General features: G+C 47.8%; 102 protein-coding genes and 2 pseudogenes (2 of these 104 cut by a window edge). 43 read left to right on the forward strand and 61 right to left on the reverse strand.

Translation table 11 applies throughout. From position 1 onward, the window contains the following. Window positions 1–2,271: the 3' portion of a trimethylamine-N-oxide reductase TorA gene (torA, locus tag AC3CIC_RS21285; protein WP_488516138.1), read on the forward strand. Its footprint begins 207 nt before the window's first position; 2,271 of the gene's 2,478 nt are visible here — the last part of the coding sequence; the start codon falls outside the window, past its left edge; it ends in the stop codon at window positions 2,269–2,271. Window positions 2,272–2,339: 68 nt separating this feature from the next. On the opposite strand, the gene AC3CIC_RS21290 is transcribed toward torA, so the two are convergent. Next, window positions 2,340–2,753, reverse strand: coding sequence for a globin family protein (locus AC3CIC_RS21290; protein ID WP_016959939.1), 414 nt, complete (start codon window positions 2,751–2,753; stop codon window positions 2,340–2,342). Window positions 2,754–3,211: 458 nt separating this feature from the next. Between AC3CIC_RS21290 and AC3CIC_RS21295 the strand changes: the two genes are divergently transcribed. The 3 genes from AC3CIC_RS21295 to AC3CIC_RS21305 all read left to right on the forward strand — a co-directional run bounded on the left by AC3CIC_RS21295 (window position 3,212) and on the right by AC3CIC_RS21305 (window position 7,419). Continuing rightward, window positions 3,212–3,775 (forward strand): GNAT family N-acetyltransferase, encoded by a 564-nt coding sequence (locus tag AC3CIC_RS21295; RefSeq protein ID WP_488516139.1) that lies wholly within the window; start codon window positions 3,212–3,214, stop codon window positions 3,773–3,775. Between the two features lie 176 nt (window positions 3,776–3,951). Beyond that, on the forward strand, window positions 3,952–4,791 hold the full coding sequence (locus AC3CIC_RS21300) for an isopenicillin N synthase family dioxygenase (protein WP_016959941.1): 840 nt from the start codon (window positions 3,952–3,954) through the stop codon (window positions 4,789–4,791). A gap of 195 nt (window positions 4,792–4,986) precedes the next feature. Continuing rightward, a complete protein-coding gene (locus AC3CIC_RS21305) occupies window positions 4,987–7,419 on the forward strand; it encodes a methyl-accepting chemotaxis protein (protein WP_488516140.1) in 2,433 nt (810 codons plus the stop codon). A 125-nt stretch (window positions 7,420–7,544) separates the two neighbouring features. On the opposite strand, the gene AC3CIC_RS21310 is transcribed toward AC3CIC_RS21305, so the two are convergent. The 3 genes from AC3CIC_RS21310 to AC3CIC_RS21320 all read right to left on the reverse strand — a co-directional run bounded on the left by AC3CIC_RS21310 (window position 7,545) and on the right by AC3CIC_RS21320 (window position 12,189). Further along, the gene (locus AC3CIC_RS21310) at window positions 7,545–10,481 is read right to left on the reverse strand and encodes a methyl-accepting chemotaxis protein (RefSeq protein ID WP_488516141.1); all 2,937 of its coding nucleotides are present in this window, start codon (window positions 10,479–10,481) and stop codon (window positions 7,545–7,547) included. 7 nt (window positions 10,482–10,488) lie between these two features. Further along, on the reverse strand, window positions 10,489–11,115 hold the full coding sequence (locus AC3CIC_RS21315) for a hypothetical protein (RefSeq protein ID WP_488516142.1): 627 nt from the start codon (window positions 11,113–11,115) through the stop codon (window positions 10,489–10,491). Between the two features lie 183 nt (window positions 11,116–11,298). Continuing rightward, entirely contained in the window at window positions 11,299–12,189 is an 891-nt protein-coding gene (locus AC3CIC_RS21320) for a LysR substrate-binding domain-containing protein (RefSeq protein ID WP_488516143.1), read from the reverse strand. Between the two features lie 116 nt (window positions 12,190–12,305). On the opposite strand from AC3CIC_RS21320, the gene AC3CIC_RS21325 reads away from it, so the two are divergent. Continuing rightward, window positions 12,306–13,241 carry a DMT family transporter gene (locus AC3CIC_RS21325; RefSeq protein ID WP_488516144.1) on the forward strand — a complete coding sequence of 312 codons (936 nt, stop codon included), beginning with the start codon at window positions 12,306–12,308 and terminating at the stop codon, window positions 13,239–13,241. A 63-nt stretch (window positions 13,242–13,304) separates the two neighbouring features. Here the strand turns inward: AC3CIC_RS21325 and AC3CIC_RS21330 are convergent, their stop codons facing one another. Then, window positions 13,305–14,231 (reverse strand): LysR family transcriptional regulator, encoded by a 927-nt coding sequence (locus tag AC3CIC_RS21330; protein WP_488516145.1) that lies wholly within the window; start codon window positions 14,229–14,231, stop codon window positions 13,305–13,307. A 115-nt stretch (window positions 14,232–14,346) separates the two neighbouring features. Between AC3CIC_RS21330 and AC3CIC_RS21335 the strand changes: the two genes are divergently transcribed. Continuing rightward, window positions 14,347–15,066 carry an SDR family oxidoreductase gene (locus AC3CIC_RS21335; protein WP_394208807.1) on the forward strand — a complete coding sequence of 240 codons (720 nt, stop codon included), beginning with the start codon at window positions 14,347–14,349 and terminating at the stop codon, window positions 15,064–15,066. A 234-nt stretch (window positions 15,067–15,300) separates the two neighbouring features. Continuing rightward, the gene (locus tag AC3CIC_RS21340) at window positions 15,301–15,822 is read left to right on the forward strand and encodes a DUF2058 domain-containing protein (RefSeq protein WP_016959949.1); all 522 of its coding nucleotides are present in this window, start codon (window positions 15,301–15,303) and stop codon (window positions 15,820–15,822) included. A gap of 122 nt (window positions 15,823–15,944) precedes the next feature. Here AC3CIC_RS21340 and AC3CIC_RS21345 read toward each other — a convergent pair whose 3' ends face one another. Further along, entirely contained in the window at window positions 15,945–16,937 is a 993-nt protein-coding gene (locus AC3CIC_RS21345) for a cytochrome d ubiquinol oxidase subunit II (RefSeq protein WP_488516146.1), read from the reverse strand. Further along, window positions 16,934–18,274 carry a cytochrome ubiquinol oxidase subunit I gene (locus AC3CIC_RS21350; RefSeq protein ID WP_488516147.1) on the reverse strand — a complete coding sequence of 447 codons (1,341 nt, stop codon included), beginning with the start codon at window positions 18,272–18,274 and terminating at the stop codon, window positions 16,934–16,936. The genes AC3CIC_RS21345 and AC3CIC_RS21350 overlap by 4 nt, the downstream gene beginning before the upstream one ends. A 511-nt stretch (window positions 18,275–18,785) precedes the next feature. On the opposite strand from AC3CIC_RS21350, the gene AC3CIC_RS21355 reads away from it, so the two are divergent. Together AC3CIC_RS21355 and AC3CIC_RS21360 are read left to right on the forward strand one after the other, a co-directional pair. Then, window positions 18,786–19,265 carry a GNAT family N-acetyltransferase gene (locus AC3CIC_RS21355; protein ID WP_488516148.1) on the forward strand — a complete coding sequence of 160 codons (480 nt, stop codon included), beginning with the start codon at window positions 18,786–18,788 and terminating at the stop codon, window positions 19,263–19,265. A 190-nt stretch (window positions 19,266–19,455) separates the two neighbouring features. Continuing rightward, window positions 19,456–19,686, forward strand: a complete 231-nt coding sequence (locus AC3CIC_RS21360) for a hypothetical protein (RefSeq protein ID WP_488516149.1) — start codon at window positions 19,456–19,458, stop codon at window positions 19,684–19,686. Between the two features lie 444 nt (window positions 19,687–20,130). Here AC3CIC_RS21360 and AC3CIC_RS21365 read toward each other — a convergent pair whose 3' ends face one another. Genes AC3CIC_RS21365 through AC3CIC_RS21390 form a run of 6 tightly spaced genes read right to left on the reverse strand, consistent with a single transcriptional unit; the run spans window position 20,131 to window position 27,144 of the window. Continuing rightward, window positions 20,131–21,807, reverse strand: coding sequence for a BatD family protein (locus tag AC3CIC_RS21365; protein ID WP_488516150.1), 1,677 nt, complete (start codon window positions 21,805–21,807; stop codon window positions 20,131–20,133). A 7-nt stretch (window positions 21,808–21,814) separates the two neighbouring features. Next, a complete protein-coding gene (locus tag AC3CIC_RS21370) occupies window positions 21,815–23,731 on the reverse strand; it encodes a vWA domain-containing protein (RefSeq protein ID WP_488516151.1) in 1,917 nt (638 codons plus the stop codon). Next, the gene (locus AC3CIC_RS21375; RefSeq protein ID WP_488516152.1) at window positions 23,724–24,689 is read right to left on the reverse strand and encodes a vWA domain-containing protein; all 966 of its coding nucleotides are present in this window, start codon (window positions 24,687–24,689) and stop codon (window positions 23,724–23,726) included. Before AC3CIC_RS21375 ends, AC3CIC_RS21370 begins: the two co-directional genes overlap by 8 nt. Then, entirely contained in the window at window positions 24,682–25,188 is a 507-nt protein-coding gene (locus AC3CIC_RS21380) for a DUF4381 domain-containing protein (RefSeq protein ID WP_488516153.1), read from the reverse strand. The genes AC3CIC_RS21375 and AC3CIC_RS21380 overlap by 8 nt, the downstream gene beginning before the upstream one ends. Before the next feature lie 31 nt (window positions 25,189–25,219). Beyond that, window positions 25,220–26,191, reverse strand: a complete 972-nt coding sequence (locus tag AC3CIC_RS21385; RefSeq protein ID WP_017003093.1) for a DUF58 domain-containing protein — start codon at window positions 26,189–26,191, stop codon at window positions 25,220–25,222. Beyond that, window positions 26,188–27,144: an AAA family ATPase gene (locus AC3CIC_RS21390; protein ID WP_017003094.1), complete on the reverse strand. Its 957-nt coding sequence runs from the start codon at window positions 27,142–27,144 to the stop codon at window positions 26,188–26,190. The genes AC3CIC_RS21385 and AC3CIC_RS21390 overlap by 4 nt, the downstream gene beginning before the upstream one ends. Before the next feature lie 258 nt (window positions 27,145–27,402). Between AC3CIC_RS21390 and AC3CIC_RS21395 the strand changes: the two genes are divergently transcribed. Next, window positions 27,403–28,527, forward strand: a complete 1,125-nt coding sequence (locus tag AC3CIC_RS21395) for an agmatine deiminase family protein (protein ID WP_488516154.1) — start codon at window positions 27,403–27,405, stop codon at window positions 28,525–28,527. Window positions 28,528–28,603: 76 nt separating this feature from the next. Here the strand turns inward: AC3CIC_RS21395 and AC3CIC_RS21400 are convergent, their stop codons facing one another. Continuing rightward, complete coding sequence (locus AC3CIC_RS21400) at window positions 28,604–29,110, reverse strand: DUF3087 domain-containing protein (protein WP_488516155.1); 507 nt, start codon at window positions 29,108–29,110, stop codon at window positions 28,604–28,606. 191 nt (window positions 29,111–29,301) lie between these two features. Here AC3CIC_RS21400 and AC3CIC_RS21405 point away from each other — a divergent pair, with 191 nt between their 5' ends. Next, window positions 29,302–30,231, forward strand: coding sequence for a hypothetical protein (locus tag AC3CIC_RS21405; protein ID WP_488516156.1), 930 nt, complete (start codon window positions 29,302–29,304; stop codon window positions 30,229–30,231). Window positions 30,232–30,298: 67 nt separating this feature from the next. On the opposite strand, the gene creD is transcribed toward AC3CIC_RS21405, so the two are convergent. Continuing rightward, window positions 30,299–31,744 (reverse strand): cell envelope integrity protein CreD, encoded by a 1,446-nt coding sequence (gene creD / locus AC3CIC_RS21410; RefSeq protein ID WP_488516157.1) that lies wholly within the window; start codon window positions 31,742–31,744, stop codon window positions 30,299–30,301. Window positions 31,745–32,031: 287 nt separating this feature from the next. Between creD and AC3CIC_RS21415 the strand changes: the two genes are divergently transcribed. Both AC3CIC_RS21415 and AC3CIC_RS21420 read left to right on the forward strand, forming a co-directional pair. Then, window positions 32,032–32,388: a nuclear transport factor 2 family protein gene (locus tag AC3CIC_RS21415; protein WP_241823340.1), complete on the forward strand. Its 357-nt coding sequence runs from the start codon at window positions 32,032–32,034 to the stop codon at window positions 32,386–32,388. An 11-nt stretch (window positions 32,389–32,399) separates the two neighbouring features. Then, entirely contained in the window at window positions 32,400–33,272 is an 873-nt protein-coding gene (locus AC3CIC_RS21420; protein WP_488516158.1) for an AraC family transcriptional regulator, read from the forward strand. 88 nt (window positions 33,273–33,360) lie between these two features. Here the strand turns inward: AC3CIC_RS21420 and AC3CIC_RS21425 are convergent, their stop codons facing one another. The 4 genes and pseudogenes from AC3CIC_RS21425 to AC3CIC_RS21440 all read right to left on the reverse strand — a co-directional run bounded on the left by AC3CIC_RS21425 (window position 33,361) and on the right by AC3CIC_RS21440 (window position 36,358). Next, window positions 33,361–34,050, reverse strand: a complete 690-nt coding sequence (locus AC3CIC_RS21425; RefSeq protein ID WP_488516159.1) for a hypothetical protein — start codon at window positions 34,048–34,050, stop codon at window positions 33,361–33,363. A 339-nt stretch (window positions 34,051–34,389) separates the two neighbouring features. Then, window positions 34,390–35,352: pseudogene (locus AC3CIC_RS21430) on the reverse strand (transposase). 209 nt (window positions 35,353–35,561) lie between these two features. Beyond that, window positions 35,562–35,711, reverse strand: a complete 150-nt coding sequence (locus tag AC3CIC_RS21435; RefSeq protein WP_488516160.1) for a hypothetical protein — start codon at window positions 35,709–35,711, stop codon at window positions 35,562–35,564. Between the two features lie 353 nt (window positions 35,712–36,064). Further along, window positions 36,065–36,358 carry a DUF6506 family protein gene (locus AC3CIC_RS21440; protein WP_016959973.1) on the reverse strand — a complete coding sequence of 98 codons (294 nt, stop codon included), beginning with the start codon at window positions 36,356–36,358 and terminating at the stop codon, window positions 36,065–36,067. 341 nt (window positions 36,359–36,699) lie between these two features. Here AC3CIC_RS21440 and AC3CIC_RS21445 point away from each other — a divergent pair, with 341 nt between their 5' ends. The 4 genes from AC3CIC_RS21445 (at window position 36,700) to AC3CIC_RS21460 (ending at window position 39,337) form a co-directional block, all read left to right on the forward strand. Continuing rightward, complete coding sequence (locus AC3CIC_RS21445) at window positions 36,700–36,858, forward strand: hypothetical protein (protein ID WP_488516161.1); 159 nt, start codon at window positions 36,700–36,702, stop codon at window positions 36,856–36,858. Between the two features lie 63 nt (window positions 36,859–36,921). Continuing rightward, window positions 36,922–37,476 carry an HD domain-containing protein gene (locus AC3CIC_RS21450; RefSeq protein ID WP_488516162.1) on the forward strand — a complete coding sequence of 185 codons (555 nt, stop codon included), beginning with the start codon at window positions 36,922–36,924 and terminating at the stop codon, window positions 37,474–37,476. Window positions 37,477–37,512: 36 nt separating this feature from the next. Next, window positions 37,513–37,968, forward strand: a complete 456-nt coding sequence (locus AC3CIC_RS21455; RefSeq protein ID WP_488516163.1) for a GNAT family N-acetyltransferase — start codon at window positions 37,513–37,515, stop codon at window positions 37,966–37,968. Between the two features lie 451 nt (window positions 37,969–38,419). Next, on the forward strand, window positions 38,420–39,337 hold the full coding sequence (locus AC3CIC_RS21460; protein ID WP_488515890.1) for an IS5 family transposase: 918 nt from the start codon (window positions 38,420–38,422) through the stop codon (window positions 39,335–39,337). 428 nt (window positions 39,338–39,765) lie between these two features. Here AC3CIC_RS21460 and AC3CIC_RS21465 read toward each other — a convergent pair whose 3' ends face one another. The 3 genes from AC3CIC_RS21465 to AC3CIC_RS21475 all read right to left on the reverse strand — a co-directional run bounded on the left by AC3CIC_RS21465 (window position 39,766) and on the right by AC3CIC_RS21475 (window position 44,298). After that, window positions 39,766–41,022, reverse strand: coding sequence for an aromatic amino acid transporter (locus AC3CIC_RS21465; protein ID WP_488516164.1), 1,257 nt, complete (start codon window positions 41,020–41,022; stop codon window positions 39,766–39,768). Between the two features lie 116 nt (window positions 41,023–41,138). Then, window positions 41,139–42,602 (reverse strand): tryptophanase, encoded by a 1,464-nt coding sequence (gene tnaA / locus AC3CIC_RS21470; protein WP_488516165.1) that lies wholly within the window; start codon window positions 42,600–42,602, stop codon window positions 41,139–41,141. Between the two features lie 754 nt (window positions 42,603–43,356). After that, a complete protein-coding gene (locus AC3CIC_RS21475) occupies window positions 43,357–44,298 on the reverse strand; it encodes a LysR family transcriptional regulator (protein ID WP_488516855.1) in 942 nt (313 codons plus the stop codon). 50 nt (window positions 44,299–44,348) lie between these two features. Here AC3CIC_RS21475 and AC3CIC_RS21480 point away from each other — a divergent pair, with 50 nt between their 5' ends. Both AC3CIC_RS21480 and AC3CIC_RS21485 read left to right on the forward strand, forming a co-directional pair. Further along, window positions 44,349–45,254: an MBL fold metallo-hydrolase gene (locus AC3CIC_RS21480; protein ID WP_488516166.1), complete on the forward strand. Its 906-nt coding sequence runs from the start codon at window positions 44,349–44,351 to the stop codon at window positions 45,252–45,254. A gap of 262 nt (window positions 45,255–45,516) precedes the next feature. Then, window positions 45,517–45,975, forward strand: coding sequence for an exoribonuclease R (locus tag AC3CIC_RS21485; protein WP_488516167.1), 459 nt, complete (start codon window positions 45,517–45,519; stop codon window positions 45,973–45,975). Window positions 45,976–46,106: 131 nt separating this feature from the next. Here the strand turns inward: AC3CIC_RS21485 and AC3CIC_RS21490 are convergent, their stop codons facing one another. From AC3CIC_RS21490 to AC3CIC_RS21505, 4 genes are all read right to left on the reverse strand, one after another. Further along, complete coding sequence (locus tag AC3CIC_RS21490; RefSeq protein ID WP_488516168.1) at window positions 46,107–47,204, reverse strand: permease; 1,098 nt, start codon at window positions 47,202–47,204, stop codon at window positions 46,107–46,109. A gap of 154 nt (window positions 47,205–47,358) precedes the next feature. Next, window positions 47,359–47,955 (reverse strand): hypothetical protein, encoded by a 597-nt coding sequence (locus AC3CIC_RS21495; protein ID WP_488516169.1) that lies wholly within the window; start codon window positions 47,953–47,955, stop codon window positions 47,359–47,361. Further along, window positions 47,952–48,497, reverse strand: coding sequence for a sigma-70 family RNA polymerase sigma factor (locus tag AC3CIC_RS21500; RefSeq protein WP_017006596.1), 546 nt, complete (start codon window positions 48,495–48,497; stop codon window positions 47,952–47,954). Before AC3CIC_RS21500 ends, AC3CIC_RS21495 begins: the two co-directional genes overlap by 4 nt. Before the next feature lie 19 nt (window positions 48,498–48,516). Continuing rightward, window positions 48,517–50,217 carry a vWA domain-containing protein gene (locus AC3CIC_RS21505; protein WP_488516170.1) on the reverse strand — a complete coding sequence of 567 codons (1,701 nt, stop codon included), beginning with the start codon at window positions 50,215–50,217 and terminating at the stop codon, window positions 48,517–48,519. A gap of 209 nt (window positions 50,218–50,426) precedes the next feature. On the opposite strand from AC3CIC_RS21505, the gene AC3CIC_RS21510 reads away from it, so the two are divergent. From AC3CIC_RS21510 to AC3CIC_RS21560, 11 genes are all read left to right on the forward strand, one after another. Beyond that, a complete protein-coding gene (locus tag AC3CIC_RS21510) occupies window positions 50,427–50,780 on the forward strand; it encodes a hypothetical protein (RefSeq protein WP_016959983.1) in 354 nt (117 codons plus the stop codon). 44 nt (window positions 50,781–50,824) lie between these two features. Beyond that, window positions 50,825–51,259 (forward strand): GNAT family N-acetyltransferase, encoded by a 435-nt coding sequence (locus tag AC3CIC_RS21515; protein ID WP_488516171.1) that lies wholly within the window; start codon window positions 50,825–50,827, stop codon window positions 51,257–51,259. A 208-nt stretch (window positions 51,260–51,467) separates the two neighbouring features. Then, window positions 51,468–51,983: a transcription termination/antitermination NusG family protein gene (locus AC3CIC_RS21520; RefSeq protein WP_394208778.1), complete on the forward strand. Its 516-nt coding sequence runs from the start codon at window positions 51,468–51,470 to the stop codon at window positions 51,981–51,983. A 231-nt stretch (window positions 51,984–52,214) separates the two neighbouring features. Continuing rightward, window positions 52,215–52,871 carry an alpha/beta hydrolase gene (locus AC3CIC_RS21525; RefSeq protein WP_488516172.1) on the forward strand — a complete coding sequence of 219 codons (657 nt, stop codon included), beginning with the start codon at window positions 52,215–52,217 and terminating at the stop codon, window positions 52,869–52,871. 209 nt (window positions 52,872–53,080) lie between these two features. After that, on the forward strand, window positions 53,081–53,554 hold the full coding sequence (locus AC3CIC_RS21530; RefSeq protein ID WP_394208776.1) for a 2TM domain-containing protein: 474 nt from the start codon (window positions 53,081–53,083) through the stop codon (window positions 53,552–53,554). A gap of 369 nt (window positions 53,555–53,923) precedes the next feature. Continuing rightward, window positions 53,924–55,021: a substrate-binding domain-containing protein gene (locus AC3CIC_RS21535; protein WP_488516173.1), complete on the forward strand. Its 1,098-nt coding sequence runs from the start codon at window positions 53,924–53,926 to the stop codon at window positions 55,019–55,021. A 35-nt stretch (window positions 55,022–55,056) separates the two neighbouring features. Beyond that, entirely contained in the window at window positions 55,057–56,415 is a 1,359-nt protein-coding gene (locus AC3CIC_RS21540; RefSeq protein ID WP_488516174.1) for an ABC transporter substrate-binding protein, read from the forward strand. Between the two features lie 81 nt (window positions 56,416–56,496). Continuing rightward, window positions 56,497–57,759 (forward strand): carbohydrate ABC transporter permease, encoded by a 1,263-nt coding sequence (locus AC3CIC_RS21545; protein WP_488516175.1) that lies wholly within the window; start codon window positions 56,497–56,499, stop codon window positions 57,757–57,759. Then, complete coding sequence (locus AC3CIC_RS21550; protein ID WP_488516176.1) at window positions 57,756–59,000, forward strand: carbohydrate ABC transporter permease; 1,245 nt, start codon at window positions 57,756–57,758, stop codon at window positions 58,998–59,000. The genes AC3CIC_RS21545 and AC3CIC_RS21550 overlap by 4 nt, the downstream gene beginning before the upstream one ends. A 54-nt stretch (window positions 59,001–59,054) precedes the next feature. Further along, window positions 59,055–60,302, forward strand: coding sequence for an MGH1-like glycoside hydrolase domain-containing protein (locus AC3CIC_RS21555; RefSeq protein WP_371733106.1), 1,248 nt, complete (start codon window positions 59,055–59,057; stop codon window positions 60,300–60,302). A 4-nt stretch (window positions 60,303–60,306) separates the two neighbouring features. Further along, on the forward strand, window positions 60,307–61,365 hold the full coding sequence (locus AC3CIC_RS21560) for an ABC transporter ATP-binding protein (RefSeq protein WP_488516177.1): 1,059 nt from the start codon (window positions 60,307–60,309) through the stop codon (window positions 61,363–61,365). Between the two features lie 157 nt (window positions 61,366–61,522). On the opposite strand, the gene AC3CIC_RS21565 is transcribed toward AC3CIC_RS21560, so the two are convergent. The 4 genes from AC3CIC_RS21565 to AC3CIC_RS21580 form a co-directional block, all read right to left on the reverse strand. Beyond that, window positions 61,523–62,314, reverse strand: a complete 792-nt coding sequence (locus tag AC3CIC_RS21565; RefSeq protein ID WP_488516178.1) for a hypothetical protein — start codon at window positions 62,312–62,314, stop codon at window positions 61,523–61,525. Beyond that, window positions 62,302–62,838: an RNA polymerase sigma factor gene (locus AC3CIC_RS21570; RefSeq protein WP_488516179.1), complete on the reverse strand. Its 537-nt coding sequence runs from the start codon at window positions 62,836–62,838 to the stop codon at window positions 62,302–62,304. The genes AC3CIC_RS21565 and AC3CIC_RS21570 overlap by 13 nt, the downstream gene beginning before the upstream one ends. An 8-nt stretch (window positions 62,839–62,846) precedes the next feature. Next, window positions 62,847–63,563: a hypothetical protein gene (locus tag AC3CIC_RS21575; protein ID WP_488516180.1), complete on the reverse strand. Its 717-nt coding sequence runs from the start codon at window positions 63,561–63,563 to the stop codon at window positions 62,847–62,849. A 168-nt stretch (window positions 63,564–63,731) separates the two neighbouring features. Further along, entirely contained in the window at window positions 63,732–64,805 is a 1,074-nt protein-coding gene (locus tag AC3CIC_RS21580; protein WP_488516181.1) for an SGNH/GDSL hydrolase family protein, read from the reverse strand. Between the two features lie 491 nt (window positions 64,806–65,296). Between AC3CIC_RS21580 and AC3CIC_RS21585 the strand changes: the two genes are divergently transcribed. Then, window positions 65,297–66,286, forward strand: a complete 990-nt coding sequence (locus AC3CIC_RS21585; RefSeq protein WP_488516182.1) for an AraC family transcriptional regulator — start codon at window positions 65,297–65,299, stop codon at window positions 66,284–66,286. 72 nt (window positions 66,287–66,358) lie between these two features. On the opposite strand, the gene AC3CIC_RS21590 is transcribed toward AC3CIC_RS21585, so the two are convergent. Together AC3CIC_RS21590 and AC3CIC_RS21595 are read right to left on the reverse strand one after the other, a co-directional pair. Then, entirely contained in the window at window positions 66,359–67,135 is a 777-nt protein-coding gene (locus tag AC3CIC_RS21590; RefSeq protein WP_488516856.1) for a hypothetical protein, read from the reverse strand. Between the two features lie 64 nt (window positions 67,136–67,199). Beyond that, the gene (locus tag AC3CIC_RS21595) at window positions 67,200–68,558 is read right to left on the reverse strand and encodes a serine hydrolase domain-containing protein (RefSeq protein WP_488516183.1); all 1,359 of its coding nucleotides are present in this window, start codon (window positions 68,556–68,558) and stop codon (window positions 67,200–67,202) included. Between the two features lie 195 nt (window positions 68,559–68,753). On the opposite strand from AC3CIC_RS21595, the gene AC3CIC_RS21600 reads away from it, so the two are divergent. Then, the gene (locus AC3CIC_RS21600) at window positions 68,754–69,347 is read left to right on the forward strand and encodes a LysE family translocator (RefSeq protein WP_394208766.1); all 594 of its coding nucleotides are present in this window, start codon (window positions 68,754–68,756) and stop codon (window positions 69,345–69,347) included. A gap of 31 nt (window positions 69,348–69,378) precedes the next feature. Continuing rightward, a complete protein-coding gene (locus tag AC3CIC_RS21605) occupies window positions 69,379–70,194 on the forward strand; it encodes a helix-turn-helix transcriptional regulator (protein ID WP_488516184.1) in 816 nt (271 codons plus the stop codon). A gap of 121 nt (window positions 70,195–70,315) precedes the next feature. Here AC3CIC_RS21605 and AC3CIC_RS21610 read toward each other — a convergent pair whose 3' ends face one another. Both AC3CIC_RS21610 and murQ read right to left on the reverse strand, forming a co-directional pair. Continuing rightward, a complete protein-coding gene (locus AC3CIC_RS21610) occupies window positions 70,316–71,524 on the reverse strand; it encodes an ammonium transporter (protein WP_488516185.1) in 1,209 nt (402 codons plus the stop codon). Window positions 71,525–71,770: 246 nt separating this feature from the next. Beyond that, a complete protein-coding gene (murQ, locus tag AC3CIC_RS21615) occupies window positions 71,771–72,676 on the reverse strand; it encodes an N-acetylmuramic acid 6-phosphate etherase (protein WP_488516186.1) in 906 nt (301 codons plus the stop codon). 204 nt (window positions 72,677–72,880) lie between these two features. On the opposite strand from murQ, the gene AC3CIC_RS21620 reads away from it, so the two are divergent. From AC3CIC_RS21620 to AC3CIC_RS21630, 3 genes are read left to right on the forward strand one after another with little or no spacing between them, the layout of a single operon-like run. Then, complete coding sequence (locus AC3CIC_RS21620; RefSeq protein ID WP_017005808.1) at window positions 72,881–73,867, forward strand: glutathione S-transferase family protein; 987 nt, start codon at window positions 72,881–72,883, stop codon at window positions 73,865–73,867. A gap of 43 nt (window positions 73,868–73,910) precedes the next feature. Further along, complete coding sequence (locus AC3CIC_RS21625) at window positions 73,911–74,885, forward strand: glutathione S-transferase family protein (RefSeq protein ID WP_488516187.1); 975 nt, start codon at window positions 73,911–73,913, stop codon at window positions 74,883–74,885. A gap of 58 nt (window positions 74,886–74,943) precedes the next feature. Continuing rightward, window positions 74,944–76,113, forward strand: coding sequence for a questin oxidase family protein (locus tag AC3CIC_RS21630; protein ID WP_488516188.1), 1,170 nt, complete (start codon window positions 74,944–74,946; stop codon window positions 76,111–76,113). A gap of 78 nt (window positions 76,114–76,191) precedes the next feature. On the opposite strand, the gene AC3CIC_RS21635 is transcribed toward AC3CIC_RS21630, so the two are convergent. The 9 genes and pseudogenes from AC3CIC_RS21635 to AC3CIC_RS21675 form a co-directional block, all read right to left on the reverse strand. Next, a complete protein-coding gene (locus AC3CIC_RS21635; RefSeq protein ID WP_488516189.1) occupies window positions 76,192–76,746 on the reverse strand; it encodes a 4Fe-4S binding protein in 555 nt (184 codons plus the stop codon). Between the two features lie 67 nt (window positions 76,747–76,813). Beyond that, a complete protein-coding gene (locus tag AC3CIC_RS21640; protein ID WP_488516190.1) occupies window positions 76,814–77,467 on the reverse strand; it encodes a TorD/DmsD family molecular chaperone in 654 nt (217 codons plus the stop codon). A gap of 149 nt (window positions 77,468–77,616) precedes the next feature. Continuing rightward, the gene (locus tag AC3CIC_RS21645; RefSeq protein ID WP_488516191.1) at window positions 77,617–78,459 is read right to left on the reverse strand and encodes a dimethyl sulfoxide reductase anchor subunit family protein; all 843 of its coding nucleotides are present in this window, start codon (window positions 78,457–78,459) and stop codon (window positions 77,617–77,619) included. Further along, on the reverse strand, window positions 78,456–79,082 hold the full coding sequence (locus AC3CIC_RS21650; RefSeq protein ID WP_488516192.1) for a DMSO/selenate family reductase complex B subunit: 627 nt from the start codon (window positions 79,080–79,082) through the stop codon (window positions 78,456–78,458). The genes AC3CIC_RS21645 and AC3CIC_RS21650 overlap by 4 nt, the downstream gene beginning before the upstream one ends. A 14-nt stretch (window positions 79,083–79,096) precedes the next feature. After that, window positions 79,097–81,524, reverse strand: a pseudogene (locus AC3CIC_RS21655) (DMSO/selenate family reductase complex A subunit). A gap of 756 nt (window positions 81,525–82,280) precedes the next feature. Beyond that, window positions 82,281–82,676 (reverse strand): DUF2750 domain-containing protein, encoded by a 396-nt coding sequence (locus tag AC3CIC_RS21660; RefSeq protein ID WP_488516193.1) that lies wholly within the window; start codon window positions 82,674–82,676, stop codon window positions 82,281–82,283. Between the two features lie 81 nt (window positions 82,677–82,757). After that, a complete protein-coding gene (locus AC3CIC_RS21665; protein ID WP_488516194.1) occupies window positions 82,758–83,519 on the reverse strand; it encodes an ABC transporter ATP-binding protein in 762 nt (253 codons plus the stop codon). Next, on the reverse strand, window positions 83,516–84,259 hold the full coding sequence (locus AC3CIC_RS21670; protein WP_488516195.1) for an ABC transporter permease: 744 nt from the start codon (window positions 84,257–84,259) through the stop codon (window positions 83,516–83,518). Before AC3CIC_RS21670 ends, AC3CIC_RS21665 begins: the two co-directional genes overlap by 4 nt. Window positions 84,260–84,302: 43 nt before the next feature. Beyond that, entirely contained in the window at window positions 84,303–85,295 is a 993-nt protein-coding gene (locus AC3CIC_RS21675) for an ABC transporter substrate-binding protein (protein ID WP_488516196.1), read from the reverse strand. Window positions 85,296–85,513: 218 nt separating this feature from the next. Between AC3CIC_RS21675 and AC3CIC_RS21680 the strand changes: the two genes are divergently transcribed. The 3 genes from AC3CIC_RS21680 (at window position 85,514) to AC3CIC_RS21690 (ending at window position 88,794) form a co-directional block, all read left to right on the forward strand. Continuing rightward, window positions 85,514–85,831, forward strand: a complete 318-nt coding sequence (locus AC3CIC_RS21680) for an antibiotic biosynthesis monooxygenase family protein (protein ID WP_016960018.1) — start codon at window positions 85,514–85,516, stop codon at window positions 85,829–85,831. 425 nt (window positions 85,832–86,256) lie between these two features. Then, entirely contained in the window at window positions 86,257–87,549 is a 1,293-nt protein-coding gene (locus tag AC3CIC_RS21685; RefSeq protein ID WP_488516197.1) for a fibrobacter succinogenes major paralogous domain-containing protein, read from the forward strand. 339 nt (window positions 87,550–87,888) lie between these two features. After that, a complete protein-coding gene (locus tag AC3CIC_RS21690; RefSeq protein WP_394208754.1) occupies window positions 87,889–88,794 on the forward strand; it encodes a Gfo/Idh/MocA family protein in 906 nt (301 codons plus the stop codon). A 106-nt stretch (window positions 88,795–88,900) separates the two neighbouring features. On the opposite strand, the gene AC3CIC_RS21695 is transcribed toward AC3CIC_RS21690, so the two are convergent. Continuing rightward, the gene (locus AC3CIC_RS21695; protein WP_488516857.1) at window positions 88,901–89,173 is read right to left on the reverse strand and encodes an outer membrane protein; all 273 of its coding nucleotides are present in this window, start codon (window positions 89,171–89,173) and stop codon (window positions 88,901–88,903) included. Window positions 89,174–89,253: 80 nt separating this feature from the next. Here AC3CIC_RS21695 and AC3CIC_RS21700 point away from each other — a divergent pair. Together AC3CIC_RS21700 and AC3CIC_RS21705 are read left to right on the forward strand one after the other, a co-directional pair. Beyond that, window positions 89,254–90,416, forward strand: a protein-coding gene (locus tag AC3CIC_RS21700; RefSeq protein ID WP_488514316.1) for an IS3 family transposase whose coding sequence is annotated in 2 segments (ribosomal slippage) — window positions 89,254–89,509 and window positions 89,509–90,416 — 1,164 coding nt in all. Because the reading frame shifts where the segments join, the coding sequence is not laid out codon by codon here. Window positions 90,417–90,586: 170 nt separating this feature from the next. Further along, window positions 90,587–92,154, forward strand: a protein-coding gene (locus tag AC3CIC_RS21705) for an IS3 family transposase (protein WP_488516198.1) whose coding sequence is annotated in 2 segments (ribosomal slippage) — window positions 90,587–91,040 and window positions 91,040–92,154 — 1,569 coding nt in all. Because the reading frame shifts where the segments join, the coding sequence is not laid out codon by codon here. A gap of 29 nt (window positions 92,155–92,183) precedes the next feature. On the opposite strand, the gene AC3CIC_RS21710 is transcribed toward AC3CIC_RS21705, so the two are convergent. Further along, window positions 92,184–93,335 carry an RHS repeat domain-containing protein gene (locus AC3CIC_RS21710; protein WP_488516199.1) on the reverse strand — a complete coding sequence of 384 codons (1,152 nt, stop codon included), beginning with the start codon at window positions 93,333–93,335 and terminating at the stop codon, window positions 92,184–92,186. A gap of 135 nt (window positions 93,336–93,470) precedes the next feature. Between AC3CIC_RS21710 and AC3CIC_RS21715 the strand changes: the two genes are divergently transcribed. Further along, window positions 93,471–94,433, forward strand: a complete 963-nt coding sequence (locus AC3CIC_RS21715; protein WP_488516200.1) for a transposase — start codon at window positions 93,471–93,473, stop codon at window positions 94,431–94,433. A gap of 201 nt (window positions 94,434–94,634) precedes the next feature. Here AC3CIC_RS21715 and AC3CIC_RS21720 read toward each other — a convergent pair whose 3' ends face one another. From AC3CIC_RS21720 to AC3CIC_RS21750, 7 genes are all read right to left on the reverse strand, one after another. After that, on the reverse strand, window positions 94,635–94,952 hold the full coding sequence (locus AC3CIC_RS21720; protein WP_488516201.1) for a hypothetical protein: 318 nt from the start codon (window positions 94,950–94,952) through the stop codon (window positions 94,635–94,637). A gap of 433 nt (window positions 94,953–95,385) precedes the next feature. After that, complete coding sequence (locus tag AC3CIC_RS21725) at window positions 95,386–95,796, reverse strand: hypothetical protein (protein WP_488516202.1); 411 nt, start codon at window positions 95,794–95,796, stop codon at window positions 95,386–95,388. Between the two features lie 3 nt (window positions 95,797–95,799). Then, window positions 95,800–99,582, reverse strand: coding sequence for a scabin-related ADP-ribosyltransferase (locus AC3CIC_RS21730; protein ID WP_488516203.1), 3,783 nt, complete (start codon window positions 99,580–99,582; stop codon window positions 95,800–95,802). Then, window positions 99,583–100,578 (reverse strand): Rhs family protein, encoded by a 996-nt coding sequence (locus AC3CIC_RS21735; protein ID WP_488516204.1) that lies wholly within the window; start codon window positions 100,576–100,578, stop codon window positions 99,583–99,585. It lies immediately after the preceding gene. Beyond that, window positions 100,575–101,294: a DUF4123 domain-containing protein gene (locus tag AC3CIC_RS21740; protein ID WP_488516205.1), complete on the reverse strand. Its 720-nt coding sequence runs from the start codon at window positions 101,292–101,294 to the stop codon at window positions 100,575–100,577. Before AC3CIC_RS21740 ends, AC3CIC_RS21735 begins: the two co-directional genes overlap by 4 nt. Further along, window positions 101,282–103,318, reverse strand: a complete 2,037-nt coding sequence (locus AC3CIC_RS21745) for a type VI secretion system Vgr family protein (protein WP_488516206.1) — start codon at window positions 103,316–103,318, stop codon at window positions 101,282–101,284. The genes AC3CIC_RS21740 and AC3CIC_RS21745 overlap by 13 nt, the downstream gene beginning before the upstream one ends. Window positions 103,319–103,492: 174 nt before the next feature. Continuing rightward, complete coding sequence (locus AC3CIC_RS21750; RefSeq protein WP_017007402.1) at window positions 103,493–104,011, reverse strand: Hcp family type VI secretion system effector; 519 nt, start codon at window positions 104,009–104,011, stop codon at window positions 103,493–103,495. A gap of 300 nt (window positions 104,012–104,311) precedes the next feature. On the opposite strand from AC3CIC_RS21750, the gene AC3CIC_RS21755 reads away from it, so the two are divergent. Next, entirely contained in the window at window positions 104,312–104,692 is a 381-nt protein-coding gene (locus AC3CIC_RS21755) for a hypothetical protein (protein WP_488516207.1), read from the forward strand. Between the two features lie 73 nt (window positions 104,693–104,765). Here the strand turns inward: AC3CIC_RS21755 and AC3CIC_RS21760 are convergent, their stop codons facing one another. The 9 genes from AC3CIC_RS21760 to AC3CIC_RS21800 form a co-directional block, all read right to left on the reverse strand. Next, complete coding sequence (locus AC3CIC_RS21760; RefSeq protein WP_488516208.1) at window positions 104,766–105,749, reverse strand: DUF6708 domain-containing protein; 984 nt, start codon at window positions 105,747–105,749, stop codon at window positions 104,766–104,768. A gap of 12 nt (window positions 105,750–105,761) precedes the next feature. Next, window positions 105,762–108,863: a hypothetical protein gene (locus AC3CIC_RS21765; RefSeq protein WP_488516209.1), complete on the reverse strand. Its 3,102-nt coding sequence runs from the start codon at window positions 108,861–108,863 to the stop codon at window positions 105,762–105,764. Beyond that, on the reverse strand, window positions 108,856–109,737 hold the full coding sequence (locus AC3CIC_RS21770) for a DUF4123 domain-containing protein (RefSeq protein WP_488516210.1): 882 nt from the start codon (window positions 109,735–109,737) through the stop codon (window positions 108,856–108,858). The genes AC3CIC_RS21765 and AC3CIC_RS21770 overlap by 8 nt, the downstream gene beginning before the upstream one ends. Beyond that, on the reverse strand, window positions 109,738–111,819 hold the full coding sequence (locus AC3CIC_RS21775) for a type VI secretion system Vgr family protein (RefSeq protein WP_488516211.1): 2,082 nt from the start codon (window positions 111,817–111,819) through the stop codon (window positions 109,738–109,740). A gap of 174 nt (window positions 111,820–111,993) precedes the next feature. Then, the gene (locus AC3CIC_RS21780; RefSeq protein WP_017003152.1) at window positions 111,994–112,512 is read right to left on the reverse strand and encodes an Hcp family type VI secretion system effector; all 519 of its coding nucleotides are present in this window, start codon (window positions 112,510–112,512) and stop codon (window positions 111,994–111,996) included. A gap of 222 nt (window positions 112,513–112,734) precedes the next feature. Then, the gene (locus AC3CIC_RS21785; RefSeq protein WP_488516212.1) at window positions 112,735–113,241 is read right to left on the reverse strand and encodes a hypothetical protein; all 507 of its coding nucleotides are present in this window, start codon (window positions 113,239–113,241) and stop codon (window positions 112,735–112,737) included. Beyond that, window positions 113,238–114,206, reverse strand: a complete 969-nt coding sequence (locus tag AC3CIC_RS21790) for a PoNe immunity protein domain-containing protein (protein WP_488516213.1) — start codon at window positions 114,204–114,206, stop codon at window positions 113,238–113,240. Before AC3CIC_RS21790 ends, AC3CIC_RS21785 begins: the two co-directional genes overlap by 4 nt. 9 nt (window positions 114,207–114,215) lie before the next feature. Further along, window positions 114,216–114,746, reverse strand: a complete 531-nt coding sequence (locus tag AC3CIC_RS21795) for a hypothetical protein (protein WP_488516214.1) — start codon at window positions 114,744–114,746, stop codon at window positions 114,216–114,218. Between the two features lie 288 nt (window positions 114,747–115,034). Continuing rightward, on the reverse strand, window positions 115,035–115,343 hold the 3' portion of the coding sequence (locus AC3CIC_RS21800; protein ID WP_488516215.1) for a hypothetical protein. Its footprint extends 198 nt past the window's final position; the window shows 309 of its 507 coding nt (coding positions 199–507); its start codon lies beyond the right edge, outside the window; the stop codon is at window positions 115,035–115,037.

Raw genomic sequence — 115,343 nt, forward strand, 5'->3', positions numbered from 1 at the left:
GACAAACACCCAACCGAAATGCTCGATGGGATTAAAGGGCTGATCTATAACCCATCACGGGTTAGATACCCGATGGTACGATTGGATTGGTTGAAGAAAACCGAGGGCTGGAATACCACGCGAGGCGATAATCGTTTTATCCGTGTCACGTGGGATCAAGCACTGGATCTATTTTATGGCGAACTAGAGCGGGTACAGAAAACCTATGGGCCATCAGGGCTATTAGCGGGCCAAACCGGCTGGCGTCAGACTGGGCAATTCCATAGTTGCACCACACACATGCAACGTGCCATTGCCATGCATGGCTTTTTCGTGAAGAAAATCGGTGACTATTCAACAGGTGCAGGGCAAACCATTTTGCCTTACGTGCTTGGTTCTACCGAAGTGTATGCACAGCAAACCTCTTGGCCGTTGGTGTTGGAAAACGCCAAACAGATCATTATCTGGGCGAACGATCCCGTCAAAAACGCACAGGTGGGATGGCAATGTCCTACCCATGATGTGTACGGCTATTTTGCGGAGCTGAAAGACAAAGTCGCGAAAGGTGAAATTAAGGTGATTTCCGTGGATCCTGTGGTGAGCAAAACACAGAACTATCTCGGCTGTGATCATCTCTATATCAATCCGCAAACCGATGTGCCGTTCATGTTGGGGATCGCACATACCCTTTACACCGAAGATCTTTACGACAAAGACTTCATTAAACTGTATTGCCTAGGCTTTGAACCCTTTGTTGATTACGTGACGGGTAAAACCAAAGACAAAGTCGAGAAAACGCCAGAATGGGCATCTGCAATTTGTGGTGTGCCTGCTGATAAGATCCGTGAATTTGCACGCATGCTTGCCAGTGAACGCACACAGATTATGTTTGGCTGGTGTGTGCAGCGCCAGCAACATGGTGAGCAGCCATATTGGATGGGCGCGGTTATCGCCAGTATGTTGGGCGGTATTGGCCTTCCAGGTGGTGGCGTATCATACGCTCACCACTATAGCGGTATTGGTGAGCCTGCCACAGGCGCAGCTGGGCCGGGTGGCTTCCCTCGGAACCTTGATCCGGGTATGACGCCGCTTCATAACAATAGTGACTTCAAAGGCTATTCAAGCACCATTCCAGTGGCGCGTTGGATAGAAGCCATTGAAGAACCGGGTAAAGAGATCAACTACAACGGCAGTAAAGTGAAATTGCCGCCGATCAAGATGGTGGTCGTTAGTGGTAATAACCCTTGGCACCACCACCAAGATCACAACCGAATGAAGAAGGCTTACTACAACATTGAAACAGCGGTAACCATTGATTTTGCGTGGACAGCCACCTGCCGTTTTTCTGACATTGTGTTGCCTGCTTGTACCCAGTTTGAACGCAACGATATTGATCTCTATGGCGCGTATTCCGCCACAGGGTTGCTTGCTATGCACAAGCTGGTGGATCCACTTTATCAATCTCGTTCAGACTTCGATATTTTCAAAGGGCTGACTCAGCGCTTTGGCATTGGTAAAGAGAAAGAATTTGCACAAGACATGACCGAAATGCAGTGGGTGGAAAAACTCTACAATGAATGCGCGGCGGCCAATAAAGGCAACTTCGAGATGCCAGATTTTAAAACGTTCTGGAAAGATGGCTACGTGAGTTTTGGTGAAGGTCATACCTTTGTTCGTCATGCGTTATTCCGTGAAGATCCCGAACTGAACCCTCTGGGTACGCCATCCGGATTCATTGAGATAACCAGTCGGAAAATCGGTAGTTATGGTTATGAATACTGCCAAGAGCATCCCATGTGGTTTGAAAAAGCGGAGCGTTCACATGGCGGCCCCGGTTCAGAGTCCTTCCCATTTTGGCTGCAATCTTGCCATCCAGATAAACGTCTTCACTCTCAAATGTGTGAGTCGCCAGCCATTCGTGAAACCTACACGGTGCAGGGACGTGAACCTGCCTATATCAACCCTTCTGATGCCAAAGCAAAAGGCATTAAAGACGGTGATTTGATTAGGGTCTATAACGACCGTGGTCAGCTTATCGCTGGGGCTGTGGTGTCGGATGATTACCCATCAGGTGTGATTCGTATACAAGAGGGCGCTTGGTATGGTCCAACAGGTTCGGAAATTGGTGCTATCGATACCTATGGTGACCCAAACACCATGACATTGGATATTGGTACGTCAGAATTGGCACAAGCGTGCAGTGCGTATACTTGTCTTGTGGAGTACGAGAAATTCAAAGGTGAGGCTCCAGCGGTGAACGCGTTTAGTGGTCCTATTGTTGTGGCGCCATAAGTGTATAATCCATAAAAAATAGCCGCTTAGCGGCTATTTTTTTGCAAAAAACAACCAAGTGTGGCGATTTAGGCCGCCATCTCTGCTTTCATCGTGTCTGCGACAAAGTGAATCAGTTCGACCCAAGCATCTCGTGTTTCTCGCGTGAAATCATCACCTAATCCTACTTTGAGGGTGTGCAGCAATGCATTGCCTACGGGCGTAAAGTGCGCTTTTTTTACCCCATACCCTTCGTGGCGTTTTGCTAACTGCTGTAATACAGGAAGCAGTTGCTCTGGTGCGTTCAAGCTGCTCACTGCTGCATGCAAAATCGCCATCAATTTACGACCTTGTTGCTTCATGTCACCCTTAAAAAGAGGTTTTAGCGTCGGGTCATATGAAAACAATGTGTCGTAGAATATTTCAGCAGCTTGAAGCGAGATAGGCTCTACCTTGCGAAAACTGTTCGTGATCAACGTGACTTGCCGAGCTGTTAACGCCATAGCGGATATCCCCAAATATGGTGCATTGTGTATAAAATTATTATGCGAATTGTGGTTTGCTCTATCAAAAGGGTAGGAAATCATTTCGCTTTGTCCAATAACTTGTTAGCCATGTCGTCAACGACTCATCCATATTGGAAACGTCATGTAATCAAAATTGAGAATCAGATCTCAGTAGGATGATTGAATTTCCTATTAGCTATATATATCCAACTAACCTCAAGATGTTTGTTGAGCCATAGTTTGTAGGCTTGCGCACGCTACTGATTTAAAAACACAGTGGCTCTGAATCCTAAGTCTTGAATCCTGCGTCTTGAGGTTGCTCGGGTATCATTCACTGGAAGTAGTTTTAACGGTAAAGCGCATCGGGGGAAATAACGGGTTTGTCCTGATCGGCACAAGCTTCGCGTTACATTGATAAAAAAGACCGCGATAGCGGCGACATGACAAGGAGCAGCATGTTTACATTTGACGACATTCGTTTGCGTCCCGCCAAAACCGAAGAGCGGGATCATCTCTGGCACTTTATCTATGTGGACAATGAGTGGAAAGCGCACGACGCGCCATATTTTCCTTTAGAGCATCAATCAAAATTTCAATTTCGCCGCCATCTGTTTAAGCGCCTCAAAGAAGCGAAAACCGCCATGGTGATTGATTATCAAGGAGAGGCGGTCGGATATCTTTCTTGCTATTGGGAAGAGCAATCCACGCGTTGGTTAGAAGTAGGCATTACCATTTTTGCGTCTACACATTGGGGTAAACAAATTGGCCGTAAAGCACTGACCTTGTGGATCTCTCATCTTTTTGAATACTACGACGTAGAGCGCATCGACCTCACCACTTGGTCTGGCAACCCCCGTATGATGAAATGTGCCAGTGCATTAGGTATGCAAGAAGAAGGGCGCATTCGCAAAGTGCGTTTCTACCAAGGGGAGTATTTTGATTCACTGCGTTATGGCGTACTGCGTGACGAATGGCAGTCTCTGCAACAATCAGCCTGTGGGCTTCGAAGTGTGGGGTGATTTTACACTGTAAAAGGGAGTAACCTTTTTTGCTCCCTTGTACTGGCTCAATCCCTTCACCAATAACAGTTACACAGGCAATCCAGAGAAATACTCTATGTTCGTTATGTTGCCCTAGAGAGGCCAACTGCTAGAATCACGGCTTACAATAACAATTCAAAAGAAAGTGAATCACCATGAAATTGGAAGCCGTCGATTTCAACGCGCCTGATGCCGCTGCGCGTTTCGTTGAATCCCTCCGTGAGACAGGATTTGGCGTACTCAAAAACCACCCTATCAGCCAAGATTTAGTGGCTTCAATCTATGAGCATTGGCAGCAATTTTTTGACAGTGAAGACAAAGCGAACTTTCGTTTTCACCCTCAAAGCCAAGATGGTTTTTTCCCATCAGATGTGTCTGAAGTGGCAAAAGGTCAAAAGAAAAAAGACATCAAAGAGTTCTTTCATTATTACCCTTGGGGTCAGTGTCCTGAAACACTTAAGGACGAGCTGCAAGATTACTATGAACAGGCCAATGGGCTTGCACAACAGCTACTTGCGTGGGTTGAAACCCACTCTCCTGAAGACGTATCCGCACGATATTCGCAGTCGCTGTCGAGCATGATAGACGGCAGCGATAAAACCTTGCTCCGTGTGTTGCACTATCCGCCAATGCTCGGGAATGAAGAACCTGACGCGATTCGTGCTGCCGCGCATGAAGATATTAACTTGCTCACTATCTTGCCTGCCGCCAATGAGCCTGGCCTGCAAGTGCTCGGTAAAGAAGGGGAATGGTTAGATGTCCCATGTGATTTTGGCAACATCATTATTAATATTGGCGATATGTTGCAGGAAGCATCAGGCGGTTACTTTCCATCAACCACACACCGTGTGGTGAACCCAGAAGGTGCGGACATGAGCAAGTCTCGCATTTCATTGCCTTTGTTCCTGCATCCAAAGCCTGAAGTGGTGCTTTCTGAGCGTTATACTGCTCACCGTTATTTGATGGAGCGCCTGCGCGAACTTGGCCTGATTTAATCTCCGCCACCACGTGCCCGCGAGACAAAAAGCCAGCGAAATGCTGGCTTTTTTGATCCGCGACACATTATTGTTGAACAAGCATTTTGATGTTGCTTGGATATACGGCAAATAAGATTGATTTAAAACGAGTAAAGGGAGGAAGAATGTAGGACGTCGACTAGTATTCTATAAGAGGATACGGGAGTCTCATTAATGCAAAAATCATTTTTATCAAACTTGAAGCGAGCCATGGGTAGTGTGATTGGCTCTCACACTGACGTTGGAAGCGATGCCAATGCCAAGATCGCTGCGCTTGATAAGTCGATTGCGATCATTGAATTCGACCCTTCGGGCCATATTCTTTTTGCTAACGAGAATTTTCTTAAAGTCATGGGTTACGGCCTTGAGCAAATCGTCGGGAAGCATCATTCGATGTTCGTTGACCCTACCTATGCTAATTCGAAAGAATATCGAGATTTTTGGGCCAAATTGGCACAAGGAAAATCGTTTTCTGCCGAGTACAAGCGCATGGGCAATAACAAAGTGAATGTCTGGATTCAGGCCTCTTACACGCCGGTTTACTCTGCTGAGGGTAGTGTGCAAAAAGTGGTGAAGTTTGCTACTGACATTACGCAGGAAAAAAACAAGAACCTGGATTACTTCGGTCAAATTGAAGCCATTAATCGTAGCCAAGGTGTGATTGAGTTCGACGTTAAAGGTAACATTCTCAAGGCCAATGATAACTTTCTTGAGGTGATGGGTTACGCGAGAGAAGAAATTATTGGTAAGCACCATTCTGTGTTTGCTGATCCTGAATATGCTCGCTCTGCTGAATACAAACAGTTCTGGGAAATACTTGCTTCCGGAAAATTTCAAAGTGCGCAATACAAACGATTAGGGAAAGGCGGCAAAGAGGTGTGGATCAGCGCATCTTACAACCCCATTCTTGATGATGAAGGCAAGCCTTTCAAAATCGTAAAATTTGTCACCGACATTACCGCACACAAGTTGCGAAATGCTGACTTTGCAGGACAAGTCGTTGCCATTGGTAAGTCTCAAGCGGTGATTGAATTTAATCTCGACGGCACTATTCGCCAGGCAAATGATAATTTCCTCAAGGCTGTGGGTTATCGATTAGAAGAAATCGAAGGTAAACATCATTCTATGTTTGTTGGCCGTGAGCAACGAGACTCCCAAGAATATAAGAATTTTTGGAAAAAGCTTGGTAGCGGCGAATTTCAGGCTGGCGAATACAAGCGAATTGGCAAAGGGGGCAAAGAAATATGGATACAAGCCTCTTACAACCCCATTATGGATGCTTCTGGACGACCGTTTAAGGTTGTGAAATATGCGACTGATGTGACGGCACAAAAATTAAAAAACTCAGACTTTGAAGGTCAAATTGAAGCCATTGGAAAATCCCAAGCGGTCATTGAATTTGATATGGATGGCACTATTCGCCATGCCAACGACAATTTCTTAAACGCGATGGGATATACGCTGAAAGAAGTTCAAGGGCGTCATCACTCCCTTTTCGTTGACCCGCAGGAAAGTGGTTCGCGTGAATACAAAGCCTTTTGGGAAAAACTCAATCGCGGTGAATTTGAAAGTGCCGAGTTTCGACGTATTGCTAAAGGCGGCCGCGAAGTGTGGATTCAGGCCTCGTACAACCCCATTAGCGATATGAATGGAAAACCATTTAAAGTCGTCAAATACGCGACCGATATCACGTCGAAAAAACGGGCAGTGTCGTTGATCAGTGATTGTCTATTGTCGCTCTCCAAGGGGGATCTTAATCACACGGTGGGGGAGACGTTGGATGCAGAATTTGAACCTGTTCGTAATGCGCTTAATTCAACCATTGACCACCTCAACAAGTTGGTGACAGATATTGTCCGAGGATCCAACTCTGTGGGCAGCGGCGCGCGCGAGATAAAGCTAGGTACAACAGACTTAAGCGACCGCACTGAATCTCAAGCAGCCAGCTTGGAGGAAACGGCAGCGAGTATGCAAGAAATCACTGCTACGGTTCAGCAGAATGCCGATACGTCTCAAAGTGCTGTGATGTTGGCCAATGAAGCCACGCAAAAAGCAGAACGCGGCGGTAAAGTGGTGCTTGAGGCAGTCGGTGCGATGGCTGAGATCGAAAAATCCAGTAAGCAGATTTCTGACATCATTGGCGTTATCAATGAAATCGCCTTCCAGACGAACTTGTTGGCGTTGAATGCTGCGGTGGAAGCTGCGCGTGCCGGTGAGCAAGGACGCGGTTTTGCGGTGGTTGCTGGTGAGGTGCGTAACCTCGCTCAACGAAGCGCGAAAGCCTCGATTGAAATCAAAGAGCTGATCAATGCCAGTGTCAATAAAACCAAAGACGGCACACATTTGGTGAGAGAGTCGGGTAATAATTTGATCGAAATTGTTGATGCCATTAAGAGTGTATCTAAGTTGATTGGCGACATGAGCACGGCCACTCAGGAGCAATCACAAGGTATTGGCGAGATTAACCGCGCGGTGACTGAAATGGATAATATGACGCAGCAAAACGCGGGTTTGGCTGAGGAAACCACGGCAGCCAGTGAGAACTTACTTGCTGAGGCGGAAAGTTTGCTAGAACTGGTTACCTTCTTTAAAACTCGCGCAAGCTAGCAAGCTAGCAAGCTGCATATGAAAAATAACAAAGCGGGCGAAAGCCCGCTTTTTGTTTGTTTGCTTGATGACAAGGCTTGAGGTATTGAAACACCCTCCTTGAAGCCTTGATAGGCTAGCTACGCCTATTTTTCGTCGTATTCACCGTTATTGTCGTCTTCGACTTCTTCCCTTTGATTATTGACGTCAATATAAACCGCTTCGCCTTCGCCTTCGTTTTCATCTTCATCGAAGATCAGGTGGTCAGCGCTGCCGCCAAAGAGGGCGGTTTTGTTTTTGAGTGTTGGCATTTCGTTTTCTGGCAGATTAAAGAACGCCACCATTTCAGTCATGTCCTGAGACAGATTCCACATGCCTTCACTGGCGGTAGTGGCTTCCTCTACTAAGGAAGCATTTTGCTGCGTCATATTGTCCATTTTGGTGATGGACAAATTGACCTGCTCAATGCCGACGCTTTGTTCTTGCGCCGCATCTGAAATCTCTTCCATTTTATTGCCAACGTCCTCGACCATTGAAACGATTTCCGTCAGTGTTTTTCCAGATTCACTCACTAAATCTGAGCCAGTGGCGACTTTCTTTTTACTCGCTTCAATCAGCTCTTTTATCTCCTTCGCGGCACTGGCGGAACGCTGTGCCAGGTTACGAACTTCCCCTGCAACTACCGCAAAACCGCGTCCTTGTTCACCGGCTCTTGCCGCCTCAACCGCTGCATTGAGTGCCAATAAATTAGTCTGGAAGGCGATTTCATCAATCACGCCGATGATCTCAGCAATTTCGTTGCTTGCATCTCTAATTTCATCCATGGCGGCAATCGTTCTTGAAACCGCATTGCCACCTTCTCGCGCCTTAGCCCGTGCTTTCATGCTTACCATTTTGGTTGAAAATGCATTCTCGGCACTTTGTTTCACCGTGCCTGTCATTTGCTCCATGCTCGCCGCGGTTGATTGCAAGGAAGAGGCCTGCAATTCAGTACGCATGCTTAAATCCTGATTGCCAGCGACTATCTCGCGCGAGGAGACGGAAACTGTAGAGGCGGTGTCACGAATGCTTTGGATAACCTCCGTGAGTTTATCGATGGTCTGGTTGGTGTCTTTTTTGAGCTGAGCAAGTCGACCGCTGTAGGATCTCTTCATGCGCTGAGTGAGGTCACCTTTTGCCATGGCAGCGAGAATGTGTTGCATGTCAGCCAACGAAAGTTCGACGTTCTCTGTCAGTGCGTTGAGGCCTTCCGCTAAGTTGTAGAAAAAGCCCTGCTTTCCGGCCATTTCGATGCGACCACTAAAATCGCCTCGGGTGGCGCCCGAAATTACCTCTGCGATTTCGCGCTCAATGGCGACTTCGGCGGTGCGATCTTTCCACTCAATCACAGTACCAATACGATCACCGTCTAAACCAATCATGGGCATCGCATTGATTGACATGACTCTATCGCCAACAAAGAATTCGCTTTTGAATTGAGTAGTTAGCTTAGCCAGGATGTTCTGCTGCTTAGATGGCACGCGATGGAACACATCAATGTGTTTCCCAATGATATTTGATGGGTCAAAGTTCTTAATCTCTTTACCAAAATCGTCCCGAGCATCGAGAAGCATATTTTTGGCGGCATCATTGAGATAGATGATTTGATTGCTGCTGTTTGCCAGCATGATGTTATTTGATACGCAATCCAATGCCTGACGGACCTGTGCATTCTCTTCTGCGATAGCTTTGGATGCTTCTTCGGCTTCTCGTTTAGCATGTTCTGCAAGTTCGGCGTTGTTTAAGGAGCGGTTTGTCGCTTCTTTGATTGAAAGCAGATCGCCGCGATAATCGCCTTGGATTCGAATGCTAAGATCACCTTCAGAAATCTTCGCCATCACGGTATTGATTTCACTCAAGGCACTTTGTGTGGCGGTCATGAGTGAATTAAATGCCTCAGAGGACTGGCTAATTTCATCGTTTCCTTTGACGTCCAGACGAAGAGAGTAATCCCCGCATCTTGATACGGTCTTGAGGCTTTTTGTCATGCGGGTCAGCGGCGAAGTGACTGATCGCGTGATTAAAAACGCCACCAATATGCCTAAAATAATACCAAAAAATCCCGTTAGTTTGAGAACCGTTCCAATCTCTTTATTGAGCGAGTTGAGTTTTTCTACCTCATTTTTTAAAGCCTCATTTTGCAGTTCTACAATTTCGCCGATGAGCTCGAGAGATAGGGTGGCAAGCGGGGAGGCCTTGGTTCCCAATAGGTATTGCGACATGTTCCATTGGTCGGAATCTCGTATCGCAAACAGTTGCATTACGATGGGTGAAAACTGGTCGCGATAGCCAGCGTAGTCTTTGTAGTATCGCTTTTGTTCACGAGTTAACAGGTATTTATGTTCTTCAAGTGTATCGAAGAGGATCGTGTTTGTGGTCCACTGTTGTGAAAAAATGGATTTAAATGCTGAATCACCACTGAGTAAATAGGATTGCACAGAGGCGAGGCCGAGAGAAAATGAAGCACTGGACTCGGCGAACAGCCCGAGCAATTCTTTTCTTTCTGGCGTTGCAGGTAACCCTCGTTCAATCGAAGTTAGGCGATTAATCGAGTCAATCAGTTCTGCAACAATGGGCTTGCCTTGCTGGGCGTAGATTTTCATGGCCGGTTGTTCGTCAACCGTGTGGGCAATGCGTTCCGCGTCATCTTGTGCTGCGCGATATTGTTTTAGACTTTCTGTCAACGTGGCGAGCTTCTCTTTGTAGCCATTCCTTTGTTGATGTTCGCTTTCTATTCCCGAATCAAGCACCTTCAACTGTTTATCTATGCTTTCCCAGACAGCTTGGCGTTCCTCCTTGAATTCAGGGTTTCCCAAAACCAAATACCCACGCAAGATGGCCAGTGATTTATTCACCTCTGCGACGAGTTGATGGCTCGCCAAGGAGGCCGAAAATGTTGATCCGACGAGCTCTTGTTCAACGTGTTGAACGTCCGTTAACCGAGTGCTGGATAAGGTGACAGCTGCAAACAAAATGGCAAGGACCAAACCAAAGCCTAATGCGAGGCGCTTGCCAATCGTGTAGCGGAAAAATTTATAATTCATTGGGTATTCACTCATCCGGTTTGCTCTGTTCACCGACCAGCATCGTCAGTTTTCTATGAATCAAGTCGACAAGGGCGTAGACATCGGAGGGGGTTCTGGTGCGCTCATAATGACGATGAGAGTAAAAGTCACCAAAACTGTTGTGTGGTTCTAGCGTTGAGAGGATTGTTGACAACGAATCTAAACAGGCACCCGCTAACAAAAAAACTTCTGCAGGAATGGCTTCGCTTCCTTGTCGCTTCACACGCTTGATAACGGGTGTGCCCACTTGTTTAGCAAACAGATCGATATCGTCGCCCAATTTTGCTAATGCAAGAAAGACTTGCTCTGGTCGGTAGTCTCTTACTGGAATAACTTTTCGTGGCAAAGAGCTTGAGATCTTGGGTTTGTATCGATAGGCATAGTGCATCACCATTGAATCAATGTTTTTGACCAAGGAATAGACTTGTGTCGGAGTTAGCTCGCCATATAGGTCGGAGTAACCATATTCAGTTTGGTTTGTCGTCGTATCACTTTCTGCGGCTAGGCCATAAGGTGAAGAGATAAAACAGAAAAGTAACATTCCGTTAATTACCGTGCCTCGCAGCGTAAATTGCGGACCTGAGTGATGTTGATTCAACGTTAATTGCTTCATTCCTTGCCTTATCTTTTATTAACAATAAGAAATATGATTCAAAAATTAGCTCTGGCTCACATTTGAGTTTAGACGTAATTCACGTAAACGCCTGTTTCAAAACGTGCTCAGAACAAGGGGGCAAGGAAATAGACAGGTTAAGTAAAAAGCGGGGAATATTGAGGCTGTTGGATGTGGTTGAGTTTAGGTATTCACGTCATCTTGGGCGGAAATTTGCTGCAACCAGCGCCCGAGTTGCAGAATTTCAGGTTGACGCGCGCGGTGCTTTTTATACACAAAGTACAGGCTGTCACCGGTGGGCATTTCATGCATGGGGATCCGCACCAGCTGCTCGCGGTCAATTTCGTTCATGAAATAGTAATTTAAAAAGGTAATACCATGTTCATAGCGCGCCGCCTCGGTCGCAAGCAGCATATGGCTGAACGAATGAATTTTTACCGTGTTCGGCAATGAAAACCCACCCAATTTACACCACTGAACCCAGTCGTTCTCCATGAGGGATGTAACAGACAGTAGCGGATAATCCCAAAGCGCTTCAGGCAACGGCTTGTCTTTGATTTGTTGCCATATTTTATGGCTACATACCGGGTATAAATACTCTTTGTAGAGTAAATCATATTGGTAATTTCGCCCCGGTTTGAAGTCGACAATAAAGCAGTCTGCCAGCTTATCAGAGAGGTTAGGATGGTCGGCAAACATTTCCAGTGCGAGGTCGATTTCAGGGTGTTTTTGTCGAAAATCAGATAATTGCGGCATCAGCCATTTCACCGCCAGTGAGCTGAATACGGCTAGTCGAAGTTGGCCAGACACGCCTTCTCTGACTTGATGGCTGGCGCGAGCGATGGCTTGAAGCGGGTCGGCAACGTCATCGTAATAGCGCTGACCGACAGCAGTGAGTTGCAGCAAACGACCTTGGCGATCAAACAAAGATTCACCCAAAAAATCTTCCAATAAGCGGATCTGATGACTCACCGCACTTTGTGTCACGCTCAAGCGTTCAGCCGCTTTAGAGAAGCTATTTAGACGGGCAACCACCTCAAAATATTGTACGGCACGTAGTGGTGGAAGCTTCATTATCTAAATAACTCATGAAAGAAGAATTTTCATCATTATACGTCATGCTAAAGCGGCGCTAGTATGTGTTTTTGTGATCAATGTTTGATCCTCCATCACGAACCGGAGCCTTTATCGTGCGTACTATTTCTGTTGGATTGGCCATGACCTTGTTGGTTATTGGCAATCTCAGCGCGACGTTTTCCGACGCGCTGGTTAAAACCATGGAGGGTGGACCAGATGGGGCCATCTTCCAGTTTGCCCTATTTCGTCAGGTGTCTGCCGTTCTCATTTTGCTTCCTTTCTGTTTGACGGCGCCCGTAAAAAACCTGAACAAAGGCTTAAAATGGCATGCATTGCGTGCCCATATATGGCTACTTGGCGTGTTCTTTTCAGTGATTGCGCTGACGACCATGCCGCTGGCAACCGCGAACGCAATTTTCTATGCGGCACCTTTGATCATGTTGCCATTGGCCGCAATTTTTCTGCGAGAGAAATTGTCCGCGCCGTCGATTATTGCTGCGGTGGTTGGGTTTATCGGCGTGCTCATTTTGGTGCGTCCGACAGAACTTGATTGGGGGGCGTCCTCTGCGCTGATTGTGGCGGTGACGCTGGCGGTCAACAACTTGTTGATCCCTAAAATCCCGCGCGAGCAAACGGTGTCTCAGACTTTGATGCTGCATAACCTGATTGGTATTCCCATCGCGTTTGCGCTGGCTTTGTATGAAGGCATGCCATTTAGCTTGGATCTATTCTGGCGCGCGGCCGGTTCGACTGCATTCATCTTGGTCTATGCCGCCACCTGTGTGATTGCGTATCGCGCGGCGGAAAGCAACAAAATCGCCAGTGCGGAATACAGCGGCTTAGTCTGTGCGGTGGGTGTAGGTTTGGTGCTGTTTGGCGAAGTGCCCGACATGATCATGATCGTGGGTACGACCTTGATCGTGGTGCCATTGATTTGGTTGGCAGGGCGCGAGAAACACAAAGCACGCAAAGCCAAAAAAGCGGCAAGCTTAGCGGCAACATTGGCGGCAAAACAAAAAGTGACAGAAGAAGCTATCGAACCCGTGTAAAGCAGGCCTTTTAGTATTTAAAACATAAACCACGCCAGACTTCTTTAGAGTGGCGTGGTTTTTTTATGTGCTCGCACGCAGTTGCGGTGGCACAGTTGCCATCAAATGTGAGATCAGCGCTTTAAGCCTTGCAGGCTGGTGGCGGTCTTTGTGATAGAGAAGATAAAGGGGCACTTTATCAACTTGCCAATCCGTAAACACCGTTTCTAATTTCCCTTCCGCGACAGCCTCATTGCAGTACAAATCGGGCAAGCGACATATCCCGTTACCTTGTAAGGCCGCGTTTAATAGCACATGTCCATTTTTACATTGTAAATTACCCGTGACATCTACCTCGACGTGCTGCACCGGCACATTGGTACTCACGTATTTCCACTTCGTCACAGAGCCAGTTAGGCAATCGTGTTGTTGCAGGTCGCGTGGGTGTGTCGGCTTTCCGCTTAGTGCCAAATAACGAGGCGATGCATATGTACCAATTCTTATGTTCCCCATTTCACGGCCGATCAACAGAGAATCAGGCAGTGTGCCCATGCGCAGGACGAGATCAAACCGTGATTGGATCAAATCAACACGCTCTGAGCTGAAATCGAGTTCAACATGGATATCGCGGTGGGCCGCGCAGAACTGATGAATAGCGTCGCCAATCAGCGATTCTCCAATGATCCCACCAACACAATTCACCGCGATAGCGCCTTTCATCTGATCGGCATCATCACTTGCGTGAGCGATCGCATCATCAATTTGCATCAGTGCTGCTTGGCAACGTGTAAAGAATGCTTCGCCTGCTGTGGTTAATCGTTGAGATCGAGTCGTACGAATAATGAGTTGCACGCTTAGACGGGATTCAAGCTGACTAAGCTGACGTGACATATGCGCGCGTGAAGCCCCGAGTTTGTCAGCCGCTTTTGAAAAACTGCCTGATTCGGCAATGGCCACGAAGGCACGAATGTCGTGCAGATTGTCGTTCAATGGATCTCTATTGGTGCTCATAAGGTAACACTGAGTTTTATTGTGATATATATATCAACAATCATGACTTATTTAGAATGCAGCCTCAATAAGAAACACCCAATAACAAAAACAAACAATCCGATCGAGGTAGAGCATGAAAAAGTTAGTTGTTATCACAGGTGCAAGTTCAGGCATTGGTGAAGCCATCGCAAAACAATTCTCAGCGCAAGGTCATCCACTGTTGCTGCTTGCACGTCGTGTAGAGCGCCTTGAAGCATTGAACTTACCAAACACCCTGTGTAAGCAAGTTGATGTGACAGACAAAGCCTCTTTCGATGATGCCGTTGCTGCTGCACAAGCCATGTACGGCGAAGCCGATCTGCTGGTTAACAACGCGGGTGTGATGTTGCTGGGCGACATGGCAACCCAAGATGCTGCTGAATGGCAAACCATGTTCAACGTGAACGTGGTCGGTTTGATGAATGGCATGCAAGCCGTGCTTGCACCAATGATTGCGCGTAATAGCGGCACCATCATTAACATCAGTTCCGTCGCTGGCCGTAAAACATTCCCGAACCACGCAGCGTACTGCGGCACCAAATTCGCAGTTCATGCCATCTCTGAAAACGTACGTGAAGAAGTGGCAGCCGCAAACGTTCGTGTTATCACCATCGCTCCTGGCGCGGTAGAAACCGAACTCTTGTCTCACACGACGAGCGATGAAATAAAAGCTGGCTACGAAAGCTGGAAAGAAGACATGGGCGGCATTCTAGCGGCGGATGACATCGCTAACGCAGTGACCTACGCATACAACCAACCACAGAATGTATGTGTACGTGAAATAGTGCTAACGGCGACACGTCAACAGCCGTAATAGCGGTCAATATTTCGGTGCTTAAACAAGCATTGGCCTCGGTAAATACCGAGGCTTTTTTGTTATGTGGGCGGCGAGAAGTCGAAAATGGGAGGTGAGCAAACGCGTAATGGTGAGTTTAGATGAGCCACCTTTGATTATTCACTCTTTTAAGTGGCGTTAGCGATGGTATCATCGGGGCATACTCGTTTTTAAAACCATCACTAATAATACTGTGCCCGTGGCGGAGTCAAAATGGCAAAACTAACACTACAAGAACAGATGCTGAAAGCTGGTCTTATCGACAAAAAGGCAATGAAGAAAGCCGGGAAGACGTCTAAAAAATCCCGTACCTTGGCGAAAGAAGCTAAAGCCGCTGTTGAAGAAAATCGCTCAGCGCAAATCGCACAAGACCAAGAGCTTAATCGTCAGAAGCAGATTGAAGCTGAGAAGAAAGCGATTGCCGCACAGGTGAAACAGCTTGTCGAAATGAACAAAATTGACCGTAGAGATGGCGACATTGGTTACAACTTCACCGATGGTACGTTGGTGAAAAAACTTTACGTCAACAAAGACATCCAAGCTCAGTTGGTAAACGGCCGTTTGGCGATTGCACGCTACCTTGATGGCTACGCCATTGTACCGGGCGTGGTGGCAGACAAAATCAGCCAACGAGACGAAGAGACGATCATCGTTAACAACACTGTTAACGAGCAAGAGATTGACGAAGATGACCCATATGCTGACTTCCAGATCCCAGATGATTTGATGTGGTAATTGGGCGTTAACGCCGTTTCACTGTAAACGTCCAAACACAAAGGCGCACCCCAATCGGTGCGCCTTTCTCTTATCTATTTCCAACTAAATCTACGGTTAACTGGCTCTGTTGATGCCAGAACCTACTGATAGCTAAGCTCTGTTGCCTTCCCTCTGAATATTCGATAAACCACAAAGGTATAAAGTAAGATCATGGGCATGACGAACGTTGCGCCGACACCGACAATCTTCAGTGTGGCGGGAGAGCTAGCCGCCTCTTGTGCTGTCATGATACCCGGTACCACATACGGGAAGAAGCTGTAAGCAAGCCCCAAGAAACTGAGCGCAAAGATCATGCTTACGCCGAAGAAAGGCCATCTTGCACCCAAATCATCTTTCATGGGGACTTGACGCAGATAGCGGTCAACCAGATAGATAATTGACATCACGACCACTGGTACAGGGGCGAGCAACAGCATTTCAGGGAAGCTGAACCAGCGCTCGGCGACTTGCTCGTTAACAATAGGGTTCACAATGCTCACTGCAGCAATGCCAATCGCCGCCAGCCAACCCGCACGACGAGACCATCTTGCTGCGCGAATTTGCAGTTCCCCTTCGGTTTTTAGCACCAGCCATGCCCCGCCAATATAGACATATGCCGCGGTGACACATAGCGCACTTAATAGTGCGAAACTGTACGCAGACGGTGACGACTCAAAGCCCATTATGTAGCGACCCATCATGTAGCCTTGCGACAATGACGCTATCAGCGAGCCAGCTTTAAAACAGCGATCCCACGTGTCTTTGCGCTCGGCTTTCGCTTTGGCGCGAAAATCAAATGCGACGCCTCGCATAATAAGGGCAACCAGCATGACGGCGGTAGGCAGATAAAGCTCTGTCAGGATCAAGCTGTGCGCAGGGGGAAAGGCTATCAGCAAGATGCCAATCGCCAGTACCAACCAGGTTTCATTGGCATCCCAGAACGGGCCAATAGAGGCAATCATTCTGTCGCGCTGGGCTTGGTGATTAGCGGGCAATAAGATGCCCACACCAAGATCGTAGCCATCAAGAATGGCGTACATGAAGGCGGAAAAACCCAATAGCAGCAAGTAGATTTCCGGCAAGTAATCCATCATACCATTGCCTCCTGAGTGGATGGAGTCGGCGCGTCATGCTCGGCATGGATGGCCTTCCTCGCCAAGTAGAACAAGGTGCGAATATAGGCCACCAGCAACACCACATAGACCATCAAATACATCGTCAGTGAAATCATGACATGGCCGCTTGGCACTGTGGTGACCGCCTCTGAAGTGCGTAGCACACCGTTTACCAACCAAGGCTGACGACCAATTTCAGTCACATACCAGCCAGCCAAAGTGGCTATCCAGCCGGAGAAGGTCATTGCTACTAGCCCGTATAGATATGGCTTTGGCAATTCGCGCTTACGAATGATCCTAACTGCGCCATAGCTGGCGATCAAAAGCATCAGCACACCCATACCAACCATGATGCGAAAACCATAGAACAGCGGCGACACTGGCGGGTGATCTTCAAAATCATTTAAGCCAACCAATTCACCATTTAAGTCATGGGTGAGGATCAGGCTCGCCAACTTTGGAATGCCAATTTCCAGCGCATTGCTACGAGTGTCTTCATCAGGGATCGCAAACAGCAGAAGCGGCGCGCCATTTTGGGTTTCCCACACTCCTTCCATTGCGGCGATTTTCTCAGGTTGATGCTCAAGGGTGTTCAAACCATGTAAGTCACCGACAAAAATCTGCACCGGAATGAGTCCTGCAGCGGCAAGTATCGAGACTTTCAGCCCTGTTTTTGCCACGCGATGATCGGGCTTTTTAAGGTATTGATAGGCGCTAATACCTGCAATCAAGAAACTGGCAGTTAGGCCAGATGCCAACAAGGTGTGTGCCAGTCGGTAGGGCAGTGACGGGTTCAATATCACCTCTTTCCAACTGGTAACGTGAACAATGCCGTCAATCAGTTCATAACCCGCTGGCGTGTGCATCCAGCTGTTGAGCACCAAGATCCAAAATGCCGAGAGGCTTGTGCCCACCGCCACCAATATTGTTGCGAGCGTATGTACCCAATCCGCCACTCTGCCACGACCAAACAACATGACACCAAGGAAGGTGGCTTCCATGAAGAACGCGGTCATGACTTCATAACCCAGCAACGGGCCCGCGACATTGCCCACGCTTTCCATAAAGCCCGGCCAGTTGGTGCCAAATTGGAAACTCATGGTAATGCCAGACACCACGCCCAGCGCGAAGGTTAACGCGAACACCTTTACCCAAAAGTAATAGAGATCCAGCCAGACTGAATCTTGCGTTCGGTTAAAACGGAGTTTGAAGAACACCAGCATCCAGCCCAACGCAATGGTGATCGTCGGGAAAAGGATATGGAAGCTGATGTTCGCCGCGAACTGTATCCGCGACAACATAAGGGTTTCTAACATTTTGGCACCTCAATCATGAACAACTCGAAAATGGGGGTATCGTGCGAACACGAACAAATAAAAACGCGAGTTGTGATTGGGTGAAGTCGACGCTCTGATTGTCTGCAAAGATGTCGTTTATTGATCTATATCAATATATGGGTTGGTGCGATAGGAAGTTTACGTGAGGATCTACATCGAATTGTTTTCAAATATTAAGGGATAACACAGGCGCAACAATCCGTATGAAATGGTTACATCAGTGCCAGCAGTTTGGTGGGATGAGAGCCATCGTTTTGCCGCAGCGTTCTTATGACCAGCAGCACTGATTCTTTCCACTTGAGCTGTGAAGAAACATTCAGAGATATTTACTCACTCTCAAAACGGGACACTTCAAAAACTGCTTTTTAGGCAAAATGTTACGATGATAAAAAATGGAATTGAGTACTAACTGGCTGTTTGGTAAATGCCTTTTAATGCAACCCAGTGTGGACTAACCACATATCAATGTTGTTTCAATGAAGAGTTAACAATGGATATAGTATTTATTCCTGTAAACCTAGAGCGTGATTTGAGTACCTGTGTCAAATTCCGAAGGGATGCGTGGATTATCAGCTATGGTTCTGATAAAGGGTTCTCTGAGGACGATGCGATTCGGTGGTTCTATTCATTGTCAGAAGAAAGCCCAGACGGTTTTTTCCACATATGGCATGAGAAGAAAATTATCGGCCAGCTTGAGTTTAAATCCGGAATAGAAACATCGGATAACCAGAAAGCTGGCTACGTGAATTTGTTCTATCTTGCGCCTGCTTATAGGGGTAAGGGCTTGGGCCAAGTCATCCATAGCTATGTGGTAGATAAACTGATTGAAGACCAATGTGTTGGCGCCATGCTGCGCTATATTCCGGGTAATTTTCAGGCTGAGAGATTCTATCTAAAAAATGGTTGGTATAAATCAGCTGAAGCTGATCAAAACCGTGGTCAGCCTATGCGTAAAGACTTCAATGAGTAGTGTTCACGTAACAAAATTATCAAGGCGTGTTGTGTCTCTGATGCAACTTACTGATGTGAAATAAAAGGTTACGATGAAAGCCCGCTGCCCCAATTGCCAAGAGATCACCAAGACCTTTCCCCAAAGTAGCGTTTGTCCACAATGTGACCAGTTTTCAATGGATTGGTATGTCTATGACTGGGAGGGGTTTGTGAAGAACAAGAAAGTCCTGATGTGGTGTGATGTGGGCGTATTCATTATCAGCATCACATCACTGTTTTTTTGCCTTTTCTATTCCGTGAATCAATTGATCTTGTGGTTGGCCAGTCTATTGGCGATTCCAGCTATGTTCAGTTTTCACAGTGGCTACGCAGCAGTGAGAAATCGCCAAAACTACAACGGTCATCGCGCTAAATGTTTAAGTTCGTGGATTCCGTTCTAACAAGCCAGTGCCCTGCACACACAAAGGCCATCAAATTACATCGATGGCCTGCTTATCCTTATCTACTGAAAATGTTAGTGATAGCTTTCTTGGATACCTTCTCAGCTTTTTTTTCTTTTGCGGTGAGAAAGGGCTATTTCTTTTGGTTCTTTTTGCTGTCTTGTCCTTTGCTCATGATGCTTTCCTTTGAGGTAACTTCTTAAGCCAAAAGCAAGCTTGTGCCTGCCGGAGGACCTTGTTAGGTAATGCTCGGGTATCTTGTTTCAATCGTCGAGCAATCACATAACTAGCTTTAGCATGTTCTTATGGCACTGCAATAGATACAGCTAGCTGGCATCGCTGATGTCAGCACCTACCTTATATTCACAAAAAAACCGGAAGGCGACTTCCGGTTTTTTTGTCTATCTATGCTGTCGTTTCTAGGCTGTTAACGCTTCACTGAGCCTAAGGGGTTAGCTCGCTGAGTGATTGGCCTTTGGTTTTGTGGCGTTTCACTTCCTCCGCTTGTTTGAGCAGCGCAAGCAATTCGCTATTGTGCCAGCTTTGGGCGTGCGAACTGTATCGGCTTTCCATCATGGCGTTAATCTCTGCACCAATTTTCTCGCGTAAATCGCGCGGTAGATGACCGGTTTGCCAGTTGCGATAGTGAGTAGCAACCGCGACGGCATCATTGGCACTAACCGCGGTTTTCAGCATCAGCAGGACATTGTCAGCGTGAGGCGATTTTGACGTCTGCGTTTCTGTCGTTGAGGCTCGGGTAGCCTTTGGTCGGCGTAAATATAAGCCCAACGTGCCAAGCCATAAAGTGGCAAAGAAACCTGTCGCCCATGGCCAATAAGCTGCCTGCGTGATCCCCTTAGTATCACTGGTTTGTAAAGGCGAAGACGGTGTCTGATTCGTGCTTGTATCGGATAGCTCGGGCTGAACCTCAGGCGTGTTTGCTCCCGGCGTTACAGTTAAGGAAAGACCTTCGACCTCGCTAGTCTGTTGTTGTTTATCTTTTGTATTGAACCAATTAATCGACAAAGCCGGCAGTGTGATTTTCCCTTCCTGACGAGGAATAATGACTTGTTTCACGGTCATCACGGTGTAATCACCGTCCTCGCTGTACTCCGGTTTGTCAGAGTACACATTCACGCTGGTGGGATAATCCAGATTGAGATTTGGCATGGCGCTTTGGGCAATGTTTTTGATTTTCAGGGTGATCACGCGGTTAATCGGCTCACCCACCTCGGTGCTGAGTCGTTGACTTAGCGTGTCTGGTTGCCAGCGTTGGGTTAGTTCAAGGCTTGGCGTTGGTAGCCACAAGCCTTGGTAATCCAAGGGTTTGTTTTCAATGTTTAGGGTTAAGCCGTTGGCTTGACGGCTGATAGGTACCCCCAGTGATGCGCCCCAGCTATTCCCTTTGACTTCAGTGCCACTGAATACCGCACCTTCAATCGTGAGTTCGCCGGCTTGAGTCGGGGTGATTTGATATTGACGACTGATCACTACATATCGACGACCATTCACCACGGCCTCGGCTTGCACATCTTCGCCCACTTGCGTGACGTCAAAGCCTTCACCGAACGGCGCTTGCAGGGCTGGGGAATCTAACCGTGTGCCGATCATCAAGCGAACGCGATAGTTGAAGGTTTCGCCAACATAGCCATCGTGGCGATCAAGTGTGGCGATCACGTCGACCGCTTGCGTATCGGCTTTTGCTGTCGCCTGACCCGCTTCTTCTACCTTGATGGTGATGGGATCAGTGGTCATGCCATCAATGGTTAACATCGGAACCGTGTAACTGCCGACCCGTTTGCCTGCGATTGCCACGCGCCAAACGGTAGTGCGCGAAAAATTGCCGTTGATGTAAGACGTGTTACTACTGGCTTCGGGTCTGCCATAGATGAAATCTTTGTCGAGTGGCGAGAGATCCAGAGCGTCATTACTCACGCTTTCATCGACAGAAATGGTCAGTTGTAATGCGTCACCCAGCGCGACCACATTTTTGGACACCGTGGCTTCGGCGGTTGCCGCAAATGCCAAGCTGGGTAGAGACGCCATCGCCATCGCCACGATTAGCAGGGCGGCTTTGGTCTGTTGTGACAGTGACATCAGCGAAAATCTCTGATCGTTCATTCTTTGTTCACCATGAATTTTCAGTAGGCTGAGGCATCTCTTTCTGCCTCGCCTGAAGGATTAACTGAGCGCGAAGCAAGGCGGCGGTATCATCCTGCACTTGCTCGAGCTTTTTAAGTACCGGATTGCTGGCGGTCAGGGCATCGCTGTCGTTGGCAGGCTCACCGGATTCAGAGGCCATTGCCGCTGGCTGTTCGCCTTGTTCTCCGTCCTGATTTTGTTCGCCATCCTGACTTTGTTCATTCTGCTGTCCGTCTTGTTCTTTGGTTTGCTCTTGCTCAGATTTGGCTTCGCTCTGCTGCTCGGCACCGTCTTGCTTGTTGGCGTCGGCGCTTTGCGGCTGACTCTGTTCAGAGGATTGCTCTTGTTGTTGATCTGCGCTTTTTTGACCCGAACGTTCTTGCTCAGAACTCTCTTGCCCAGAGCCCTCTTGCTTAGACGGATTTTGCTGTTGCTGATCGCCTTGTTGATCCTGCGATGACTGATCTTGACTGCCTTGCTGGCTTTGAGACTTGTCCTGTGACTCGTCACCCTCACCCTGCTGTTGGTCGTTGCTTTGCTGATCTTTCTGTTCTTGTTGTTGCTGTTTCTGCTGTTCGAGGGCTTTTTTCACCACATCCAGATTGTGCTTGGCATCGGCGTTATCCGGCGTTTTCGCCAGCAAAGATTCATAGGTTTTCTGAGCAGCCTCTAAATCGCCAGCCTGGGCGTACGCATTGCCGAGGTTGTATTGAGAAATCGGATCATCCAATTGCGACAAGGTCTCTATCGCGCCCTGATAATCTTCGGCTTTGTACTGCGCTATTCCTTTCCATGAAGGCGATTCAAAAGCGCTCGCCGCATTTTGATAGTTGCCCGATTCAAACTGCTCGTAGGCTTGTTGATCGTCGGTCTTAAAAGCCGCAGCCGAAGCTGGGTTAATCGGCATGACAACAATCAGGGCGGCTAATACCACGCCTTTTCGAAAACCAAACAGCGCGAGTAACATGATAGGCAGGATCAGCCAGAAACCATCGTTGATGCGTTCTTCAATGGTTTTACTCTTCCCATCGGCGTTGCCGTCGAGTGGCTTGGCGGTAAACGCGACGAGGTTATTCACGTCTCGGTTGGTCGGCTGCCACTGCTGGAGCATGCCGCCTGTTTTCTGAGTGATAGATGCCAAGGTATTAAGGTTAAGTTTCGCTATCACTGGCATGCCATTTTGCTCCAGCAATTTGCCGTCTGGCAGTTTGATTGGCGCACCTTGTTGTGTGCCGACCGCCAAAACAGAGACGCGATAATCGCTGTCACCCAGCACGTTAAGCGCGGCGTTGGACTCGCTATTGCTCAATCCATCGGTGATTAACACGATGTCTCCTTGCGCAAACCCAGCTTGTTTCAACAAATCCATCGCTTGGTTTATCCCTGCAGCGGCGTTGCTACCGGGGATTGGCATAATGGCGGGAGACAAATTCGGGATCAGGGTTTTTAGGGTTGCGGCATCTTCAGTTAACGGGCTGACGATATAACCATCGCCCGCATACGTCACCAAGCCTGTGCTGCCTTCTTTCCAGCCCGGTAACATGTCGAGCGCTTTGAATCGCGCTTGTGCAAGGCGGTTGGGCGCAATGTCTGTGGCGTACATAGAGCGGGACATGTCCATCACTAACACGCGTGCGCCTGCAAGGTTAACCGCAGGTAATTCAGTTTTCTGCCAGCTTGGTCCAGCCAAGGCAATCACTGACATTAGCCATGCGCTAGCAAGCACAGCAACAGGCCAACGTTTGGGTTTGCGGTTAGCTGTTTGGTTGCCCGAAAGCAACGCGGTGAGATGCGGCGCGATCAAGCCCGATTTTTGCGCCTTTCCTTGAACCCAAGGAAGGAGCACGGCGAGTGGCAATAAGGCCAACAGCCATGTGGGGTGCATAAAGGTAAAATCAGCCATGACGTCTCCTTAAAACAACGATGACGACAGACAACGCCAGCGCGAATCCAAGCGGAAAACGGAACAGCTCGTCTCGTGGTCGCCACGTTTGCTGGACGGTTGAGATCGGCTCTAGCTGGTCGATGAGTTGGTAAATGGTTTCAAGCTCTTTTCTGTCCCTTGCGCGGAAGTATTCCCCGCCGGTCATTTTGGCGATGTCGGTCAGGGTTCTTTCGTCCAAATCTTGCGAAGGGTTAACCCGTCGTGAACCGAACAAAGTGCGTTGCAGCATGCTGTCTGCACCGACGCCAATGGTATAAATGGTCACATCATTTTCTTTGGCAAGCTCTGCCGCTTCTAATGGGTCAATAACACCCGCCGTATTCGCGCCGTCACTGAGTAAGATGATCACGCGCTGCGGGGCTTTGCTATCAATAAAGGTTTTGGTGGCAACGCCTAAGCCTTCACCAATGGCGGTGCTTTCACCGATCAGCCCGAGAACGGCGCGTTCAAGCTGTTGCGCCACGGTGTTGCGATCCAGTGTGAGCGGCGTTTGCAGATAGCCGTGATCGGCAAATAGCACCAAGCCCACGCGGTCGCCTTCGCGTTTTGTGATGAAATCCGCCAGCACATCTTTGACGGCAGATAAGCGATCGGTGGTGCTGCCATTGGTCATCACCATGTCTTCCATTGCCATGGAGCCTGACAGATCGACGGCCAGCATCATGTCTCTGTGTTCAGGCTGGATCTGAATAGGGTCGCCATACCAAATCGGACGGGCAGCGGCGAGCACGACGCTCACCCACAGCAGCGCCATCAGCAGCTGTCGTAAACGGCTGCGTTGTTGTTTACCACCCAAGCCTTTTGGAATGCGGGGCAAGTGGATAGCGGCAGGGGTTGGCACGGGCTTGGCGAATTTGTATACCAGCAAGGGTAACGGCAGCAAAATAAACGCCCACCACCAGACAAACTCAAACATGGTTTGCCTCCTTGGTAGCGTTGCTGTCTATGGGCTTGCTGCTGGGCGGCAATGCCTGTTTTAACCACGTTTCTGCTAATGATTTACAGGTATCCAGCTCGGCGTCTGACAGTGCGACGTTGGCAAATATCCCTTTCTGCCAAAGCTCGTCTTGGGCGACAAAGCCTTGTTTGATGGCCGGCAGTTGGCTGTCGAGAAATGCTAGCCACGCTGAGCCAGTCAGACCCGCAACCAAATCGCGGTCGAAATAGCTCAGTGCCGCGCGCTTTAATAATGCATTGATGGCAGCCAGTGAATCGGCTTGAGTGAGCTGATTGAGCGCTTCATTTCGCGCTTGTAAGTGCTGGGTTCGCTGACGCAGCAAAAAGATGGCAAGTAATGTGGCTGCCAAAAGTGCTGCGATCAATGCCCACCAGCCCCATGCCAGCGGCCAGATCCCGGGGGCGATCTGAAGCTGAATATCGGCCAGTGGTAATGTTGTTGATGCTGTATTCGTCATGGTTATGACAATGCCTTCATCGTGTTTGACCTCATTTCGTATTGGTAGCGTTTGCACTGCCGCGACGTGTGCTGCCAATCTGTTGCAACAGCGGCTGTGCGGCGCTGATGGTATGCAGGGGAATCGCCAACGACCGCGCCATATCGGTAATAAATTGCTGGTGGCGTTGGTACTGAATAGCCAGACTTTCGCGGGTTTTACGCGCAGAAAAATCCAGCCATGCCGTGTCGATATCATCCGATACCCATTCATGACCGCGGTAGTCGGTTTGTCCCTGCTCAAGCGGGTCTGAAATCTGCACAAACTGAATGCGGTTATGTTGGCGAAGTTGGCTCAATCTGCGCTTGTCCGCTTGGGTCAGCGCGTAAAAATCGCTGATGATGGCGATTTCACTGCCTTTGGGACACAAATGGTGCATGTGTCTAAGCGCCCCTTGCCAACCTTCCGTGGAGGCAGTGTGGTTCTCTGCCGTCAGCATTTCTTTGTGGGATTCCATCAAGGCATGAATGATGTGCAAGGTACCTTGGCGTCTTGCGGTCGGTTTGCACTCGCGCAGTTGAATGCCGTTGTAGATCACCGCACCAATGCGATCTTGTTGGCTCACCACCAACCAACTGAGTAGGCTGGCAAAGTGAGTGGCTTGAACCGATTTCAACATCAGTTGCGAACCAAACTTCATGCTGGCGCTGAGATCGACCATCAGCATCACAGGCTGTTCCCGTTCTTCCGTGAACAGCTTGGTGTGGGTTTTTCCGGTGCGTGCCGTCACCCGCCAATCAATGGCGCGAATGTCATCGCCCGATTGATACGGACGCACTTCAGAGAAGTTCATGCCGCGCCCTTTCTGGCGACTGCCGTGTTGGCCGCTTAATTGCGACCAAATGCTCAACGCCGGCGGCAGCCATCGCACCGCCTGTTTCTGGTAGTGCAGCAGTTCAGCCAGACCCACGTTGACGCCGTCACTGTGTGGTGGCAAAACCGCGGTGGTGTCTGTCAGGCTCATACGCTGGCGACCTGCTCAATCAAGTGTTTCACCACGCTATCCGCCGCGATACCTTCTGCTTGCGCTTCGTAGCTCAACAGCAGGCGGTGGCGCAGCACAGGGTAGGCCATGGCTTGCACATCGTCGGGGGTCACGAAATCTCGCCCTGCTAGCCATGCATGTGCACGGGCGCAGCGATCTAACGCTAACGTGGCGCGAGGGCTGACACCCATTTGTAGCCACGCCGCCAGTTTGTCGCTGTAACGATGCGGATCGCGTGTCGCCATGATCAAACGAATGATGTACTTCTCTACATCTTCTGCCATGTGAATGCCAAGCACAGCCTGACGTGCTTCAAAAATGTTCTCTTGTTTTAGATGCACAGGCTCTTGTTTCTCTAGACCTTGCGCTTCGCCGCGATTAAGACGAAGGATCTCTAGTTCACTGTCGGCATCTGGGTATTCAACGTTCAATTGCAGCAAGAAGCGGTCGAGCTGCGCTTCCGGCAGCGGATACGTGCCTTCTTGCTCGATCGGGTTTTGCGTCGCCATCACCAGAAATAGCTCGGGTAACGGATAGGTTTTTCTGCCTGCCGTGATCTGCTTTTCTGCCATCGCTTCAAGCATGGCGGCCTGCACTTTGGCAGGCGCGCGGTTTATTTCATCCGCCAGTACCAGTGAATTGAAAATTGGCCCCGGCTGAAAGGTGAACTCTCCCGTTTCAGGACGGAAAATGTCGGTACCCGTTAGATCGGCTGGCAGCAGGTCAGGGGTGAATTGAATGCGGTGGAAATCCCCTTCAATGCAGTCCGCTAACATTTTGACTGCGCGGGTTTTTGCGAGACCCGGTGGCCCTTGCACCAAGATGTGACCGTCTGCCAATAAAGCGATCAGCAGTTGCTTAACCAGTTGTGGTTGGCCGATAACCTGACTTTGCAGGTAATCATTAAGGCGTTGAAAAGTATCCGATAACATAAAATTCTTGTCCTTGGTGAATCAAAAGCAAAGGAAAAATGACCTGTTTGAGACCGCGTGACGGTGTAGAGGTTCACTGCCACTCAAAATGGAGGTCATTGCGCTCGCTTTCAAGGGGAAAAAGCGCAGTGCACCGAAAGTAATGCGCAATCAGTGTTCTCTTAAAAACGCACCACTCAATAATGCGAAGGCTCCCTATGATGATGTGTCTGCTATCTTTCTGATAGTTAAATCATCAGCCTTAATTCAAGGGGAAGCATGATCACTCGTCGTCGATTTATCCAACATGCCAGTGTGCTCGCCATGACATTGCCGTTAACGCATCGTCTTAGTGCCAAAACAACAGGCGCGACAAATTTCTCTCAAGGTTGGTTTATGCCAGATGAAGCCTCACCGCACGTGCGAACATGGATGGCGTTTGGCGCCAACAAACAGATCTGGGGAAGCGACCTATTGCCTGTCGTGCAAGAAAATCTGGCTGATATTGCGTTGACCATTGCCAAATATGAACCTGTGTCGATGTTGGTGCGTCAAAAAGACATGGCATTGGCAAAATCACTGATGGGCGACAAGGTGGATCTGATTGTCGGTGACATGGACGATCTGTGGGCGCGTGATACCGCCCCGACGTTTGTGCTAAACAACGTGGGAAATACTGGCGCGGTGGATTTCAACTTTAATGGTTGGGGCGACAAACAAATGCATCAGAAAGATGCGACGGTAGCGACGCAGATTGCCAAGTTGGCGAATGTACCTGTTATCAATACCCCTCTGGTGATGGAGGGCGGCTGCATTGAAGTGGACGGTATCGGCACAGCGATCATTACCGAGAGTTGCACCCTCAATAACAACCGAAACCCGAACATGTCAAAAGCGCAGTTTGAAGATCTGATCATGCCGTTGCTCGGGCTTGAGAAAATTATCTGGCTGCCCGGTATCAAAGGGCATGACATTACCGATGGTCACACCGATTTTTATGCGCGATTTACCACGCCGGGCAATGTGGTAGTGGGCATAGAGACTGATCCCAATTCTTACGAATTCGCCTTAACCCGAGAGCATGCGAGTATCTTAGCCAACGCGACTGATGCACAAGGTAATAGGCTCACGGTTCACCCGCTTGAAACACCTTCAAGCGTAAGGGAGGAATATGACGACCCCGATTTCGCCGCCGGATATGTGGGTTTTTACGTCTGTAATGGTGCGGTGATCATGCAAGAGTTTGGCGACAAAGCCGCAGACAAAAAAGCCCAGGAAACCCTCGAACTTTTGTTCCCGGATCGTCAAGTCGAAACATTGAACCTTGATGCGATTGCTGCCGGTGGTGGCAGTGTGCACTGTGCGACCCAGCAAGAGCCGAAAGCGATGGATAAATTGAAGTGATATAGGTCGAAGTGATTTTGATAGTTGAAGTAATAAGGCGCATAGCTACAAAGCTGACGCCCTATCGGATCGCGGATTAAAACGCTTTAAGTGATGCTGAGTGATAGTTTGTAATGTCTAACTGCACATTGTACTCGCGAACCCACTCATCTAATTGTGACTGCGCATCATTGAGGCTGCTCATGGTGATGGTGTTGTCGTCCAGTTGCCACAACTGGCGAGAGCCTTCATAGCTGAACTGAAGCGCCAGCATGGCATCAGGATTGCCCTGTTTGGCTGCCGCTACGAGCTTTCTGTTCTTTCGATAGATTAAATTCAGCGCCTGCTTAAGATCCCATACATACGCCACTTCGCGCATTTTAGGGTGAGTTTTCAGCTTGACCAGCGTCATCACCAACCCAATCGCGCTCACCACCACGCCAAGCAAATTCCAATGAAAGTGAGATCCCGTTTGAGACGGGAAAATCAGTATCAATGTCTGAGAAATCGCCAAGCTTGATATCGCCAAAATGGCAATACAGGCGACGATCACCCTGTTTAAACGTGAACGGTATAACGTTTTGTCGATCTTGATTAACTGCATGGGCTTTCCAATGTTCGTGGCCTGTCTGAAATCATACACCTTTCAATGGGTTGATTAAGGGATACTTTGTTGCAAATGGTATCCGTTGAGACAAGCCAGAAAAAAGAAGCGGATTTTGTTGTCGCAAGAAGAGATACATTGATGCGCTTACCCAGTAAACTGCTGCCATCAGAATAAGCGTAAAAGCGGCCATGCAAACTCACTCTCATACATTGATCGATATCCCGTTCAACCAGCGCCACATTTGCTGGTTCTGTGGTGAACCCTCATCGGAAATTCTTCATTTTCCACGTACGGCCCGAAAAAATGTCGAACATGCATTGTTGGCGTTACCGGCATGCAAAGAATGCGATGCCATCAAACACTCTCGCGACATCAATTCCATTTGGCAGTTTCGCGCTCACGTTAAACAGGCGCTCATCTCCAAATACACCAAGCACCTCGCCATCGGTGAAAACTGGACCAAAGAAGAACTCGACGAGAGTGAATTTTCAGGGTCCATCTTGGGCGGCTTTGGTGAAAGTGCCTGGCACATGTATGAAATTGCCAAACAGCGCGTGGCGTATCAAGGGTGGCCACTGATTGTCGACGGCCTGACTTTTGATGCGATGGATGATACGAGCAGTTTTGAATTCAACGGCACATGCTATGCGTCACTCAGAAATTGTGTCGATTTCTTTGAAAAAGCGAGCGATATCGACAAAGAACTGCTCACTCAACTGGTTGAAATTGTCACCCCCGCGCGTTTTGATTACGCGTTAAAAATCGCGAAATTAAATAAGCGAATTTCCCCCGCTCGCCGCACCCAAATCATTGATGACATTGCCATTGAAGAAGCTGAAAAACGCGAAGCCGCAGCCCGAAGTGATCTTGACTTATCCATTGAAGACGTCTCGGTTTCAGGCACGATTGCGCCGAGCTTTGCCATTCAGTGGGCAATAGCAAAAGGGGCGAGCACGCTTTCTGAATTGTGCCCGCTAGAAGATAACTATTTTGATGACTTCCAACACCTTGGCGGCGCGGCGGCATTTGCCTCATACAATGGTTTGCAACTGTATTTAGAAGCGCGAGAAGACGCTGCGTGGGCCGAAGCCAATGATCCGAACAAGGATGTGTGGTGAAGCGCGTGGGGAGGGAGAGGGCGGCGTTGTGCTATAACCATTATTCGCCCTTCCCTTCATTATGACGCTACCTTTTCTTCCTTGTCATAAACATCAAGGTCAACAACACCGTGACCAACAAACCACTGCCCATTAGCAAGGCGTAGTCTTCGAGACGCAGGATGGAGTACAAGAGCGCATACAAACCGACAAGCATAGACAGCATGATCACGCCTCTCCCCACGCTGCCTGTTGCGCTGCCCACATACGCGGGAATGCTGATTAATGGAATACTCGCTGCCGCCATGAATGCCATGGTGAAACTCATGTGTTCAGAAAGCGCCAATAGCACCAGATAAAATAGCGTCATGGCAGCGCCCACCATGGCGTATTGCAGTGCCGACAAGCTCTGTGCATTGCCTTGCTTCATACCAAGTTCGAACATCATCAGTACAATAAACGTCAGCGCAACAAACAGCAGGCCGTACTTCAATGATCGCTCAATCTTTCCGTAGTGGGTGTTTGGCTCAAATAGCTGGGTATAAGCATTCGCCTCTTCGAGATTGATGCTGGCAGAATCAACAAACACCTGCGGATAATTTCGGCTTAAATGGCTGATATCCCATGTGGCAGAAAAGCCGTTATCGTTAATGTTTCTCGCCGTTGGCAGTGCGCCCACAAAGCTTGGGTGCGGCCAGTCTGTTGTTAATTCGAAGGTTGAGCTTTCCCCTAACGGCAAGAAACCAATTCCTTGAGAACCACGTAAACGGATTTTAAAATCCAACGTAAACGGCACGGGTGTTTCCGCCAGCGAGATCGGACGATGAAAGCCACGTTTCAGTGCATCAGTGTCCAGCCCGGTGCCCGACATCAAACTCATTTCAGCGGGTAGCCCTTCTCCTGTCACCGTGAACATGTCTACGCCATCAATCGCTTTATTTGCGGATAACCCGAACACCAAACGTGCGGCATCAAAATGGAAGGTTTCGAGGTTGGCAATATTGGGTAACGCAAATTGAAAATCAGCCTTACCTTCGATCGTGCTTTGGTAAACGAGAGACTGATAAATGCCTCGAGTGCGAAAGTCATGTGTTAATCCCGCTTTCAGATCCAGCGTTGTCGGTAAGATCACGACTTCGTCGTAGCGACGTGTCCGACGTTCACTCACTTCTTTCACTTCCCCGTCACCCGTTGCCACCTCTTGAATCACCACATAGGTGTAAGGCAGCACCAAAACTGGGCCCGCCAAAGTTTGCTCACTCCCCCACGATTGGCCAATTTCATTCACCACGTCTTTGTACAAATACTCCCGCTCGTTCGCCATGTCATGCACCATGGAGAGTGGCACGATGGCGAGCAAACAAAGCACCAAGGCCAACACGCCTTTTAATAACAGGGAGCTGCGCGCTTGCACCTCAGGTAAATCAATATTGATGTTTAAACGGTTTAGCACTGTTTTTACTAACACGAATGCGCCAAAGCCAAAAACGGCGAGCAGCAATAGGGCGAGAAGCCCAAAAATTAAATCAGTCATGAGTCTTCCTTGCGAATGATTGGCGAGATGATGTGTGAAAGGACATTAAACCAAAGCAACGAAGTCACAGGCTGGCAATGTGGTGATCAATGGTGGCGAGAATATGGCGGCGCAGTTAAGCCAAACGGAAGTCTGATGATTTACAGAAGATGGTTTGACTTAATGTGAACGGGTTTCAACGTTCAGTTCGCCAATCACTATGATGGTTCAATGTGAAAATCGCACAAAATATCAAAACTGCATGTTCAATATTCGTCAAACTGCCATTTTTAAACGAAAGGTAAGTAATGATGGAAAAGCAGAAAATATGGGAAACCTACGCAAGCGCTTGGAAGGCTGAATCAAAAGAAGAAAAAATTGCGCTGTTTAGGCAGTCAATGAATGAAAATGTGGTGTATACCGACCCCCTCATTCAAACAGAGACTTGGGACGACTTGCTTCAGTATATGTTGGACTTTCATCAACAAGTCGATGGTGGTCACTTTGTTACGACGTATTTCATGTCACACCACAATAAATGCCTCGCGAAATGGAATATGTGCGATCGAGAAGGACATATACTCGGAGAGGGGATCAGTATCGGTGAATACAATGATGAAGGGCAGTTGGTATCCGCCACCGGCTTTTTTGAATTGCCAGAATAAGGGTAAGCATATTGACCTATTTGGACAAAATTCAGATTGGCGTCGATTTTATCGAAGCCAACCTTGGAAACGACATACAGTTGAATAGCGTGGCGAGAATTGCAGGGTTAAGCCAATGGCATTTCCAACGTATCTTCAAAGCGCTAACCGGTGAGACGTTAAAAACCTACATTCGAAATCGCCGGTTATCGTGCTCATTGCTTTCCCTTGAGGTCGACGACAACCGCATATTGGATATTGCGCTGGAAGCGGGATTTGAATCTCAAGAGGCCTATACGCGCGCCTTTAAGTCACTTTTCGGTGTGACGCCAAACCAATATAGGCAGATAGAAGGCAAGAAACGATGGTTGAAAAAGATTCAATTTACACCTGATTACCTGCGTCACTTGAATCAACAAGTTAAATTGGAACCAGAGATCATTGACCAGAAAGCCATGATGCTCGTCGGGCTGAGAACCACGTTTTATGGGTCTGACTCAGATAAAAATAATATCAGCCAAATCTTGCCGGCACTTTGGGACGCATTTTTACCAAGAATCAAAGAAATTCAATGCCGCAGCGATCCTTATGTGGCTTACGGTGTGGTGCAACCAACAACAGAAAACGCCGAATTGTTGGAATACATTGCAGCAGTAGAGGTTTCGTCACTGACACACATTCCTGATGGGTTCACCGCCGTGTCGGTCGCAGCATCACGATATGCCAAGTTTTCACATCGAGGGAAACCAACGCAATTAGACAGCACGGTAAATTTCATTTATTCCACGTGGTTGATGGGGGGGATCGACTGGCATACTCAAGGACCAGACATTGAAACATATGGAAGAGAATACCAACCTAATTCAGATGAGTCGGTCATTTACTATTCTATCCCTATTCGATAATAGGGGCATAAAATGACAGAGAAATTTCGCCACCAAATTGTATTTAGAATGCGACTCATCTCCTGCCTTGCTTCTCTTTTTCTATTCCTCAGTCTCTTTCCAAATGCTTCGGTTCCTCCGTCAGTTTCTGATAAGCGAATGACAACGTGACAACCGCAAGTATCGTGATGACATGACTAAAAAAGGTAAAGATCGCATCAGGAACACCGAGAAGTCCCAGAGGGATTAAGAAGAAGCTAAAAACCAGCGGTGCTATTGCGACGACGCAGAGCATGTAGAATGTTCGCTGCGCTGTCAGATTCCATGCATAAGGAAACGATACGGCTTTTCCGAGAGCAATCGCAGGAAATACGAGGCAGAGGCGGCATGAAAAAATCCCCCCTACAACAATGAGCACACCAACAAGCGCACCAAGCACCGGCGCTAACAGAAATATCGCATAAACCCCGAACCAAAGACTGAGGTAATGTGCCAAAAACCACAGCTCTATCTTGCCTATCTTGAATCGCCCCCACTTAGGTACTGACTCTTCCCCTTCAAGCACAATGCGGTGAACGTTTATGGCGATAATTGAGCTTAATATCGCTTCTATGAATATCACGGCATAACTGAACGATTCGCTTTGCAATTCAATCGCGACCAATTGCAGCAAAATTGACACCAAAATTGGGATAATGGTAATGCGTAAAAGCACCATCTTGTGCCGAAATGTAAACCAAAACGCAGCTGAAAGCGTGTCACCAAACATCAGGATATCCTTATCAATCCATTCACCCAATTCGTCGTCACTACAAGCGATACACACCTTGTATACGCTAACGCAATTCAATTTACAGTGGTCACTCAATCCTAAGACCGAACGGAAATAATCGCTGTTTTGATGAGAGTAACTTACTAGGACAGTAACTCAACTTACTAGGACCGTCACCGTTAGAGAACGGCAACAACTAACTTGTCGATCACCTACTGTTGTAAAGATAGATTTATCAGAAGGACACTCAAGCTCCCCAAGTCACTAGATTTCTCATCAAATCTCACTAAGTATGGGAACGGGAGACAGCATAAATACAGGCGATTGCCTGTTAGTTGATGAAGTTGGGGTAAGGAAGGAGAAGGTTTAGCCGTCAGGCAGTCTAAGCCCCGATATGCGCTTTCGGTTTAGTTGAGGTAATGCAGCTTTGATTGCAACATCGCTGCCCACTAGCCTGCCCCGCTCTATTTGGATGCAAGCTTCTAGCCAATCTGCGGGATCAAAGCCGAGCCTTGAAAGAATAGGCGGTTAAGCGCTGTTGATATGCCCACGTTTGTTGTCCCGCATTTGCCTTCCTGTCCAGTCGACAAGTTCCAGATAATCCATTAATCGAAAGGGAATACCATCGGGTATGGGTTCGCGTGGATTTCCAACAAAGGGGAAAAGGTAGGGGGCGGTGTGTTGTTCTTTTCTCAAAGCTTCAATCCGTGCTTTGACGGAGGTAAAAGCGGATTGCTCAGGTGTATCGGCAATAGCCGTACGAACGGGGTTTAAATCCACATACGCCATGGCTGCCGCTAGTGCTTTTTCATCAAGCAGCGCTTGGCTTTTAAAACGACCTTCCCAAAAATGACCAGTACATTGGTCTTCCCGATTCGCTTCTGAAGCGATGTGTTGATTGAGCAACCGCATAAACCAACTGATGCTGGTCAGTCGCTCTCGCCAGACCTCGATAATTTCTTCACAACGTTCACGCTCGGCTTCGGAGAGTTTGTCACCGCCCATAAAGCGGTTCACCAACACCGGACCTGAATGTAGTGACAGCCATCGCTCAGCGACCTGCTCCAGGGATAATAATCCTGCTTCTTTGGTGTTAATGTGCAAAACGACGTGATAGTGATTACTCATAATGGCGTAAGCGCAAACATCGATACAGAATATCTGTGCGAGCAGTAGCAGACGTTTCTCAATCCACTCTCGTCGGTGTTCAAAGCTCTTGTCTGCGTGTTTGTCATAGCCACAAAGAAATGAGCGGCGAACGCAGCGAGACACGCAATGATAGTATGGCGTGGCTGATACATTGATCAGTGATGAGCGGGCTGTAGTCATAGAAGAAGCCGATAGTATGGTATGTCATAAAGCTACATGGGTTTCTATGTGTCGTCGCATCGGGTTCGTTGATTTATGGGGCTCTACTCATTGGAATGAAACTGACTGGTTTATCTTTTTCTTGAGGTGACTGTCCTCATTTTCATTTTCATCATTTTCACGCACTAAAACACAACAAAGCACCGAGTTTTCGGTGCTTTCAATCTCGGTTACGCGTTTTCCTTTACGCTGTCGCTGACGGTTTTTTCAGGTGCTTTCTGTTTAACAGGGAAATACAAATACGGTGGAAAGTTAACGATAAATGCCATGAATCGTTTGATGGATGATGTTTTGGGTTTGTTTTGAGTTGGTGTAGACATGCGCAAGCTCCAAGAGTCTATTTTTATGCCCGTGGCAATAAGTTAGCGTGACGTAACGTTATAATTTATTGCGTGTTATTAACCGTGGGGCGTTGTTGTTTTTCAGGCATAGTACGGGGGGAGTCAGCATGTGAATACTGAATTTACGTTCCATTACAATAGATTGCATAAACTCACAGTAGTTGGCAAAAATTGCCGTAAATCGAATGAGTTATGAACAAAAGACGACATTTCAGCCCTCAAAATTTGAGGTTTTTTGCGTATTATTAACACTCAAATGGCGTTTATTGGGTGTTCAAGTAAACCTAGGCGTAACACTGTTCCCAGCGGATCACGGAAATAACACATCAGTTTTAGGCTTGCCCATCCAGTTTTTTCATTTCGCACTCTGAGAACGCCACAAACCCAACGGGGATATCGCTGTCCAGCTTAGTAATGATCTTCTCAGCGCTCTCTTGACCAAACCCACCGCAAAGCTCGACCACTTGAGCGCCATTGGCAATGAGCTGTCTGGCTGCGTCAATTGCTTCTTCATCTGAACTCACGCCGAGAATTTCTGAGCGAAACAGAGGGGATTCAATTACAGACTGATGCTGATCTTTCTGGTAATCCGGTGATTTTATGATGAAACCGTAGCGGGAAATCATAGGGCATCCTTGGTTGTGTTTATGGTCGCATTAAATGAGCTCGTTGCCGATATTTGACCGATAGGGTTTCCGCTATATCGGACTTTATGTTTTAGTTTAATGCATTAGAACGTCCGGATCGCTAAACCGACATTTATGGTGGGGAAGGGCACATAGGCGTGTCCGCAACTTCTTGTCATATCAGTTTTAGCTGATGTTTATCACTTTAGTCATTTGGATAAATACGTATGTTGAAATGCCCCCACTGCAATGAAAAAACGATACCTTTTTCTAAAGCTCTGTTTACACGGACGATGCGTGCAAAGCATTGTTCTCATTGTGATAAAGCTTGGCGCATTTCTATGACGGCAGTCATTATTGCTAGTGTTGGTTCAGTCATTTCGATCCAAGTTGCCTTGAGTTATGACGTCAATGTTTTGTTCGCTTTCGTACTTGGCGCGTTAATCGCTGGTGGGACTTACTATTTTTGTCCACTTTCAAAAATTGAAGTGAATGAATAAACGCCCTTTTATATAGGCAGGAGACAACATTTGGCCAATAGGATTTCCTTAATATCAGATTTTATGTTGCAGTTGGATGCATTGAAATCTGTGGATCGACGAACTTACATCAACGGCGGTGAGCGGGTTGAAAACTCTGCGGAACACTCATGGCATTTGGCGATGGCTTGTTGGGCATTCGCAGCGCTACTGCAAGATGATTACGACATTCCAAAACTCATCAAGCTGGCACTGATTCATGATCTTGGAGAAATTGGTGCGGGCGATACCTTTCTCTATAGCGACAATCGAGAAAGTGCGCACATCAAAGAGCGTGAGAGTGTCAATCAAATTGCTTCGCACCCAGGGAACCCAATAGAAGACATGGTTGATCTTTGGGGAGAGCAAGAGGCTGGCGAAAGCAAAGAAGCGAAACTGCTGAAAGTCATTGATCGCATATTGCCGTTTCTTCATAACATCACCAGTGAAGGTCGAGCATGGAAAGAAAACGGCATACGTAAACATCAGGTGATAAAAATGCATCAGTTTATCGAGAATGAAAGCCCAGAAATATACGGCTGGTTTCATGAACAACTCGACGATGCGGTAAAGAAAGGCTGGCTAAAGGACGCCAGATAAAGCACTGACAGAATGCATTTGAGTTAGGAACAAACAATGATTATCGAAGAAACGGATTTCGCCGATTTAGCATCAGTCGTTGAGTTGGTTGGTCGTGTGGCTAATACAAATATCCTTCCACATTTTAGTGAAGAAGGGCGGGAGTTCTTTACCATGAAAGTCCTGCCAGACGTAGAAACGACGTTTGATCGAACGTGCTTTCAGAGTGCGAAAATGACTGATAATGGAAAATTGATCGGCTTTGGTGCGATCAGAGGCAAAGACTATATAACGCATTTGTTCGTCGATAGTGATTATCAAGGAAGGGGTTTAGGTAAGTTGTTATTGCAGCACCTGTTAACGCTAGCGGATGCCGACGAAGTTCGTTTAAGGGCATCGGTTAATTCAGTCAGCTTTTACGCATCCCAAGGTTTCAACACCACCGACAGCGAAGCGGTATTTAATGGCATCAGGTTTGTGCCTATGTGTTGGGTAAGGACATTGTACCGATGAGTTTTTCAGCGAATAGTGTCGAGGTGATGTTCCAACACACTTTTGCCCCAAAATGAGTTTGCATTTCGAGCATCTGAGTCTTGAATCGTCTCACAAAGATCAAATTTTTCTTATGCATAATGCCTGCAAAAGTGGCTATTCACCGTTTTGGCTGCCGTAACCATAGGTTTGAGGGCACTCGTTTTTACTAGAGCTATCTATTCAAGCCAGCGTGACTTTGCACCTTTTACTCGATTGCCATACCAGATAAGCCTCGCTTGCTCTTTGAGCATCCAGCTTAGGCCTGTATTAAGCATCTGTTTGGCTGAATTGTTATGCGTTTTCTCAATACGCCATCAAGATTGCTATTTCTTTTTAACCAACCGTATCGAGTTGGCGTTGTTTCCTAAATCATTGAACTAATCCCAATAGCCGCGATCAGATCATCAGGACCTCAAACAGGTAGATGATGATGGGCAAATCCAAGCACAAGATCAGCAACTGGAAAGAATACAACCAAGCCCTGAAAAATCGTGGCTCGGTCACCTTTTGGATTGATGCTGCTGCCATCAAATCTTGGCGCTGCAATAAACACCATGGGAAGCGCGGTCGGGGTTTTCAATTCAGTGATGCATCGATCGAGACGGCATTGATGATCAAAGGAGTTTTCAAGCTCCCTTTGCGAGCACTCGAAGGATTCATTAACTCGCTGTTTGTGCTCATGGATGTTCCACTGACGTCTCCTTCTTATAGCTGTATTAGCAAGCGAGCAAAGACCGTCGAAGTTCACTATCGTTCTCCAAGCCGTGGGCCTATCGCTCATGTCGTCATCGATGCCACTGGTCTAAAAGTGTATGGGGAAGGTGAATGGAAAATGCGTAAGCATGGTAAAGAAAAACGCCGAGTATGGCGTAAGTTGCACCTCGCTATTGATGCCGCTACGCACGAGACCATTGCTGCTGAAGTGAGCTTGGATAGTGTTGGTGATAATGAAGTCTTACCGACGTTGTTGAATCCGCTTCGTCGAAAGGTTCAACAAGTGAGCGCTGACGGTGCTTATGATACTAAAGCGTGCCATCGTGTATTGAAAAATAAGGGGATAACACCCACCATTCCTCCGAGAAGTAACGCAGGTTTTTGGGAGGAAGGGCATCCTCGAAACATAGCTGTAAGCGCCTTAAAATCGGGTGATCTCGCCACGTGGAAACAAGAAAGTGGTTATCACAAACGGTCATTGTCAGAAACGGCGATGTACCGCTATAAGCAGTTACTCAGTCCAAAATTGACGTTAAGAGATTACAACGCACAAGTCGGAGAAGCGTTAGCGAACGTCAAGGCAATGAACAAAGTCATAAGACTCGGTATGCCTGTTAGAAAACCAACTGGTTAGGCCGTTAAAATCAAATAGGATCAATTCGTTAGCTTAACGATTTGATCAACAAGGCCTATCGAGTTCGGTAGCTTTCACCTGCGAAAGCTGAAATCGGCCTAATTTATTGTCCGGAATGAGTTGACCTCTACAAATAGCTACCATCAACGCTCGCTTTACGATATTTATAACGTTAGGTTTACTCGCCGAACAACAAGGCATTCAGTGTCGTTTCCAAGCAAATCCCATCAAGGGTCGGCGAGTATTGAGCTACCTTAACCTAGGTTTACGCCGCTATAAAAAATCGTCTTGGCAATTCTCTGTAGATGTTTGGCGAGACACACTTACATTACTATTAGATATATCATCGTTAGCTCAAAAGGTTACTGCTTAACTTTGTGGGGGCTCCTCAGTGACTGTTCCGTCAAGGTTGTCCCGTCAAGGTTTTACTAGCCTAGGAAAGTAGGTAGCATCCCCATCATAGACATAATGTGGAACAATGCCGTTAGCACACCAAAGGCAATAACCACGATAATCATTGCGGTTCCTCCTGGTGCGATAAAGCCCTTATTGCCACCTGTACGAGTACGTGATTTATAAGCAAGCATAGCTGGGATAATGCAAGCCCAAACAGTGGCGGCGGCACCAGCGTAACCAATCGCGATGACAAAGCCGAATGGGAACATCAGAGACATGAACAATGGCGGTAAAAACGTCACGGCCCAAGATTTAGAGCGTCCTAGTCTGGTATCGCTAAATTTGAATAAGTCTGCAATAAAGTCAAAAACACCTAAACCAACACCGATGAATGAAGAGAGTAGAGCCGCCATTGAGAAGCTATTGATGGCATTGGCCACGCTGTCGGAAGCAATGACAGAATCAAGAGTTGAAAGGAGTATATCAACGTTCCCTCCTTGTTCAATTACAGGACCAAATTGGTTTCTATTCAAGTTGCCATATATTGATAGCAGCCATAACAGATATAAAACCAGCGAGATAGTTGTGCCGCCTAAAATAGCGTATTTAGCGCGGCGTTCTTCCCCGTAGTATGAGCGCATTGAAGAGACAGAATGGTGGTAACCGAATGAAGTTAACGCCACGGGTAACATTGCCATCGCATAAGGTGCGTAACTGCTTTGTTTTTCAATAGTGTCAAACAGTACTGATGCATCAATATTGACTGCTAGACCTGATATGCCAAGCACAAAACTTATAACCATAAAAGCGATTAGTATCACTGATATTCTGTCCACCGATCGGGTGGAATGCCAAACAAAAGCTGAGAAAACAAGAACGAATAAGATGGATGTTATTTTGCTACTTAAGTCAAACATGTCCGAAAGGATCAAGCTTGACGAAGTGATGTAGGCATACAATAAAATTCCACCAACAAAATACACGGTAATATTGTTAATGCTATTTATTTTTCCACCAAGCATGTCTTTAGTGACAGTATTAAATGATACTTTAAGGTCGTAGTGCTTAAACGCCTCGAGTAACATCCATCCCGAAATGGTCATTATGACCATAGTAAAAATAATAGAAATTATTGACCATGTGGTCCAAGCGCCTGCACCTGCGCTCGGCAACCCTAACATGCCTGCGCCAACACAAATGCTGGCGATAATACAGGCTCCACCTAATAAAGAGGGACTCGTTGTTTCATTAGTCGTGCGGGTTGGAATTTTCGTCGCAGTAGCTTTCATAAATATACCTACTTGTTATTATTCACGATATTGGATAAATACTTTCTTAAGCTAGATTTTCTTATTGTGACACTTAAGAAAAAGCGTGCCCCAAGCCAAGAGGCACGCCCTTAACACTATGCTTCTGTAAACGTTTGCTTCTTTTTCTGCGTGTCGGAAACTGGCTCAACTTCAACCAGGCGTGCTGTGAAATGGCGCAGTACTGGAGGCTCGTACGTAAAAGCTAAACCCTTTACGTTCGCCGCGTTATCTTTCACTTTTTGGAAGGCTTCAATGACGAAATCCATATGCGTTTGAGTATAAGTTGCACGTGGGATCGTCAAACGTAGCAATTCAGCAGGACAAGGGTGCTGTTTACCCGTTGCCGGATCGCGTCCTAAGAGCAAAGAACCAATTTCTACGGCGCGAATACCCGCTACTTTGTATAACTCACAAGCTAATGCATGGGCAGGGAACTGACTTGCAGGAATATGAGGAAGTAGTTTACCTGCATCGACGAATGCAGCATGCCCGCCGGCTTGCTGACATATCACGCCGATATCTTCCAAGCCTTGAACTAAATACTGAACCTGGTTAATTCGGTACGCCAGCCACTCTTGGCGCATGCCATCTCGCAGGCCAACGGCGAGACGTTCCATTGCGCCGCCCTCAAGTCCTCCGTATGTAGGGAAGCCTTCTTGAACAACACAAAGAGTGCGACACTCAGTGTATACATCCATGAAAGACTCATTTTTAAAGCAAAGCAGACCACCCATTTGTACCATTGCATCTTTCTTAGCCGACATGGCTAAGCCATCAGCATACTTGTACGTTTCGTAGGTGATTTGCTCAATAGTCCAATCTTTGAAGGCTTCTTCACGCTGTTGGATAAAATATGCATTCTCTGCAAAACGCGCTGAATCCATAATTACCGGAATGTCGTGCTTTTGGGCAAGCTCGTAAACTGCTTTTAAGTTAGCGATGGAAACAGGTTGTCCGCCAGCGGAGTTACAAGTAATGGTACTAACGATGTAAGGAACGTTTTCTGGGCCAGCTTCTAAAATGGCGTCCTCTAACTTTATTAGGTCAAAGTTGCCTTTAAAATCTGCGTTTACTGAGGTATCAAACGCTTCTTCTGTGTACACGTTTTTTGCAACGCAGCAGTTAACTTGTGTGTGACCTTGGGTGGTGTCGAAGAAGTAATTTGAAAGTGCAACCATCTTGCTACGGTCTAGCCCTCTTTCTTTTTCTGCCTTGTTAATGAGTACAGGGATATAAATTTGCTCTGCGCCACGACCTTGGTGAGTTGGGATAGTTAAATCATAACCAAAGATCTCTTTCACTGCGTTTGAGAGAGCGTAGTAACTGCGACTGCCACTGTATGCTTCATCACCACGCAGCATCGCGGCTTGCATTTGTTGAGTGATCGCCCCTGTACCGCTGTCAGTGAGGAGATCAATAAATACATCGTCGCTATCTAATAGGAATGGGTTCATACCTGCTCGTAAAATAGCTTCTTCTCGATACTCTTTAGTCGTACGTTTTACTGGTTCAATAACTCGGATGCGGAACGGTTCTGGTAGGTGTTTGAAGTTTTCCATGATAATGCCTTTATTCAATATATTTTGTGGGGCTTTTAATCATAAATGCAATCAATGACAATCATTCACCTTATATTTTCAAGGCGAAATGGTTCGAATCAAAATAAATTAATTTTGATTTATATTGAATGCAGTTTTGTTAAGTGAAAAATAAAAATAGCGAAAACGATGCAAATTATTGGCAGTTTGCATTAACGATAAGATTATTTTTTACTTGAATTCAATTGAACCAATATGTGGCTCAACGAGGCAAGGGTTGCCTTAGATGAGTTTTGAAGAGGAAGAGATTGATAAAGTATGGTCGCGAGTATACCAAGCTATTGATGTTACGCATGTTTCGTATTGCGTTTTGAGGTACATTGTCATCTTATGTTCCTTCATATAAAGCAATGAGCTTATTGACATGCTTGACACTATACAACAATGATTAATTAACATGCAAATAAAAATTAAAATGTGACTTTTCTATGTTTTATCTGAATCAAACGCCCGCCCATTTTGTATATTAATTTGGATAGTTTCCAACAAAGGTGTGTAATAATTTTATCTCGTAATATAGGCCACAGAGATAGCGGCGTTGGTATAAGACGAGAGAAAAAACGCTTAGCTTCAAGTTTGAAACTCGACATTTACTCTTAAAATTATCTAATTACACGATGCTCATGAAGTGAAATACCTAACGCCCTTCTGTCCAAAACCATCCCACACATTATTCATTCTCTCACCCATTAACCGCTCCCTCTCGAGTTCCTTTTTAGTCTCGAAGTACAGCGAGTTGATCGACAACACAATCGATAAACCGCCGTGTTTTCTGGGGTAGGTAATCTCTTGCGGTATAAACTGCAAAAATCGAGAAGCCTTTCACGGGGTGCTGTGGAAGTAACTCAACCACACTCCCTAAATCCAGATCTTGTTGATACAACCATCTTGGCCCCCAATGGATCCCTGCTCCTGCGACCACCAAAGGGCGAATTGACCGTAAGCTGTTGGCAGCCACATTGCTGTGAATGCTTTGATGGGAAAACAGATTGCCATCTTCAAACGCAATATCCACTCTCGCTTGAGAGAGTGAATACAGCACAAACTGATGTGATTTCAGATCGTCGAGTTTTTTCGGTGTTCCCATTCTCGCTAGATAATCAGGGCTTGCTACCAACACGCGGGGAATGTCGCCCACCTGCCGTGCATAGAGCGAAGAATCAGCCAGTGGCCCAAAGCGAAACGCCACATCGAGATTTTTCTCAAGCAGATTGTCTACGTCACTGCCAAGCAACAATTCCACCGACAAGTCCGGTGCCTGTTTTTGGATTTGTAAAATGGCTGGCACCAGAAACCGCTCGCCAAAATCCACCGTGGCACTCACTCGTAATCGCCCTCGAATTGAAGACGAACCGCCGGTGATCTCCTCTTCCAGCGCAGATTGCTCGATGGTGAGTTTGCTAAGGCCTTTGTAGTAAGCCTGACCCAATTCGGTTGGCAGTGAACGCGCAGTTGAGCGCTGAAGCAGTTTGACCTGAAGCCTTGCTTCCAATGCGGCGACTTTTCGACTGAGCGATGAGGCTTCCACGTCTAGATGAAGTGCTGCTTTTTTAAAGCTGCCAGATTCAACAACCTGAAGAAACGCTTGTTCGGGAGTGATCATACTTATTGCATTTTTAACAATCCGTAAATGCAAATTAGCACCTTCTTTAGTCATTGTCACAACTGCTACCTTTTGTCATTAAAGGACTAACAAGGAATGACCACATGAAAAGGTTCAAGGTACTCGCCTCGATATTTATTGCATATATTGCATTTATCAGTGCGCCGCTTGCGCAGGCAAAGGCGTCAGCGAAGGCCGTAGAGATTGCCCAAAACATCTACACCTTCTCGCAATCTGGAGAGTATATCTCCATGTTTGCAGTGACCGATGAAGGCGTCGTTGTGTTTGAAACGATCAATACACCTCACGCGAAAGCCATGGTTAAAGAAATCCAATCGATCACGGATAAACCGATTGTCTGGGCGCTTCAAACGCACAACCACTGGGATCACTCAAGTGGCGGGCAAGTCTTCCTTGATCAGGGAGCCAAAATTCTTGCTCACAAAGATGCGGCGAAGTGGATTAAGGCCAACCCCTATCCGGATATGGTCAATCCGACTGATACGTGGTCGGGTTCTCGCAAGGATATGATGTTTGGTGATACCAAGGTTGAACTGCATTTTCTGGGTTTGAACCACGGCATGGGCATGACCGTGTTCGTGCTACCGAAAGAGCGCATTGCCTACATTGCCGATCTGGTGACACCTAATCGTGTCATCTTTGCTGTCGTACCGGATTTTAACCCGCGTGAATGGGAACGTTCGTTGAACGAAATTCTCGCGCTGGATTTCGACCGTGCGGTGTTTTCTCACAATGAAGGAGAGAACCCTCTTCAAGGTGGCGGCAAAGAGGAAATTCAGGCCCAACTTGCGTTCATTCAGGATTTACGTATCGGCTTTTATGCTGAGTTACAGAAAGGCACAAACCCATTCCGGATCCCCTCAGTATTGAAGCTACCCAAATATGAGAATTGGGTGGGTTACGATCAGTGGTTGGAAATGAACATCTGGCGCATTTTGTCGGACGAGTTTATGGGGCCTTTCCCTTGGTATGATGTAGAAGCCAAATAAAACAAAAAAAGGCCGGAGCAAGACTCTGGCTTCTTCTCACACCCAGCTAATCCAAGGCTCATTGTCTAATCGCTCACACCCTCTTCATTCAGCGCTCGGTGCCGAAACCTCCCTAGATAGGCTTTCCTCTTCTGCCAAGGAACTATTGTGGTTTTCATCATCATGGGATTGGTCAGGCTGCCGCGCTAAGAAAACCGTGGCAAATCACACTTCAGCATTTAGAATGCGACAATCGAAATCTATAACGAATTAGAGTGACCTTATGCTTCGTGATTACACCTTTGAATGTCTCGTAACCATGCCACGCCATGAACTGGAAGAGTTTAGCGCTCGAATCATAAGCAGAATGGTGCCAGAGGACGTGATGAGCGAAATCTTCACGTTTGAGCAAGAGGAAATAGACAGCGAAGAACGCATGTTGTCAGCACGTCTTGATGCAATGCTACGTATGACCGCTATCGCTCTGAGTGAAAATCAACAAGCCTTTGATGACTCAGAAAATGCGAAGCAAAATAGTGAAAGGATGACGCGATTAATCCTGTGGCACTTCTATGCGATATCGTTTCGATTGGAGCAAGCAATTTCCCTTGAAACACATTGTGAGCACGTTGAAGCAACACTGAAAAATGCACCTGTGGATGTATTTGGCTGGGTTAACGCCCTGACAGAGCTGCTTCACACCTATGCCGACATCAGTGCGAAACAAAACCCTCAAGATTAACGGAATCGCTGAGACAGTTTTGCGCCTTTATTTGTTAGCACTGATACTCTCAACATTCATAGAATTCTGCAATTGTCGTCCCCCTAAAAGAAAAAAATCCTCAAGCAATCGCTCGAGGATTTTCATTTAGTTTAAGCAAAGATAAAGCTATATAGGTAACCTGCGCCGATTGCCATGGTTAGGATGACAAATAAGAAGGCTGCAATCATTTGGTTCTTAAAGATTGATTTTAAAAGAATCACTTCTGTAAGACTTGCACCCGCACTACCGATGATAAGTGCCATTACGGAGCCTAACGCCATGCCTTTTTGTACCAGTGCAGCACTGAGTGGAATGACCGCTTCAGCACGGATGTACAAGGGAATACCGATGACCGCTGCAACTGGAATCGCATACCATTTCGCTTCACCTGCGTATTTGGCAATTAAATCCGTCGGTATGAAGCCGTAGATTAACGAGCCGATTGCAATACCCATTATTAGGTATGGGAAGACTTGCTTGAAATCTTTCCAGGTTGAGTGCCAAATTCGTACCCAACGGCTTGGTTCTTTGTCTTCAATAACCGTGGCTGTCGTACTGCCGTCTGCTGAGCAGCAAGATACTTCAATTTTTGGTTCTGCTTTTTGCGCGTTATCACCACAGCAATAGGTTTTCGCCGCCATTGGAGCTGGTTCACAACATGCACTTGTAGCGCGGCTTAATGCAGGTTTTTCTTCTGCTTTTTTCTCGCTTGAATCACCGCAAGAAGTACCGCATGAAGACGCACCTGCTGCTTCGTACGCTTCTGGTTTTACATAACGCTCAAAGCCCAGTTTTTCAAGGGTGTAACCAGCAACAACTGACACTGTCATTGCGACGGCAAAGTAAAATACTGCCACTTTCCAGCCGAAGGTGATCACAAACAAACCAATGATGACTGGGTTAAGCAATGGGCTGGCAAACAGGAACACCATCATAGGGCCGAAACCCGCTCTCGCACGCAACAAACCTTTTAGGAAAGGAATCGTTGAGCAAGAACAAAAAGGGGTGATCGAACCTAATAGCGCGGCGATAAAGTAACCTTTCCCCTTTTTCGAACTCAGGATGGATTGAACTTTTTCTGGGGTAAGAAATTCTTGCAAAATGCCAACAATATAGCTGATTGCTAGAAACAAGATGATTAGCTCTGTGGCTAGAAACGCAAACATATTGAGCGCTTCTTTTGCCATGGTCATGATTTCTGGATTCATATTCATTCTCCTACTGATGTCTAATCAGTCACTGTAAATTCCCTAAAAAAGCTGAATTTGTCATTTCTATTTTTCTAGAATTATAGGAACAAAAATCATCACGTCAATTGTTATATTTCCACAAATATCGAAATATATAGTTAAGTGTTATTTATCAATTACTTATTTCTTCATCAAGTAGGCGTTTGAGATGAGCTGGCAGCGAGCGATATAACGCTGGCTGTTCGTCCAGTTGTTGCTTTAACAATGCAATGGCTTTCTGTTTCTCGCCCTCTACAAGCAGGCTTTCCACTTCTGCAAATGGACTGAGCTTGGCTTTCATTGCCGCGCTGGATTTTGCTTGTGGTGTGCGTTGGCTATCCATCGATTTAAAGGCTTCGGCTGGCTGGGATTTCAGCAGGGATCGCTCTTCCAAAGGCGCAGTGTCGGCTTCTATTTCTATTTCAGCCTCTATCGTGGATTCCAGATCTAGGCTTTCTGCTTGCTGGAGGTTCTGCTTTGGTATTGGCGCTTCCATCAATTCAATATGAGCCGGTGATTGCAGGCTTTGGTCGACCCACTTCCACGGTGCGAGCAAGGCAATGAATCCGACCGTGGCGGCGACGCCTGCATACGTCCACCAAGGAACCGGTTTACGAGTAGCGGATTTTGCATGGGCAAGAATACGATTATCCAAGGCATCACTTGGGGTTTCAGTCGCGCTTTCCTTGTACAGCGCGACGATGTCTTCATCTTTGAATGGCGCTGTCATTGGCGTTCTCCGAGTTTTTTCGTCAGGCACTCACGAAGTTGCTCCATCGCATAGCGAAGGCGTGTTTTAACGGCTTCGGCTTTTGCCCCCAAAATTTCGCAGATCTGTGCGGGTTCAAACCCCGCTTCGTGGCGCAACAGAAAAGCTTCGCGCTGCAAGGGCGCCAATAAGGCCATGCAGGCTTTGATGGCTTGCGGTTTATCGCCGTCCATGTCTGGCGTGTGCTTTTGTTCATCGCTCAGTGTCTTGGCGTAAGCGTCGGACGACAAATTTTTCCGGTGCTCATCAATCACCAAATTATGGGCGATATGATAAAGCCAAGTGGTGAACTTAGCGGATGGTGCGTAGCTTTCGCGCTTATCGATCACACGATACCAAACATCCTGATACAGCTCTTCTGCGCGGGCATGCTGGCTCGCACCCAGTTGTCGGACGAAGTAGCGATATAACGGATTCTTATGGCGTTGATACAGTTCAGCAAAGGCGCGTTGTTCGCCCTTGCTGAAACTCACCATCAGTTGTTCGTCAGTTAGACTGTTCATTAAAGGCTTTGATTGTCCATTACAGGCTCTGAGCTATCTCCACTAAGCTGACAAATTCACCACGATAGTTGTGCGGATCGTCGCCTCGGTTTTCCCGCGCGATATCAGCAATTTGACTGTAGGCTAAACCATCCACGTAGTGATTGTCTTTGAGTTTCTGCGCAAAGGCAGCGACGGCGGTGGCAAACTGAAAGTCGGTACTTGCTTCTGTGAACTGGCGTTTGCCATTGTTATTCACCAATTGGGTGGTGAGCTTACTTTGTTCTTCGCCCGGCAGTTTGTATCGGACTTTGACTTGCGCCAGTTCGTCACCAAAGCCGGCTTTGCCAGATGTATTGACCTGATAACGAAGATCGTCAATGCGGCCTTGGTCGCCAACGAGTGTCACCTCATAAAGCGCGGTGACAGTATGGCCTGCACCAATCTCTCCGGCATCAACCTTGTCATTGTTAAAATCTTCATCGCGTAGTTTGCGGTTTTGATAGCCGATCAAACGGTATTCTTTGACGGTGTTAGGGTTAAATTCGACTTGAATTTTCACGTCTGATGCAATGCTTTGCAGTGTGCCGCTCATCTGACGCAATAGCACTTTCTGTGCTTCATGCAGGGTATCGATATAGGCATGGTTGCCGTCACCGATATTGGCCAGTTGCTCCATCATGGCGTCGTTGTAGTTTCCGCGTCCAAATCCAATCGTGGTCAGAGAAATGCCGTTTTCACGTTCCTCTTCCACCAAATCTTTCAGTGCATCCAGGCTGGTGACGCCGACGTTGAAATCACCATCGGTCGCCAAAATCACGCGATTAACCCCGTCTTTGATAAAGCCATTCTTTGCTTGTTCATAGGCGAGCCTAATGCCACTTTCACCATATGTGCCACCACCTGCTTGCAGGCTTTTCAGGGCGTTGATGATGGCTTGTTGATCATCACCTTGCGTTGGTTCAAGCACCACGGAAGCGTTGCCGGCGTATGTCACCAGACTGACTTTGTCGTCGCTGCCAAGGTTCTTCGCCATCAGAGAAAGGCTTTGCACTAGCAAGGGCAGTTTGTTGGGTTCGTTCATTGAGCCGGAGACATCAACCAGAAACACGAGATTTGAGGGTTTTCGCTCGTTGATAGGAATGTCATAGCCTTTGAGTGCAATACGCAAGAGTTGACGTTCAGCATTCCAAGGCGCTGTTGCCAGCTCAGTGTTGACTGAAAACGGTTGAACCTTGGTGGACGGGGCAGGGTAGTTGTAGTCAAAGTAGTTGATGAAAGCTTCTTCGCGAATGGCATCCGCGGGTGGCGTATTTCCCATCTTGAGGTAGCTGCGCACATTGGTGTAGCTGCCTGTGTCGACATCGACTGAAAAGGTTGATAACGGGGTAGTCGCGACCAAATGGGTGCTATTGCTCGGGGTGTCGAGATACTTATCGCGATTTTCTGGCTCGAAGAATGGATCGGCAAGGTCAGGGGCAGGGTTTGGCATCGACATCACCGCCAACTGTTTATGCGCAGCACTGTTATAGGCGATTTTTGCTGTTGGAGAAGATGGCATGACTTGAATGGCATCTGCTTCTACTGCTTCCACTTCCACTCGTGACACCAAGACTTCTTCCTGAATCGCAGGGGTGGGCGTTTCTTTGGCGTTTGGTGTGTTGTCATTGATAGATTCTGAGCAGCCAATGATAACCGTGAGTGCTGTTGCAACAGCAATAGAGACTTGATTACGCTTCATATCCCGATCCTTTTTATCGTGGGTTTTTCGATATAAACGGGCGAGTCTCTGAAAGGGGTGAAATATTTTCTCACTTTTTTGTGTGAGTACTGCGGGGCTGTTCTGCGCATTAGGCACTGCTGCCCTTGTAGCGTTCTGGTATTATCTGGGCGAGCAGAAAACCCGTGTTGTTGTTTTTTGCCTTTTTGCGTTTGAAGGAGAACGAATTCATGGATCTGAAAGGTCTGGAAAAATACTTGGCGTTAAACCGCATTGATTATAAAGAAGCAACTGATAACGACGGTTTGCTGATAAACCTCGGCTTTCTTGTTGGCCGTGTCCACGTTAAGTACGACGAAGAAAGTAAAACGTTCAACTTCAATGACAAATCTCGTTGGATCATTCAGGTTGTTCTGATGGCATTGATGCTGTTCTTCCTGATCTCAAATTTCAACGTGTACACGCAAGTTCAGCTTTATACCTGTGTGGGCGTCACTATCGCGATGTTTGGCATTTTTGGCTATAAAGAAACGCGCATTAAACAGTTGAAGCAGGCCATTGCCGAAGAGCACCAGAGCGCTTAGCGGGATTGTCTTCCAAGCTTTAGCTTTTCGCACAAGGAGGTGTGATGAATTATCAGATTGTTGTCGACCCCAGCAAGCAAGATATTGATGATGTGCTTGTTGGACTTCGCGCCTTCAACGACCCGTTTGTTGATCATATAAAAGAAACACACATCGGCATGTATGCGGTTGATGAAAAGGGCGTTCGCGTTGGCGGTATTGTTTCTCGCCTATGGGGGAACTGGATGTACATTCGTTTTCTTTGGGTCGAGCCATCATTGAGCGGCAAAGGGATAGGTCAGACACTGATGGAAAAGATGGAAGCCTATGCGATTGAACAAGGCTGTCATTCTTCTATGGTTGATACCTTCAGTTTTCAAGCAAAACCTTTTTATGAAAAGTTAGGATACGAGTGCAAAATGTCACTCGACGAATACCCCATAGAGCATCAATTGCACTTCCTGACTAAACATTTCACCAAGGATTTCACCAAGGATTGATGTGACACCAATCGTATCCACACACCTGCTTTAGGAAACCATCTCTCATCATTGCTTTTTTTCGCTTCTCTGTACGGGGCTGAAGCGATATTATCGCTCCGGAAAATCGGCATCCGCCGTGTAAGTGTTTGATTGTTCCATCCTCATTGCCTTAAATGCCAACCTTGTATTTTTCTTGTTGGCATTCGCCCAAATAGGAGATCGCGAATTGCATTACTATCGCTGGTATGCAGTTTATACCCACGCCAATTCTGAGAGCATGTTGTTCGAACATTTGTTGGCAAAAGGGTATGACGTTTATCTGCCGCGTCGGGCGACTAGACAAATGATTGGCTTTAAAACCAAGACGACGTATGAGCCATTGTTTAAATCTCATGTGTTTGTGCGCACCCTGCCTGAAGGATTGGCGCAGGTGAAGCAAGCGCCAGGTTTCTCTCATATGATCAGAAATGGTCATTACCTCGCCGCGATTCCTGAAACGCACATTGTGAAAATTAAAACCATTCTTTATCACTATGATGAATCGACTTCACTCGCCAACAATCTTGTTGATGGTGTCACGGTCGCTGTTATCAACGGCCCGTTAAAGGGGCTCACGGGTTTGCTGGTTGACGGTGAAGGTGAGCGTCCGGTCGCGATGGAAGTGGGACAGCTTGACCGATCAATTATGGTGAATGTTCCGATGGCGACTGTTTTTCGCACCGAGATGCCGACACCCGCTTAAGCCTGTCACGCATTCGCACGTGAAATCATTTGCGTGCGATATGGATCATCGTTTTCAATTCTCAATTCTCAATTCTCAATTCTCAAGCTTCTACCTCAGCCGGCCCTTTCCAACATCTTGGTGATTGAAAATGAGCGCAGTGTTTAACGGTAACGGCCAGTCGCCATTTGGAATGCTTCGCTGTATCGTTATGTCTACCAGGCATAACGATATCTATATGGACAGACAACAATGCTTAAATGTGTAGAAGTGGAACCCCAAGTCGCCGCCACGGCTAGCGTGATTTGGTTACATGGTCTTGGGTCAAATGGTCATGATTTTGAAGCCATCCTACCCGAACTGCGTTTACCGGCGTCTGCACCGGTGCGATTTATCTTTCCGCATTCACCCTCCCTTGCTGTCACCGTCAACGGCGGTATGGTCATGCCAGCGTGGTATGATATTTTAGAGATGGGGGCAGGGCGTAAACTCAATACGGAACAACTGTTGGCATCTGCAAAAAGCGTCACTGATTTGGTTGAGCGAGAAATGGCACGTGGCATTGCGTCAGAGCGCATTATTCTGGCAGGCTTTTCTCAAGGCGGCGCTGTCGCGTATCAAGCGGCGCTGAGCTTTCCCCATCCACTGGCAGGTTTGCTCACGTTATCAACCTACTTTCCGACCTCTGACACCATTGAGTATTCAGCAGTAAATCGCGCGCTTCCGATAGAAATCATGCATGGCAGTTTCGATCCTGAGGTATTGCCGGCAATGGGAGAAGAAGCACGAGATGACTTGCTCGCTGCGGGCTTTACGCCAAATTGGTCGACGTATCCCATGGAACATCAAGTCTGTATGGCGCAGATAAAAGACATTGCAGCGTGGCTGTCGGTGCGTTTGGGTTTGTGATTTCATGGCACCTATTCGGGCTATTTCGTTACATTCGTCGTGCAGTCGGTTTTCTGTCGCATTGCTGGCGGGCTAAGTTGATGCCCGTGATATACAGTGCTAAACCTATGTTTTTAAACAACTGTCAGGTAAGTGTCACGACGGTGTCGTAGCCAGTGTTCTCCGGTTTTTTGTAGATTGAAAGGGCACACAGCAGAAAGGATTCAATAATGATTGTCAGAAAACTCAGGTTACAACGCGGTTGGTCCCAAGAGCAGCTTTCAGAGATGAGCGGGCTTAGCGTTCGCACTATTCAACGTATCGAACGTGGAGACAAACCGGGACTGGAATCACTGAAATCTTTGGCTGCTGTATTTGAACTTCAAGTATCAGACCTTCAAAAAGAGCCGGAGCCAGAGATGACAGCAGACATTAACATTACCGAAGAAGAAACGCGTGTTCTCAACCAAGTGCGCGAAATCAAGGGGTTCTACTCACACCTTGTCACTTACGTGTTGGTTATTACGGGATTGTTCATTTTGAACTTTATGACCAGTCCTGATTATATCTGGGCATGGTGGCCAGCCATGGGGTGGGGGATTGGCATTGTTTCCCACGGTCTTAGCGCCTTTGAAGTACTGAATCTTTTTGGCCCAGAATGGGAAAAGAAACAGGTTGAGAAAAGGCTAGGGCGTAAACTGTAGTAAATTGGTTATTAACGCGCTAACGCCCGCTATCTAGCGGACACCATCGCTCAAAATATTCATTTGAAAGACCAGCAAGCAAGCTGGTCTTTTTTCGTTTAGGCAGAAGAGGGAGATTTCGCCGTCACGACCTGCCATCTCACATCAGGAATGATGAGTTTTCCCATGTCCAATTGTGGTGCTCAACGCGTGACCTGTTGACGATACCATCTGCTACTTTCAAACCCGTTATCAAACCTTGCCACACTCTCTACTCACAACATCTCCCTTTATTGGTGCATTTTTTCTCGATATTGACACGTTAATTATTTGCCGAAACCGGTTTCGTTAAATAGTTTTTAAATTAACGATACAAACTATGAGTGATTTATGGTTTTCAGTTCTCGCTCGGCCAATGCGGCAAAAGCACAACGAAACAGACGACCGACCATTAATGATCTCGCGTGTGCTCTTGGCCTGAGTAAAGGCACGGTATCGCGTGCCCTCAATGACTATCCTGATATTTCACTCATAACCAAACAACGTGTGAGAGCAAAGGCTGAGGAAATGGGGTATCGCGCATTGAGCTACGCACAAGCGATCAAAACAGGACAAGTTAGGGCGATTGGGCTGGTGTTGAATTTAGGCAACGACAACGCGCACCGTCCCTTTTTGACCAATTTCATTGATGGGATCAGCCGAGCAGTGAGCCGCGAAAACTGGACGTTAACCGTTGCGACCGCCAACAGTGAAGACGATGAACTGGCTACGCTGACGCGTTTGATTGCCGAGCACAAAGTTGATGGGTTCATTTTGCCGAGAAGTCGCGTTGAAGATCCTCGTGTTCAGTTACTCACAGACGCCAAGGTGCCGTTCGTGATTTTTGGCCGAATCCCCGACATAACTGGTGTCAGCTACTTCGATATTCGAGGTGAGTCAGCCATGTGCGAATCAGTGAAATTATTGGCGAAACAAGGCCACAGACGCATTGCGTTTGTTAACGGTGGTCAGGAATACAATTACAGCCGCCTTCGTGAAAATGGCTATCGACAGGGGGTCACAAGTGTTGGCCTTGAGATTGACGAATCGCTGATTGTGTCTGGAGGCATCACGAAAGCCGCTGGTCATCGATTGGGTTCAGCTCTGCTCAATTTGCCTTATCCCCCGACAGCGATTGTTTGCGCGTTAGATATTGCTGCGCTAGGTGTGTACCGAGCAGCAGCAGAAAAAGGGCTAGACATCGGCTCAGAATTGGCCGTGATCGGTTATGACGGATTACCGGAAAGTGAGTTTTCATCACCCCCTTTGACGACGTTCTCTGTGGATATGCGTTACTCCGGAGAGCAACTTGCGACCTTGTTGCTGCGCCAAATCAGTGGCGAAAAACCGGAAGCGTTACGAGAGCTTGTTGATGCCCAACTGATACAACGCCGTTCTCATTGTCATCATGATCATAGTGATGAAGAGAGCGGTAGCAGCAATGTGTAGTAAGTGTGATTGATGCGCACCATAAGGAGAAAACCATGAACAATCAGCAAGCAGGTAAGCGACGTTGGCTAGCGGGTATCGTGTTGACCGCGTTGTTTGGCGCTTCATCGGTGTCTGCCGAGACGTTGAGATTCTGGACCACGGAAGAACAGCCTGAGCGTCTTGAGCGACAAAGAGAGATGGCGCAGGATTTTGAAAAACTGTCAGGTACCAAGGTAGAAGTGATCCCTGTGACCGAGAGCGACCTTGGAACGCGAGCAACGGCCGCGTTTTCCGCCGGCGATTTACCTGACGTGATTTATCACCCACTTCAATACACCTTGCCGTGGAGTGAAGCTGGCATTTTGGACGCCGACGCCGCCACGGAAGTCATTGAAGAATTGGGTGGCGATACCTTTGCGCCTGGTGCGTTGCAAATGGCCACAGTGCCTGATGGCTACGCGGCTATACCCGTCGATGGCTGGACGCAAATGATCGTTTACCGCAAAGATTTGTTCGACGAGAAAAAATTGGCCGCTCCTGATTCGTTCGCGAATGTGGTTGCGGCGCTGAAAGCACTTCACAACCCGCCTGAAATGTTCGGCTTTGTCGCCGCTACCAAAGTGGATGAAAACTTCATGAGCCAAGTGCTTGAGCATGTTTTCCTCGCGAACGGTGTTTCTCCTGTCAACAAAGATGGCATTCAAATGCTGGATAAGAAAAAGACCACAGAAGTGCTCGATTTCTACAAAGCAATTGCCAATGCATCGCCAGATGGCGAGTTGTATTGGAAGCAATCTCGCGAGCTTTATTTTGCAGGCAAGGCAGCCATGATCATTTGGTCCCCCTTCATTCTTGATGAGCTAGCAGGCCTGCGAGACAGTGCACCACCGACGATCAATAGCGATCCAACCAGTCGTGAACTGGCATCGAAAACGGGCATTGTGACACGCTTTTCTGGCCCTTCTAACCCAGATGGTGCGGCATGGGGCGATGTGCGTTATTTCGGTATCACGACAGATGCTGACATTGATAACGCCATGGCGTTTGTGCGCTATTCAATGAGTGATGGTTACACCAATACCTTGGCTATCGCACCAGAAGGAAAATTCCCAGTTCGCCGTGGCGACGAAACCAACCCCACGCTGTATACCGAAGCTTGGTCAAAACTGCCTGTGGGTGTCGATCGCAAAGCACCACTTTCTGAGCTGTACGAAGCTGAAATGATTGAAGAGATAGTGAGTGGCTTGAACAACGCGCAACGTTGGGGTGTCGCAGACGGTCAGTTGGCATTGGCATCTCGTGTGATTAACAGCCAATCCATCAACCGACTGGTACGCGAATACATCGACGGAAAGCGCGATGCATCTTCCACTGTCGATGCCATGAACAAGGCGTTAGCCGAAATCCAATAGTGTCACTTTCACTTTCACATTCACCTTCATAGGAGCGGATTCTTCCGCTCCTGACGGGCAGATATTATCCAAGGAATTGGGATGAGCGAACAAATCAATACGATCAAGCCTGAACCGCCCAAGGGGGTGGGGCCGCTGCAACGGCGTGAAACCCGTTTAGCGTGGGGGCTGTTATCACCCACTTTAATCTCAGTGGCCTTGGTTGTGCTGCTGCCATTACTGACCATTTTTTGGATCAGTGTAAAGCCGATACAGCTCGCTGATCTGCGTCCGGTTGAACCGAATGTTTACGAGCGTTTTCGTGGTAAAGCAACCGCGGTCGGCGATGAGATTAAGATTGAATATCGCCTCACCAACCGCTCACGAGAAAAGCCAATTGACAATGTCACACTGAAAGACGTGTTGCCAGAAGGGTTAGCGGTTCAGTCTGTGCCAGAGAATTGTACGCTCAGTGCACGTGAACTGAATTGTGATCTGGGTAACTGGACGCCGGGTTACAAAGAGAGATTCCAGATCCCCGTCGTGGTGGAAGAAGCCTATCTTGCCAACCCTGTTGGGATGCGTGATTACCCAGCCGAAATGACGGGGGTGAGCAGCTCAGACTTATTCAACACCAATTTTACGCTGGATAACTTCGTCAAAGTGTTTGATAGCGAAGAATTTGCTGAAGTGCTGTGGGTGACCATTTTTTACACCGTGTTTGGCACCATAGGCGCGCTTGTTGTGGGCATGATGGCGGCGTTGTTGTTGAACAAAACCTTTAAAGGCCAAGGTATTATTCGCGGCTTAATGCTGTTCCCGTATGTCGCTCCCGTGATAGCGGTGGCGTTTACTTGGGTGACGTTGTTTGATCCCTTTTCGGGTTCCGCCAATGCGCTGTTGATTCAGATGGGAGCGATCAGTGCGCCGATCAATTTCTTCGGTGAAAAGCCCCTCGCGCTGATTAGCGTCACCGTGTTTGAGATTTGGCGTTACTTCCCCCTTTCTTTCTTGTTCATTTTGGCGCGAATGCAATCCATTGACGCCGATATGTATGAAGCCGCACGCATGGATGGCGCATCACCGTTCCAGCAATTCTGGTATCTGTCTATTCCGCAGCTACTGGGTATTTTGTCTGTGCTTTTCTTGTTGCGCTTTATTTGGACTTTCAACAAATTTGACGACATTTTCCTGCTCACTGGCGGTAATGCAGGCACACGTACTCTTACCGTGAACGTGTATGAGCAAGCTTTTGCCTTGTCGAATATTGGCGCGGGCGCAGCGGTTGCTGTGGTGATCTTCGCGTGCTTGTTGATTTTCTCGTTCTTGTTTTTCCGTTATGTCAGCAGGGAGGAGGGGTTATGAGAACCGTTACCGAACACATTTGGTATCGCCAATCTGATTTCGTGTGCGCCATGATCGGCGCTGCGTGGGGCGCGAGTTCAGCCGTTACGGTTACAGTTGCTCTCGCACTGATGACAGGCGCAGCCGTCGCACCCGTGATGATGGCTTCGCTCATCGCTGGGGCCGTTGCGGCAGTGTATATACTGCGAATGCAACATCGCCTTGAAGGAACAGCGCTGGTGGTCAGCGGCACGACAGTGTTCTTGCTACTGTTTCTGGTCATGACAGGGTTAGAGCCGTTTTCTCTGCCATTGGAAGTGCATACTTTGTCCCAAGCGGTCGCTTTTGTGGTTATGGCACTGTTCACCGTTTGGCCGCTATCACGCATGTTGGTTGATGCGCCGAAAGGATGGCTAGATCGGCATGAGTTTGAAGGCGCAATCATCAATTTCCTTTACTGGTTTGGTTACCTGTTCTTCATCATTATCGTGGCCGTGCCGTTTTATGTGATGGTGATGACCAGCCTCAAAAGTCAGCAAGCCTTGCTCGCCAATCCGCTTGATTTCAGTCTCGACCTCGACAAAGGGTTTGGCTTGTTTCGTTCCTACACCGAATTGTTCGAGCAGTTTAACTTCGGTGAATATCTGCTGACGTCCTTTGGCGTTTCCGTCGCGACGGTGATTGTTACTTTGTTGTTCAGTGTACCGGGCGCGTATGCCGTCGCACGTTTACGTTTTCGCGGACAAGCGGCAATGTCCCGTTCCATTTTGCTGATTTATATGGTGCCAATGATCGTACTGGCGCTGCCGATTTACATCGGATTCAGCATGCTTGGCCTGCGCAATTCGCTGTTTGGCATTTTGCTTATCTACCCTGTGACCACCATCCCAGTTGCGCTTTATATGCTGCAAGGTTACTTCCGTGGCTTACCGGCCGAAGTGGAAGAAGCGGGATTAATGGATGGGTTATCTCGGCTGAAAGTGATTTGGAAGATCACCTTGCCGCTTAGCCTGCCAGCCATGGCTTCGGTGTCGCTGTACGTGTTCATGATTGCGTGGAACGAATTCCTGCTCGCTTTCATGCTGTTGGATGACCCGTCAAAATTCACCCTGACTCGGGGTGTTGCCATGCTCAATAGCTCAGAGATCCCAAGGCAGCACTTAATGGCTGGGGCCGTGATTGCCACTGTGCCCATCATGCTAATTTTCCTTGGGCTTGAACGCTTTATGGTGAAAGGCCTGACTGCCGGATCGGTGAAGTAGCGGCGTGGATGAACAAATGAAAAATGCAGAGACGAACTGTTTAGGGAAGCGATGATGGAAAAGTTAGATCAACAAGCTATCGATATATTGAAAGACAATGATCGTGGCGGATACACAGTGCCAACAGCGGGGCTTTACCCGTATCAGTGGAACTGGGACAGTGCTTTTGCAGCATTGGGTTTTTCCACCTTCGATCTGCCGCGCGCATGGCAGGAAATCGAAACGCTATTCACCGCGCAATGGGACAACGGCATGGTGCCGCACATTGTGTTCCATCAGCCCGATGAAGGCTACTTCCCCGGCCCCGATGTGTGGCAGGGAAAAGGGCCGATTGCCTCATCGGGGATCAGTCAGCCGCCGTTGGTGGCGACCTTCGCAAGAAGAATCTACCAGCGCGATACCGTCTTGGGTGAAGAGAAACTCAGAAAACTCTATCCTGCATTGGTGAAATGGCACCGTTGGTACATGGACTGTCGTGGTGAGTCTGGCGCGATTGCGAGCACGCACCCGTGGGAAAGTGGCCGAGACAATGCACCGGATTGGGATGAAGCCTCAGAAGCGATTGATACCTCCGCTGTCGGTGAGTACAAACGTCGTGATACGTCACACGTCGATGCTTCCATGCGCCCGACCAAGCTTGATTACGATCGCTATCTTGCGCTGCTGTATTTTGGGCGAGACTCGGGCTGGGATGAGGAAGAAATTGCCAAGAATGGGCCACTGCGTGTCGCAGACCCAACCCTGACATTCACATTGCTTCGCGGTCATCGTGATCTGGCCGAAATAGGCAAAATGCTCGGTGAAGATGTCAGTGAAGTGGAAGCATGGATTACAACGCTAGAGCAAGGCTGCATGCAGCTTTGGAACGAAGAAATGAAAGCGTTCGACAGTGTCAATCTTCGCAATGGCAAGTTCGCAGGCAGTTTGTCGAATGCCTCCTTTCTTTGCTGGTTTGCAGGTATTGAAAGCCCCGGCATGGTTGAACACCTCGAGCGTTTGTTGGCGAGCGGACATTACATTGTGCCGAGCTATGACCCCGCGGGTGATAAATACGATGCTATGCGTTACTGGCGCGGCCCTGTTTGGGGGTTCATGAACGCATTGATTGGCTGGGGGCTGGAAGATCAAGGCCATGTCGTCTTGGCGCGTGCGGTGCGACAACAAACCGCAGGGCTGATATCGAATTTTGGATTTGCAGAATATTTCAACGCAGACGATGGAACACCGGCGGGCGGTGGTCATTTCACATGGACAGCATCAGTGTGGTTGTCATGGTCGTTGTCAGACATAGCAGGAGGCTAGGAACATGGGATCTATTCAACTCAATCGTGTCGAGAAGTGGTATGGCGACACGCAAGTGATCAAAGGTATCGATTTGTCTGTTGAAGAGGGCGAACTCGTCATTTTCGTTGGGCCATCAGGGTGCGGTAAATCGACCTTGTTGCGCATGATCGCTGGGCTTGAAGAAACCAGCCGCGGGCAGATTTTGATAGATGATATTGATATGACCGATCAGCCTCCGGCGAAACGTGGCCTCACTATGGTGTTTCAAAGTTATGCCTTGTATCCGCACATGACGGTGCGCGAGAACATGGGCTTTAGCTTGAAAACACAGGGGCGACCTCAAGCGGAAATCGATGAAAAAGTGAATTACGCCGCGCAAGTGCTGAAGTTAGATACGTACTTAGATCGGCGTCCACGCAATTTGTCGGGCGGTCAACGTCAGCGCGTTGCGATTGGTCGTTCCATTGTGCGCGATCCCACCGCGTTTTTGTTCGACGAACCTCTGTCTAACCTTGATGCCTCCTTGCGCGTTGAAATGCGTTATGAAATCGCCAAGCTGCACCAATCACTGAAATCCACCATGATTTACGTAACCCACGACCAGGTTGAAGCGATGACGCTTGCCGACAAGATTGTGGTGTTGCAAGGCGGAATCATTGAACAAGTGGGCAGCCCAAAAACCTTGTACAACCACCCTGAAAACCTGTTTGTGGCGCAGTTTATTGGTAGTCCAAAAATGAATGTGATGCCTTGCATGACAGAAGGCGATAAGTATGTGCTTGCGGGTGGTAGCGAAGGCGGTGCGTATCCTTATGGGCGTGAAGCAACGCAAATCGGTGTTCGACCTGAAGCCATTGATCTGGTGTCTCCGGAAAAAGGTGACTGCCAAGGCATTATTGATGTGACTGAATACCTAGGTGCGGATATCTATCTAGTTGTAGATTGCGGCGAATTGGGCAAATTGACCGTTCGCACTGACGGAGAAAGTGAAGTTGAAGCGGGAGATCATGTTGGTCTTCAGTTCCACGCCAACAAACTTCACTTTTTTGATGCAAACGGGCTTTCTGTTTCTGCGTCGTGATCTTCTGCGCTAAGGCCTTTCGAGTTGGCATTTGCGCGAACACACTCCATTGATAACAGTCCTGCTCTTACGGTTCTGATATCTGTACCCGGCATTTCCTCCTTGGATGCCGGGATTTTTTTGCCTGAGAATTGGGTGAAATCCGCGAGTGATTAGATTAAATCGCGTTCCAATCGCTCAACTGCACACAGCGTCCGCGGTACAACACCTGACTGGTTGGCGACATTTCGGCTGTCACAATCAACTCAGTACTGTTCTTGAGTGCTTTCCATTCTGTTGGCGTCATAAATCGGGTGTCATTGATGCTGCGCAGGGAGCCGATTTCTTTTCGGGTGCCCGTATCTTTGTCGACCATCCATACAACTGCGTTTTCCATCGGAAGGTCTGTGTCTCTTAAGTTTCGCTGTAAGCGGAGATTAGATTCACCGGGTTTGGCGCCTTGATACGCAACCAGCGCAAACAGGTTGGGTTCGTCGGCGGACGACATCATGGCGAGATAGGATGCAGGTTTAACCTGAGCGACAGAAGAGATCGGAGTCTGTGAGACAAACACAGGGCTGATTAATATCCCCACCATCAAGGAAAAGACAAACCCCACCGGAACAAACCAAGGGTGTCTAAACAACGAAGGCTTGATGTTTTTTGGTGTGCTTGTCGATGCTTTGTTGCCTGTCGATGAAGGGAAGATCGCCAATGAAAGGTTCTTCCAGACGGAAGCGGGGGGCGTTGAAAATTGGCTGTCATCGGTATTGGCATCTATGGCCGGATTAAAGGCAGAAAAGTGCTGCTGCCAAATCTCAATGTACTCCCACCAGCTTGGGTCATTTTGCATTAAGGTTTCCAACCTACGACGAACGCGCGGGGGGAGAGTGCCGAGTACATATTCTGCCGCCAGTTTGTCCCGAAGCTCTTGTGAGTCGTAGCGATGACTTGGCTTCAATTCAGACATTTTTTCAGCTCCATTAACCCGCGACGAATCCACGACTTCACCGTTCCCAACGGCGTACTGACATGTTTTACGATTTCCTGATGGCTCATGCCATGCTCATAAGCGAGGACGATCACGTTACGTTTCTCGACGGACAGGGCCAGCAAACAATTTTGCATTTTCTGTGAATGAGCGTCGGGATTATTACTGGGCCTGACAGACAGAAAATCGGTCTCATTCATTGGCTCAGCCCTGAATTCTTCCTTTGTGTAACGTGCTCGTCGAAGTTCATCAATGGCAAGGTTTCTCATGCTTTGACAGAGCCATGCCCAAGGATGGTTAATGGGGTACGAAGGGCGCCCAAACCAGAGTTTCAAAAAGCCTTCTTGCAATAGATCCGCTGCGATTTGCTCGTCTTTAACTATCGATTTGAGCAGGCTAAACAAGCGAGCATTAGTTAACACGTAAAGCGCTTCGAAAGCCTTTCGGTCTCGAAGCGCAATGCGTGAGAGTAGGTGGCCAATTTCAATTGTATCTACACTCACTATTCACCTCATTGTTGCACGATATGCCAGACGTTTTTCACACCATTACCACTGATATCTCCGGGCTGTTTGTCCTTAAACCATCGGTACAAAGGGCTGTTGTTGTAAGTCCATTGATAGGTGCCATCGTTACGCTGAGTCATGCCATATCCGCCTGTCAGTTCAAGCGCATTTGCACCTTTTGAAAGCAAGGCGGGGGCAACCATAGCGGGTGGCCATTTTGTTGCACATTCACCGTAGCAGTTCGACGTGCCATTTTTATCTTTATCAAAGGTATAGAGGGTAATGTTGTCGCTATCCACTAAAAAGCGTTGTTTACCGCTATTGTAAATCCTCAGCGTTACGTCGTCAGCGCGCGCAATGGGCCAAACGCCTTTAATGCCCGCGCCTGCAATGTCTCCTGCTTGGGTATCATTTTTCCATCGATAAAGAGGCTTTCCGTTCAATGCCCATTGTTCCGTTCCGTCAGATCGTGTGATTTGACTGAATTCTGCATGGTCGTCAAACAGTGATCGGTTCGCTTCATCGGCGAATAGCGGAGGCCAGTTAATCGCGCAATTGCCATTGCACACCGATTGGCCATTGGGGTCTTTGGAAAAGGTGTAAAGCGTGAGGCCGCTTTGATCGGCATAAACGTTACCAACATCGGTTTGCTTAACGGTTTCAGTGGCGACGGCACACGAAGCCAGCAGAAATGGCAGTGTCGCAAACGATAATTTAGACATCTCGATTTCCTTGTCATTATGATCAGCCTTGCCTGATGGAAGGGCTTTCGTAGTAAGAGACGAAGGCATCGAATGATTGGATGCGGGTGAATGTAAAAAAGGGAAAAAAAGAGCGGCAACAATGCCGCTCTTTCATCCATGGTTTTACCTATGGATGGTATGTCACCATCAAAGCAGGTTATTCGCTGTAATAAAGTCACTTAGCTTCGTCGCAATCGACGCATGCTCTTTGACTGTTGGGTGCCAGATACACCCTTCGAGTGGCGAAACAAAGGTATGGCTGTACACGCCGTCTTGTCCTTGGTTATTTAGCCGTTCAATGGCTTCTTGTGTGGCAGGAATAATGTAGTCGTAAGGGTAGGCAGGACGGGGCATCAAAATGACGCTGGTGTTGTTGTAGCGAGACTTCAGATCCGTCACAAATTCGACCATGCGATCTGTCCACGCTTCTTTGACGTCTTCGATGTCACTCCAAGGTTCATGAGGCTGGGGATCGGTACTGAAATCATTGGTTCCCACTTCCACCACAATCAGGTTGGGGTAGGTGTCTTCAAACGCCAATGTCCGGCCAAAAATTGCACCTGCTTTGTCGGCATAGTCGGTGAGGTTGTGATGCGGTTGATTGCCGCTCCAGTTGCGAATAAGACCGAGGCCTGAGAAAGACACTTGCGTGATGCTTGCATCTAACGTTTCACCGGTTTGATAAGGAAAGGCTAAACGGGCGTTAGACGAGGTATATACCTCTTCCCACGTGCACTCGCGTTTGGTTGATTCACTGCCAAAACCCGCGCTAATGGAATCACCAATAAACAGGATATGTGGCTGATCCTCCCAAATACCGTTCAACGTTCCATCATGATCCAGTGAGATCACCTTGGTCATGGTTTCATAGTTTTCGGTACGTTTGACGACGTCTACCGTGACGTTCTCGGATTGTTCACTTTCAAATAAAGTAAACGACTGAACGGTATTACCGCGGTTGGTTAGAATTTTGTGCGACAACTTCCCGTTGATCAGCACATCGAAGTGATCGCCATTTCCAATCAGGTTCAGAGTAAGTTGGCTGCCAACAAATTGCGTTTTTAATGTTGTGCCTGGCCAGTTGAACTGGACCGTGCCTGTTGAGTAATCCTTGGCGGATCGGCCTTCATAGTTCAGTGTGTGGTGAGTTGCGGGAACAGTTTGAGCGAACGTACTGCTTGCAACAAACAGCAATGATAAGCATCCGAGTCGTTTAAACATTGTCAGTCCTTTTTATTATTAGGTTAGCGGTGTCAACACGCTAAATGCGTGAGTGTTCCTTCTGAACAGTGGACAACCACTTACCCCAACTCTCCGACGACAAAGAAAACGCAACAAATGGCTGAGTTGGCCCAAACGTTAGTTGACGTGAACATTAAATAACCCAATAGGTTAAAGGGGAATGGTTAATGGCAAACAGAGAAAAAAAATGTTTGAAAGTATGCTGAACGAGTGTGTTTTCGAACTTGATAAATCAGTCAGGATACATTTTGCTATGCGCTAGACCAAAACAACCTCAAGATGCTTGTTCAGATAGCGTTGTTGGCTGTCAGGCGCGGCGTTGGTTTGAAAACAGAGCCGCTCTACGTTGAAACTCAGCAACAAAGTATGACTTACCACCTGAACATTAAATAGACGACAGTTTGCCTTTCAAGTGTTTCTCGCTAATGGCACATTGCCAACAAGACGATTAACCAGATGTTTATCACACCATGCCCAATCAAACGCCTAAAACACCGAGCTTAGCGTCATCTCAAAATCTGCTGCCTTTTATTGAGTATTTCAACAAAAACCGGATCGAGTGGAAGGTGATTGCATCTCAGTACGATATTCCCGAACGCATTGCTGACGAAGAATGTTGGTTGCCTGCGGTGAATGTGATGCGCTTTTTGCAGAAACTCGTGGTATCGCAAAAAGAACATATTGGTATTGAGGTGGGTCGGTTGATTTCCCTTAGCCAGCTTTCTCCGGCGTTGAGCGACGCGCTTGATGCATGTGACTCGATAGATGATGGCGTGCATGTGTTGATGGCATGGATGCCGCTGTTGAGTAATCATGTGGTGGTATGGCCAGAAAAATTTGGTGACCAGTGGATGCTCTGCCACCGCAGTGCTTATCGCCCTGCATCACCGGGTTTTGATCAAACAGAATGGTTTAGAACACTTGTGCTAGGGGCGTTTTGTCGTCGTTTTGTTGATGAAAATTGGTTACCCAATCATGTGTGGATGAGTATTAATCCTCCGCCTAAAGATCAGCTTCCAGCCTCTTTCTTGCAATTAAATATTCGCTATCAACAGCCAATAGCTGCGATTGAATTGCCGGTCTCTGAGGGATTTCATGCAGTAGAAGATCGAGAGCTGTCGGAGCACTGGATGGAAAGCATGACAAAGCTGGCGAGTACCTATGCGTGCTTGCCTAATTTTCATGTGGATTGGTTGGCGAAGATGGTGGGCATGTCAACGCGAACCTTGTTAAGAAGGTTGAGCGACAATGGCATGACGATGCGAGAATTGCGTGATACGGCGAGAGGGCAAACCGCGAAAAAACTGCTCAAAGATAAATCGCTATCGATGCTCGATATCGCTTGGCATTGTGGGTATACCGATCTGGCTAACTTCAATCGTGCTTTCAAAAAGTGGACGGGATTCACCGCGCCGCAATATCGCCAACAACAAATGTTAATGAGTGCCAGCACCGCTTAGAAGTAGAAGGAAAAGGCCTCTGCCACTGATGGGAGTGACAGTAGCAAGGCCTTGACGGATTGATTAGGAAGCTTAAAAGTATTTGCGAATACCAAACCAAACTTCAGATTGCCAGTCACTTGGTAGGGCTATGTTATTCGTTGATAGCGAGGTTTTGGTGTAGTCAAAACGTGTGTTTACCCACCATGTTCTTGCGCTATTTAAGGGCGCATTAATGCCAGCTTTGAAAGAGACTGTGTCCATTTCTATCGTATCGCCAGACACACTTTGATATTCAGGCGTGAAGTGAAGGTAGGAGCCTGAGTCGCCAAGGTATTTGGCTGTTATGAGCCCCGCCGAGAAACCGGAGACGGAATCATCAATGCCTTGTTGGGTCAATTCGATATCGCCTGTGATCCCACCTAAGCGCGGAAAAACGAGCAGTCCTGCTGTGTAAGCGGGGTTAATCGCCGCGACACCACCAACAGATATCAGATCGTTGTTCATGCCTGCTGCATCATCGCGTGTATTGATGTAGTCAACGGAAAACCCAAGCTTGGGGACAGCATGAAAGCCCGGTTCAAACACATGGAAGTACTGAAATCGAGAGTTTGTGTAGTCACTGCCAAAATCGTTCGCGTTTCGATCTTCATCTTTAAAATAGGCTTCGGCTAATAGCGCGAACTGTTGACCATTTTCTAGGCCGCCCGATATTTGGCCTTGAAGTTGAATGTCGCTGTTGCCGCTTATAAGTGCACTTGCTTGGGTGTAGACTTTGGTGACATCTGCAGGGTCGATAACATTGTCATCTTGAGCAAAGACAGGTGAAGCGAGAAGAAGAGCAACGGGGATCAGCGCAAATTTTTTCATCATTAATATCTCTTAAAATTACGCTTCGTCCCTGAAGCACATATAAAGGTGGCGTGAAGGTGGATTATTGGTCAGCGAGTGCTTTGGCTGCAGCACGCATCAATGCGGGACCTTTGTTTTCGCCAAACCCTGAGTGATAAGGGTTGTTAGAGTACATGACGCCGACAAAATCTCTGGCCGGATCGATGTAGATGAATTGGCCAAGGTTGCCGCTTTTTGCCATCGCACCATCGTCGAAGATGTAGTCAAACTGATACGAGTTGTATTGCGACTTCTCATTGAAAGCATGCTGAGAGCTGGCTTCTTTGGTTGTGCCGACATATGCCTTGGTGTCACCGCTTTGATGAATGCGATCTATCACGGCTTGAGACACGACGGGCTCAGTGGCGACCGCACTCCAGCTTGGTGTAAACAGGGCTCCCCAGCGTGCCATGTCTTCCATGGTGCTCGACATCAGACCAACAGAAATGGCCATGCCATCGGGAGTGAGGTTGGTCAACATAGGCTGACGTGCCGTCACTTTAGACCAAACGCGATCTTCAAAGACCTTCGCCCATGTTTCTCCTTCAATATTTTCGATAAGCTGCGTTAATACCATCGTGTTCATCGATGCATAGCTGAAACGCTCGCCGGCATTTTCATCGTCAACCTCTTTTGTGTCCTTCGCGACATCAAGCCAGCCTTCCAGTTCCCCTGTGGCATAGCGCGGAGAACCAAATGCTGCGGCAAAGAAGCGAACAACGGCGGAATCTGGGTTCATGATGGATTCAGCGGTTTCTTCGTTGTCGAGGCCTGTGGCATGGTTCAAAACATTCAACACGCTGATTTTGTCCCATACCGTCCCCTTGAGTTCTGGCACGTAGTTGGTGATCGGCGCTTGAGGGTCCACCTTACCTTCTTCCACCATCATGGCGATGACAGTGCCGACGGTTGTTTTGGCGGCTGAGGCCCAAATATGACGATCGGTTGGCTTCATGCCTGGGTAGGCTTCATAAACCAGCTTGCCTTCATGGATCAGCACAAACCCTTGGGTGCGAAACTGTGGGTCGGCGAGATACTCCGCCATTGTCAGTTCGCCTTTACTATCAGTTTGAACCAGCAAGTTGTCGAGTTGGTGCTGAATGTTACGGGCCAATGGCTTGTACTCTTCAGCTGGCGATGACACGGCAGTCGGCACAAATTCGCTCATGTGCATGTTGTAGTAAAGCGCGTGGTCGCCACCCATTTGCCAATGGAAGTTGGACAGGTTTTGTCTTGCAGCATCGATGAATTCTGGCGAAAACGCGCCTTTGGCTGCTTGGACCGGCAAGGTGACTTGTGCACCTTCAACGCTCAGTGCTTTTTCAACAGGATTGATATCTGCAAAGGTAACCGATGAGAAGATGAGTGATGAACATACGATAGCAATTGGCTTAAGTTTCATGATGTTGTCTCCGTTGATTTGATGTAGGTAATCTTACGGTTCACCGCTAAGACTGAATAGGTCATTTAATGCCAATTTGGATGAGGTGATTAATTTTGAACAAATGGGCATAACGTAAGTAAGCACTCTGCAATATCGTTCAATACCTTTTCTGCGGTATCGAATACTCTCTGTTCATTGAAAAGGGAGCAGTACATGGGAAGTGTGATTTTAGCGATGGCGACCTTCGCCTTTGTGGGGGCCGTAACACCGGGGCCTGTGAATATTCTGGCCACCAGCACAGCGGTAAACGCGGGTGTGAAGGAAGCAGCAAAACATGTGTTGGGCGCATCGTTGGCTTATGCCTTTGTGGTGTACCTGTCGGGGAACGTGATGCAGGGGCTGCTGCACGTTTTACCAAAACTCGAAGGGATCATGCAGGTGAGCGGCAGCCTGTATCTTTTTTACTTGGCCTATAAGATTTTCACTGCACCTGCGGCGAGTATGGCAGCTTCACATACGGCGCGATCGGGACTGTGGACGGGGTCATTGACGCAACTTCTCAACCCCAAAGCGTGGTTAGTTGCTATGTCAGGAATCAGTTTGTTTGTGTTTGGGCGTGGTGATGAAAACCTGTATTTGCTGATTTTTACCAGCGTCTCATTGGTACTGTGTTTAATTGGCGTGGGTGTGTGGGCTGTGCTGGGCACTGTGCTTGCAAGCCGTCTCGAGAATCCAAGGCAACAACGTCAGTTTAATCGTGTGATGGGTGTGTTGTTGGCCGTTTCTGTGCTAATGATATGGACCTAAGTGATAACGGCAAACAGGCAAAAGGATTGCGATGAAAAAGGACGGGAGTGCCAGCTTCAAACAAAGCACTGTGTTGCCTTGGGTTGAACTGCGAGTCGCCAACCAAAGTCATGCCTGTTATGACGCGCATTCTCACGATGAGTTTTCGTTTGGTATCATTAATCAAGGCCATGCGAACTATCGAAATCGTCAGCAAACCCACCATATTGGCGAAGGTGATGTGGTGACGATTAACCCCGCGGATGTCCATGCGTGTAACCCCAATGCGGGTACGTGGTCTTACAGCATGTTGTTTGTTGATACGTTAAAGATGGGCGATGTGCAGCGAGATGTCCTTCAACGCGATAGCAGTGATTACACACCATTTTTGAACGACTTGGAACGAAGTCCTTTCGTCAAACAGCGCTTTCAAGCTCTTTTCGATGCGCTTCAAGCGGATTCCAGTGCACTGCAGGCGCAGGTCTGTTTGTACGAGTTCATCGAAGTGATGCTCGGGAAGCAAGCCCACGATCATATTGGGACTCAGCAACCGTATTTGACTCACATTCGTGAAAAGATGCTCGATGACATTGATCATACTCATCAACTGGATGATCTTGCTGAAGAGGCGGGGATGAGTCGCTATCAGCTACTTCGGGCATTCAAAAGTCAATTTGGTTTGCCGCCTCACGCTTATTTGATGGATGAGAAAATTAAGCGCGCCAAAGTGATGCTGAAATCTGGCCAAGACATCTCAGACGTTGCGCTGCAGCTTGGTTTTTCTGATCAAGCCCATTTCCAGCGCCAATTCAAAAAGAAACTCGCCGTCACACCGAAGTTTTATCAATCACACTTTTTACAGAAATAGCTCACTACACAATCGTTTGTTTCTTGTTTGTACTCCTAATTCAGCGTGTTCTCCGCGACAAAAAAAAGCCCATCTCACAGGCAGAGATGGGCTTTTCAAACTGCTTCAGCAAGGTGCGTGATTAGTCTTCTGACGTCGAGGCGATTTTGTGAATCGCCAAGTCTGCGCCGTTGTACTCTTCTTCTTCCGTCATACGAATGCCTGCGGCTTTATCGACGGCGGTGTAGACAATCCACCCGCCCACGAAGGCCACCACAACACCTGTCATGGTGCCGATAAGCTGAGACATAAAGCTCACGCCGCCTAAACCGCCAAGTGCTTCTAAGCCGAAAATACCGGCGGCGAGACCACCCCAAACACCACATACGCCGTGCAACGGCCAAACACCCAAAACGTCATCAATTTTTAAACGGGTTTGGGTCAAGGTGAATAACCAAACGAACAAGGCGCCAGCAACACCACCCGTCACTAGCGCACCAATTGGGTGCATCAGGTCAGAGCCCGCACACACAGCGACAAGGCCAGCAAGGGGACCATTGTGTAGGAAACCGGGGTCATTTTTACCCACGATGAGTGATGCGACGATACCGCCAACCATCGCCATCAAGGTGTTGACCGCCACTAAACCGCTGATGCCATCCAGCGTTTGTGCAGACATGACGTTAAAGCCGAACCAACCGATGGTGAGGATCCATGCGCCAAGTGCAAGAAACGGAATGTTTGATGGTGCGAAAGCGATAAGTTTACCGCCACGGTATCGGCCTTTGCGCACGCCAAGGATCATAACGGCAGCGAGGGCAATCCAACCGCCGACAGCATGCACAACAACAGAACCTGCGAAGTCATGGAAAGGCGCACCGAACGAGGCGTCTAGCCAATCTTGGAAGCCAAAGTTACCGTTCCAGATTAAGCCTTCGAAGAAAGGATAAACAAAGGCCACGATGGCCGCGGCGGCAATTAACATAGGGGTGAACTTCGCGCGCTCTGCCACACCACCGGAGATAATAGCGGGGATAGCGGCGGCAAATGTCATCAAGAAAAAGAACTTAACGAGTTCATAGCCGTTGTTGGCGGAGAGTGTTTCTGCGCTGCTAAAAAAGGTGGTGTCATAGGCTACCCAGTAGCCAATAAAGAAGTATGCAAGCGCTGAGAAACCAAAGTCTGACATGATTTTGACCAAGGCATTCACTTGGTTACGATGTCTGACGGTGCCGACTTCCAAAAAGGCAAAGCCTGCGTGCATGGCGAGTACCATGATGGCACCCATCAAGATAAAGAGCGTGTTCGCGCTTTCTGTTAGCGTTTGAATCGCGCTGCTGATGTTTTCCACGTTGTTATTCCTCTACTTCCATGAGAACAAAATTCCATTGGGGGCAATAAAGCACAAAACATGCCTGATTGTTCCAATAAGGGGCAGAGGGGCGCCAAGTGAGTGCGGTTTCTCTATAACTTACTGAAATGGTGTTATTTAGTTCTGCACTAAAAAGGAATGATTGAATAGTTGTCATCACAGCTTTGAAACGTTTCGCTTCAAATCTGTGCAGAAATAGTGCGAGGATGCACTAAAAAAGTGCAGCTATTGGTGTTTGTTCAATGCGTTGCGGATAAAGCCATCATGTTGTTCCAATCGTGCTTTCGCTTGTTCTGCATTAATGCCTGCTAGAAGCATGAGAATGGCGGTTTTGCAGTGGCGGTTGCAGGCATTAAGCGCCGCTTCAGCCGTTTGTGACGATTCGCCTGTTGCTTCCACTACAATGTTGACTTGGCGCTGAACCAGCTTGGCGTTGGTGGCTTCTACATCGACCATTAAGTTGCCATATACTTTGCCGCTTCGGATCATCGCGCCTGTGGTGAGCATGTTCAGGATAAGTTTTTGTGCTGTTCCTGCTTTCATGCGTGAAGATCCGGTGACAACTTCAGGGCCAACAATCGGCGTGATAGCAATATCCGCTTCATCCACCATGGCGCACTGTGGGTTACAGGCAATGGCCACCACGGTGACACCTAATGTTTTGGCGTACGCCATGCCGCCCAATACATACGGGGTGCGTCCACTGGCTGCGATACCGACAAGTACGTCTTTGTTTGAGAGCTTAAGATCTTTTAAATCCTGCTCACCGAGTTCTGTATTGTCTTCTGCATTTTCGACCGCCTTGAGAATGGCAGGATGACCCCCTGCAATTAATCCTACGACCTGCTCGGCTTTGCTGCCAAATGTCGGAGGGCATTCGCTGGCGTCTAGAATACCCAATCGACCAGACGTGCCCGCCCCCATATAAATCAACCTGCCACCTTGGGAAAATGCCGTCGTAATGGCATCGACCGCTTTCGCGATGTGAGGCAGTTGTGCTTTGACGGCGAGTGCCACTTGTTGATCTTCCTGATTAATCACTGCCAGCATATCGAGCGTGGAAAGTGTGTCGATGTTTGCACTGGCTGGGTTACGGCTTTCTGTGACCAATCGAGTTAAATCAATTTTCATCGCTAGCATGCTCATTTATTGGGGATTTTTATAGCTGCCAGTATTCCTCATCGGCATGTGAAAACTCAAGAGAAAAGGTGAGCCTTCTTTTCTGCTCATTGTTCTCTTATCGAGAATAATCAATTCATGTTCTCACTGTTTATTGATGTATTGAGGTCGATTATTGTTTGTTCATCGAAAGTTGATGGCAAAGGATGACAGGTAATGGGCTTATTAGTAGATGGGAAGTGGCGAACCGATTGGTATGACACCAGCAAGACAGACGGACGTTTTACCCGTAAAGCACCCAGTTTTCGTCACTGGATAACCCAAGATGGCAGCGCAGGGCCAAGCGGCGACGCTGGGTTTAACGCTGAACCGGGTAGATACCATTTGTATGTGTCACTGGCTTGTCCTTGGGCGCATCGGACGTTGATTTTTCGTGCGTTAAAAGGGCTCGAAGACATGATCTCCGTGTCGGTCGTTAATGCCTTTATGGGCGATGACGGTTGGACGTTTTTGCCCGGCGATGATGTGGTGCCAGATACCGTGAACGGTAAAACGCATTTGCATCAAATCTATACCGAGGCGATGAGCGATTACACCGGACGCGTGACTGTGCCTGTGCTGTGGGATAAGAAAACCCACACCATTGTGAGCAATGAATCGGCGGACATCATTCGCATGTTGAACAGCGCGTTTGATGAAGTGGGTGCCAAGCCAGGTGATTACTACCCGACTGCACTGCGTGAGGCGATCGACGAGGTGAACGATTATGTTTATCCCAACATCAATAACGGTGTGTATCGCGCTGGGTTTGCAACCACACAAGCAGCGTATGACGAAGCGGTAGAAGATGTGTTCCATGCACTCGATGCATTGGAAGTGAAACTTGCCACACAGCGCTATTTGCTGGGTGACGCTTTAACCGAGGCCGATTGGCGTTTGTTCACCACCTTGATTCGGTTTGATGCTGTTTATGTTGGGCATTTCAAATGCAGTCGCCGTCGTATTGTCGATTACCCAAATTTGTTTGGATACCTGCGCGAGCTTTATCAAATGCCCGGCATCGCAGGCACGGTTCATATCGACCATATCAAGGCGCATTACTACGGTAGCCACGAAACGGTGAACCCGACACGCATTGTGCCGATTGGCCCAGCGTTGGATTTTACGACGCCACATGGCCGAGAGCAGATTGGCAACCAGTGATATACACCAGCACTGAGAAGGAATGCTGAGAAGGAATGAAGTGATGGGAAAATTAGTTGAAGGACGCTGGCTCACCGACGATGCATTGCTTGAGTTGGAGACCAAAGAATATGAGAAGGCCAATGGTCGATTTCAACGCGGCACGGCGAAATTTCGCTCGTGGGTAACGGAAACGGGAGAGGCAGGCATCAGCGGTGACGCAGGCTTTAAAGCAGAAGCTGGGCGCTATCATTTGTTCGCGGCGTTGAATTGCCCTTGGGCGCATCGCACCTTGATTTATCGCAACGTGAAGCAATTGCAGAATGTGGTCGGGTTGTCGCTGGTTGTGCCGCTTCGCACCGATCAAGGTTGGGTGTTTGATAAAAGTACACCGAGATTTACTGATGAGCTGTTTGGGCTCGATGCGATGCACCAGCTTTACGTGAAATCCAATCCCGATTTTACAGGTCGCGTGACGGTACCTGTGCTGTGGGACAAGAAAACACAGACCATCGTGAGTAACGAGTCGTCTGAGATTATCCGTATGTTCAACAGTGCGTTTAACGAGGTGACAGGTGATAAACAAAATTTCTATCCGTCGAAATTGGCGCACCGCATTGATGCAATGAATGATTGGGTGTTCAACACCGTGAATAACGGCGTGTACAAAGCGGGCTTTGCCAGAACGCAAGAGGCGTATACGGAAGCGGTGACGACGTTGTTTGCGTCGTTGGAGGAAATAGAAACCCGTTTAGGGAATCACAAGTATTTGCTGGGGAATCAGATCACCGAAGCGGATTGGCGATTACTGCCGACGCTGGTGCGTTTTGATGTGGGTTACTTCACCGCGTTCAAATGCAACCTGAAAGCGCTTAGAGATTACCCGAATATTTCGGCGTATTTGAAAGATTTGGTTCGACAGCCGGGCGTACGAGGCACTATCGATCTGGATGTGTATCGCCGCGGCTACAACTCAAAAAATCCGTTGCGTAATCCGCACGGCATTGTGCCTGTCGCACCAGATGTGGACTTTTTATAAGCATCTTAGGTAGGCAGGCACAGCAACAAACACATTATCAACGCAAGGAGGAGTCACCATGTTATTTAATCCATCAAATACAGCGACACGACAATTCAACGCAGCTGCTGACATATCTGCGTTGGTAAATGATGAAATGCTGAAAGACTGCGCGTTTCACCCCAACCTTGGTGGCGTGACAAAAGGCGGCATGGCGAATCATTACCCGATGACTATTATGTCGTTGCAAGCACTGGGTGCTAGTGATGAAAACATCAGGGATTTTCGTGCTTCATGGCCGCGTTATCGCTCAAAAATTACTGACGATCTTCGTCTTCGAGACAAGGGCGTGGTGACGCAAGAAAACTGGTCTGATTATTTAGGACAAGCAAACCTGTTGCCAGATTTTCAGCGTATGTTTTTCGATGGCTTACAAGCAACGGACGATCAAAATGCGTACATCATGTCTGCGCTCGATAAGCTGCAATATGCGCTGCCGATGGGGCTGTTTCATCCCTTGATCCGATTAAGCTTCGCCATGATGCACGGCGATAAAGGGTTGATCGCTGATGCGCTGGCGTATTGGGCGATACGTTATGAAGATCTGTATAAACGCATGTTGCCGCCGCGCACTGATTTCACCAATATCTCGGTCAGCGCCGAAGACAATTGGGCGACATTACATGCTGCGAAACCCGAGCTGAGTTTTCGAGGTGGTAGCCTGAATGTGTGCGAGCGTTTGTGTTCTGAGCCTGCGCTTCACGATATCGCTGTGGCGGAGAATTTCTTTATCACCGAAGAAAATCTCGAGCTGAAAATTCAAGAAATCGGTGATCGCGCTATTGGTTTGTACCTGTTTGAACCCGCACTCACGACCTTACATGGCGTGACGGCGTTTCAAGCGCTGGTGGACATTACCCAGACAGTGCTTGGTGACAGTGACAGGTTTCGCCCGTTGTTAGCTGAACTTTGGCAACGTTACTGGATTTGGTTGACGGCGCTTTATATTGAAAAAGGCGTTCCAGAGGCCTTGCCAAGTGTTGCTGAAGAAGCACGAAATGACGTTGATGCTTTTGCATGGGAAGACATTGCCAGTGCCATAGTAAAAGTGCCAGAAGTGCATGCCATTAAAATGGTGTTTAGCTGCAAATGGCTATTTGAGAACCTTGATGCGAACCCGCGCTACAAAGCGGCCGCCATCAATGTGCTTAGCCAGCATATCAATGTGAAGCCAGTGCGATTAGGTTGATACACGGCCAAATGAACAATCAAAGAGCGGCTAGTCCCGCTCTTTTTCGTTTTTGTGGTGGATGACAATCGCTATGCGTTAACGCATCACCATCTGAATGGCATGAGACGGGCAGGCGACACGGCATTGCGCACAGCCAGAGCACAGCTCCGTTTTGATTGAAACACTTCGATTTACAGTGTCAATCGCTTGATGTGGGCAAGCCTCTTCGCACGATTGGCAAGGTGCCCCCATTTGACGAACACACATACCTGAAAGTGCGGCGACAGCGCCTGTCGATGGCACGCCGTTGGCCGATGTATTTGCGAGCGAAAGTGTTGGGCAAACGCGTTGGCATTCACCACACTCAGTGCACGAACCGCCATCTAGCGTAAGCGTGGGTTTCTCTTCGAGCATGCTAATGACGTGCTGTGGACACACCTCTTCACATTTTCCGCACCCATCGCAGAGGCGATTTAACAACGCTTCTTCTACCGCTGTGGGCGGGCGGGGAACGCTGCGAATAGCGGCTATCTGAGTAGACGCTTTTACAGGCTTACTGACACCAGACCACAAGCCGCGAAAAAGCCCCCGGCGACTGCACTGTTGCATGTTCAATTGTGCGTTGTAATAGCGCTCGTCTCTGTCTGACATGGTGCCTAACCCTGATTGTCGGTAAACATGTGCGGTTCTGAGTAACGTTTGATATTCACGCTAGCGATTAACGATAGAGATTTACGCTGTTGTATTGCGCGTTCACCTGCGACGCCAATTGCTCTAGCGTGCCTTCCGCAAGATAGCTAATGCCTTGGTAAAACTCGGTTTGTGCGCCTTCGCGCATGATCGCGAAAAAGCGCGGTGCCCACGTCAGCACATGATCGCTCAAAAAGGCCTTTAATGATGCCAAGCTTTCATTGTGAACGGCTTCAACCACTTGTGCGTTCAATGCGGTCTCAAGCAAATAAGTGATGAAGGAAAACACCAAACCAATATGATCTTCGGGTTCACGTTCGCCTGTATCGATAGCAATGCCATGCTCCGCGTAAAACGCGCGAATCGCCAGCGTAGCAGCGCCACAGGTAGTTTGTTCCTCCGTCAGATACACAGAGCCCCAAGGCGCTGCTGTCAGGGTATTTGGTCCGACAAACAATTGTGCGTAATCACGGCTGGCCGCGTGTAGATTAGGTCGTTGTTTAAGCAACGCTAACCCTTGTTCCACGTTGGCATTCGCCATGTCTACTGGCCATTCATCGAACATCGGCTCGTCATAGAGAGCGTTAATGAAGTGTGCATCTGGCGCTTGATGCAATGCACGATAGAAAAAGTGACTGGCGATGGTCAGGCTTGCAAGCGTTTCGTAGCGAGAGTCATTCATGGCAATGGGCTTATTCGGTTAAAATTAATGAGGTAAAAAAGAACGTGTTTTAAAAAATAAAAAGGGGTGACAAAAAGAAAAGGTAACGCGTTAACATTCAAAAAGAGGGGCTGACATTCCAGCCCCTTTTTGACCCAAAAATCGGGATATTACATACCAGAGCTAGCGCTGATGAAGGCGTCGTAGAAGAACGCACGACCAGACAGTTCTGCCATCACAACCATCAAAAACGCCGCAATCGCGATGCCAGCGTTTTTGTCATTGCCACGCAATGCTTGAGATGCAAACAGTACAACACCTGATGCCATCAAACCGATACGCGCCATGGTGAAGGCTTCTGCGTTCGCCATCGCGAAGGGGTTGGCGTAAGCATTTAGCTGACCTAACCAGACTGCGTAGCCACCAAAACCAACCAATGACATTGCCATGGTGATCAGTGTGGCCATGGCCAGTGAACGGTCAGCGCATTGTTGAACCTTACCAATTTTTGCAGCTTGAACGCGCAGTGCCAATGCGGCTGCAATTGGGCCAACGACACCTGCAGTCATCAAAAACTGGAACGTGGTCCAATGCGAGTTCCAGCTCACCACGGTTGGCAAACGGTACACGTTCACAATCGCAAGAATGAACACAACACCCAGTGCCATTGCCGCAGGTAGCGTGAGCTTTTGCAGGGTAGGTTGAATGTTCAACACGCGCAGTGCGGTGTAGGTAAATGCCGCGCCACCAAACAGTGACAATGCGACGATTTCCATGCTCAGTGCAGACATGTGTGCAAGACCGAACATCACGTTGAACATGCGAAATGGCTGACCTAAGTGCGTCACTGACGCAATCGCGCCCAGACCCAACAGTGTCAGTGATGCCATAAACGCGATGTTCATGCTTTTACGCTCAGGTTTGAGGAACATTTCCACCAAACCCAGTGCGATAAACATACCGACGGCGGATTGGACCAATACGGTAAAGAAGACCAGCGATAATTCACTCATAGCGATACCTCTGTCGGGTTTTGGATGCTGCCTGTGGTGTCGCCAGTGGGGCGAGAGTTACGGCAGGTGGTGACGATCAGGTTTGGCGATGTCAGACGTGGATCGGGCAGCGGCGCAACGTCGTTTTTCGTGCCGTACATTTCGCGCAGTTCGTCCATTGGACCGAAATCCAGCGCACGCAATGGGCAAGACTCGACACACACTGGCTTGCGGCCTTCTGCAATGCGCTCGTAGCAACCATCACACTTGGTCATGTGTTTTTTCGCAGGGTCGTATTGAGGTGCGCCATAAGGGCACGCCATGCCACAGTATTGGCAACCCACACACACGTCTTTATCGACAACCACAAGGCCATCTTCAGTACGTTTGTGCATCGCGCCCGTTGGGCAAGCTTTCACACACGCTGGGTTTGAGCAGTGGTTACATGAAATCGACATGTAGTAGGCGTAAACGTTCTGGCTCACTGTGCCGTCGTCGTTTTGTACCCAGTCACCGCCGGCGTATTCGTAAACACGACGCCAGTTAACGCCCACAGGCAGGTCACTGCGGTCTTTACATGAAACCTGACAGGTTTTACAGCCTGTACACTTGCTGGTGTCTACGTGGAATCCGTATTGAGTCATCTATTTATCTCCCCTTAAACCTTGGCCACTTGGACTAGGATGGTGTGCTGAGGATTCCCCTTCGACAGTGGTGTGTTCTTCTGTGAGGTCAGCGTGTTGATACAACCGCCCAAATCGATACCGTTTTTGTCTGGGGAGTACCAAGCGCCTTGGCCCAATGCCGTCACGCCCGGCATGATGCGCGGCGTGACTTTAATGGCAACGCGAATTTCGCCACGATCATTGAACACGCGAACGTAATCGCCGCTTTCAAGACCACGCGTTTTCGCATCAATGGGGTTCATCCAAATACCGTCGAACACCACTTCGCGTAGCCACGGAATGTTGTGGTACGTCGAGTGCGTGCGCCCTTTGGTGTGATAGCCAAAGAACTGCAGCGGGAACTGCTCGGTTTTTGGATCCAAGTGGCTTTCCCACGTGGTCACGTATTGCGGGATCGGCGTGATGATTTCATCGTCTGCCAACGTCCACTCTTTCGCGATGGTTTCCAGCTTGGTGGAGTAGATCTCAATCTTGCCTGAAGGCGTTCCCAGGGCATGCTTCTCTGGATCGTTACGGAAATCTTCCAGCGCGATACGGCCTTCTTTTGGCGCAGCTAACGTGTAAGGGCCATTCTTACGAAGATCTTCGAGCGTTGGCAGGTTGGCATCTTTTTGACGCGCACCGTCGTAAAGGTATTCCAACCAACCGTCACGGGTACGGCCTTCGGTGAAGGCTTCTTTCACGCCAAGGCGCTCAGACAGACCCACACACATGTCGTAGGCACAACGTGTTTCGTACAATGGCTCGATAGCGCGCACCAGCGGGAATACACCGCCCAATGAACCTGATGAGTAACCGTCAGAGCTCACTTCGTTGTTTTCGATGGTGGTCACGTCGGGCAGCAGAAGGTCTGCAAAGCGGGCAGAAGAGGTCATGTGGTTATCACACACCACGATGAATTCCGCTTGGGTTTCATCTTCAATCAGTTTGCGGTGCTTATTGATGTCGGCATGTTGGTTCATGATCATGTTGCCTGAGTAGCTCAGTAGGAACTTGATCGGGGTGCGCAGACGCTCGCCACCTTGAATGCCGTCGGTTTTATCAGTCATTTCGTGATGACGGTAAATCGCATCGCTCCATTTGAAGAACGGCACTTTTACTTGGATCGGGTTAACGCCCGTTGGAATGCGCGGCGCAGGGTAGCTCCAGTTCGCAGGCATATCACCGGTGTTCGTACCTGGGCGACCGATGTTACCCGTTAGGATCGGCAGCATCACGATCGCACGAGAGGTTTGCTCGCCGTTCGCTTGACGCTGAATGCCCGTACCTTGGGTGATGAAACACGCCTTTGCTGTGCCGATTTCACGCGCCAGTTGCACGATTTGATCAACAGGAATGCCGGTGATTTTTGACGCCCACGCGGGTGTCTTCTCGATGCCATCAGGACCCTGACCCAAGATGTGCGCTTTGTAGTGGCCGTTTTGTGGGGCGCTTGCTGGCATGGTTGATGAATCGTAGCCTTGGCAGTATTTGTTCAAGAAATCTTGGTCAACCAAGTTCTCTGTGATCAAGGTGTGCGCGATACCTTCAACCAGAGCCGCATCGGTACCTGGGCGGATAGGTAGCCATAGGTCTTCTTTACCCAACATGGTGTCGGTGTAACGCGGATCGATAATGATGGTGCGAACGTTGTTCTTTCGTTGCGCATTGACGTGCTCGTGAATTTCGCCACCACCGCTCATGCGCGTTTCCGCAGGGTTGTAACCGAACATCACCAACAGATCAGCGTTTTCGATTTCCGTGGTGTAGCTACCGTAAGCCGACGGTTTGATGGAGCCGTAAGTGAACGGCAGAGCAAACTGAATTTGACCCCAGCTGTAGTTACCGTAGTAATCAAGGAAACCACCAACAAGGTTGAACAGACGCTTGAAGCAATCTTTACCGTCAGTGCGGTAACCTTGTGTGCCTGAACCGTAGGTAATGAAGATCGCATCATTGCCGTATTCTTTGATGGTGTATTGCAGTTTCTCTGACATCAAATCAAACGCTTCGTCCCAGCTAATGCGCTCAAATTGGCCTTCGCCACGCTTGCCGATGCGCTTCATTGGGTATTTCAGACGGTCAGGGTTGTAAACACGGTGCTTAATCGAGCGACCACGAAGACACGCACGGACTTGGTGATTCCCAAAGCCTTGATCGTCACCACGGTTGTCCGATTCGATTTGGGTGATCACGCCGTTTTTAGTATGAACTTGCAATGCACAACGGCTGCCACAGTTCACCATGCACGCTGACCAGACGGTTTTGGTGTCTTCTGCGTGTTGAGGTGCTGTTTTAGCCACGGCTTTCAATGGCAAACCCGCACTCAGTGCTGCGGTACCACCGCCAACCGCGTCCCCACTTCATGAAGCTTCGACGCTTCATTGGTGCTAACACCGCCTTATCGATCCAGTTTTTCATTGTCATTCTCACATCGCTTGCGCGGATCTGTGTGCTAATAGACTTAGCTATTTTTATTTGCCCCAAACCCATTAAAAAAACATTCACCAAGCGAATGTTTTTTAGGGTTCAAAACGTAGAATCTTTAATGGAATATTACGGGGTAACTATAAATACTCCCTAAATGTGAGGGAATTTATATTCGGGGGAAAACGGTGCTACAAGCAGCATGAATGAAGGTTTGTTGATTTCAATCAATTTGAATTCGAACCAAATTTTATTAATACGATCGATTCTCAATTAAAGCGGGAATTCAGATGACAAGTAGCAGTATGACCCAGTGGTGAGTTGTGCAATATCATTCCCATAGTGAATGATAGATAGAGCCCTTTAAAAATGAGGTTCCGTCAGAGATGGTGATAGTCATCGTATTTATTTGTAATGACTCCTCCCCATACTTATGAAAATTCAACTTTGTATATAATCAACAAGGTTATGTTAATTTCCATGCTGATCTATATTTCAATTAATCGTGCTTTTAAAATATACGGCCATTTCAGGTGATGATTGGCAGGAGTTACATATTAATAGTGAATTGAATTGATTTGACCTGAAGGTGGATCGGAGAGTATCAAGTGGCATTTAGCATTTTTTACATGATGTAGTTTTCCGAATGAAAAAAGAGCGGGCACTGCCCACTCTTTCTCTATTTATTCTTTACTCTTCGTCATTCTGCATCAACACAATCATTCTGTGATTGGCGCGATGACTGAAGACTTAGCGCTTTTGCTTTTTCGCCAGACTGGTCAGATCAAAATCAAACTCATCAGGGAACAGCACGACACCTTCTAAGTCGATGTTTGGGAAAGCAACGATAGAAAGCTCATCGTCCAGCAGTCCGTTTGTCCAACGGCTATGCCACTTGCTCAGACCAATTGGCTCTGGTTTACAATGTTCCCATTCGCCTGTCGCCCACTCTTGTGCAAACTCTTCGTTTGGCCAAACGGGAACGCAATCTTCTTCTTCGGTATTGAGCATGACGCAGCCGTGCTCGTCAGTCAGTATCCAAATCTCGCGCTTCTCTACGACTTCTTTCACTAAGTATTTGTAACGTTGGTCAATGTCTAGTTTGAGGATCTCTGCGATGCGCTCTTGCGTCAGCGTCTTAGCCATGTTGGATTCCACCGGGGAGTAAGAAAGTGGGCATTATACGCAAGTTATACTGTGATGTGCGATGACGCTGTGCGGATTTTTTTACTCTGGTTGAGAGGGTGTATTACCTGTCAGGCCGCTGAGCAAGTTTGGATGTTCATCCATCAGCTTGGTGGTGATGTGATCGATCTGCTGGCGTCCTTGTTTGTCGGCGAGTAAACGCGCGGGCGGTTGTGTTATGGGCAAGGTATGAATCACTGTGGTTGGCGAACGACTGAGGAACCAAATTTCGTCTGCCAGTGAAATGGCTTCGCGAAGATCGTGAGTGACAAACACCATGGTGGATTGATGCCGCTCCCACATCGCAAGCAATTGTTGTCTGAGCTGATCGGCGGTGGGGGCATCCAAAGAGGTAAAAGGCTCATCGAGCAACAAGAGGTCGGGGTTGTAAACAAACGCGCGTGCGATGCTGACCCGCTTTTGCATCCCACCGGATAACTCGGCGGGGTAGGCATTTTGCTTATCAAGGATACCCATGGCATCAAGGGTTTCACTGATCGCTGGGTTGTCTTTGCCACATACCAGCGCCAAATTTTCTTTCGCTGTTAGCCACGGCATAAGGCGCGGGGCTTGAAAGATATACCCAACCCTTGGTTGGGTACTTTGTAGATTTGAAAACGAGATTTCATCGGGTTGTGATGTTTCGAGCCCTGCAATCATGTTCAACAAGGTCGATTTACCGCAGCCAGATGGCCCGACAATGGCGGTGATTTTCCCTGCTTTGATATTGCCGTTCAGATCGGCAATAACAAGCTCATCCTGCTTATAGCGCTTGCTTTGAATATTCAGGGCAATCGAGATCATACGCGCCCCCGCGAAACGACTCTGTCGAGCGGACGGAATATCAAGCCTTCTAACAAATAGATGATGGCAACGAAGGCGAAGGTATAAGCGAGAATGCCGGCAATATCGAAGAATTGAAACAGAGTGTGAAGTTTGAACCCAACGCCATTACTTCGCCCAATTAACTCGACCACTAAGACAATCTTCCATATCAGCGAAAGGCCAGTTCTGGCAGAAGCCATGATGTAAGGGTATAGCTGAGGGAGGAATACGCGGAAAAAGCGCGTTGCTGGCGAAAGCTGAAAGACACGGCCAACATCGAGAAGATCGTTGTCCACCACGCGTGCCCCTTCTCGGATCATCGCAACAACGGTCGGGATTTTATTGAGGGCGACGGCTGTGACGGCTGCGGCCTCAACCAGGCCTATGCTCAGGTAGCATAGTAAAATGGTCACCAGCGCAGGAATGTTCAAGGCGAGGAGCAGTACGGGATCCGAAAGTTCATTGAGCTTCGGAAAGCGTCCCATCATGATGCCAAAAATCACACCGAGCACCATGGAGAACGCAAAACTCAGTACTACCCGCCAAAGCGTCATGCCAAGGTGATAAAGCATTTGTTCCTGTGTTAGCTCAAAAACGAAGGCATGGTAGACAGCAACGGGCGTGGGATAATCGGGACTGTTTATCCACACCGCGGACCATTGCCAGAAAATCATCAGCAATGCGGGTAACAGTAGGCGAGTGTGGTTAAGCCGAATCACGTAATGGCAGTCCCTTTACCTATAATCCCTGACCTACGCACGCTTACTGATTGAGCCAGAATGTACCTTCACTTAATGAATCGGATTTACCCACCAGTTTTGGCCCTCCTTCTTTGGCGAGAATTGCGAAAATCTGCGCGGCTGCCTTTTGCTGTTGTTCACCAAATGTGCCTGAAAATCCGCGTCGATATGCTGTTCTAAGTTCAGAAAACACCTCATCGTTTTTGGCTTTTGTTAACGGTCGTATCACATCCCATTCTTCATCAGAGGTTCGCAATATTGCTCTCGCCTCAGACGAAGCCTTCAAAAATGAGGAAACTAATTGCGGGTTGGTGTCTGCCCATCTTTCATCAAATACCCAGCCGAGCATTGGCACTTGTGTTTCTATGCCTAAGCCTTCGACGATCTGATCAAGAGAGATAACCGGTTGGAAGCCGGCCGCTTCAAGCCTTGCGCCGTAGTGCCAAAAATTGATGCCCACGGGTAGCTTGCCCTGCACGAGTAATTTATTAAGCAGTGGCGGCGCGACAAATTGCTGTTCGGTGGTTTCACTGACGTCTTTGTTCTCTTTGGCTTTGCAATACGCTTGATAGAGCACCCACGTTTTGTCTACCGCTCCGCCTGCGATACCAAGCTGTTTTCCGGTGATATCACAAGGGGAGGCGAGTGTGAGATCAGCCGCGGCAAACAACCCACCTGCGGTCGCAGAGGTGGGTGACAAGGTATAGCTTTTCCCGGCAGCGCGCTGGCGACTTACCCATACCCAATCAGAGAAAATGACGTCTACAGCGTTGCCTTGTAGTGCAACGGAAGATGCATTTTTGGCGGCAAGAGGGGTGATATCGAGCATGAAACCCGCTTTTTCGTCGAGTTTATTGCGTTTGATGACATCCATTTCCCAATTGATTGTCCCGAACTTAAGCACGCCGACTTTTACCACAGGCAGCTCATTGGCAAAGGTAACAAAAGGGACAGTAATCAACGCGATAGCGGAAAATACAACACGAATTCTTTGCGCGAGTTTATTGCTGTCCATCACTACTTAACCTCTTGATTTATTTGGGCTCAAATTAAAGTTAAGCGCATAACGGTATTGCTGCAATGCTACTTTGTGAGGAAAAAAACATTAATCTGAGCTTCATTAGTGCATTTGAGACGGTTAAAGGTGGTTGAAGGTTAACTGGGTGACTTGGGCTAAAGCGTGTTCTGCGCTAGGCTGTCTTTCCACGTCAAATAAACGGGAAAGGAATGCCCATGTCAGATATTGCGAACACCCCCGCGCCCCCTTATTACGCTGTTATTTTTACCAACCTGCGAACGGATATCGACGATGGCTATGGCGAGATGGCAGGGAAAATGGTCGAACTCGCGGAGCAGCAACCGGGGTTCTTGGGTGTTGAATCCGCCCGTGATGACCTAGGCATTACGGTTTCGTATTGGCAGGATCTTGAATCCATCAAACAGTGGAAAGCGAACGTCGACCACTTGGAAGCGCAAAAGCTGGGGCGTAAAAAATGGTATGCCGCGTTTACGACGCGCATTGCTAAAGTCGAGCGAGAATACAGTCTTTAAACAGCATTAAATATATCGGAAAGAACATTAATGAGAATCGCTGTAATTGGCTTGGGTGACATTGCCACCAAAGCCTACCTCCAATTTTCCCTTCTCACGAATTGTTTCATATCTAAAAATAATCGCGTTAATTTGGAATGACACATGGATTGAAAATTCACTCCTCGCACATGCAGTTTCTCAACTGGCATTTCCCACAAAAATAACCTGTTCGGGATGGCGTATCATAAATAATGTCTAATAATGTCTAATAATGTGTACTACACTCTCATTCTCTGCGTGATTTCAGTTGGTTACGTTGGTTGAATTCAAGGAAGTGTCACATTCCGAATAGGCGATTGAAGTGTTTATTCTCAACTAAATGAAGCTTTTTATTGGCGATTAAAGGTGAGTGCACGATGGGGAATAAGTTACTAAGGATGGGAATGAGCATCGCTGTAGTCATTCCAATGTTATCTGCTTGCAACAACGGGGATACCCCTACAGACATTACCGTGGTTGATGGATATATAAAAAATGCCACGGTGACCGATAGCATAGGTCGAATTGCGACTTATAGTGCCAACGGGGTTTATACGTTTGGCGCAGTGCCTACCTATCCACTTACCTCTTCGGGCGGTCAATTAGAAGGTTCTGATATTGACTTTGATATTACAATGACCATCAGTGATGAGAGCATTTCTGTTATCTCTCCTATCAATAGCTTTTTAGGGGGCGACGAGACGTTGCTTTCAAAGCTTTCGGGTCTAGGTTTGGGACCGTCAACACTAGACGAATTCAGTGTCGACTATATCGGTGTAAATGATATCAATCTGGCAAAGCTTGCACAGATTTTGTATTTAGTAGAAACCGACCCCACATTGTCTTCGGATTTCAAAAGCAATTTATCGTCTAGTGATTCTTTGTCTAGCTTAAGCGACATTTACACACTTGCTTCTAATCAGGTGAGAAGTGCCAGTCATCTAAGCGCCAACAAAGTAGCGTTAATGACTAAATTTATTGATGCCGTAAAAAACTACAATGGATCTGCTTTAGATATTGAAACAAGTTTGATGGCTTATAAACACAATTTAGTGACAGACGGCGCGACAGAGGTGACTCACAACAATGTTTCATACGGAGTAATTTTGTCTCCACATACTGGGGAATATTGGTTAGATAGAAATTTAGGGTCTTCAAAAATCTGTGAAAGTGCAACCGATAGCGATTGCTATGGTGATTATTATCAGTGGGGACGAGATGCTGACGGCCATGAAAAGCAGGGTAGCAGCAACATCAGTACACAGGCCACAAACATAGATAATGTGGGAAATGGGAATTTTATCACGGGTTTTTTTGATTGGGCGAGTGTTGATACCGCACGCACACTTAGACAAGCTAATTGGTCAAGTTTAGATGGAAGCTCCGTGTGTCCTGAGGGATATCGTGTGCCAACCGATACTGAAGTCAAGGCGGAAACATCCGACCTGACCGGAGATAATGCAATATCAAATGCTACGGACTTGTTTAACAGCTTTTTAAGGATTCCAATCGCGGGGTACCGAAATTTCGGCGGTGGTGAAATTCTAAATGTTGGAACTTACACATCATTTGCAACGACTTCTTTAGGCGATACGCAAACTACCATAAAGACATTTGACGCCGACTCCAGTTCTGCTGCTATTTTTAATACATCAAGCATTTCATTCGGTATAAGCGTTAGGTGCATTAAAAACTAGGGATATAGGCAGGCAGTGTTACTTGAGTCAGCACAATACGTTGCTGACTCATTCATAAGCCTAAATTCGAGCGGAAAACTGAATTAGAAATTGTATCTAACACCTACGATCATGCCTTGGTTGGATATGTCCAGACCATCCAAAACAGCCGTTTGATATCGGTACCTCATTCATCGACCATATCGCTAAATGCGACGCCGGCTTGTTAAGATAGAGACACAAAATCTGGGTTGAAAAAAACTTGAGCGATCTCTATAGCGAGTATTACTAAAGTAGAATGCGAGTATAGGGTGTGATGCGTTTCGTCTTAACCCTTTCATTTTCCCAAGTAGGATTTCCATGAAAATTGCTGTGATTGGTTTGGGTGACATTGCCACCAAAGCCTACCTTCCTTTGTTGACCCGTATGCCAGCCTTAGAGCTAGTGTTGTGTACCCGAAACCCTGAAAAACTGGCTGAAGTTGCCAGAGAGTACCGCATCACAGAAACGTGTCGTGATTATCGAGCGTTGGTGAATATGAACGTCGATGGCGTGATGATCCACACCAATAGTGAAACCCATGCCCCCATCGCGACGTTCTTTATCGAGCATGGCATTCCTGTATTCGTTGATAAACCTGCCGCTTTGAATTTGCCTGATTATCAAAAACTACATGATTTTGCTGAACAGAAATCAGTGCCGTTGTTTGTTGGCTTCAACCGTCGCTACATTCCGCTTTGGCAATCGCTGGTGGTGCGTAGTGACCTTCGTACTATCAGTTGGCATAAACACCGTTTGAACCTTATAGGCGCAGCACAAGACTTTGTTCTTGATGACATGATCCACGTGATCGATTCACTCAATCTTAACGGGAAAATTGACCAACAAGACGTGCAAATCTCTGTGCAACGCAAGGGTGATGACATCGCCATGATTAACCTGAGCTGGGAGGAAAATGGCACGCTGTTTAACGGCCAAATGAACCGCTTATTTGGCAAAACCTGTGAGTCCGTTTCTCTGAGCTTTGAAAACGAAGCCTACCAGTTTGACAGTTTCCTGCGCGGCGAAAAACTCGAAAACGGCAAAACTGAACGCATAGAAATGGCCGATTGGACAGATACGCTGGAAACCAAAGGCTTTAAAAGCATGCTGGAAAATTGGGTCAGTGTGGTGAAATCAGGGCGGGTGGATGCACAGATGAAACAGCGGAATTTATCGACCCATGCTTTTTGTGAAAGGCTTGTGCGAGATCTCTTACCGACTTAAAGAAATGAGTTTGAGTATTTAAGCAGTAGCAGGCAAGAAGATTGTATGAGTCAGCGCAATATGTCGCTGACTCATCAAATTGAAGCAGTTCGAGGTCATAACCGAATTAGAAGTTGTATCGAATGCCAAGGGTCACGCTTTGATTGGATACATCCATGCCGTAGAAACCATCGAAATCAGCCGTTTGATAACGGTATCCTATGCCGATATCCCATTCGTCAATCATATAGCCAACTTCAAGGCCTGCTTGGTAAGAAAGATCGGAATCTTTAATGGTTTGACCATTATTCTTGATTTCAGAGGACATCGAGCCCACACCTAAAATCAGAGCGCTGTATAGATTGTTACCAACTTCAATGAACTTAGGCTTGGCATTGATATAAAGAGCCTCTGTAGTGGTTTAATGATCCCGGACACCATTTAAGGTGGTAAAGTCACCACTAAAGAAAGAGGTGTTCCATGACAAGACAACGTCGTTCATTCTCCGCTGAATTTAAACTAGAAGCAGCCTGTTTGGTACTTGACCAAGGGTATTCAATTGCTGAGGCTAGCCGCTCATTAAACGTCGGTGAAACGGGACTCAGACGCTGGGTCACACAACTTGAACAAGAGCGCGGCGGTAGTACGCCAGTTTCCAAAGCCTTAACGCCAGAGCAGCAGAAAATCCAAGAGTTAGAGGCAAGGATCCATCGACTTGAACGAGAAAAATCTATTCTAAAAAAGGCTACTGCTCTCTTGATGTCGGACGAACTCGAACGTACGCGCTGATAGACCAATTGAGAGAGCAAGAACCGGTAGAATTGGTCTGTACTGTGTTCGATATCGCCACGTCGACTTACTATGAGCACTGCCAACGACGCCATGATATTGATGCTGAACGTTTGCATCTTCGTAGCGAGATCAACCGACTGTTTACGCTGAGCAGAAGCTCTGCGGGTAGTCGCACTCTGGTCGGCATGATGTGTGAAATCGGACATAAGATTGGACGATTCAAGGTTCGCCGATTGATGAAAGAGGCACAACTCATCAGCAAGCAACCCGGTTCACATAACTATAAGCAAGCTACGGTTGAACGGCCTGATATTCCCAATCAGCTTGATCGTCAGTTCACTGTCGACGCCCCAAATCAAGTATGGTGCGGCGATATTACCTATATATGGGCGGGTCATCGTTGGTGCTATCTTGCCGTTGTCATTGATCTGTATCGCAGACGGGTTGTCGGTTGGGCCATGTCTGACAGTCCTGATGCGGCATTGGTGACAAAAGCGTTGTCGATGGCGTATGAGCAACGAGGAAAACCAAGTGGCGTGATGTTCCATTCGGATCAAGGCTCCCAATACAGCAGTCGCCAGTTTCGACAACACCTGTGGCGGTATCGGATGACACAAAGCATGAGTCGCCGTGGCAACTGCTGGGACAACGCTCCAATGGAAAGGCTATTTAGAAGTCTAAAATCTGAATGGATACCAGCAACAGGCTATGCATCTTTTGCTGAGGCATCCAAAGATATCAGCCATTACCTGATGAGCTATTACAACTGGAAGAGACCGCATAGTTATAACGGTGGTCTTCCACCTGCGAAAGCTGAAAATCAGCCTAATTTACTGTCCGGAATGAGTTGACCACTACACACTGTACAACACCACCTTTGCCATATTGAGGATAATATTCAGTCAAGGGCTCTAAAAATCCTCCTCTGTCACCAGCGTCGTGGGGGCCCCCGGTGTCAGGATAGTTGTCCAGATCTTAGAACGCCCAAAAATCCAGCAATGGAGGGCTAACGAAGGACACTATGCCGAGATATTCCGAAGAAAGAAAAGCTGCCATCTTGAAGAAGCTACTGCCACCGCATAACAAAACCATTCCAGAAGTTGCTGCGGAGGATCACATCAGCGAAGCAACGTTATACAATTGGCGTAATAAACTCCGCTCCGAAGGTAAACCTGTGCCAGGTAATCAAAAAAATTCTGAACATTGGTCAGCTGAAGCCAAGTTCGCCACCGTCATCGAAACCGCCAGTTTGTCAGAAACTGAGCTTAGCCAGTATTGTCGCCAGAAAGGTTTGTACCCTGAACAAGTTAAAGCGTGGAAACTCGCTTGTATCAGCGGTGCGGGTCAAGCAGAGCAATCTAAGAAAGCAGAGCAGACAGAGCGTAGAGCGGATAAAAAGCGTATCCGAAAATTGGAAGCAGAGCTGCATCGTAAAGACAAAGCCCTGGCAGAAACGGCGGCGCTATTGGTGCTGTCAAAAAAGCTCAAGGCCTTGTACGGGAGCGACAGCGAGGAGGACTGACTCCTCTCGATATGCGCGAGACATTGCTGGCGCTTTTTGATGAAGCGGTTGCTAATGGCGCGCCTCAGTACAAGGCTGCAGACCTCATGCAAGTTCCACAGCGAACGTTGCGCCGCTGGCGTACGTCACAGGGTCATGTGTTGCCCGATCTTCGTCCTCTGGCTATCAGACCAGAGCCGAAAAACAAGCTGTCAGAGCAAGAGCGCCAACATATTCTGAATGTCTGCAATGAGGCTGACTATGCCAATTTACCGCCCAGTCAAATCGTGCCGAAACTGGCCGATCAGGGAGAATATATGGCCAGTGAGTCAAGCATATATCGTGTGCTGAAAGCTAACGACCAACTGCACCATCGAGGACGGGCGAAACCGCCACAGCCTACGACGGAGCCCGCTTCTCATGTGGCGACAAAGCCCAATGAGATCTGGACTTGGGATATCAGTTATCTGCCCGCGAAGGTTCGTGGTCTGTACTGGTATCTTTATATGGTCATTGATATCTACAGTCGCAAAATTGTGGGTTGGGAAGTCCATGACTGCGAATGCGGAACCCTTGCTTCTCAGCTGATTGAGCGAGCCACCTTCAGTGAACGCTGCTTCGTGAAGCCTCATTATTTACATTCTGACAACGGGGCCCCAATGAGGTCACTCACCTTGCGTGCAAAGCTTGATGAAATGGGCATCCGAACATCCTTCAATCGTCCGGGCGTTAGTAATGACAATGCCTATTCAGAGTCATTGTTCCGTACAGCCAAGTACCGGCCTAACTATCCGGAGCATGGCTTCGAAACGCTGGCAGAGGCACGTGAATGGATGCTGAATTTTGTAAACTGGTACAACAACGAGCATCACCACAGTGCGATTAAGTCCGCCACTCCAGCAGAAGGACACGGAAACTTAGATACAACAGTGCTGGCGAAGCGGCATGCCTTGTATCAGCAGGCGAAAGCCAAGCATCCTGAACGCTGGGCAAGGGAGACTCGCGACTGGTCACCCGTTGGTCCGGTAACACTCAACCCCAAAAGCGGAGACAATAACGAACATGGCGGTCAAAAAAGAGCCGCTTAATTAGAAAATCTGGTCAACTACCTTGAAATCTACCGGGGGACTCTTGCTCTAAGTCCCCATTCAGGATCGAAAAGCTGCAAAGTATCAAACTCTCCTCTAAGACGGGCGTCACTCCAAGAAGCTGAGTTTCCTTCTTCATAAAATATTTGGAATGCATCTCTTGCTTGTTGTCCGGTTTCAAATTTCTCGAAGCCAAAATAGCTTAATGGCGCTTCTTGCGATGCTATTGTTCTTTCAGCATAGCTTGAATCCATGTATCGATACCCCGTTGAAGGCAAAGTAGTAGCAGGTCCGTCCGAACCAACATAAAAATCGGGTTTTTGACTACCTCCACAACAAACACCACCAGCCTCAACAACCGCCAACCCTAACGGATCCACCCACCCCGTTGGATTAGGCACATATTGGTAGTTGTTTAACCCTCCTGCAAGCCCTATAGGGTCAGCTGTTACAAAGCGCCCAGTATTCGGGCTGTAGTATCGGTGTCGGTTGTAGTGAAGCCCGGTTTCTTCATCGAAATATTGCCCTTGAAAACGCAGAGGGCTGACGATTTCTTCAACGTGTTTTCTCAGCACATTGCCGTAAGCGCGGTATTGCACTGACCAGACGGATTTACCGTGTAAATCGGTGATGTCTGTTGGTGTGCCGATTTGGTCGAGGTGGTAGTGGTAAACCTCGTAATCTGTGCCTTCACTGGACAGCATTGCCATCGGCTTGAAGGTGCCTGGCTCGTATATGTATGTTTGGTAGTGCTCGCTGCTGGTCTCTGCAATTAAGGTGTCGCCTTGCCAAACAAACTCGGTGGTTTTCTCCGTGCCGAGTTTATCGGTGACGTTCTTTTCAATGCGTCGTCCAAAGGCATCGTATTTGTAAGTTGCGAATGTGCCATCTGGGAGTGATGCTTTGATCAATCGGTGCTGGCAGTCGTATTCGTAACGAGTGATTAAGCGCTGGTCTTTTCCGCGTTTTTCAGTGATGAGTCGGCCAAATTCGTCGTACTCATAGTGGCTGTCACCATGAAACTTGAGTTGGTTGCCGTTAACGTCGAACGGCTTTCGTCCTGCATTTGCACCGATCACCTGATCGAGCAAGTTACCTGCAGGGTCGTGGGCGAAGGATTCCTCAACCACACCACGGGTTTTCTTTAATCGAGAAAGGGGATCGTCACTACAGGGACACACACTTTAAGAAAAGCATTAGTTTGTTAATTTCATCCGATAGTGCTTTCAGGCTCAAAGCCAGGTCTCCGAGATGAATGCAGAGTTGTTGAACGATATGATCCCCGTATTGTTCGACGACTCGTGACTTATATCTCAATGACCAAAGCTCGCTCATCCCTAATTAGTATTGACGCTACCCCTTACTATCACTGCGTCTCGCGTTGTGTGCGTCGTTCATTTCTTTGTGGATATGATGAACATGCGCAGCAAAGTTATGAGCATCGTCGTGGTTGGATTGAAAAGCGGCTACTCGCGCTATCGGGCGCATTTTGTATTGATATTTGTGCCTATGCCATTATGAGCAATCACTATCATGTCGTGCTCCATATTAATGCAGAAAAAGCCAAACATCTGACTGCACATGACGTTGCCGAGCGCTGGTTGGCTTTCCATCAAGGACCCGCATTGATTCATCGTTTTCTGCAGCAAGAGACACTCACCCACTCAGAAACAGAGCGATGTGTTGAAATAATAGCGGTTTGGAGAGAGCGTTTGGCATCAATTAGTTGGTTCATGCGCTTACTTAACCAACACATTGCGTCACAAGCGAACCGAGAGGACAAATGCACAGGCCATTTCTGGGAAGGGCGATTTAAGAGCCAAGCGTTACTCGATGAAAAAGCCCTTGTGGCGGCGATGACCTATGTGGATTTGAACCCGGTCAGGGCTAGCATAGCGGAAACGCCTGAAACCTCAGAGCATACGTCCGTCAAAGTGCGAATTGAGTTATTGAAGAAAGAAGAAAACACCGCACCTTGCTTGTACCCCTTTGCTGGAAACCCGAGGGAACCGATGCCAGAGGGTATACCACTTAGGTTGATGGACTATCTTGAACTTGTTGATTGGACTGGTCGTCAAAGCCGAGAAGATAAACGGGGTAAGATTGATACCCGAACACCTGAGATACTCAATAGGCTCGGGTTTGATGGTGCAGAATGGTTAGATACCTACGCACGAATAGAGAAGGGAACACTCATTGGCACAGAGCCTGCCATCAAAGAAGCCATACATTTGCTCGGCCGAAAACGCCTTTGCGGGTTTCGATTACCGACTCACTAACGGCGATAGCAACACCCATTTGCAACCAGCACCGCATCAGTGGTTTTCATCTGCCTGATTTTCACTAAACTCGTCGCCAACACACTCAATTCTCTTTTCTAGACATAAAATCCAAGAGAAATGTCCTGAATTCGTTCAATGGGGAAAGCTTAAATGGTGATGAGTTCGTTGATTATTTAGGTTGCTTGTCCCATTAAATTATTAAATTTCGCCATAGGCTGGAGTAAGCCTATTACCAATACTGAAATCATCAAGGTTGACTTCAAAGTGCCAATCGTGGAAGTGACCAACTAATTCTGAACATGAGGCAACAACAGCTATGCCACTCTCAGATGAGGGATGGGCAACGATGTATTGATAGGAAATTTCTTTTTCTGAGGGGGGGATTGACGTAACAACATGTCCATCTAAACCTAGCACCATTGCATCTAGGTGGCCGCTTGGTAAGTACTCCATGGCAACGATTAGTCGGAGGGATTGACTAAAAACCGCGGCGCCAGAATTTGAATAATGGGACATTACTTCGATACCATCATGCACCCATGTGCTGAACTTAAAATCTACATTTTTAATTGTTACCTAATTAGCTTCTCTGCAGTTACCTCAAGATGTTTCATTTTCTCTACTGGACTACGAGGTAGTAACAAAGTATTGCTAACGATAAAAATGCAGATTTCCCTATCATATTCATTCCTTTGATAATTTATTTATCTTTTCTGAAAATCCTAGTCTCATATCGATTTTCGATGTCCATTCTTCCACCTGAACTATCAATTACGATGTTTCTACATGAACACTCATCATAATACTCTGGTTGAGAGTAGATGGTATCGCCACATATCATGCATTCGTAATAAACATTTTTTCCTGTTGGATATCCCAATACTTGGTTGGGAATGAGACCAACATGATTATTTCTCCGCATGTATAGTGGTTCTATAATATTTGATAACTATCTTTGGCCTCGGATGCTTTCTCTTCTCTTCTCTTTTTGTTCTTTTAAGTCTCCAATTAGTGCCAACTCAGAAATATCGATACTATCGAAAATGTTTACTACGATTGGATCTTTTTCATTTTCGTTGAACTCGTATGCTAGCTCTCCAAAGGAGCTTTCAGAAGTTAACCCGCCGGGAAAAACATTCCTCTTTGACCCAAAGCATAAAAGGAACATATTATTATGTTTATACGATTCTCGTATTTCAGCTAACGCATAGAAGAAGCTGGGGCTAGCAACCTTTCCACTAACAGAGTTGCTATCTGTGTAATGAATGGTCGCAACATTATCAATTAAAGAGCAAGATAGCGCCACATCACCGACAATTTTCTCATGGTTAGATAGCTTTATTGTTCTAGAAAATTCCACGGATTACTCCTTGTAATTAGGGTTTTTAACAAATCCACCTGTCGGACTATTATTTCCGTCAATTGGGGTGCAGCCCTTTATATAACATGCTTGAATGCCACCAGGGAAAGCTACTTCATGTTCATGAGCAAAAGGGTTTTTGGGATATGCTTCATTTACATCAATACCATGACCAGTATCATCAATAAGGTATATATATCCTGACTTTCCAGTCTGTGTATTTACCTCCGATGCCCCTGAAGGATATTTTGATGTCCCCACGTATTGACTGGGTTCATTGAAGTCCACGTAGTCCTCTATGGGTACATTGGCTTCTGGCCTCCATGGTTGAAATCCATCATTGAATATAGTTGATGGATCCCTGCCATCTCTACGGTATAACTCTCTTCTTCCTCCTAACGGAGGACCATTACATTGACACGTAACTTCAATATTCGCCAGCCCCAATGGATCCACCCACCCTGTCGGGTTCGGCACATACTGGTAGTTGTTTAATCCACCCGCTAAACCTATGGGGTCAGCAGTAACAAACCGCCCAGTGTTTGGGCTGTAGTAACGATGTCGGTTGTAGTGGAGTCCTGTTTCTTCGTCGAAATATTGCCCCTGAAAACGCAATGGGCTGGAGATCTCTTCGACGTGTTTCCTGAGCACATTGCCGTATGCGCGGTATTGTACTGACCAAACGGATTTACCGTGTAAATCGGTGATATCTGTCGGCGTGCCGATTTGGTCTAAGTGGTAGTAGTAAACCTCACAATCTCTACCTTCACCGGATAGCATTGCCAACGGTTTGAAGGTGCCGGGCTCGTAGATGTACGTCTGGTAATGGTTTTTGCTGGTTTCGGCAATCAGGGTATCGCCTTGCCAGACAAACTCGGTGGTTTTCTCGGCTCCTAGTTTGTCGGTGACTTTCTTTTCAATGCGTCGCCCAAAGGCGTCGTATTTGTAGTGAGCAAATGAACCCTCTGGGAGTGATGCTTTGATCAATCGGTGCTGGCAGTCGTATTCGTAACGAGTGATTAAGCGCTGGTCTTTGCCCCGTTTTTCAGTGATGAGTCGGCCAAATTCGTCGTACTCATAGTGGCTGTCACCATGAAACTTGAGTTGGTTTCCGTTAACGTCGAACGGCTTTCGTCCTGCCTCTGCGCCGATCACCTGATCGAGCAGGTTACCTGCAGGGTCGTGGGCGAAGGATTCCTCAACCACACCACGGGTTTTCTTTAATCGAGAAAGGGGATCGTAATCGTAGAAAACAGTACCGAAGCGGCTGTCAGCCATTTCAGTCAAATTGCCGTCTGCACCATATTGGTATTGGCGAGACTGTGTTTGGCGACCATTTTGATGCTGCGTGTGTGCGGTTAACCGCCCTTGCTCGTCGTGTTCGAAACGGCTGAGAATATCGCCTTGTTTACGGGCGGTTTCGAGGCCGTTTTGATAGTGGTGGCGAGTGAGTTGCTCATCGTTGAGTAAAACGCGATTTAATATGCCGCCTGCTGAACGCTCATAGCTTAGCTTGTTCGCATCAGGGAGTTGCCAGTGAGTGAGGTTGCCCACACTGTCGTATTCGAAGAAACTAGACGCCCAGTGTTGATGCTCTTCGGTCAAACGCCCTAACAGATCGTAACGCCATGCTAGCGGTGTTTCACCGTCATCAACGCCAAGCAACTGCCCAAATTGATCATAGCGGTAGGCGACTTCATTGCCATCTGGCAGTGTTTTCTTGGTCAACCTGCCCATCGCATCGCGTTCGAAAACAGTCTCTAGCTGCGTGCCTTCTGTGCCCGTTTCGGTTTTCTTTAGCAGCTTGCCGTTGAGATCGTATTGGTAGTCGAAACGTCGTCCATCAAAGGTGACTTCGCTGCGAACCAAGCCATTGGCGAAGTAATCAATTTGATAGATTTCATCGCGCTCATTGATAATGGCAGTGACGAAGTTTTTGGCGTTCTCATACTGGTAGCGAAGCGTTGAGCCGTCGGGTTGGATAACTCGGCTGACAAGATCAGTATTGGGGTGATACTCGTACTGCGTCGCTAGCCCATTTTCATCCACGACACGGGTTGCTTTGCCATAGCCGTTGTAATCGAAATGCTTGGATTGCCCCGATGGAAGTATGACCTTGCGGAGCCTGTCGGCATCGTCCCATTCATATTGTGTGACAGCACCTATCGGCGATTTTTCAACGATGATTCGCCCGAATATGTCATAGCGATAAGAGGCTTTTGCGCCATCAGGGTAGGTTTCGCCGATCAGCATACCTAGACGGTTCCACGCTAGCATGTGTTTGCTGCCGTCAGGGTAGGTAATGTCAGAAAGCTGGCCTTGTCCGTTGTAACGGTAGAAGGTGTCTTGCCCTAATGGGTCGCGCTTTTCAGTGATATCACCATTGGCGTTGTATTTATATCGCCAGTTGCGCTTGCCTTGAATGACTCGGCGCAGATTGCCGCGCCAATATTGGTATTCAATGACTTCACCATCGGGAAGGACAGTGAGCACACGTTGTTGGAAATCGTTGTAGACATGACGGGTTTCGTTACCCAGTGGATCGATAGAGAGAACTAAATCACCGTTATCGTTGAATTCGTTTTTAGTGACCGCCCCGTCAGGATCGGTCTGTTCGATGAGTTTGGCATTCTCATCATGCTGGTAGGCCGCAGTGCTTCCGTCTGAATAGGTGATTTCGACGGCATTGGTGGCATTGTTCCACTCAAATTTCGTGTCGTATCCCGTGTTGCTCCAGTGGTGAACGCAGCGAACTTCTTTTCCTTCACCTTCCCACTGCCAGCCGAATTCAACGCCCCCTGCCATTTTTCGCAGTGAAATGACGTTGGCGTCATCGTATTGGTAGTGTTCGCCTTCACCTACGGTGTTGAGGGCGTCAACCAGTTGTCCACTCTCGTTGTAGTGATAGATGAAGCTGGTGCGCTCTGTTATCCATTCTTTCTTTGAACCGTCTGATTTCAGGGTGCGGAATTCAATGGCCGTGATAAGACCTTTTTGATAAACAAACCAGAGGGCGATGCCGTGCTCATTGATGACAGCTTGAGGGCGCTGGTAGCCATCGTATTCGACAATCAAACGGTTACGGTAATTGTCTGATAACCCCGTCAGTTGGGCTTTGTTCCCTTTGCGGGTGAAATGGTGGAATGGCTGACCCGTTTGAGCCAATACATACTCGTCTTCTTTCTCACCCAAAAATACTGCTGCCCCCGCGAGGTCATTATAGATTTCAGGGCGTGACGCTGTGGGCTCTGGGAGTTGGGTGCGTTTGCCTTCGGCATCTTTCCAGAACAGTTTTCCCGCTTCGAAAATCAGGGATTGGCTAAGTGGATGACCCCAACCAAAACCCAGACCTGAATTAAGTTCGCAACTTGAAGTTTTGTAGGTTCGAGTGAACGTGTAAGGCAACGTGCCAGGAAGGGTGACATCGCTGAGTTGCAGCGTTTCTTCACCCGTGACCATGGAGACGGGGCAGCCTTCCGAGACATCTTTTCCTGTACCTTGTGTCGCGTCGCCTTTGTCGGTGGTACTGCTGCTGTTATCGATGTCCCGAGGTTTTTCAGACGTGATATGCGAAGTCTGTGTTGCTGAACGTTGTTCCGAGGTCACCCCCTCTAAACTTTTCCCTTCTACACGTTGGGTTGCCTTTGCCCGGGCATTAAGCTTGCCGTTACCATGCTGGGTGACTTTTTTAAGTGTGTCGATGTTGTCGATCGCATCTACCTTGGTGATATCAACCACTTCTTTGATTTTCTTTACGGCCTGAACGGCACGCTTTTTACTGCTCATTTACGCACCTACCATGGCTGCTGTGCCAGCAACATCTCTGAGTCGATTGAGATTTCTTAAAACCGCACCACCGGGGATAACGATACTCAAAACCACCTCAACCAAAATCGCGGCAAGAGAAACGGTAACCAGAGTGAGGATCTGCAGTGGGCTGAGGGTTTTGAACCATGAAATGACGGCATTCAGACACAAGAAACAGCGTGCTTCATCTTTTATCAGTGTCAGCATTCGCTCGGCTTCTCCTTTTGCAGAGGCCAGCATTTCCGCAATTAGCTCGGGATTCTCCATATATTTGGAGAGTTTTTTTGCAAGTTCAGTGGGATTAGCCAGTAGCTTGAATAAATCGGCAATTTCATCCCATGCATCAATGAGCTCATCGAGCATTTTGTCGAAAAATTTGCCAACTTCTTGCCAGACATCGATAGGGTCTGATAGGTAGAGCTGCCACTCGCTGCGCTGCGTCTTCCATTCTTTATCCAGCCATGCACTGAGTTTGCTAATGGTGGGGTCGTACGAGTCGATCATGGTTTTGATGTCACTCTCGTTCACCTCTGGATAAAAGGTGATGCGGACGGGCTTACCGCGATACTTTTGGTCCAGCGTCACTTCAGCCGTGCCATCACTACCAATGGTGCCGGATACCGCTGGGCCGTCAGGCTCATAAGAATCAATAAATATCCCATCATCGAATTTAACGGGTTGTACCTTAAATGGCGTGCCTGTGATAGGCACAAAGGCTTCGGCTTCAAAGCAATGAACCAGAGTTATCTTTCCATCCAATGGACACGTGATGATATCGGCTTCTATCTCGGAATCATCAGTATCAGCCGATTGCTCATTTTCATTCACAATGACCTTCTGCTCCATTTCTAGCGCCCAGCCATAAAACCAGTTCTCTGAATGCTTTCGGTACTCGTCGATAGAGGTTTCAAAATCCCTTTTGATGGTGCTGAACATTTTATCGACATCACCCATTGTCATGGTGGTATTGCTCATCGATACACCTCTTTTTCCAAGGACGTTTTTAATAACTGATTAAGCGATCCATGCTCTTCTTTATGACGAGTAACGAGACGAGTGATCTTGGCTTGCAGTGTGCTTTCGGGGTAATAGAAATAAAGATCGGCGTGATTTTCACGAAGCCATTTAACGCTGTTGGTGATAAGTGTGATTTTGTCTGTGTCAGTGATTTTCTGAACTACATTTTTTGGCACGTTCCACCAAGGGAAAGGCTTCTCATCGGCATGTTTTATTGGCGTAACATTGAGGATTTCTTTTCCTTTCGCCTGCCATGTTTGGCAGGGTCCCATCACCTGAGCCCGCTGCTCGTCATCGCAAAATTCCGCAACAGTGAGGCTGAACCTAGGATCGTAGAAACGAAAAAACGAATGAGAACCTGATGGCATCCACACTTGTGTGAGGCTTCGAAAATGCGCAAGCGCGTCTGCCATTGTTGAGTCTGAACTCACGAGAATGCCCCAGTCTTCAGGGGCTTGCTGCGCTTCCCATTCGGTAAATGCGCTGAGGTGGGTGACATCCGCAATGAAAGGCATGACTTCAAGCCATTCTGCGTAAGGTGTGCCGCTCCAAAGCGGTTTTGCATCGTTTCCACCCAACCGATAGAAATGCTTGATGGCATTCTCTTCTGTTGTGCCATTGAAAATGGCGAACCGATTGATGCTCTGTGGTGTTGCCATGTTTAGATCGCGCATTGACCGTCCTTACATTTTTCACACTCTTCACAGAAAGGTGCTGCAGATTTCATCGTCGCGATTTGGGCGGGTGTCAGTATTGGTAACGGATTTGCAGGCTTGGGAGGTAACTGACCCGGCAATGTCGGCGCAATGCCACCGAATCCACTGCCGGTGCCTGCGCTGCCACCTGCATTGAGATCAATCACTGGGCCTGAAATGTGCACGCCAGCAGCATCAACAGTGACAAAGCATCCCCCCGCTTTTAGCGTAATTTGGCTTCCTGCTTCAATGACCAATTTGGCGCCTGATTTCTGATGGATTTCAGAGCCAGCTTCTACAAGCTGAGATGTTCCTTGCTTGATGTGAATGCTGTTATCGCTGATAACGGTTTTATCACCCTTCACATGCGCTTTGCTTTGTCCGTCGACGGTTAAATGATCATCGACTTTGATGTGCGAAAACCGCTCGTTTTCCACATCCAGATGCAAATCATGTTTGATGTTGTCTTTGCGGTCATTCTCGACCAGCAAGTTCATGTCCTTTTGGGCATGAACGTAAATCTCTTCTTTGTCCGCTTGGTCTTCAAAGCGAAGCTCATTGAACCCTTCGCCTTGATGGGTTTCGGTGCGGATTACCGTGCGGGTTTTGTTGGCTGGCAGCGGGTAGGGCGGCACATTGGTGGCGTGATACGTTCTGCCCGTGATAATTGGTTGGTCTGGGTCGCCTTCTAAAAACGACACAATCACTTCATGGCCGATTCTTGGTATCGCCATCATGCCGTATTGCCCGCCAGCCCAGCCTTGCGAGACACGTACCCAACAACTTGAGGCGTCGTCGCTGTTGCCATATCTGTCCCACGGAAACTGCACTTTCACGCGCCCGTGTTCATCACAGAAGATTTCCTCCCCGGCAGGTCCAGTCACAATGGCGATTTGTGGGCCATGCACACAGGGCTTGGCTTGTGGCGCAGGACGCCAGGGGCGGTGAGCGGGAATGACCGAAAACGTATTGTGATAGGTGGTCATGCCCTCGCCACCGTGCTCTTCGAGCGCTTGGGGCTGCGTGCCTTCACACTGCGCCGAGACCACCACCCAATCGCGATTGGTGGCATCATCAGGGTGGTCGGTTAAATCAAACAACATGCCGGCTTGAATTTGCATCACATTGCTCGAGGCGGTCGCCGTTAACGCATCACTGCGCAAGTGCTCGAGTCGGTATTGGGTAAAGGGTTTGCCCGCCGCATCGCTTTTGAAGCGACCCGGGTAGTCATAGTGTTCATAGGTGCCGCGTTGGAAGTTCATTTCCGTGCCCGCATGGTCATGCAAAAAGCCATAAGCCGGTTTTTTGAAGCTGTAGTCTTTCAGCTGCGCCGACGACGGGCGGGTTTGCGCCGAGAATTGCCAGCCTTTGACAAAGGTTGAACTGGCCGTGCCGCCCACGGTGGCGTTATAAGGCAATGCTAATGACGAGTGAGAGAGCGTCTGAGTGTCATCCGAAAACAACACGGTATGTTTGTCTTTGCTGTGCAAGAAGGTATAGAAAATGCCTTCCTCGGCCGCGATACGTTCTAAAAATTCAAGGTCAGACTCACGATACTGCACACAGTATTCGCGGGTCTGCGGGCTGCCAGAGAGCGCGAACGCATACGCATCAATGCCCATTTCTTGCAGCAAGATACTGATGATTTCAGGGACAGATTGTTGCTGGAAAATACGGCTGTTATGGCGAAGGGACAAACGCGAAAGGGCAGGGACCATCTCAAGGGCATAACGAGAATGGCTAAAGCCCGTATCACCGCGGGTAAAGCGGCGCACAATGCCATGAAAGCGTTGGGCTAACTCCCCGTCTTTCCACAGCATCAAAGAGACATTGCGGTCAACCACGTCGTTTTCGGAGAGGGCTTCTTTGCGGCTCGCCAGATTGACCTGATACACGAACGGCGCAGAAAGGCTATCCGTGCCCGAGAAGTCGACCACCGCAAAGGTGTCGTCGGGTAAGCCTTCAACATGAAGAGTAAATTGCAGACCGCTTTCCGTAGCCATAAACCATCCCAGCATGACCCTGTTTAAACAGCGTCCGTACATCATTCAACATCAGGTCGTCAGGCGTCATTGCTTGACGACAAAACCCGCCCAAGGGCGGGTTGGGCACAAAAGGCTCGCATTGCTTCTTTTCAACACAAGGACAAGAGAGGCGGAGCCTTAAGTCACGAAGCCTTACGCTTCAATCGGCGCACGCCAGTCATCGGCACCTGACGTACCCGCTACAGTGTGTTCCCAATCAATCTTGCGGTAAGCCACAGACACAGTCACCAGCTGGGTGAACTCTTTCTTGTTCGCGTCTTGGCAATGGGGCATTTGGCAATCGATATCGATGATGGTGCTGTCCGTCAGGATGGTCGAGAAGAAATGCTCTTGCTTGCCTTCCACGGAGGTGCGGTACCATTTGAGTTCAATCTTTGGCAGCATCTCGCCTGATGCGAGTGAGTTGTACATCAGCGGCACGGCTTTGTTCAGCGCCACGGTGAACTTGAACGGCTTGTGAACACGTTGGCCAGAAGGCTGACCGCTTTGTGGGTCGGTCGGCACGGTCACGATGTGGTCAAATGCTTGCACCAGCATTTGGTCTTCGTGGCCTTCCACATAGATGTTACCGACAGAGTCAGCAGTGAACGCGCCAGCAGTGATGTTGCCCTGAGTTTTACCTTCAATAGCGATATAACATGGAGTTGGCATTGCGATGTCCTTATTCAATGGTTGCCCGCCAATCATGGCGGACAGAGAAATGAGTGATACAACGCAAGAGATAACGCAAAGGGTGTGCCAGCTCTGAGGTGCAATAAAAACAAGGAGTTAGCGAGCAACCTCACTCAGGCGAGCAAAGAATTGCTTGGAAGTCGGGCGAAAAATTGCTCAGCGAGCAATATTTGGCCGGAATGAAAAAACAGCGAGCACACCAATTTAACGTTTTGGCGCATCACTCAGACACTCGATGCCTTTCGGTACTGATAGCATGCAGTGAAATGGATTTAGCCTATGACTCATGGCGCAGAGAACTTGATGATGAAAGACATAACCTTCTCAGTAGGAGCCGTCACCTTTACCTACTCGCTCACCGCAGAGCAAAAGAAATTTCTGCGATTGGCTCAAGATACCCACGTTGATTTGGGTCAGTGGCCCGATTTCTCTGAGAATATGACGCAAGTGATTCAAGATGCGATCCCTGATTCGCTCAAGCTGCCATCAGAAAGCCAACTCAACTACGTACGCACTATTTCAAGTGATTTGAATGTTCCGCTACCGGAAAAATACGACCAAAGCGCAATAATATGTTTGTCGTTCATCGCCGACCACAAGCCAGCCCACGATAGGGTACTGGCGGTGTTCAATGGGATAAAGGGGAGGTTGTTGGGGTGAGCTGAATTCGTCGTCTTTACCCAAGGTTTGCAGTAAAGACGACGATGATATAGTCATCACTGTGTTAGCAGAGTTAATGCCAGTTGACTGTTTTCCCAGTCCATTTATGTACTTCTTCAGGCCAATGGTCTTTGATTGGATTGAAGCGAATTGCAAATTGAGATGGTGAGATGAATGGCAACAGTCCATAAAAAATTGGCGATAAGCACCAACCAATAACTTTTGCCTTTGTGCTCCAATCGGGATTCGGAAAACCAAAAAGCACTTTTTGTTGCATATTTCCCGTTAGGATACCCTTTTCTCCTATGGTCATGAACCGTCGAACGAACTCCCAATAAACATATACCTCTAAATGCTCAGCCACAGCAGTTACCAAATTTAAAGCGATAGGCTGGTTTCCGCATTCTCCTTTTACACAGTGTTTGGGGTACAACCAAAGGTTCAGGTTATATGCATCCGAAAAAGCACCATAACCGACATGGTGAGGGGCATACATTGAAGCGATTTCACATTCACTCCAAGGGATCCGATAGAGGGCTTTTTTGTGGTAAACATAAACCTCCTGATTTTTATGATGGAATCTAACAGGGGTTCGTATTGGTCGAAAAAATTCAACAAAACACAGAGCAAATACGAAGATAAGAATACCTAATTCGGCAGGATCTAAATATAGCCAAGGAGTGTCGTCGCGAAGTAATCTTATAACTAGATATGTAAATAAAAATATTGGGAACATGAAAAATTGTGAAAAGCGAGTCAGTGTTTGCCTGTTATGCACGCTGTTCACTCTCATATCAATGAAATCTCCATGCGTTCCCGCTGAGAAAAGGAGATAAGATGCGTCATAAAACCCGCCTTCATCTGTTTCGTTGTCATCAACTAGCTCCACAGTTTTTGCGGGAGGGCTAAGAATATCCTCCATGATATGGCTAGTACCAAAACCCGTGCTAAAGCCCTTGCCTCTTCTTTTTATTGTATTCCTAAAATGTGGTGCGTAGCCTTCTTGCTCCGCCCCGATCCAAAGGTCATCAGAAACTTTATTGATTCTATTTGGCATAATTCGCCTCAATTATTTTTCAACTTCAATTTCGGTACTTACATCATCCTGCCAAAAAAGAGCAGCGTCATCATCCAAGTCTACCGAATAGTTTAACGTTACGGGAAATGAGCTAGGATTTGCATAGCTAATATCGAAACGATAGCTGTCGTAATCCTTTTTCCAGAGACTTTCTTTAAATGAAGCCTCAAGAGCAAAACCCTCTCCAGAGGATGACTTCATGTTGATTTTGTTTGTTGGAGGCTCTTCTGAACCATCTGCGTTGATGACCCGACCATACAAGAGTTCGGTTTTGTCATCGATGACACCAAGAACCTTGAGTGAAATTTTACTAACATTGCTTTCATACCCCGGAAAATAAATATTTAACGAAAAATCTTCGTATTTATAAAACCAACCGCTTTCATCATATGAAGAGTGGCTAAATATTGGCCTAAACAGTTCGTCGGTAAAAGCTACCAACTCTTTTGTTTTTACTTTCTGAACATCTTCGTCTATAACGTCTTTGAAGTATTTTATTCTTGCGGATGTGTCATCTGGTAAGCTCCTCTTATAGACGTATGTGCTACCAATGCCCCAGAAGGATCCTTTGAGAAATGTTTCGAGCCTACTATCTTCTATCCACGCATGAATAAGGTCTAAAGCAACGCCTACTATTGCCAGTACTAATGCAATGACGCCAACCACTGCATTTACGCCCGGAACAAGTGCCACAACGGCTAAAACTAGCGCTGCCGAATTGACAATCAGGGAGGAGACTGCAACAACTTTGGCTCCTAAACTGTCTTGCTGCTCTATATCCTCGGCTAAGTTGAAGCCGCTGGTTATGACTCCCAGGAAGTTTCCGATTATAGGTAATGCACGGTATCCAAACCTCGCGATGCCCGTTAATCGTTTTGTAACGGCTGCTGAATATCTACTTATAACTTGTTCTGGTATTGGTTGTCCTAGTTTCACGATTGATCTTGTCGACTTGATGCCGAAAGATTTTATATTGGATTTAGCCACAAGCTTCATAGCTTGCTCGTCACCAGAAAACTTGACACTTTGGATGAAAGCCAGTGTAGATTGAATCAAGCCCACAGCACTATTGGTGATCTCAACGACCATTTTAGTGTCGCGCTTTTTGGCTGAGATTGTTGTATTTAATACAGCTATCATATTTGCAACTTGCGCAATCAGCAGCAATCCCGTGAGCCTTCCGTTGTGCTTTTCTACGACGCCTGACAACTGCTTACTCCATTGGCCGAGTTTGCTGTCTGGGTTATTAATTTTGCTCTTATCCACATTTTTTACTACCCAGTAAGCAAAGCCTTCTAAAACACTGGGTTTCACTCCTGGTCTAATAACAGAATTTAATTGAAAGATCTTTATTTTGACCTTTGGGTCAACAAACTTCGCTTTCTTTTTGACTCCGCCTTTGCTTTTACCTTTGCTTTTAAGTTTTTTCTTTTTGGTTATCTTCGTTTTAGCCACGAGGATATGTTCTGCAGATGCTGCTAGTTGAACCGCATTGAAATCCTCAATATCTTCTAACACATCATTCAATGATGTGTTCATGACACCGTATTGATAGCCATATCGTTCAGCCATGGCGTGATAATAAACGTGCCAAGCTTCTTCAAGTTCTGGGTCGACAACAAACTGAGCAACTTTTTCACCTATGGAGTATTGAATGCTGTCAGTCGCTTCGGTGGCTGCAAGAATACCGTCAGAGATGAGTCGCCTTTGGGTAGATATGACGTCATCCCAATCTATAGAGCTAGCGTCATAAACAAGTTTTAAGTGCTTGCTGAGCTCTTTGTAACCAGAGTTGAGTACACCAATGGTTGACCATATTTGTCCACCGATGCCTTTTGACTCTGGTTTATCTTTCTCCGTTGTGCAGTAGGCGAAATCTTTAATCCAGTCGTCACGCAGTTTTTTGCCTACTTCTGTCGCTTGTACATTGCCAAGCATATTTGCAATGGCAATTTCCTTTAGCTTAATTTGTTCTTGTTTATATGGAGAATAAAGGGCTAGTGCGAAGTCGGTGTAGTCGGATTCAAGCCATTGTGTCCAATCAAGGGCTATCTCTTCTAAGCTAGTGCTTAGAGCCTTAGTGTAAGCATCGCGGTCCGATTGAAATTTATCCATTTCTTCTGAGCGAATAACATCGTGATAATCCTTGATTATCCTGTCTCGGCGATCTTCACGAATGTCTTCAATCTCTTTTTCTGTTCGCTCATAGTATGTGGGAAGCCCGTATTGATAATCTTTGGGTTCATGGGCAATGGAGACGCGTTTTTTTACTTCTTTTCTAAACCCTTTTTGTGCCTCTCTATTGATTAGCATTTTTGTCGCATTCGCAATCGTGTAAGGATATTGCGTCTCCGCTATATGGGTAAATCCAGCGTCATATTGAGCATTCAAAAGTGTGCAAAGTTCTATGCTGATCCCCACTGGGTCAATGACAGCGACAGCAACATGACTGTCGGGTGTCACTGATCTGTATTTAGCCAGTAACGGTGGGGTCGATAGATCAGAGGTGGACCATAAAGACCAATCAAAATTAAAAGTTTCACTTGAAAAATCTGGGCTCACGGTCGGAAGATCTTCGACCATTAGGCAGTGGTCTTCTTTGCCCCTTCGAGCTCTGCTGACGCTTACGTGCTGAAGTTGATTTTTTCTAATGCTTTTATCTTTGACTAAACCTAGAACGAACGCTTCGTCCAGCTTTATGTAAGAAAGGAGTATCGAGAATTTGTCATTCTTTTCTTGAGTGATGACAGGAAAATGGCCTTGTATCTCATTGGGAACATCTCCTAATAGACATTCCGTTTTAATTGCCTCACCGGAAGTATCAAACTCAGACAGCAGAACGTAATCGTCCCTTTCATTAAATAGATAAATAAAAGCATCAATAACAGGGCGCATGATGTAATCATGCTCTTTTAAAACAGGCAGGCCGTTCCCCACATCGGAAGGTAGCATGAAGCTTAATTCTACTTGTTTCACCGAATAGCGCATGGGGTGAATAACGATGAGATCATCATTTAATGGACAGGTAGACATCAGCGAGTCGATGCTATCAGCACTCGACGTTGTGGCCGCTTCATTTGCTTTATTAACCATTTAAAGACTCTCTCTGTTCATAAAGCTCTGTCGCTTTATTCAATGCGTTTTTAATTCGTTCTGAGGGAAGCATCGTGTCTTTGCTGTCGAGGAAACTTTTGACATCGCTGTGCTTTTCACCTTCCAATACCTCCTCCCCTAGCATGCAGAGAATATTGATAAAGCAAAGGCTTTCCATTTCGCTACTCAAACCATAAGACTGGCCTTGTTTCACATAGGACTCGATTCTTAGAAGCTGATCCTGAGGGGAGGCGAGGTAAAAATGTTCAGGGAAATGCTGGTTCACATGATCTAAAGCTCGATAATGAAAGTGTTGTTTAGCTGCTTCACCTAAAGCCGTTAACTGGTTGTCTGATAGTGTCATCCAGCCTATATTTTCTTCTTGAGGAGGTTTTTCAAGATGGGTTATCTCAGTCATATCCCAAATTTTTTCGGTGCGAGACTGGCTCCAAATCTTGGTGATGGGTCCAAATAGTCGATGCTTTTGTGTGTCAGTGGAGGCCAAAGCAATTCGCCCTACAACGTGAGGTAGATAGAATCTAAACACTGACGTGTTCCCGTTGCCTAAATCGGCTTTGATAACCGTCTTTAAGTGATCTGCGACGTCGGACGTTGATGCTTCTGCTTCAAATACTATCCCCCAATCGTGCGGCTTTTTGTCCATCGCTGCATTGAGCAAAACTTGATTATTTTTTAACGGAAGAATAATTGGGCTCAAATTCGCCACGGTGTTAAGCACCGTACCACTGTAAATAATGTCGATGTCTTGATTGACTGCGAGTTCATAACTGAGTTTTGCTGACTCCTCTATGACTGCGCCGTCGAGCAAAATGTAAAGTGGATTCTTACTCGGTTCTATGTCAGGCAAGTTCACTTAGCTATCCTCGCCTAGATCGATACATTCTTCACAAAGAGGTTTTCCCGACTTTCCAGCAGCAACGAGAGCTTTAGTTTGCTGAAGCAAAATCAATGGTGCCGCTGATTGTTGTGAAGCGGTTGCCAAGTTCAGAACCGCCTCATCCGGCGCTTTCTCTGCTTCAACCCCACCCGGCAACATCGGCATTGCACCACCAAAGCCTGAGCCAGATCCTGCGCTGCCGCCTGAGTTGATATTGATAACCGAGCCGACGATGTGAACGCCTGCGGGGTCGATCTTCACAAAGTTGCCGCCGACTTTTAGGGTGACCTCTGTGTAGGCTTCGAGAATAGATTTGTGACCGCTTTTTAGATGAATCTCAGAGCCTGCTTCGTTGAGTATTCCCACGCCGGCTTTGATGTGCAGTGAACTGTCGGTCACGATGGTTTTATCAGCCTTCACATGCTCTTTGCTTTGCCCGTCGACGGTTAAATGGTCATCGACTTTGATGTGCGAAAAACGCTCATTCTCCACATCCAGATGCAAATCATGTTTGATGTTGTCTTTGCGGTCATTCTCGACCAGCAGGTTCATGTCCTTTTGGGCATGAACGTAAATCTCTTCTTTGTCCGCTTGGTCTTCAAAGCGCAGTTCGTTAAACCCTTCGCCTTGATGGGTTTCGGTTCTCAGTACCGTGCGGGTTTTGTTGGCTGGCAGCGGGTAAGGCGGCACATTGGTCGCGTGGTAAGTTCTGCCCGTGATAATCGGTTGATCCGGGTCGCCTTCTAAAAACGACACAATCACTTCATGACCAATGCGCGGTATCGCCATCATGCCGTATTGCCCGCCAGCCCAGCCTTGGGACACGCGTACCCAACAACTTGAGGCTTCATCAGTGTTGCCGTAGCGGTCCCACGGAAACTGCACTTTCACACGCCCGTGCTCATCACAGAAGATTTCTTCCCCCGCAGGCCCAGTGACAATCGCCATTTGTGGGCCATGTACACAGGGCTTGGCTTGTGGCGCGGGACGCCAGGGGCGGTGAGCGGGAATGACCGAAAACGTATTGTGATACGTTGTCATGCCCTCACCACCGTGCTCTTCGAGCGCTTGGGGTTGTGTGCCGTCACACTGCGTTGATACCACCACCCAACCACGGTTCGCCTCATCATCAGGGTGGTCAGCCAAATCAAACAGCATGCCAGCTTGGATTTGCATGACATTGCTAGAGGCGGTCGCGGTAATCGCATCGCTTCTTAGATGTTCTAACCGGTATTGGGTGAAAGGTTTACCTGCCGCATCACTTTTAAAGCGACCAGGATAATCATAATGCTCATAGGTGCCGCGCTGATAATCCATCTCCGTACCGGGATGGTCATGCAAAAAGCCATAAGCCGGTTTTTTAAAGCTGTAGTCTTTAAGCTGCGCAGAGGAAGGTCGGGTTTTCGCTGAGCGTTGCCAGCCTTTGATAAAGGCTGAGCTGGCCGTGCCGCCAACGGTGGCGTTATAAGGGAGTGTCAGCGAAGAGTGAGACAGCGTCTGAGTGTCATCCGAAAACAACACCGTGTGTTTGTCTTTACTGTGCAAGAAAGTATAGAACAAGCCTTCTTCGGCCGCGATGCGCCCTAAGAATTCCAGGTCCGATTCACGGTACTGCACGCAGTATTCGCGTACTTGCGGCGAGCCGGACACCGAAAACGCATACTCATCAATGCCCATTTCTTGCAGCAAGATACTGATGATTTCAGGGACAGATTGTTGCTGGAAAATACGGCTGTTATGGCGAAGGGACAAACGCGAAAGGGCAGGGACCATTTCAAGGGCATAACGGGTATGACTGAAGCCCGTGTCGCCGCGGGTAAAGCTGCGCACAACGCCATGAAAGCGTTGAACCAACTCCCCGTCTTTCCACAACATCAAAGAGACATTGCGGTCAACGACATCATGGTCAGTCAAAGTGTCAGTGCGGCTGGCGAGTTTCACCTGATACAGAAACGGGGCAGACAAGGCTGACGCCCCCGAGAAGTCGACCACCGCCAAGGCGTCGTCAGGTAAGCCTTCAACATGAAGAGTAAATTGCAGACCGCTTTCCGTAGCCATAAACCATCCCAGCATGACCCCGTTTAACCAGAGTCCGTACATCATTCAACATCAGGTCGTCAGGCGTCATTGCTTGACGACAAAACCCGCCCAAAGGCGGGTCAGTGGCAAAAGGTGTTAATGAGCAAGCGTTACAATACTGTGTTAACGCGTGCCACCTTTTGCTAAGAAGCCTTAGGCTTCAACAGGCGCACGCCAGTCATCGGCACCTGACGTCCCTGCTACTGTGTGTTCCCAATCAATCTTGCGGTATGCGACAGAGACAGTCACCAGCTGGGTGAACTCTTTCTTGTTCGCGTCTTGGCAATGGGGCATTTGGCAATCGATATCGATGATGGTGCTGTCCGTCAGGATGGTCGAGAAGAAATGCTCTTGCTTGCCTTCCACGGAGGTGCGGTACCATTTGAGTTCAATTTTCGGCAGCATCTCGCCTGAGGCCAGAGAGTTGTACATCAGCGGCACGGCTTTGTTCAGTGCCACGGTGAACTTGAAGGGCTTGTGAACACGTTGGCCAGAAGGCTGACCGCTTTGTGGGTCAGTCGGCACGGTGACGATGTGGTCAAAGGCTTGCACCAGCATTTGGTCTTCGTGGCCTTCCACATAGATGTTGCCGACAGAATCCGCGGTGAAAGCGCCCGCGGTAATGTTGCCCTGAGTTTTGCCTTCGATAGCGATATAACATGGAGTTGGCATTGCGATGTCCTTATTCAATGGTTGCCCGCCAAACATGGCCGACAGAGAAATGAGTGATACAACGCAAGAGATAACGCAAAGGGTGTGCCAGCTATGTGGTGCAATAAAAACAAGGAGTTATAGAAGAGTGAGGTTTAACAGAGCAAAGAATTGCTTGGATGTCGGGCGAAAAATTGCTCAGCGAGCAAGATTTGGCCGGAATGGAGGGTGACTAGAATTAGACTAACGCTTAATGACTGGGACGACACCAAAGGCGTGATTGTAGAAGAATGCGTTGCTTTTCAGGCGTGGTATCACGTTTTCAGAAACACAAAGAACCTGTCGGATCTTAAATTTAGGTAAACGAATAAAGGACTTTGTGTTTTGCTCGTCAATAAAACGCAAGGTGGACTTGCCAGTGGCTGTGACTGCAACCACATCTCCCCCTTTTGATGCCACGATCTCTTCAATTTTTACTTGTGGCGTGAGTGGCATAACGAGGCACTCTGAACCCTGAAGGTCATCTGTTCCCCAAGCGATATAAGACGCAAATTCAGATCTTTCTACTTTACCCATATAGGCTGCTGCATACAGTTCACCTCTGCGCTCTAAGATTATTTTGTCGTCTAATTCCGTAACAGAAAACACGATGTTGGAAAGACTGTCTGGCGGTGTTGAGTAGCTGCCAGAGAGTGAAGCCCAAGCGTTCAAAGAGGTAACTAACAAAACGAAGGGCACAATGTACTTCATATGCTGATCCATATTGCAGCATCACCTGCTTTATTAACCGGATCACCGCTTAGGCGTTCACCCATGTTCGCTTTAAGTGCCTCATTGCTGACATTGGAAACCCACTCAGCTGTCACTGGTGCCTCATCGCCTGGCAATGCGATATGGTGAAAAGGTAGTTTTTCATGGCTGAATAAAGCACCAAAATTCTGTTCGCGAGCAAAGTCTACCCAATCTTTGGGGTAATAAAGCGATTTGCGGTATTCACTGTCGTCAAGATCAAAAAGGATGGTGGCAGCCCCAGACTCCAGTGACCAATAGCCAAAATGAGTAGCGTGTCTGCCTTTATGGCGGTTATGCCAATAGCAATTTTTCATGCCCTTGTACCAGCCCTTAAGATAGGCATTTAGCGCCGCTTGGCGTTCGGATTTTGTCGGAGAAACGCAGTCGCCTTTAATGGCATCATAAAAATCGCTGTAGGGCTTTTCGAAAACAAGTGAATCTTGTCTTGGGAGACCTTGCAGGCCAACACGGGTGTATAATTGGACGATGCACTTGTCGTCGCCACCTTGTGGGTTTTTCCCCGTCATTCTGGCGATGGTGCTGAATACTTGAGTATTGCCTGTCAGAACAGCTAGGCTGATTAACCATAGTAAATACTGGTAGCCGTCTTGCTCCCAATAATAAATGACATCTTCTGGGAAGCGAGATTTGTGCAATGCAAGATAATCGAGAGCAAGTACCGTTTGGTGTTGCACCTCTTGCATGTCATTACCAGCTGAATAAGCAAGAATGGCGTTTTCTACATGATCTATGACATTGCCCCAGCTAACGCCTTTGCGATGGTAAATATCCTTAGTTTCGTCAACGATGATAGATTCGGACTCTGCATCGTTAAGTACGCACGTGACAAAAAATTCATTCTTTTTGTTATACGTTTCTTCTTCCAAGAATGGGTCGCGTCGCGTTGTATTGAAAGTGGTCATGATCTTCCTTTAATTCAACGATAGAGATTCAATAGCAGTAGCTGTTCTGTCTAATCTGGTTACATTAACAACTTCTCCAGATTCATCAACAATCATTAACCATCTATCAAAACCTTGGTTTCGAACTTGCCGAGCGTCCGGCAACAGGTTTCGATGACCTTGGTTAAGCATATAGTTGTCACTGATAATTTCGCCATACAGACCTTTCTGTGTGCGAGTCAGAATGCGTGGATTTATTGCAGCGACTGTTGGGTCAAGTTCGTGAACGGTGCGTGTATTTACATCAGCTCGATAGCTGGGTGAGTATTCATCAGCTTGTTTGCCTAATGCTTCTTCAATATCGTTCAGAATACGTTGCACTGGCGCGATGGCGGGTTCCAACATTCTATCTGCGGATTCTTGAACGGCGCGTACCAACCGAACAGATTCATCGAGCCAAACCTTTACGCTAGCAGGAGCGAGGTATCGAATTTGTGAGACTAAATCTGTTAGCGCATCTGCAATGTTATCAAGATAGCCTTTGAGTGCAGTTGCAGTCACCTCACCACGAATACTTTTGATCGCTTCTGCGATTTTTCTTAGTGCGATATATCATGGAGTTGGCATTGCGATGTCCTTATTCAATGGTTGCCCGCCAATCATGGCGGACAGAGAAATGAGTGATACAACGCAAGGGATAACGCAAAGGGTGTGCCAGCTATGTGGTGCAATAAAAACAACGAGTTATGGAAGAGTGAGGTTTATCAGAGCAAAGAATTGCTTGGATGTCGGGCGAAAAATTGCTCAGCGAGCAAGTTTTGGCCGGAGTGAAGAGTGACTAGAATTCGACTAACGCTCAATGACTGGGACGACACCAAAGGCGTGATTGTAGAAGAATGCGTTGCTTTTCAGGCGTGGTATCGAGTTTTCAGAAACACAAAGAACCTGTCGGATCTTAAATTTAGGTAAACGAATAAAGGACTTTGTGTTTTGCTCGTCAATAAAACGCAAGGTGGACTTGCCAGTGGCTGTGACTGCAACCACATCTCCCCCTTTTGATGCCACGATCTCTTCAAGTTTCACTTGTGGCATCAGTGGCATAACGAGGCACTCTGAATCCTGAAGGTCATCTGCTCCCCAAGCGATATAAGACGCAAA

Source organism: Enterovibrio sp. QJM3NY_24 (genome assembly GCF_057786035.1).

Bases quoted from the DNA above. Each gene is read 5' to 3' on its own strand.
- AC3CIC_RS21290 (WP_016959939.1), bottom strand. From the start codon at position 2,753: ATGGCGTTAACAGCTCGGCAAGTCACGTTGATCACGAACAGTTTTCGC.
- AC3CIC_RS21295 (WP_488516139.1), top strand. From the start codon at position 3,212: ATGTTTACATTTGACGACATTCGTTTGCGTCCCGCCAAAACCGAAGAG.
- AC3CIC_RS21300 (WP_016959941.1), top strand. From the start codon at position 3,952: ATGAAATTGGAAGCCGTCGATTTCAACGCGCCTGATGCCGCTGCGCGT.
- AC3CIC_RS21305 (WP_488516140.1), top strand. From the start codon at position 4,987: ATGCAAAAATCATTTTTATCAAACTTGAAGCGAGCCATGGGTAGTGTG.
- AC3CIC_RS21310 (WP_488516141.1), bottom strand. From the start codon at position 10,481: ATGAATTATAAATTTTTCCGCTACACGATTGGCAAGCGCCTCGCATTA.
- AC3CIC_RS21315 (WP_488516142.1), bottom strand. From the start codon at position 11,115: ATGAAGCAATTAACGTTGAATCAACATCACTCAGGTCCGCAATTTACG.
- AC3CIC_RS21320 (WP_488516143.1), bottom strand. From the start codon at position 12,189: ATGAAGCTTCCACCACTACGTGCCGTACAATATTTTGAGGTGGTTGCC.
- AC3CIC_RS21330 (WP_488516145.1), bottom strand. From the start codon at position 14,231: ATGAGCACCAATAGAGATCCATTGAACGACAATCTGCACGACATTCGT.
- AC3CIC_RS21335 (WP_394208807.1), top strand. From the start codon at position 14,347: ATGAAAAAGTTAGTTGTTATCACAGGTGCAAGTTCAGGCATTGGTGAA.
- AC3CIC_RS21340 (WP_016959949.1), top strand. From the start codon at position 15,301: ATGGCAAAACTAACACTACAAGAACAGATGCTGAAAGCTGGTCTTATC.
- AC3CIC_RS21345 (WP_488516146.1), bottom strand. From the start codon at position 16,937: ATGATGGATTACTTGCCGGAAATCTACTTGCTGCTATTGGGTTTTTCC.
- AC3CIC_RS21350 (WP_488516147.1), bottom strand. From the start codon at position 18,274: ATGTTAGAAACCCTTATGTTGTCGCGGATACAGTTCGCGGCGAACATC.
- AC3CIC_RS21355 (WP_488516148.1), top strand. From the start codon at position 18,786: ATGGATATAGTATTTATTCCTGTAAACCTAGAGCGTGATTTGAGTACC.
- AC3CIC_RS21365 (WP_488516150.1), bottom strand. From the start codon at position 21,807: ATGAACGATCAGAGATTTTCGCTGATGTCACTGTCACAACAGACCAAA.
- AC3CIC_RS21370 (WP_488516151.1), bottom strand. From the start codon at position 23,731: ATGGCTGATTTTACCTTTATGCACCCCACATGGCTGTTGGCCTTATTG.
- AC3CIC_RS21375 (WP_488516152.1), bottom strand. From the start codon at position 24,689: ATGTTTGAGTTTGTCTGGTGGTGGGCGTTTATTTTGCTGCCGTTACCC.
- AC3CIC_RS21380 (WP_488516153.1), bottom strand. From the start codon at position 25,188: ATGACGAATACAGCATCAACAACATTACCACTGGCCGATATTCAGCTT.
- AC3CIC_RS21385 (WP_017003093.1), bottom strand. From the start codon at position 26,191: ATGAGCCTGACAGACACCACCGCGGTTTTGCCACCACACAGTGACGGC.
- AC3CIC_RS21390 (WP_017003094.1), bottom strand. From the start codon at position 27,144: ATGTTATCGGATACTTTTCAACGCCTTAATGATTACCTGCAAAGTCAG.
- AC3CIC_RS21395 (WP_488516154.1), top strand. From the start codon at position 27,403: ATGATCACTCGTCGTCGATTTATCCAACATGCCAGTGTGCTCGCCATG.
- AC3CIC_RS21400 (WP_488516155.1), bottom strand. From the start codon at position 29,110: ATGCAGTTAATCAAGATCGACAAAACGTTATACCGTTCACGTTTAAAC.
- AC3CIC_RS21405 (WP_488516156.1), top strand. From the start codon at position 29,302: ATGCAAACTCACTCTCATACATTGATCGATATCCCGTTCAACCAGCGC.
- creD (WP_488516157.1), bottom strand. From the start codon at position 31,744: ATGACTGATTTAATTTTTGGGCTTCTCGCCCTATTGCTGCTCGCCGTT.
- AC3CIC_RS21415 (WP_241823340.1), top strand. From the start codon at position 32,032: ATGATGGAAAAGCAGAAAATATGGGAAACCTACGCAAGCGCTTGGAAG.
- AC3CIC_RS21435 (WP_488516160.1), bottom strand. From the start codon at position 35,711: ATGTCTACACCAACTCAAAACAAACCCAAAACATCATCCATCAAACGA.
- AC3CIC_RS21440 (WP_016959973.1), bottom strand. From the start codon at position 36,358: ATGATTTCCCGCTACGGTTTCATCATAAAATCACCGGATTACCAGAAA.
- AC3CIC_RS21445 (WP_488516161.1), top strand. From the start codon at position 36,700: ATGACGGCAGTCATTATTGCTAGTGTTGGTTCAGTCATTTCGATCCAA.
- AC3CIC_RS21450 (WP_488516162.1), top strand. From the start codon at position 36,922: ATGTTGCAGTTGGATGCATTGAAATCTGTGGATCGACGAACTTACATC.
- AC3CIC_RS21455 (WP_488516163.1), top strand. From the start codon at position 37,513: ATGATTATCGAAGAAACGGATTTCGCCGATTTAGCATCAGTCGTTGAG.
- AC3CIC_RS21460 (WP_488515890.1), top strand. From the start codon at position 38,420: ATGGGCAAATCCAAGCACAAGATCAGCAACTGGAAAGAATACAACCAA.
- AC3CIC_RS21465 (WP_488516164.1), bottom strand. From the start codon at position 41,022: ATGAAAGCTACTGCGACGAAAATTCCAACCCGCACGACTAATGAAACA.
- tnaA (WP_488516165.1), bottom strand. From the start codon at position 42,602: ATGGAAAACTTCAAACACCTACCAGAACCGTTCCGCATCCGAGTTATT.
- AC3CIC_RS21475 (WP_488516855.1), bottom strand. From the start codon at position 44,298: ATGACTAAAGAAGGTGCTAATTTGCATTTACGGATTGTTAAAAATGCA.
- AC3CIC_RS21480 (WP_488516166.1), top strand. From the start codon at position 44,349: ATGAAAAGGTTCAAGGTACTCGCCTCGATATTTATTGCATATATTGCA.
- AC3CIC_RS21485 (WP_488516167.1), top strand. From the start codon at position 45,517: ATGCTTCGTGATTACACCTTTGAATGTCTCGTAACCATGCCACGCCAT.
- AC3CIC_RS21490 (WP_488516168.1), bottom strand. From the start codon at position 47,204: ATGAATCCAGAAATCATGACCATGGCAAAAGAAGCGCTCAATATGTTT.
- AC3CIC_RS21495 (WP_488516169.1), bottom strand. From the start codon at position 47,955: ATGACAGCGCCATTCAAAGATGAAGACATCGTCGCGCTGTACAAGGAA.
- AC3CIC_RS21500 (WP_017006596.1), bottom strand. From the start codon at position 48,497: ATGAACAGTCTAACTGACGAACAACTGATGGTGAGTTTCAGCAAGGGC.
- AC3CIC_RS21505 (WP_488516170.1), bottom strand. From the start codon at position 50,217: ATGAAGCGTAATCAAGTCTCTATTGCTGTTGCAACAGCACTCACGGTT.
- AC3CIC_RS21510 (WP_016959983.1), top strand. From the start codon at position 50,427: ATGGATCTGAAAGGTCTGGAAAAATACTTGGCGTTAAACCGCATTGAT.
- AC3CIC_RS21515 (WP_488516171.1), top strand. From the start codon at position 50,825: ATGAATTATCAGATTGTTGTCGACCCCAGCAAGCAAGATATTGATGAT.
- AC3CIC_RS21525 (WP_488516172.1), top strand. From the start codon at position 52,215: ATGCTTAAATGTGTAGAAGTGGAACCCCAAGTCGCCGCCACGGCTAGC.
- AC3CIC_RS21530 (WP_394208776.1), top strand. From the start codon at position 53,081: ATGATTGTCAGAAAACTCAGGTTACAACGCGGTTGGTCCCAAGAGCAG.
- AC3CIC_RS21535 (WP_488516173.1), top strand. From the start codon at position 53,924: ATGGTTTTCAGTTCTCGCTCGGCCAATGCGGCAAAAGCACAACGAAAC.
- AC3CIC_RS21540 (WP_488516174.1), top strand. From the start codon at position 55,057: ATGAACAATCAGCAAGCAGGTAAGCGACGTTGGCTAGCGGGTATCGTG.
- AC3CIC_RS21545 (WP_488516175.1), top strand. From the start codon at position 56,497: ATGAGCGAACAAATCAATACGATCAAGCCTGAACCGCCCAAGGGGGTG.
- AC3CIC_RS21550 (WP_488516176.1), top strand. From the start codon at position 57,756: ATGAGAACCGTTACCGAACACATTTGGTATCGCCAATCTGATTTCGTG.
- AC3CIC_RS21555 (WP_371733106.1), top strand. From the start codon at position 59,055: ATGGAAAAGTTAGATCAACAAGCTATCGATATATTGAAAGACAATGAT.
- AC3CIC_RS21560 (WP_488516177.1), top strand. From the start codon at position 60,307: ATGGGATCTATTCAACTCAATCGTGTCGAGAAGTGGTATGGCGACACG.
- AC3CIC_RS21565 (WP_488516178.1), bottom strand. From the start codon at position 62,314: ATGTCTGAATTGAAGCCAAGTCATCGCTACGACTCACAAGAGCTTCGG.
- AC3CIC_RS21575 (WP_488516180.1), bottom strand. From the start codon at position 63,563: ATGTCTAAATTATCGTTTGCGACACTGCCATTTCTGCTGGCTTCGTGT.
- AC3CIC_RS21580 (WP_488516181.1), bottom strand. From the start codon at position 64,805: ATGTTTAAACGACTCGGATGCTTATCATTGCTGTTTGTTGCAAGCAGT.
- AC3CIC_RS21585 (WP_488516182.1), top strand. From the start codon at position 65,297: ATGCCCAATCAAACGCCTAAAACACCGAGCTTAGCGTCATCTCAAAAT.
- AC3CIC_RS21590 (WP_488516856.1), bottom strand. From the start codon at position 67,135: ATGAAAAAATTTGCGCTGATCCCCGTTGCTCTTCTTCTCGCTTCACCT.
- AC3CIC_RS21595 (WP_488516183.1), bottom strand. From the start codon at position 68,558: ATGAAACTTAAGCCAATTGCTATCGTATGTTCATCACTCATCTTCTCA.
- AC3CIC_RS21600 (WP_394208766.1), top strand. From the start codon at position 68,754: ATGGGAAGTGTGATTTTAGCGATGGCGACCTTCGCCTTTGTGGGGGCC.
- AC3CIC_RS21605 (WP_488516184.1), top strand. From the start codon at position 69,379: ATGAAAAAGGACGGGAGTGCCAGCTTCAAACAAAGCACTGTGTTGCCT.
- murQ (WP_488516186.1), bottom strand. From the start codon at position 72,676: ATGAAAATTGATTTAACTCGATTGGTCACAGAAAGCCGTAACCCAGCC.
- AC3CIC_RS21620 (WP_017005808.1), top strand. From the start codon at position 72,881: ATGGGCTTATTAGTAGATGGGAAGTGGCGAACCGATTGGTATGACACC.
- AC3CIC_RS21625 (WP_488516187.1), top strand. From the start codon at position 73,911: ATGGGAAAATTAGTTGAAGGACGCTGGCTCACCGACGATGCATTGCTT.
- AC3CIC_RS21630 (WP_488516188.1), top strand. From the start codon at position 74,944: ATGTTATTTAATCCATCAAATACAGCGACACGACAATTCAACGCAGCT.
- AC3CIC_RS21635 (WP_488516189.1), bottom strand. From the start codon at position 76,746: ATGTCAGACAGAGACGAGCGCTATTACAACGCACAATTGAACATGCAA.
- AC3CIC_RS21640 (WP_488516190.1), bottom strand. From the start codon at position 77,467: ATGAATGACTCTCGCTACGAAACGCTTGCAAGCCTGACCATCGCCAGT.
- AC3CIC_RS21645 (WP_488516191.1), bottom strand. From the start codon at position 78,459: ATGAGTGAATTATCGCTGGTCTTCTTTACCGTATTGGTCCAATCCGCC.
- AC3CIC_RS21650 (WP_488516192.1), bottom strand. From the start codon at position 79,082: ATGACTCAATACGGATTCCACGTAGACACCAGCAAGTGTACAGGCTGT.
- AC3CIC_RS21660 (WP_488516193.1), bottom strand. From the start codon at position 82,676: ATGGCTAAGACGCTGACGCAAGAGCGCATCGCAGAGATCCTCAAACTA.
- AC3CIC_RS21665 (WP_488516194.1), bottom strand. From the start codon at position 83,519: ATGATCTCGATTGCCCTGAATATTCAAAGCAAGCGCTATAAGCAGGAT.
- AC3CIC_RS21675 (WP_488516196.1), bottom strand. From the start codon at position 85,295: ATGGACAGCAATAAACTCGCGCAAAGAATTCGTGTTGTATTTTCCGCT.
- AC3CIC_RS21680 (WP_016960018.1), top strand. From the start codon at position 85,514: ATGTCAGATATTGCGAACACCCCCGCGCCCCCTTATTACGCTGTTATT.
- AC3CIC_RS21685 (WP_488516197.1), top strand. From the start codon at position 86,257: ATGAGCATCGCTGTAGTCATTCCAATGTTATCTGCTTGCAACAACGGG.
- AC3CIC_RS21690 (WP_394208754.1), top strand. From the start codon at position 87,889: ATGAAAATTGCTGTGATTGGTTTGGGTGACATTGCCACCAAAGCCTAC.
- AC3CIC_RS21715 (WP_488516200.1), top strand. From the start codon at position 93,471: ATGACCAAAGCTCGCTCATCCCTAATTAGTATTGACGCTACCCCTTAC.
- AC3CIC_RS21720 (WP_488516201.1), bottom strand. From the start codon at position 94,952: ATGTCCCATTATTCAAATTCTGGCGCCGCGGTTTTTAGTCAATCCCTC.
- AC3CIC_RS21730 (WP_488516203.1), bottom strand. From the start codon at position 99,582: ATGAGCAGTAAAAAGCGTGCCGTTCAGGCCGTAAAGAAAATCAAAGAA.
- AC3CIC_RS21735 (WP_488516204.1), bottom strand. From the start codon at position 100,578: ATGAGCAATACCACCATGACAATGGGTGATGTCGATAAAATGTTCAGC.
- AC3CIC_RS21740 (WP_488516205.1), bottom strand. From the start codon at position 101,294: ATGCGCGATCTAAACATGGCAACACCACAGAGCATCAATCGGTTCGCC.
- AC3CIC_RS21745 (WP_488516206.1), bottom strand. From the start codon at position 103,318: ATGGCTACGGAAAGCGGTCTGCAATTTACTCTTCATGTTGAAGGCTTA.
- AC3CIC_RS21750 (WP_017007402.1), bottom strand. From the start codon at position 104,011: ATGCCAACTCCATGTTATATCGCTATTGAAGGTAAAACTCAGGGCAAC.
- AC3CIC_RS21755 (WP_488516207.1), top strand. From the start codon at position 104,312: ATGACTCATGGCGCAGAGAACTTGATGATGAAAGACATAACCTTCTCA.
- AC3CIC_RS21760 (WP_488516208.1), bottom strand. From the start codon at position 105,749: ATGCCAAATAGAATCAATAAAGTTTCTGATGACCTTTGGATCGGGGCG.
- AC3CIC_RS21765 (WP_488516209.1), bottom strand. From the start codon at position 108,863: ATGGTTAATAAAGCAAATGAAGCGGCCACAACGTCGAGTGCTGATAGC.
- AC3CIC_RS21775 (WP_488516211.1), bottom strand. From the start codon at position 111,819: ATGGCTACGGAAAGCGGTCTGCAATTTACTCTTCATGTTGAAGGCTTA.
- AC3CIC_RS21780 (WP_017003152.1), bottom strand. From the start codon at position 112,512: ATGCCAACTCCATGTTATATCGCTATCGAAGGCAAAACTCAGGGCAAC.
- AC3CIC_RS21785 (WP_488516212.1), bottom strand. From the start codon at position 113,241: ATGAAGTACATTGTGCCCTTCGTTTTGTTAGTTACCTCTTTGAACGCT.
- AC3CIC_RS21790 (WP_488516213.1), bottom strand. From the start codon at position 114,206: ATGACCACTTTCAATACAACGCGACGCGACCCATTCTTGGAAGAAGAA.